The sequence below is a fragment of the Bradyrhizobium sp. 139 genome, from assembly GCF_023074175.1.
Taxonomy (GTDB): Bacteria; Pseudomonadota; Alphaproteobacteria; order Rhizobiales; family Xanthobacteraceae; genus Bradyrhizobium.
This window is the reverse complement of sequence record NZ_JADPKS010000008.1, coordinates 285594-398998: the sequence shown is the minus strand read 5'-3', so window position 1 is coordinate 398998 and position 113405 is coordinate 285594. Positions and strand designations below refer to the sequence as shown.

Below are 113405 nucleotides of genomic sequence, written 5' to 3'. Positions count from 1 at the left end.
GGGAGAAGGGCGCTTCGAGCCGAGGGAGGTGAAGCTCGGGCGCCGCGGCGGCGGCTATATCGAGGTGCGGGACGGACTTACGGACGGTGAGGCGGTGGTCACCTCCGCCAACTTCCTGATCGATGCGGAAAGCAACCTGAAGGCGGCGCTGAAGGGCTTCGCCGAGGGGGCGCCCCGAGCCGCCGAGGCCGGCTCCGGTACGCCGACCGGAGATCACAGATGATTGCTCGCATCATCGCCTGGTCGGCGCGCAATTTGCTGCTGGTGCTGTTCGGCACCGGCTTTGCCGCTGCTGCCGGCCTCTATGCGCTGGTCCACCTTCCGCTTGATGCCATCCCCGACCTTTCGGACACGCAGGTCATCGTCTACACCGAGTATTCCGGCCAGGCCCCGCAGGTGATCGAGGATCAAGTCACCTATCCGCTGACGACGGCCATGCTGACCGTGCCGAAATCGAAGGTCGTGCGCGGCTTCTCGTTCTTTGGAGTGTCGTTCGTCTATGTCATCTTCGAGGACGGCACCGACATCTATTGGGCGCGCTCGCGCGTCATGGAGTTTCTCAACGGCGCGGCCTCGCGGCTTCCCGCCGGCGTCACGCCGACCATCGGACCCGACGCAACCGGCGTCGGCTGGGTCTATCAATACGCGGTGATGTCCAGGGAATTGAGCCTGGCGGACACACGCACGATCCAGGACTGGAATCTGAAGTTCGCGTTGGCCAAGGCCGAAGGCGTCGCCGAGGTCGCCAGCATCGGCGGCTTCGTCAAGCAGTACAACGTGGTCCTTGACCCGCAGCGGATGCGCGACCGCGGCATCAGCATGCAGAAGATCCGGGAGGCCATCCGCGCCAGCAACGCCGACGTCGGCGGCCGCACCGTCGAGCTCTCCGAGTTCGAATACGTCATCCGCGGCAAGGGTTACATCAAGAGCATCAACGATCTCGGCAACATCGTGCTGAAGACCAGCAACGGCACGCCGGTGCTGCTGCGGGACGTTGCCAATGTCGAGCTCGGCCCGGACGAGCGACGCGGAATCGCCGAATTGAACGGGGAGGGCGAGGTTGCGAGCGGAATCGTGCTGCAGCGCTTTGGCGTCAATGCGCTCGACGTGATCGCAAGCGTCAAGAAGCGCTTCGACGAAATCGCGAGCAGCCTGCCGAAATCGGTCGAGATAGTCCCGGTCTACGATCGTTCCAACCTGATCTACGCGGCGATCGACACGCTCAAGGATACCTTGTTCGAGGAGAGCATTGTCGTCGCATTGGTCTGCATCGTGTTCCTGCTGCACGTCCGTAGCGCGCTGGTGGCGATTCTCATGTTGCCGGTGGGCGTACTGATGGCATTTGGTGCCATGAAGCTGCTGGGGCTGGGCTCCAACATCATGAGCCTCGGGGGCATCGCCATCGCGATCGGCGCGATGGTGGATGCCGCGATCGTCATGATCGAGAACGCGCATAAACATCTCCAACGCGCCAAGCCCGGTCAATCGCGCGTGCAGATCCTGATCCACGCCGCATCCGAGGTCGGGCCTGCGCTGTTCTTCAGCTTGCTGATCATCACCGTATCGTTCATGCCGATCTTCACGCTGGAATCGCAGGAGGGAAGGCTGTTCAGCCCCCTGGCGTTCACGAAGACGTTTTCGATGGCCGCAGCGGCGCTTCTTTCGGTGACACTTGTGCCGGCGCTGATGGTGATCTTCGTCCGCGGCCGCATCGTCCCGGAGAGCAGGAACGTCATCAACCGTTTCCTGATCTGGATCTACCGACCGGTGATCAAGGGCGTGCTGCGCGCCAAGACGCTGGTGATCCTGGCCTGCCTCGCAATCCTCGCCGTCACGATTTGGCCCGCACGCCAGCTCGGCACGGAGTTCATGCCGACCTTGAACGAGGGCACGCTTCTCTACATGCCGACGACGCTGCCCGGCATCTCGGTCACCAAGGCCGCCGAACTCATGCAGACACAGGACCGGATCATCAAGTCCTTTCCCGAGGTCGCCTCGGTCTACGGCAAGGCCGGGCGGGCGGCGACCGCGACCGACCCGGCGCCGACCGAGATGTTCGAGACGGTCGTCAATTTGAAGCCGAAGGCGCAGTGGCGCCCCGGCGTCACCATCGACGGCCTCATCGCGGAGATGGACAAGGCGCTGCAGTTTCCGGGCGTCTCCAACGCCTGGACCATGCCGATCAAGGCACGCATCGACATGCTGTCGACCGGCATCCGCACGCCGGTCGGCGTCAAGGTCATGGGCACGGAGCTCGTCGAGATCGACCGGTTGGCAAAGCAGATCGAACGCGTGATCAAGGCCGTGGCCGGCACCTCGTCGGCCTATGCCGAACGGGGCATCGGCGGTTACTATCTCGAGATCGTCCCGGATCGCGAGGCGCTCGCCCGCTACGGCATCCTGATCCAGGATGTCCAGGACACCATTGCGGCCGCCCTCGGTGGTCAGACGGTCACCACGACCGTGGAAGGCCGCCAGCGCTTCACGGTGAACATGCGCTACCCGCGCGATCTCCGCGACAATCCCAGCGCCATCGCCAACGACATCCTGGTGCCGATGCCGGCGGGCGGCGCCGTGCCCCTCGGCGAAGTGGCCAGGATCGAGCCTGCGCGCGGACCAACGTCGATCCGGACGGAGAACGGCCAGCTCGCGACTTACATCTATGTCGATATCCGGGATCGCGACATCGGAAGCTACGTCACCGATGCGCAACGCGCCGTGACGGAGAGCATTCAGTTTCCGACCGGCTACTACGTCGTCTGGAGCGGCCAGTACGAATATTTGCAGCGCGCGGCTGCCCGCCTGAGGATCGTTGTGCCGGCGACGCTGCTCATCATCTTCCTGCTGCTGTACCTCAATTTCAGGTCGGTGACGGACACGATGATCGTCATGCTGTCGCTGCCGTTCGCGCTGGTCGGCGGCCTCTGGCTGATGTGGTGGCTCGGATTCAACCTGTCTGTCGCGGTGGCCGTCGGCTTCATCGCGCTTGCCGGCGTCGCCGCCGAGACCGGCGTCGTGATGCTGATCTACCTCAACCAGGCGCTTGCGGAGATCAGGGCGCGCCGCGCCGCCGAGGGTTGGACATTGAGCCGGACCGACCTCCGCGAGGCCATCATGGAGGGTGCTGTCGAGCGCGTCCGGCCGAAGATGATGACCGTGGTTGCCATCATGGCGGGACTGCTGCCGATCATGTGGAGCAACGGTGCCGGCTCCGAGATCATGCAGCGGATCGCGGTGCCGATGATCGGCGGCATGATCTCGTCGACCCTGCTCACGCTGATCGTGATCCCGGCGATCTTCGGCCTGGTCAAAGGCTTCCGGTTGCCTCCTGTGGGCAAACCACGATTGCCGGCGAGGTCGAAGGCGGTCGTCACGAAATTGCGAATCCCGGAGCCTGCCAAATGAGGTGAGCCAATGATGCACGACATGATGCAGGGAATGATGGGCTACATGGGCCTTACGGCCGCCCTGATCGTCATCGTTCTGGTGTTGGGGGCGGCAGCGTTGATCAAATACCCGTTCTTCTCAGGCCGAGGAGATTGATCATGCATCGCATTCTACTTGTGGCGCTCGCTGCTGTCCTCGTCTCCCCACCGGCTCGCGCGCAGCAGGACAGCGTGGCTCGCGGGGAGCAGGATTTTCGGGCCTGTGCAGCATGTCACTCGCTTGAGCCCGACCGCAACATGACGGGGCCAAGTCTTGCAAACCTCTGGAGAAGGAAGGCCGGAAGCTTGCCGAGTTTCGACCGCTACTCCGACGCGCTGAAAGCTTCGGGGATCATTTGGGATGACCGCTCGCTGGACGCCTGGTTGACCGATCCGGCGCGCATGGTGCCGGACAATGCCATGCCGTTCGAGGGTATCAAAAATGCTCGCACGCGCGCCGATTTGCTCGCCTTCCTGAAGGAGGCAACCAAGCCAGGCGCAGCGCCAGGGCAAACGGCCCAAGGCATGGGCGGCATGATGGGCGGAATGATGGGAGGTGGGCTCGTTCCGAACCTGAAGAGCCTTCAGCCTTCCGAGCGGGTGACGAGCATTGCCCACTGCCGGGACACGTATCGCGTTACCACGGCCGACGGCAAGACGCGCGCGTTTTGGGAACGCAATCTCCGGATCAAGACGGACACCAGCAAGGACGGCCCGGAGAGCGGGACACCGGCTATCGTCCCGGCGGGAATGATGGGCGATCGCGCCGACGTGATCTTCGCTGCCCCCGAGGAGATCAGCAGAATGATTGAACCCCGATGCTGACCGCTCAGCCGCTACCGTCTCGCCGTACATCTTCGCGGTGGCTTGCTGTCGAGCTCAGCACGCGTGTCTTGCCCTGATGGATCGGATCGAGCCAGACGAACGCGCCGTCGACCGCGAGCAACTGCTGCACAGCGCTTGGACCGAGGCCTCACGGGGAGTCTGCTTTGTCCCCACGTGAGGGACCTCAATGAGGCCACCCACAAGTTTCAAGATGGTGGCGGCGCGGTTCCGTTCGGACAGTGAACTCTTCGTGACGCTCGAGCAGTGACGGTTGACAGCTCCGCGCTCGGGGCTTTCTATCTGGGTACGGGGAAGTGCGATCTCCTCGCGAGGCGACATGCCCAAGAATCGCGTCCTGATCACCAAGGGCGCAGCATGTCATCATACATCTCGATTTCATCCCACAGATTGTCTCGCCTTATCGGCACGCCGGCGGCGCCGATGCTCATCGGCGTGCGCATCGATGCCGGCGTCCTGCTGCGCCTCGTAGAGGGGCAAGTTCGCGAAACGGGGTTCACCTGGGGCAGGGATACGACCAGGAGAACGAAGATGCGAACGAACATGCGAACGCGGACAATCTTTCACACGGTCCTGCTTCTGGCGCTCGCGGGCGGGCCGTCGCGTGCACAGGCGCTGACTCAAGAGGAACTGGCCGCCAGGATCCAGGCGGCCGGCTACTCGCAGGTCAGCGACATCAAGTCGACTGCCGAGGGCACGACCGCCAAGGCCGTGAAGAACGGCAAGAACGTGCGGCTGGTCGTCGACAGCAGCGGCCAGATCAAAGAGCAGAAGTGAGACCCTGACGGCTGGACAGCCCGGAACTCAAGCTCAAGGGAGCAGATCCATGCGAAAGACAATCTCGGTGCTGATCGGCATCGGCGCCTGCTTATTCGCGACCGCTCACGCGCAAGATGCCGATTGGCAGAAGGTCGACGAGACACTGGGCCGAAAGGCGGCCGTCACGGGCGATGTCCATCGCTACGGCTTTCCGCGCACCGACCTGACGGTGACGCGTGACGGCGTGACCATCAAGCCGGCGCTCGCGCTTGGCGGCTGGGTCGCGTTCAAGCCCGCGCATGGCGGCGTCATGGCGATGGGCGACCTGGTGCTGCTGGAGCCGGAAATCAACCCGGTGATGCTGAAGATGATCGGGAGCGGGCTCGAGATCACCGCCGTCCACAATCATCTGCTCGGCGCCAGCCCGGCGACGTTCTACATGCATGTTGCCGGGCACGGCGATCCGATCAAGATCGCGACGGCGATCCGGGACGCGCTTGCCGAGAGCAAGACGCCGCTGTCTGCAGTTCCTGCAGCGGCCCCTCCGCCTGCCGTCGATCTCGACACCGCGCAACTCGATCGGATCATCGGCGTCAAGGGGCAGGCCAACGGCGGCGTCTATCAGTTCAACGTTCCCCGCCGCGATCCGGTGACCGAAGAAGGGATGCAGTTGAGCCCCGTCGGTCCGCTGGGCGTCGCAACCGCCATCAACTTTCAACCGACCGGCGGCGGCAAGGCGGCCATCACCGGCGATTTCGTAATGACCAGCGGCGAGGTGAACCCCGTGATCAAGGTGCTGCGGACGCACGGCATCGAGGTGACGGCGCTGCACAGCCACATGCTGGATGAACAGCCGCGCCTCTTCTTCATGCACTTCTGGGCCAACGACGACGCAATCAAGCTTGCCACCGGCCTGCGTGCGGCGCTCGACAAGACGGCGAGTACGAAAGGCTGACGCGGATGCCGTCCTGCTGACAGGACTCTGTCAGCAGGGCGCCGCCGTGCGGTCCATGAGCACGACCTTGCCTCAAGAAAGGGTCTGCTTCGGGTCAGAAGCGGTCCTCAGTGGGCGTCGCGGTGACGACTCCGCTACGGACCCCAAGCGGAAAGCTGTAGCCCCGCTTCTTTGCGAAACAACCCGAGACGATCAGGGGGCGGCAACTGCAACCGTTTCTTCGATTATCTTCGGCTGTCCACCTTCGCTAGTAAGGATGGATGAGTAATAACCGTGAAAAGAACGATCACCTACCTTGGCCTGCCATGTTCCCGCGTTGAAAACTAAGGTGCCCTCGGGACGAGAGATGGTTCTTTGAACCGAATAATCATGCAGTCCGAGCTTGAGGGCGTCGCTGAAACTCCGGCGAATGGCGTCCCGCCCCTGGAAGATGCCGCTGGGCGTTACCCGCACAGCGTTTTCTGCAAATGTCGCGGCCATAGCATCCAGATCGCCGCGATTGTAAGCTTCTGAAAAATGCTTGTGCATCTTGTCCATGGCAGCATCACTGAGCGTGTCTCCCGCAATCGAGTTGCGCGGAATGGCAAGCACCAAGCAAACAAGAATGGTCGCTAACTTCGGTGCCATGTTCCCTCCATTTCCTAACTGTTGTCGATTGATAACGCTCTCTGTTACGCCAGAGTATGGAAAGCAGCGAGGTGTGACAAAAACGGAGGCAAGAGGGCTGAAAGCAACATACCCAGGAACCTCCGGAAACAGTCGATGGCGCATTTTCCTCGGTTGGATTTTCCAGCTAGGGAGTTCGCTTGCGCGCCAGTGGCGTCGCGATCTCGCGCGTACATTCAACGAAGAGGCGCTGCGCCGGATTGGGCGTTCGGCCCTTGATCGTAATGATTCCGATCGGCCACATCCGAGCTGGCATTTCGACGGGCAGAACCTTCAGTGACAGCCGTTTGGCGCTGAAATGCAGCATGCTGGCCGGAAGGAAGCTCAGGAAGCGCTCCGATGTAAGCAAGGCCGTCTGCATCAGGATCGAGTACACGGTCACACTCGCGCGTGGCACTTCGAGGCCCGAAGCATGAAATGCCGCCGCAATCCAGCCGCCCGGAAAGCTCTCGCGGGGCGGCAGGCACCAACGCTCGTTGATCAGTTCAGCGAGGCGGATTTTACGCCGCCGCGCCCATAAATTATTCAGGCCGGCGACGACAACGCCGCTTTCATGCAGCAGCACCTCCACATCAGTATCGGCGGCTGGTGTCGGAGTGGGCACACGTCCGATCATGAGGTCGATGTCGTGGTTGCGCAGGTGGCGGTCCAGCAACTCCGGCGGCTCGCCCTCGATAATACGAACCGCGAGGCGTGGATATTGCTGGGAAAGCCGGTTGATAATGGTCGGCAGGAGACCCGCCATCACCGGTTCCGTACTGCCGATGCGCAATTCACCCATCGTGGGATCAGCCAGCGATTGCAGCTCGACCACACTGCTGCGCAAATCGTTGCAGAGAGCAATGCTGCGCTTGAGCAGAGCCTTGCCGTAGAGGGTGGGCTCGATGCCGGCGCGACTGCGCTCAAGCAGCTGAAGGCCGAGGGTCTGCTCCAGGCTTGCGATCATCTTGGAGATAACAGGCTGTGAAATGGCGAGATGCTCGGCCGCCTTGGCCATGCTGCCGTATTCCACGACGGCGATGAAGACATTCAGCTGCCGCAGCTTGATCCGCCGACTGATCTGGGACGCGTCGAGCATGCCGTCCCTTTCCGAAATGGAATAGAACGATCGAAAAACAGAACTTTTCTTATATAGGCGCACCGGACAAGCTGCAATTGACTTTGACCTCCACCGCCAAGCTTTGGAGCAGGCTCATGTCGAACAATGATCTGCCGCGTCGGACGTTTCTGCTGGGAAGCCTCGCAGGATTATTGTTACCCGGCCGCGCCGCCGCGCAACCTTATCCCTCGAAGGTAATTCGAATTGTGGTCCCAACCGGTGCCGGCACACCGCCTGACATCATCAGCCGTTTGGTCGCCGACGAACTTGCCATCAATGAAGGCTGGCGGCTCATCGTGGAAGATCGCCCGGGCGCATTGCAGACCATCGCCATGAACGACGTGGGCGGCCATGAGGCGGACGGATATACGCTGCTGACCATGAGCCTCCCGATGACGGTCACTCCGTCCCTGCTTCCCAAAGCGGAGATACGGCCTGACGTCGATTTTGATCCGGTCGTCAAGATATCGAGGTCCTATACCGTCCTGGTTACGACGCCCTCCCTGCAGGTGAATTCGCTCGCCGAGCTGGTCGCGTTGCTCAAGAATAAGCCGGGAAAGCTCAATTTCTCCTCGGCAGGATTCGGAACGCCCTCACACCTGATCGGCGAGATGTTCGCCCTCCAGGCTGGGGTGTGCGTCACGCACGTGCCTTATCAGCAGTTTCCTCAGGCGATCGGCGATCTGATCAGCGGCAACGTTCAATATATGTTTGTCACCACGCTTCCGGTCATTGACCTCATCTCCACTGGCAAGTTGCACGCTCTGGCCGTGACGGCCCCCACCCGGATCGCTGCCCTTAAGAATGTTCCATCGGTGGTCGAGGAAGGTTTTCCGGGTCTCGTCACCGCCGACTGGATCGGCTTTGCGGCCAAGCATGGGACGCCTGCGGAGATCACGTCGAAGCTCAACAAAGCCATCAACAGGGTTCTCGCTGAACCGAAAATCCAGATTTCGCTGGAAAAGATCGGAGCCGTACCGGTGGGCGGCACGGCCGCCGAATTCGGCGATGGAATTCGGACTGATGTTGCCCATTGGGCCAAGATCATCAAGGACGCGGATATTAAGCTGCCCCAATGAATCATCAATGGTCCAAAGCCCGGACGGGGCCCGCTGAAGCTCGAGCATTTGCGATCACGCCGCCGCAGATCGTCGGCCCGTTCTATCCCATCACGGAGTGCCCCGATTTAGCCTCCGATCTTGCGCGCCCAAGCGGCAGCACCGCCGAGGCACAGGGCCAGCTCATCTATGTCAGTGGTCGCGTGCTCGCCAGTTCGGGGGCCCCGGTGCCGCAAGCGCGTATCGATATCTGGCAGGCCAACGCTGCGGGCAAATATCGGCACCCGAGTGACACCAACCGGGCGCCGCTCGATCCCAATTTCAAAGGCTTTGCGCGCCTCACGACGGATACGTCGGGCCGCTACAGTTTTCGTACCATCAAGCCCGGTGCCTATCCGACGCCAGAAGGTGACATCAGGCCGCCGCACATTCACATGTCGGTTGAGGGCCGGTTCGATCGTCTGGTAACCCAGCTCTATTTCGCAGGCGAAGCCGAAAATCTGACAGACCGTTGGCTCAATGCGGCCCCGCATCCGGAACGGCTGATCATCACCTTGCAGGAGCCGGCTTCGCGTCTTGAAGGCTGCGCACTCGCGGCGCATTTCGACATTATTCTGGCCAGCGGATGACCCGATCAATTCCTTACGTGACTAGGTGATCGTCGCGCCGAGCACCGATCTTTTCACCGGTAGGCTGAGCGGACTTGCCGAAGTCGGCTGTGGGTCACAAGCGGTCCTCGACCGGATGCGCACTGCAGGTCGCTATGGGCCAAGCTCAGACTTCGGTGACGTGCGTAGCTCGCCTTTCCAAAGGTCTTCGATCACCAGTTTCGCTCTTCATCGCCCCGCCCCTATGCCGAGCGGCGCTCGCGCGCAGTCCGTCGCCTTTTCCCGCGACGCCCCGTGCGATCATCGATACGGAAGTTGGGCCGGGGTGGGAACTCCCTCGCCAGCGGTCGATCTATGAGATCATCAAGCGTGCGCTCCGGAACGGCTGCCGTCGGACGCTCCAAGGCGACCAGGAAGGTTCTGCCCGCCTCCGTGATACGCCACGCGCCTGGCTCTCGCGTGACCAGCTTCTGGACGAAAATGTTGATGGTTGATGGTGCCCGCTCTGCCAGAGCCTTCATCCGCTGCGACCACTCCGGGCCGCTCGAATAGTAGACGGCCAGATACTGCTTGACGGCATCGAGGCTGGCTCGACCGTCGGGCTGGCCATCCAAAATCTTGAGGATCGACACTGCCAAACTCACAGCACACCTGCCCCAACGCAACAAACTTAAAGTATCATACTGACTTACGCCGCATCCGAGAGCTGTCCAGAATGATCTTAGCCAAGGCTCACTTCCCGCTGCGACCTCAGCCGCGCCGGGTGGTTTTTTTCATCTGAATCAAAAGGGGCCGCCTTTCGGCGACCCCTGCCGGCCGCAATCTTGTTCGGGATGAAATACCAGCCCCGGCATCCACATCATACGGGGCCGAGCTTGATGCGCTATCTCGGAGAACTACTGAGTGTAGTGCTGACCTATTTTGAAGCCGCCAGCGTAAGTTTATTTCGGATTATGACGATTTTGGCGGCGGACGCGTTTAGGCTTGGTGATGGTTCGATCTTGGTGCAAGCCAAGTAGGCGCAGCAACATTGTGCGCCCAGCGATCGCATCCGCAGAGGATGCCCCACGTTCCAACCAACGCGGTGTCGGCTGTGGGTCAAAAGCGTCGGTCTAGCGCTCCACCGCAAACTTCCGGTCTACCCCTCTGAACCGACATGTAGCCGCATTGCCTCAACGGTAGCGATGGGCCATAAGCGGTCATCCTTTTGCGCAGGCGCAACAACGACCGATACGCGAGACGGCGGTGGGAAGCTTGCCGAGCTGCCGGCTTCCGACGCCACGTTGACAGCGGTCCGGATGTTCCGTCCAAGGATAAAATGGACAGTCCCGCTCGCAGGACCAAGCTCATTTGCGAGCCCACGTCACAGGCGAACGACCTTCTAATGATGCCTGACCGGAATCAGCGAAGGACCGTTCAGGTTAGCCGGCAGTATTTCGAAGAGCACGTGCACCATAGGTGCATCCGTCTTGTTGAAAACGGTGTGGTTTATATCGCCAGATTCAAAGAAGAAATCGCCTGGGCCGTAAACTACAGTCTTATCCGGCAAGACGTAAGTCATATAGCCGGAGGTGACTTGGCGGATGCCGGGGCCCTCGTGATTGTGCTCGCCCACATGTCCGCCGGGGGCAAGCGTCAACTCGGTGACTCTGAGCTTGTACTTTCCATTGATCTCCTTAAGGAATCCTTCAAGCGGCGCCTCGAACTTGATTTTGGCGATCAAGCCGTTGGTATCGACTTTGACTGGGCTTACGCCTACTTGCGCGCGCGCCTCGCCCGCCTGTCCAAGCAATGTCACGAACGGTGCCGTTGCGAGAGCCAGAAGAAAATCGCGTCTGATGGGTTTATCGTTTGGCATGATAAATCTCCTGTTGCCGCTAGTCGACGCCCATGGCAATCGAAGCCGCAGCGTAAACCGCTCGCCGGGCCCTAAGCTAGTGCGAAGACCGGACTACTTCCGCACCCCCGCGCGGCGTGATACGCTCAATCATGCACCGTTACGGCCAATATTGTCCCGTGGCGCGAGCGGCGGAAATCCTTGCCGACCGTTGGACCGTGCTCATCGTCCGCGAGCTGCTTGCCGACGTTAATCACTTCAACGAACTTGAGCGCGGTCTTCCTCACATGTCCCGTACACTGCTTGCGGGACGGCTGCGGCGGTTGCAGCAAGCCGGCGTGCTGGAACGGCGCGGTGCCTCACGGGGCAAGCAGACTGAATACCGACTGACATGCGCCGGGCGCGACCTGCAATCGATTATCGACCAATTTGGCGGATGGGGCGCGCGCTGGGCCTTCGGTGATCCGCGGCCGAACGAACTCGATCCCGTCGTCCTGCTGTGGTGGATGCGGCGCCGCGTGCGCTTCGAGGCCGTAGGGAAACGCCGCGTGGTGATCCAGTTCGACTTCGGTGGCGGGCCGAGGCAGCCCTATTGGCTTCTGATCGAGCGCGCGGACGTTTCGGTCTGTCTCAAGAACCCCGGCTTCGATATCGATGTGATCGTCTCGACGGACATCGTGGCGTTTTATAGAGTTTGGCTGGGGAGCATAAGCTTCTCCGAAGCCTTGCATAGGCAGCAGGTCCGGCTGGACGGGACGCCCGCCGACGTTCGAGCTTTCTCGGGTTGGTTTGCTTGGAGTCCGATGGCAGACACGGTACGGGCTGCGCTGGCCGACCGGCGGACTGCGTCGTCCAACGATCGTCATCCCAGGCTAGACTAGCCAAGAGGAGCACAGGCTGAAGCTGTTGCGTCGTTCGGTATGTCCGGGGGTGGGTGATAAGGTGTCCTTATTGGCGGCCGTCACTATGGTCCGCTGAGGGCCCACAAGCTGACGTCAGCAGTGTGAACGCGACACTGCCTTGCTGAGAAAGTGCTCACAGACGACCTCAGGATATTAGGGAGTTATTCCCTCGGATGCAGCGATCTCCGCGATCCCTCCAAAAAAGCGAGCACCGCAAGCTCGTCAGCTCGTCGCGAGGATCCGAGACGTCTTTAGCTTGCGCTGGCTCCGAACGCCGCAACCGCTGCTAAGCACAACAATGCACCAACCGCGCGGCTGAACCATTCCGCGCCCGGTGCCCATTTCTCTGCGATGACGTAGGCAGCAATGACCGCGATCCAAAGCAGATTCATGACGCCTGCGACGAACAGCAGCGCCATCAACGCCCAGCAGCAGCCGACGCAAAAAGCGCCATGGCGCAAGCCCTCACGCATCGCAATTGTAGCGCTCGACGGATTGAGCACCGCACCCCATGGCGAACGGCAGCGGGTGAGACAGGCGTGCTTCAATGGCGTGAATTGGAAAAGGCCAGCGGCGGCCAGCACAGCGGCACTTAAAGGCACGCTAACGCTTTCCATCATCGGCGAGACAAGAGCCGCCTTGAGCAGTGCCCGGTGCAAGAGAGTTGCGCCGACGCTGAATCCGCCCCACGCCATGAGATATCCCGCGATGAACCCCGCGGCATGCGCGGAGCCGCCGATACGGATAAGAACCACGATCACTGGCAGAACCGATGGCAGCATCATTGCCGCCATCATCACCGCCCACATCAGCAGCACGAGGCTGAGATCTGTCACGTCCCAGTCTACCATATGAGGCATGATCCACATGTCCATGCCGACATCCATGTGGCGCATGCCCCAATCCATGTAGACAAGGTACGTCCATGCCCCTCCGGTAAAGAGCCCGAGCAAGGCTCCCACCGGTAGACGGCGCCAAACCTCCATTGAACGTGGGCGAGGAATCTCAGGCCGAGCTAAAGGCGAAAGGCGCATAGAATCCATTCTTGCCGCTGATCTCCCACTGGAGATCAAAGTCTTTGTACGCGGTATGCGTCGATTTCGCGACCACGTGTGGAAAAGCTCTTCCTAGCAAGTTCTCGACACGGATCTCCTTGCCGCCGAACCCCTCGATCGCAGTGATGTCAGCATCTCCGATTCCAGCGATGGTCATCTTCCACTGCCGTCCTTGGCCCTCGAACGTGATTGGTACGAACTTGATGCCGAGCATTTCGGCGACCAACCGGGCCTGCGCCGCAAACGCACCGCCAGGCTTGAAGGAGAAGATCGCGCTCAGTGCCTCGCGCTGCTCCGGGCTTGCGCGCTCGTCGATGTAGAATGCCCCCCGCCAATTGCCTTTGGCAATATGGCCCGGCAAGAAGTTCATTCTCACCACATTCAGTCCATCGAGCGCGACATCGTCTTTCCGACCGGATTCGATATGGTAGCCAAGAAGGACCCCACACGTGCCGGGCGTCGGGGCATTACCGACGACGCAGGGACACATTGCTTCGCAATTGCAGGCTTCCATGAAAAGGCCTTTGACATTCCAAGTGCTCTTCTCCTCCGTCGCTTGCGCAACTCGGACAGGGCGCAGCGCGCTTAGAGCAGACGCAGCAGTTATTGAGCCAGCAATGTCGAGCAAACGGCGACGGGAGAATAGTGTCATCGTAACCTCCCCACGTATATTGATCCGCGTATTAGACGCGCTACCAAATATCAAAGGTTAGAGTCACTTGGCGTTGGTGACGGAGGGCAACTGAAGTGACCATAGTCCTGTGGCCGATCGCTGGATAGTAGTTTTCCCAGCGCCCTGAGAAGGCGATTCGGGCAGCAGCTTTGACTTGTTTTGCTAGGAGCAAATGTGATCCCGATGTGAGGACTGTTTTGGGTCAAAGGCGGCGGTCCGCACCGGAGGCGATGACTTCTGCTCTGCCCCTGACTCCAGACCTGCCTCTGCACTTCGCCAACCGACGCGATGGGCCAATAAGCGACATTGCACCCTGAAACAGCACGAGGACCAACATCAGCTTGCGCATTGCCACCTCCTCAATCCAGGAAGTCCTTGTCCAAACATTTGCAGGCTTAAATGACGAGGCCGTCAGCCAACACATTTGCCCCCAAAGCGGGCACTTCCGGAATTGCCGGCCCTAACTCATCAGCTGACCGCGCGGGAAAACGACCCTCTCAATCCACCTGGTCGAGCAAAGCCTTTGCTTGCTGGAGATCCGCAGTATCGAGGCCCTCAGTGAACCAGCCATAAATAGGCGCAAGCAAACTTTGGGCATCATTGCGTCGGCCCTGAGCTTGCAGGACTCTGCTGAGGCTCATCGCAGCTCGTAGCTCAAGGAGCCGAGCACCTTGCTGTTGTGCCGCTTTGAGGGCTTGGTCCAGATACCCTTCCACCTCATCGCGGCGCCCCGCTTTGAGAAGCAGTTCGCCCTTGAGTCGATGTAGCTCGGGCGCAAACCAGCAGTCTCCGCTCTGGTCGGTCGCTTCACGTATGAGCCGTAATCCATCCTCAATTTCTCCGGCAACGAGATGCGCCTCCGCCGCTCGGGCGAGACGGTACGAAACGTGAAAGTTCGACCCTGTTGCACGCCACGCGGTCAGCCCTTCCCGCATGACGGCGAGGCCCTCCTCAATGTGCCCCTGCATGACGCGCGCCCAGCCGCGCAACATGGTCGCGTTCGCGACTCCGACGGCAGACCCATGGCGCGCGAGCAGTGGGAGAGCGACGCTCACAGAGTCTTGTACTTTCTGCGGCTCGCGGCGGATCTGGTGCAGTTCTGCTGTAGACCACAGCGCCTGGGCAAGCGTGGGGGCATGGTCAAGATCACGCGCAAGCCCGAGGCCTTTCTGCATTTGCCGAACGGCTTGCTCCGGATAACCCATTGCTGCAGCAATGAGGGCGTCGATCACGTAACCGCAGACGCCGGGATCATGGCCCCCATATTGCAGCGCTTGCTCGCCATGCGTGTCGCGTCGGTAGAGAGCAAGTCCGCCCGCGATATGATAGCGTGCCGTCGCAAGGGCACCAGTTACCAAAAAGACTGGCCATGCTGCGTGGTGAGCTTGCAGCGTAAGCGCCGAATCTCCGCTTGTGTTTGCTATGTCGAACAGCTCATCCACCAATCGGCCGGCCCTCGCCAAATCACCAGCCGTGAAGGCAACTAGCCACGCCCCCCACACGGTTGGAAAAAGATCTGCTACCCGCTGTGCATTGCGCGCCAGTTCGCGAGCCCGAGCGTACACGCGCTCGATCTCCGGTGCCGCCGACGATCTCGTCGTCATCAATGCCGGCCCCAACGCGATCAGTAGTTGCAACTCCTGCTCGGCATGCGCGGCCCTGTCGGGCAGCGTTTCAAGCAGCTTTATTGCGTTCCGAAAATGTGCGACCGCCTCCTTATTGGCCGACCGCTTTGCTGCGCGGTCTCCAGCCCGCTGCCAATAATTGATAGCCTGCTCAGGCAATCCGGCCTGAGCGTAATGTCGAGCAAGAACTTCAGGTTGAGTCTCGCACACATCCGAAAACTCCTGCTCAAGGACACTTGCTATGCTCGCATGCAGCTCGTTTCGCTTTGTGCGGAGCAGCGTGCCATAGGCCACGTCCTGCACCAGTGCGTGCTTGAATAGATAGTTGGCATGCGGCGGCTCGCCCTGCCGAAACAGCAAACCAGCCTGAATGAGACGGTCCAGCTCCGATCCTAGCTGCGCCCCGGTTTGGCGCGCCACCGAAGCCAGCAGGCTATGCGAAAACCCCCGCCCAATCGCGCCTCCAATCTGCGCTACCTCCGTGGCCGCCGGGCCGAGCCGGTCGAGCCGCGCCATCAGCGACGCGTGCAAGCTAGCGGGAACCAACTGGGCGAGAGACGGAACCGTGGCGGCGGTCAGCCGGGCGGCTGCCTCGCTCTCGGCCTCCAGCACCGCCTTCGTCATCTCCTCCACGAACAGGGGAATCCCGTCCGTGCGCTCCACGATCTCCGCCATCACATCCGCCGGCAGCCCCTTGTTCTCGACAAGCCGCGCTATGATTGCGGCCGCCTCACGCTCCCCAAGTCGGTTGAGCGTCAGGCTCGTCACATGCGACTGTCGCACCCATGGCGCGTTGAACTCGGGGCGGAAAGTTACGACGAGCAGCACGTGAAGGGTTGCGATCCGATCGATCACCCGGCCGAGCGCTTCCAGGCTCGTCGGATCGACCCAATGCGCATCCTCGAAGATCATCAGCACAGGATTCTGGCGTGCCAATCCCGCGAGTTGCGACATCAGCGCTTCGAGCGTTCTTTGTCTGCGCTGTTCCGGGGCCAAATCGAGCGCAGGATATCGTCCATCATTCGGAAGCGACAGCATCTCCGCAAAGAGCGCGGCATCCTGGACGGAGGTTGAGGTCCGCGCGAGCACAGAATCGAGCTTGTCGAGCTTCGCTTGCGGTTTGTCGTCGTGGGCCAGTCCGGCGGCACGCTCCATCTGGCCAATGATTGAATAAAGCGCGCTGCCCGTATGTTGTGGGGAGCAGAAATAGCGCAAGCGCGTGTGTGGTTCGGTAGCGAGGCGCTCCAGAACCGCGGCCGTGAGCCGTGATTTCCCGATACCTGCCTCGCCGGACAGAAGTACGACCTGTCCTTCACCCATCTTTGCCTTGGACCAGCGGCGAAGAAGTAATTCGACCTCTTCTTCCCGCCCGACGAGAGGGGGCAGGCCGTTCGTGTGCAAGGCGTCAAAGCGGCTCTGCACCGAACTCGTCCGCAGTGCTGCCCAAGCACGTGCAGGCCCGGCGATGCCCTTGAGATCCCTGGCCCCTAGATCCTGGAGTTCGAAGAGATTGCCGAGAAGCTTTCGCGTATTCTCCGCAATAACCACGGTATCAGGCTCGGCAATGGCCTGCAAACGGGCGGCAAGATTCGGTGTCTCACCCACAACCGCCTGCTCCTGGGCTGCACCCGCGCCAATGAGATCGCCGACGACCACGAGCCCAGTTGCGATCCCGACACGCACATGCAAGGGCGAGCCGGCCGCCGTAGCGAGCATCGGCACTGCCTCAACCAGGGCAAGCCCGGCCCGCACAGCGCGCTCGGCATCATGCTCGTGGGCCTGGGGATAGCCGAAATAGGCGAGCACCCCGTCGCCCATGTACTTGGCAACGAATCCGCCATTGCGTTCGACTAGCGCTGCACAGCAGTGGTGATAGGCACCGATGATAGCGCGCAGGTCCTCGGGATCGAGCCTGGCCGACAGGACAGTCGAGCCGACGAGGTCGCAGAACATCACGGTGAGCTGACGGCGTTCCGCAGCGACTCGTGGTCTTGCTTCGGTTACCGCGGGGTTAGGTGTGACCGGGGTATAACGGGCAACCTCCCGGATCGCGCGGAGCATCTTACGGCGATCGCCAAGTAAGAGCCCGAGCTTCTCCAAGTCCTGGTCTGTGAGGTCGGGGAGAACACTGAGATCAATACGGTTCTCTGCGAAACGCTCCGTATACTCGGACATGCCGAGCTTTTTGAGCCAGTCGCCAATCTGGTGCATGGCCGTACCTGCAGTCGCGTGGTGGCCTAACCGAGCTTTGGACCCGCTACCAGGGAGTTTATCCCGAATTCCATTGATAGCACGTTTTTCATCCAGCCGAGCAGTCGTCCTTGAAACTCAATTCGAGCGCGACGATTTGCGGCATCGTAAGGGTACCGTTCCACCCAGGGATTCTAGCAGCCTGCAGGGAGGGCTCCGTTTGTCCGAGTTGGGTCACAAACCGACATCAGCTTGAGCACGACGATGTCCGCTAGGGCCGAAAGCGTAAGCTGCGGCCCGAATGCTAATCCAACCGACCTAGCAAAGCCTCCCGAACGCGATCGATAACGCTGACCTGTTCGCGGCGCTCGGATTGTCCGAACAGACAACGGCAATGACCAGATCAAGAGCGGACATCAGCGGGGCGGTGTCCGAGACATCCGCGACACCTCGCGGTGTGATGTCTCACGAACACGACGCCATGCGGGTTAGCTTCCGCACGCTTGAGCGATCGAGGCGTGCCGGCACAATCTCGGCTCGCGGGTTTGCCGGCGCTGTGGTCTCTGTCTGCGGCGCAAGCCCTTCACGCATCCAGCGCGGCCAGCAACCCAGATCCAATAGTGGTTCCGCTGGTGAGTTGGTCCCGCTCGCTGTGGGCGACGATAGCGATGCTTTGATCATGGCAACCTCTGCTCCGACATGAAAAAACCCGCGGCGGATTGCTCCGCGCGGGTGTCACGATTTTCTCGATGGTGCCATTATGCAGGTGTTTTGCCCGACGTGTCAAAGGCGACCGGAACGGTCATGTTGCCGTTCGCGCGGCTGCTGATCGGGTGCTTTGGATTAAGCCAATCAATTCAATTGCCCCGCTACTGTGCATGGGGTTGTTTTTCACGTTTTATTCTGAGCGCGCCGAAACCCCCGCGCTCAGCGTCGGCCGCGCGGCGCTTCGGCCTTGGCCGGCGGCTCGGTCTGCGGCGCGCAGGTGGCGGCCGCGAGCGTCGCCTGCGCCTGCGGCATCAGGCCGGGCTCGGCGGCGAGCGCCTTCATCACGATCAGGCCGGTGGTAGCAGGGGAATCGATGATCAGGCGGTCGGCCGCGGTGATCTCCTCGTCCTCGGGCAGTTCGTTGTGCTGCGGCTCGGTCATGAGGTCGAGCTCGATCACCTTCTTGCCCGCGGAGCGGTCGTTGATGGCGTAATAGGCGACCTCGTTGCGGGTGTAGAACGACACCGAGGTGTAGGCCTGGCTCACCGGCACCGTCAGCTTGATCGGCCCGCCCGACAGATCGTAGCGGCAGATCGCCAGCGCAAAGGCCGGGTCCATGAACGGCATCGGCGAATTGTTGGGATCGGCAAGGGGAAGCTGCGTGACGCCGTTGAGCTTGGTCATCGGCGTCAGCCGCGAATAGGCGTCCTGCGTCGCGATCCGCGGCAGCGCCAGCACGCTGACGAGATGAACGATGAGGCCCAGCACCACACCCGCGACGATGGTGAGCAGCAGCCGGATCATGAGCAGCCCACCGTCTTGATCGTGGGCATCGGCGCATCGCGCTGAGTGCGCGTCGCAACGCCAACCGGCGTGTCGTAGAGGCGCAGCATCAGCGCGTAGCGCTCGATGCCGCCGGTCGGCAGCCAGTTGCCGGCGCGCGAGCGCGAGGCGATGCGGATCTCGAACGAGCCGTCAGACTGCCGCACGATCTCCTGGCTGGTGAAGCCGTAGCGCTGCAGCGAATTGGCGACGAGGTGACCCTTGCGGTCGTAGAGCGTCAGCGTCCAGAACCGCGCCGGCGGCGTCACGCCGGACACGACGACGTCGCAGCGGCCGTCGAGCGCCTTCTTCCTGTCGTCGGCGGTGGCGGTGAAGGCGACCCCGTCACCGGTGCCGATCGGCAGCTCGCCGTTGCGCACGATGGTGGCGCGCGAATAGGGATCGACGTCGGCGGTGCCGGTGCGGGGGCGGGCGGTCCAGGGGCCGATGGTCAGCGCGCCGATCTCGGTGCCGCGCGTCGTCGTCATCCAGGTCGCGCCGACGCCGACCACGCCCGCGAGCAGAAGGGTCGTCAATGTGATCAGGATCAGCCGCACGGGTTTCGATCAGTTCTTGCGCGGGGCGGAGGCGTTCGCGTTCTCTTCCGCATAGTTCTGCGGAAAGGCGAGCGCGCTCGTCGACGAGCCCGGCTTGCTGTCGTTGATGGCCGACTTGGCCGCGATCCTGGCGGCGTCATCGAGCAGCTTCTCGACGCGCACCAGGACGTCGGCGCCGCGCTTGGTCAGCACGGGCGGCGGACCGGGCTTGGTCTCCAGCACTTTCGGTGCCGCATTGGCCTGCGCGGCCGTCGGCTGCGGCGGCAGCTTCTGGCCCATGCCGATGCCGGGGATTTCCCGGACCTCGACGCCCTGATGCGCGGCGAGCATGATGTCGTGCCAGGTTTGCGCCGGCAGCGAGCCGCCGGTCATGCGGTTGGTCGGCGAATAGTCGTCATTGCCGTACCACACCGCGCAGGTGAAATTGCCGGTGTAGCCGACGAACCAGGCGTCGCGATACGCGTTGGTGGTGCCGGTCTTGCCGGCGGTCGGAATGCCGTCGAGGGCGGCGCGGCGCGCGGTGCCTTCGCTGACGACGTGGCTCATCATGCCGGCCATGTCGGAGGCGACGGAGGCCGGGATCGCCTGCCGCGGCCTCGGACCGTCGCGGTCCCAGCGCCAGACCGGATCACCTGCACCGGTGCGTACCTCCAGCACGGAATGCGGCGTCACCGCCTTGCCGCGGTTCGGGAAGGTCGCGTAGGCGACGGCGTGCTCGAGCACGGTGACTTCGTCCGAGCCGATCGGCAGCGACGGCGTGTCGGGCAGCGGCGCCTTGAGGCCCAAGCGGCGGGCGACCTCGACGATCTTGGCGCGGCCGATCTTGGCCGGGTTCGGCGCTTTCGGCTGCTCCTTCTGGCCGATCGCGATCGACAGCTTGACCGGCACAACGTTGATCGAGCGCGTGATCGCCTGCGTCAGCGTCACGGAGCCGGAATAGGAATGGCCATAATTCTGCGGACACCAATTGCCGATGCAGACCGGACCGTCGACCACGATCGAGTTCGGCGTGAAGCCGTTCAAGAGCGCGGTGGTGTAGACATAAGGCTTGAACGACGAGCCGGGCTGGCGGTAGGCGTCGACGGCGCGGTTGAACTGGCTCGCGCCATAGTCGCGGCCGCCGACCATGGCGCGGATGCCGCCGTCGAGATCGGAGACGACGGTTGCGGCCTGCGTCGCGTGATAGTCGCGGCCGAACTGGCGCAGCTGGTTCTCGATCGCGTCTTCGGCGGCCTTCTGCACGTTGGCGTCGATCGCGGTGCGGACCACGAACACGCGCTCGGTGTAGGATTTCGGGAAGGTGTCGACCAGCTTGCGCATCTCGTCGAAGGCGTAGTCGAGATAATAGTTCGGCGAGGCCTCGTCGCGGCGATCGACCGCGAAGGCCGGGTTGCGGCGGGCGCCGAACACCTGGCCCTCGGTCATGAAGCCGGCATCGACGAGGTTGTCGAGCACGACATTGGCGCGGGCACGCGCCGCGGGCAGGTTGATGTGGGGAGCGTATTTGGTCGGCGCCTTGAACAGGCCGGCGAGCATCGCCGCTTCCGCCAAGGTCACGTCGCGCGCCGACTTGTTGAAGTAGAAATGTGCGGCGCCATCGACGCCGAACGTGCCGCCGCCCATATAGGCGCGGTCAAGGTACAGCTTGAGGATCTCGTTCTTGGTCAGGCGCCATTCCAGCCAGACCGCGAGGAAGGCTTCGTTGACCTTGCGCTCGATGGTGCGTTCGTTGCTCAGGAACAGGTTCTTGGCGAGCTGCTGGGTGATCGAGGAGCCGCCCTGGCGGACGCCGCCGGCCTGGGCGTTGGTGACGAGCGCGCGCGCGGTGCCGGCGATGTCGATGCCGAAATGCTCGTAGAAGCGGCGGTCTTCGGTGGCGAGCGTCGCCTTGATCAGCACGTCCGGAAAATCTTCCAGCGGGATCGAATCGTTGTGCTTGATACCGCGGCTGCCGATCGGGTTGCCGTAGCGGTCGAGGAAGGACACCGCCAGATCGGACTTCTTCAGCCAGTCCTCGTCCGCGGTCTCGCGGAAGGCGGGGATGGCGAGCGTGAGCATCACGACCAGGCCGCCGAGGCCGAGGGTCGCGGCCTCCGACAGCGGCTCGATGAACACCCAGCGCTTCCACCGCCCGACATAGAACCGGTCCATGAAGGTCGAGTAGCGCTCGTACAGCTCGCGGATGCCCTTGGCCGAAGAGAACAGCGAGGAATCGATGCGCGCGTCGAGGTCCAGAAAGAAATTCCGGACCCGGTTCTTCCAGTTGGATGGTGTGTTCTGGACCACCTAGAACCCTTGAGGCTCGGTTCGACAGCGTTCAAGCACCCGGCCGGGGCGGCGTCGAGACGTCTTGCGGGAATGTTGCGGCAAACCCAAGGCGCCCGTTTCGCGTCCGAGGGGACTTGCTTTTCCTTCTAGCCGAGCAAGGCCTATAAACCAATGGCCACGCTTGCGATTTTGAACAACAGGCCTAATTGACCCCGGTTCATTACGGGCCTCACGCGGGCGTCGCTTGCGGCATCATGGCCGCACGCCCTAGATGGCATGAACCGCAGCTCTTTCGAACCCATGTTGAGGCGCATGACCGCAGCTCCCAAACGACCTTCAGGCCAGGAAGGATTCTTCTGGAAAACCAAGACGTTGGAAGAGATGTCTGGGGACGAATGGGAGAGCCTGTGCGACGGCTGCGGCCGCTGCTGCCTGAACAAGCTCGAGGAAGAGGACACCGGCGACATCTATTTCACCCATGTCGGCTGCAAGCTGCTCGATGGCGCGACCTGCGCCTGCAAGGACTACACGAATCGTTCCGACAAGGTTCCGGACTGCGTCCGCCTGACCCCGGCCAATGTCCGCACCCTGAACTGGCTGCCGCCGAGCTGCGGCTACAAGCTTGTCGCCGAGGGCCGCGATCTCTATTGGTGGCATCCGCTGGTGTCAGGCGATCCCGACACCGTGCACGAGGCCGGCGTCTCTGTGCGCGGCCGGGTCGAGGGCAGCGAGGAGCAGATCCCGGACGAGGAGCTCGAGAACCACATTGTGCAATGGCCGGCGCAGCTGCCGAAACGGGCGCGCCTGAAGCGACGTCCGAAGGACTGATCTGTCGCCCGACCTCGGATCAATTGTTCGGGATGATCCGGCTGCGGGATGCTCCCATGCGCCGCGGTGCCTGCCTGAGAAGAACTTTGCTGTCTACATTGGCTGCATAGAACGAATCCTTCGCGGCGTTGCGCCGCCTCACGGCTTCCGATCGAGATGAACAAGTTCCAACGGCAGAGCAGTTCTGCCGACATCCAGGCGTTGCCCGACGATATCGCCGAAGAGCTGTCCCGCCTTCCAAGCGAGGTCTTGAGCGTCGATGACGCGCCCTCGCTCGCACCGCCGGCGCCTTTGTCGCAGGACGAGGTCCGGACCATCGTGATCAGCCTGATGCTGACGATGTTCCTGGCCGCGCTCGACCAGACCATCGTCGCGACTGCACTGCCGACCATCGGGCGCCAGTTTCACGACGTCTCCAATCTCTCCTGGGTCATCACCGCCTATCTGCTCGCCTCGACCGCGGTTGCGCCGGTGTTCGGAACCCTGAGCGACATCTACGGCCGCCGCGTGATGATCATCATCTCGCTCAGCCTGTTCGTCGCCGGCTCGGTGCTGTGCGCGATCGCGCCGAACATGCCGATGCTGATCTTGGCGCGCGGGCTCCAGGGGCTCGGTGGCGGCGGCATCATGCCGGTGGTGCAGACCGTGATCTCCGACGTCGTCTCCCCGCGCGAGCGCGGCCAGTACCAGGCCTATTTCTCCAGCGTCTGGATGGTCGGCGGCATCCTCGGCCCCGTGATCGGCGGCGTGTTCGCAGAGCATCTGCACTGGTCGATGATCTTCTGGATCAATCTGCCGCTCGCCGCCGCGGCGATCGCGATGCTGCTGCCGAGGATGAAGAAGATCCCGGTGTTCCACCGCAAGCGCAAGGTCGACTGGCTCGGCGGCGTGTTGCTGATGGCTTCCGCCGTTGTCTTCATGCTGGTGCTGACCTGGGGCGGCACGCGCTACCCGTGGCTGTCGCCGTCGGTTCTGTCGATGGTGGGCGCCGCTGTTGCGCTCGCGGTCACCTTCGTCTGGCACGCGCGCCGGGCGGACGAGCCCTTCCTGCCGCTGCCGCTGCTGGGCGGCAAGGTCGCGCCGTTCGCGTTGACGGCGGGCGGCTGCGGTCTCGGCGCGATCACCGGTCTCACCGTGCAGCTCCCGCTCTACTACGAGGCGGTCTATCACCTCAGCGCCAGCGAGGCAGGACTTGCGTTGATTCCGCTCGCGGCGGTCTCGACCTGCGGCGCGGCGATTGCCGGCCGCACCATGGCGCGGGCCAAGCATTACAAGCGCGTCGCGATCATCGGTACCTCCTGGGCCGCGATCTGCGCGCTGGGCCTCACGCTCACGACCTTGCCGCTGTGGGGCCTGCTGACCCTGATGGCCGCGTTCGCGCTTGGCCTCGGCACCACCTTCCCGGTCTGCGTGGTCTCGCTCCAGAATTCGGTCGCGCGCCCGCAGGTCGGCACCATTACCGGTGCGATGAACTTCTTCCGCTCGCTGATGTCCTCGTTCACGGTCGCGGCGTTCGCGGCGATCCTGCTGATCGCGCTCGGTGCCGACGTTCCGCTCGCCGGCGAACATCATGCCGCGGGCGCCGTCGCTATTCCCGCCGACGACATGCGGCACGCATTCCGCTACGTCTTCGGCGCCGCCACCGCGCTGATGACCACCGCCGCGCTCTGCCTGATCGCGATGGAGGAGCGGCCGCTGGCAGGTCCGGCCACAACGCAGTCCGTCGAAATGGCGGAGTAGGGGTTAGCCGCCGCGATCGGGATCGTCGTCGACACTGCCCGCGCTTGTCTTCCGCGCTTTCGCCGCAAGCTGCTCTTTGAGCTGTGCCAGCGCCTCGTTCGACCAGTCATGAACATCGGTGACCGCAACCCAGCCATCGACGTAATGCTCGGGCGCGAAGACATGGCCAAAGCCCATCGGCGTGTTGGTCGCGACCGCCATGTCGAGGGCGAGCTGCAGCATCGTCACAAGGGGATACCATCGCAGCTCCGGCGACACGTCCGGTCCGCGCGGCGCGCTCATCCAGGCCGGGGTCTGATAGGCGTCGCGGTAGGCGAAGAAGGTGATCGCGTCACTGGCATATTGCAGGTAGACGACGCGCATCGGGCCCCAGGGCGTATCCGGCGGCACCGTCGGCCCGTTCTGGTTCATGAAGCGGACGAAGCGGCTGTCGCGAAACTCCGGAAGCCACGCCGGCGTGCCCGGATTGCGGTTCGCGGTGATCGAGCGCCAGATGCGGCTTTCGAACGGCGCCCCGCTCCACAGCGCGCCGGCGATTGGATCGCCGATTGTCTCGAACAGCTCAGCGGATTTTTCCGAGTTCAGGGCGCCGAGGCTGAGGCCGTGCAGATACAGCTTCGGCCGCTTGTCCTTCGGTAGCGTGGTCCAGTAGCCGTAGATTTCCGCGAACAGCGCACGCGCCGCTTCCGCGCCGTATTCGGACTGAAACAGCAGCGACAGCGGGCTGTTGAGATAGGAATACTGCATCGCGACGCTCGCGACGTCGCCATGGTGGAGATATTCGACCGTATCCATCGCGGACGGATCGATCCAGCCGGTGCCGGTCGGCGTGATGACGATCAGGACTTTGCGCTCAAAACTGTGCTGGCGCTTGAGCTCGTCGAGCGCAAGTCTGGCACGCGCCTGCGCCGTGGCGCGGCTGCCGAGGCCGACATAGACGCGCACGGGATCATGCGCGGGCCGTCCCGTGACGGTGCCGATCTCGGCGGCGGTCGGGCCTGAGGCAATGAACCGGCGCCCCATGCGCCCGAGCTCCTTCCACTTCACCAGCGATGCCGGACTTCCCGTCCGATCGGACGCAGTCGGCTGCGGCCGTTCGGGCTCGAGCAGAACATCGAGTTCACGGAAGGAAGAGTCGAGCGCGTTGAAGGCGGTGCGGACCAGGACATTGCTGGCGATCGACCAGAACAGCAGGCCCGCGACGAGGACACCGATGACGTTGGCGACCTTCCGCGGAATGACACGCCTTGTGCGCGCAGCAAGAACGCCGGCGACAAGCGCGAACAGCCGCCCCAGCATCAGCAGCACGATGAACGTGAGCAGGGCGATGAGGCAGACCTTGAGCGGATGCGCGGTCTCGACCGGCGCCATCTTCATCACAGCGCGGATCGAGTTCTGCCATTCGGCGGTGCGCCCGAGAGCGACGATGACAACCAGCAGGCAACCAGCTGCGACAAGCGCATTCGCAATCGACCTCGCGCGCGCTGAAGGCTCGGGCAGTTCGAGATAGTGCCACAGCCGGCGCCACAGAACGCCGGCGAAATAGCCGATCGCAAAGCAGCCGCCGGCGAGGGCGCCTTGCGTCAGATAGCTGCGCGGGATCAGCGTCGGCGTCAGCGCGGCCGCGAAGAACAGCACGCCCAGCATCAGGCCTATGCCGGATAGCGAGAGCAGTTGCCGCCGAATGAACCACGCGAAACTCTTCAAGGCATCCTCCCGGGCGAAGCTATCCTTTGTCATTCTCCGCAAAGTTGCTCCTGCGCGGCAGCACGACCGTGAACTCCGTGAACGCGCCGGGCTCTGTCGTGACGTCGATCCTGCCGCCGTGCTGCTTCACGATGATGTCGTGGCTCATCGACAACCCCAGACCGGTGCCTTCGCCGGCTGGCTTGGTCGTGAAGAACGGATTGAACATCTTCGCCTTCACGTCTTCCGAAATGCCGGTGCCGTTGTCGCGGATGCGGATCTCGATGCTGTTGCCGCAGTCACGGGTCGCGGCGATCACCACCGGCTCGTAACCGGCGGCGCCGCTGCCCGTCTGGCGCTTGGTCACCGCATACAAGGCGTTCGAGATCAGATTCAAAAGGACCCGGGAAATTTCCTGCGGAAACACCTCGGCTGAACCTGCCGCCGGATCGAGCTCGCTCTTCAGCGTGACGTCGAACTGCGGCCTCTCGGCACGCGCACCGTGATAGGCGAGGTTGAGGCTCTCCTCGACCAGGGCGTTGATGTCGCTCAGCCGATGCTCGCCGCCGCCCTCGCGCGAATGCAGCAGCATGTTCTTGACGATGGAATCGGCGCGCCTTCCGTGCTCCACGATCTTGTCAAGATTGTCCTTCAGCAGCCCCGTCAGCTCGTCGACCTCCGCGCGCACATCGTCGGCGAGCGGGACGGGCGCAAGCACCTCGTTCAGCTCATCGGTCAGCTCTGCGGAGAGCGAGGCAAAATTGTTGACGAAGTTGAGCGGGTTCTTGATCTCATGCGCGATGCCGGCGGTGAGCTGGCCGAGCGAGGCCAGCTTCTCGGTCTGGACCAGCCGATCTTGCGCGGCGCGCAAATCGTCGAGCGATTTGGCGAGCTCTCTGGTGCGGTCCTGCACCTCGTTGAACAGGCGCGTGTTCTCGACCGCGATCACGGCCTGGTCGGCAAAGGTCTTGAGCAGATTGATCGCCTTGTCCGGGAAATGACCGGGCTCCGGCCGCGTGACGGCGATGGTGCCGATTGCGACGCCGTCGCGCAGCATCGGTACCACGAGGATGCTGCGATAGCCTCTGGTCCGCGCCAGCTCCTTCATGGCGTCCGTGAGGTCCGGTTCGCTCTGCATGTCGCTGCGGAACGCGAACTCTCCGCTCGTCGCCACGCGGCTGTGAATGCCTGGCGACGACAGCGGCGCCGGAAAGGAGCTGAGCAGATCAGCGTTGCCGGCGGCATTGTCGGTGGTGAAGGCGGCCAGATGAAGCATGCCGTTGATGACACGGGTGACGGTGGAGGAATGCCCACCGACCAGCGCCTTGGCGCTGTCGGAGATCGCCTGGAACACCGGCGTGACATCCGCGGGCGAGGCGGCAATGACCTTGAGGATATCTGCGGTCGCGGTCTGCCGTTCCAGCGCTTCCCTCGTGGCGTTGAACAGGCTGACATTCTTGATCGCGATCACGGCCTGATCGGCGAAGGTCTGCAACAGCCGGATGTGATGCTCGGTGAACGCGCCGGTCGTCCGCCGCGTGGCGATGATGATTCCGATCGCCTCGCCCTCGCTCATCAGCGGTGCGAACAGCATGCTACGATAGCCGCGGGCACGCGCGATGTCGCGTGCGGCCGGTTCGAGCTCGGTGTCGGGCAATTGCGCCGCGGCGCCATTGGCCACGAGCTGGTAGGGTGGGAACTGTGCGAACGGCACCGGGAACGAGGATTGCAACACGCGGTCGCCGGCCGGATCGGTCGGCGTGAATGCAGCCAGGTGCGCGGCGCCGTCGATATAGCGCAGCACCGCGGTGGAGAAGCCACCGATCAGCCGGTTGGCACTGGCGGCGATGGCGTCGAACACCGGCTGCACGTCCGACGGCGAGGCGGCCATCACCTTCAAAATGTCGGCGGTGGCGGTCTGTCGCTCCAGCGTCTCGCGCGTCTCGTTGAAGAGCCGCGCATTCTCGATCGCGATCACGGCCTGGTCGGCAAAGGTCTGAAGCAATTGCACGAGATCGGGCGCAAACGCACCGGGCTCGGCGCGCGTGACGCTGATCATGCCGACCGGCGTACCTCGGTTCATCAGCGGCATGAACAGCACGCTGCGAAAGCCGCGCAGCCGCGCCAGATTCCGGTTCAGCTGCGGCACGTCATCGGCTTCGCTGTCGGGAAACTGGATCGTCTCGCCGCCGCGCACCAGCGCGAAGGTCGGGAAGTCCTCGATCCGCCGCGGGAAGGAGGCCTTCAGCCCTTCGTCCGCTTCCGTGCTGGTCGGCGTGAACGCCACGAGATGCAGCTCGTCGCCGATGAACTGGAGCACGGTCGCCGAGAAGCCGCCGAGCAGGCGCCTGGAGCTGGACGCGATTGCCGCGAAGACCGGCCGCGCGTCGGATGGGGAGGCCGCGATGGTGCGCAGGATCTCGGCGCTGGCGCTCTGGCGATCCCTTGCGGTCGCAAGCTCGCCGCGCAGCTGTGCGTTCTCGGCCGCGGCCGACTGCAATTGTCGTTCGAGCTCGTCGATCCCGGCGACATCGTTGGAAGGAGTGGTCATTCGCAATCCGGCTTGATGCTGCGACGTGCGCGGCCGGGGCGGATTATCACATCTCCTGCGGCCGGAGCCAGCGCTAGCAGCCTTGCCGCCGGAATCCAGCTCGCCTCACGTGCCCGGCCGCGACACCTCGGTCTCCTTGCTGGTGATGAACTCCAGCAGCACCGGGATGCCTTCCTGCGTCTTCTGGATGCCGCGCTTGATCGCCGGGATGATGTCCTCCGGCTTCAAGACCCGCTCACCATAGCCGCCGAACGCGCGCGCCATTGCGGAATAGTCGCCGGAAATGTCGGTCGAACGATATTTCTCGGTCGAGACCGGCATCACCTTCAACTCGATCGCCATCGAGAAATTGTTGAGCAGGATCGACAGGATCGGGATGCGCTCGCGCACCGCGGTCTCGAAATCCATACCGGTGAAGCCGATTGCCGCATCGCCCCAGACGTTGATGCAGAGCTTGTCGGGCTTTGCCAGCTTGGCGCCCATCGCGAGCCCAAGACCGTAGCCGAGCTGCGTCGTCTTGCCCCAGCCGAGATAGGTGAGGGGCTCGACCGACTTCCAGAACGGCGAGAGCTGGTCGCGCGGGCTGCCGGCATCGTGGGTGATGATGGTGTTGCTGATGTCGACGGTGTGTTGCAGGTCCCACAGCACGCGATAGGGACTGAGCGGCGCGTCGTTGCTGGTGAGCTTCGGCATCCATTTCGCCAGCCATTCCTTGTGTGAGGCGGCGATCTCGACCGCGACCGCTGAGGCATCGCGATCCGCCGTGACGGTCTTGCCGATCTCCTCCAGCAGCGCATCGAGTACGAGCCCGGCATCGCCGACCAGGCCGATTGTCGCCTCCACATCCTTGTTGAGATGGTTGGGATCGAGCGTCGAGTGGATGATGGTCTTGCCCTTCGGCATCGCGATGCCGAAACTGGTCTCGGTGAAGGAGCAACCGATGCCGAAGATGACGTCGGCTTCGGTGAGGAATTTCGGAACCGCGCGCGGCACCGCGAGGCCGGCGGAGCCGAGCGACAGCGGATGCGTTTCCGGGAATGACGACTTGCCGCCGAGGCTGGTGGTGACGGGAATGGCGAGCCGCTCGGCGAGCCGTTTCAGCTGCGGCCATGCCTGCGCGTAATGCACGCCCTGGCCGGCATAGAGCACCGGCCGCTTGGCGCTGACGAGCAGGGCGGCCGCCTCCTTCACATGAACAGGGTCGGCGCCATAGCGCGTGCGCAGCACCGGCGTGTAGTTCAGCGGCTCCGGCACCTCCTCGTTCCACATGTCCGCGGGAATCTCGACGATCACGGGACCGCCGCGGCCGTTCTTCAGTTTCGTGAAGGCGCGGCGAAAGATGTTGGCAACTTCGGAAGCGAGGATGATCGGCTCGGACGATTTCGCGAACGGCTTCATCGCCTCGCTGGAATTGAAGTTCGGCTCGATGTGCGCAAGCCGTCGCTGATAGCCCATCGGCAGCACCAGCACCGGCACGGATTCGCCGTAGCATTGCGCGACGCCGCCCATCGCGTTCTCCGCGCCGGGCCCATGCTGCATGCAGAATGCCCCGATCGAGCGCCCCGACGTCACGCGCGAGATCGCATCCGCCATGTGGATTCCGACACGCTCCTGCCGCACCATCACCGGCCGGATATCGGCCTTGGCCGCGTGCTCGATCAAATGGTTGACGGGATAGCCGCAGAGGATCTCGATCCCCTCGCGCTTCATGATTTCCGCAATCGCGGTGCCGAGCTTCATGGCGTCTCTCTCCCTGGCAGGCCGGTTGGTCCGGCTGGTTGGGGGAGAGAGGATCAGGAATTTTGGAGGGGGTAAAGCGTGGCTTCGTGCGCAGGGGGCAGCTATGCAGCGCGAGCGTGCACCCGGACGGCAGGAGGCCTGCGGCCTATCCCACCAAAACCAGTGCGAGCAGACCTGACCCTAGTAACGCGACGCCGGCCACCGTTACGGCCAGGAAGGCGAGCGATGTGAATTCTTCGCGCATGGACGTTTGTCCTGACTTACCACGCCCCGACCATCACCAGAGTGGCGATGCTCAGCAGCGAGCAACAAAGGATGATTACTGGAGCGACGAAAACCTGACGTGACCGCATTGTTGCCTCTCCCAATCGGAGTAGCTGGCAACATAGTTCGGCGATGTTTTGCCGTGACTTCGTGGTCGCTGGAAAACGGCTTCAATCCGAAGGTCGAATGTTTCGTTCCGCGCGGTTGACGAAGTCCCTTCACGGGTTCGCGAGCGGATCAGCGCTTCGGTGCCGTGGCTTCCTACTTGCAGCTTTTGCAAATCGTCAGCTTACGTTTCAACGCCTCATCTTCTTTATCGATCGATTGCTGCGCCGTAGTGCCATTCGTATCCAGATTGAACTGGGAGCCCTTTGCTGCGCGTGACCTCACGGGTGGCGTCGCCTGATCTGGCGTGTCATTGCCTTCGACGGTGCCGACGCTAAAGCCATCGTAGTCGGCGGCGGGATTCGGCAACGATGGAAGTCCGCTGGTCGCCGGTGTCGACGGCGCTCTGTTGACTGATGCCGGGGAATTTCTGGCGCCCGCTTGTGGCGATGCTTTGGGCGGAGCAAGCGAAACCGGCGGCGTCACTGAAGTCTGCGCTCTCGCGCAGTCCTGCGACCAGACGCCAACAAACACGAAGCCGAGAGCCAGGAGCGTCGCGCTTCTCATATACATCCTTCAAACAGCTTTGGATTAACGATTGACAGCACGACTCTTCGAGCCACGCTGTGTTAAAAAAATATCAGGACTGATATGGCGATCAAAGTTGACGGAAATGGGGGCGAATTAAGCTGGATAGCTGCAGTTCGCAGGATAGGGAGGGCAAGGCGAAACCCATCAAACCGCTCCGAGGCGTCGTAGCCCGGATGGAGCGAAGCGCAATCCGGGGCATTTTGCATCCGCTGCGCCGCTCCCGGATTTCGCTGCGCTCCATCCGGGCTACGATCTTGCGTTACCCGACGGGCAGGGTGCGGTGGACACGACGGCTTCGGCGGCGCGAGACAGCGAAAGCAGAAAGCAAAGTTCGGGCGAGAACCGCCGCGAGAACGCGAAGATGTGGGCTGTTTGAAATGCGAGACGACGCGATGCGCCAGCGCGCGTGCGAGGACGTCGCCCCAGGCCGGGGCGGCCGTTACTTCATCGACGAACTGATCGAGTTGAACTTGTTGTTGAGGAGCTGGCTGCCCGTGTTGTTCACGACGGTCACGATGGCCAGCGCAATGCCGGCGGCGATCAGGCCGTATTCGATGGCGGTGGCGCCAGTCTCATCGGCAAGGAAAGACCTAAGCAAACTCATTGCCAACTCCTCTTCATCCGACCCAATATATGGCCATATGGCCGCGTCGTTTTCGGACTCGTAAATAGATCGAATAGATTATTCTGCGCGCCAAAAGCTTAAGCCGGGGCGAGCGCGCCTCCGTCACATACGATGGCATCCATTAAATTAAGGTTCCGTCGATCCATCCAAATGGATTCAATCAAAACTCTTCAACGCGCGAGCCGCGCCTGTCATGGCGCGATCGTGGAGCTCTGCGTGCCGGGGAGACGGCGTTTCAGCACAGCTGTGAGGCGATTGACCAGATCCTTCACCGTGCCCGGCTGCATCGGCGCGCCCGCGGCCTGTTCGATCTCGGGGCCGTCGTTCACGACGCTGATGTAGTTCTTTCTGACGTCCTGCTGCACGGAGCACGCGAACCCTTGGCTCGATCGGAATCGTGACCATGCTGCGCGCAGGGGGAATCAACGGTTAATTTTGTCTCCCGTAGGAATACCCTGTCGTACCGGAACGAGAGCGCCGCTTAACGGTTTGTTGAGCCTGTTCGTCAAGGTCGGCAAGGATGCTAACCGGGGCGCCGACCACGGCGCTCATTCGCGCCGGCTGTCCGCATTCAGCGCCCGCAGCATCGCGATGCGGGCGAACATCACCCAGCCGCCGCCGGTCTCTGCTGCATTGATCAGGGTCTCGATCGCCGTCTGCCAGTGCGCCTGGTGCTGCGCGTCCTCGGGCAGCCGCATGACGTAGTCGGCTGCCTCTTGAAGCGTGAGCAGCTTGCGTTTGTGGCCCACGCGAACCGGATCGTCGAACGCCGTCGACCAGGGCATGTCAGGCCGGCCGATCGGCGAGGGGAGACATCACGTCGCGATTGCAGGTGCGCTGTGTCTACCCGGCCTTCTTCGCCCGGGCCGGTGCGCGCACGGGCTTGTCGGCGGCCTTCTTCGAAGCTTCCTTGGGAGCTTGCTTCGCGGCGGCGTCCTTGCCCTTGCCGGCGATCGGCAACAGCATCTCGCGCTGGCCCTCGATGCGCTTCTTCGGCTTCTTGCCCTTGACGGTCTCCTTGACGGCCTCCTTGGCGACCTTGGCCGCAGGGCCTGCGTCCTTTTCGCTGGCGATGCTCTTCTTCAGCGCGTCCATCAGGTTGATGACATTGCCGCCGGTCTTCGGCGCGGCCTTCGCGGTGATCGGCGCGCCGCTGCGCTTCTTGTTGATGAGGTCGATCAGCGCCGTCTCGTAATGGTCCTCGAACAGCTCGGGCTCGAACGCGCCGGACTTTTTCTCGACGATGTGCTTGGCAAGGTCGAGCATGTCCTTGGTCAGCTTCACGTCCTGGATGTCGTCGAAGTACTCTTGCTCGCTGCGGACCTCGTAGGGGTAGCGCAGCAGCGTGCCCATCAGGCCGCTCTCGAGCGGCTCCAGTGCGATGATGTGCTCGCGGTTGGTCAGCACGACGCGGCCGATCGCGACCTTGTCCATGCTACGGATGGTCTCGCGGATCACCGCATAGGCGTCGTGGCCGACCTTGCCATCAGGCACCAGATAATAGGGGCGGATCAGGTAGCGGTTGTCGATGTCGGCCTTCGGCACGAACTCGTCGATCTCGATGGTGTGCGTGGAGTCGAGCGCGATGTCGTCGAGCTCGTCCTTGGTGACCTCGATATAGGTGTCGGTGTCGACCTTGTAGCCCTTGACGATATCCTCGGATGTCACCTCGTCACCGGTCTCGGCGTCGACCTTGAGATATTTGATCCTATGACCGGTCTTGCGGTTGATCTGGTTGAACGAGACTTTCTCTGTATCCGAAGTGGCCGGATACAGCGCGACCGGGCAGGTCACGAGCGACAGACGCAGAAAACCCTTCCAATTGGCGCGGGGGGCCATGGGCTACTCCAAACGCAACGGGGACAGAGGACGAGGATACCATCGGGGAACAACGAATCATAGCAAGGCGGATTGCGGAATCTTGCAACTGCGTTAACCGGCCGCTCGAAGCGCGGTTGCAGCCTGATCCAGTGGCAAAAGCCGGAACATCATATCCAATCACGCGTTGGCTCTGGACATCGGGCCGCGAGGGGTCGCGACCATCGCGGCCGACACGCAGAGATGAGGGCATCCATGGCAGCCACCCGAGAGCGCGATCAGATCGTCGAAACCCCAACAGAAGCGCGTCAGGGTGAGCCGGGGCCGTCAGTGGCCGCCCTCCTCGCCATCTCGACCGGGCTCGCGATCCTGATCCTCGCCGTCATCTGGTTCGTGTTCTTCCGGACCTGACGGCCGATCGACGGGACGGTTCGGGCCTTCCGACTCGCCTCGTAACGCGGCACATTGCGCCCGCCACGCCGCCGGCTCGTCCGGTGTCCTGGCGGGCGCAGTCGCGTCGGCGCCTGAGAAACTCTACATGACCAAAAAGTAACGCGGCCGGTTCCCCGCGTTCATATTCAGTTCACGCCGGAATTGCTCATCTCTGGCGATCGATCGTGCAGTCTTATTTCTGGAGAGAAGCGTGCGCCTGCTCGTTGTTGAGGACGACCCCGATCTCAATCGCCAGCTCACCAAGGCGCTGACCGACGCCGGGTACGTCGTCGATCGCGCCTTCGACGGCGAGGAGGGGCATTATCTCGGCGATAATGAGCCCTACGATGCCGTTGTGCTCGACATCGGCCTGCCGAAGAAGGACGGCATCTCGGTGCTGGAAGCCTGGCGCCGCAACGGCCGCACCATGCCGGTTCTGATCCTCACCGCGCGCGACCGCTGGAGCGACAAGGTCCAGGGGTTCGATGCCGGCGCCGACGATTACGTCCCAAAGCCGTTCCATCTGGAGGAGGTGCTGGCACGCATCCGCGCGCTGCTGCGCCGCTCGACCGGCCATGCCCAGAGCGAATTGAGCTGCGGCCCCGTCACGCTCGACACCAGGACCGGACGGGTCAGCGTCTCCGGCAATCCCGTGAAGATGACCTCGCACGAATATCGGCTTCTGGCCTACCTGATGCACCATTCGGGGCGCGTCGTGTCCCGCACCGAGCTGGTCGAACACCTCTACGACCAGGACTTCGACCGCGACTCCAACACCATCGAGGTCTTCGTCGGCCGCATCCGCAAGAAGCTTGACGTCGACATTATCCAGACCGTTCGCGGCCTCGGCTATCTCCTGACCCCGCCGCCAGCTCCCGGCGCTTGAGGCGTCCGGACTTGACGGGGGGCCGAACAGAGGCCTTGGTCCGGTCATGACGTCCGACGCCCTGCCATCCTGCGCCTGCCGGGACCCTTCCGATGCCCGCTAGCTCACTTGCCAACCGCCTGTTCCTGTCGGCGACGGCGTGGCTCGTGGTGATCCTGGCCATCACCGGTGTGGTGCTGTCGTCGGTCTACAAGAGCGCCACCGAGCGCGCCTTCGACCGCCGGCTCAATCTGTATCTGCGCACCCTCATTGCCGAGGTCGCCACCCCCGACGAGCCGCCGGACCGCCAGTTCCAGTCGCTCGGCGAGCCCCTGTTCGAGCTGCCGCTGTCAGGCTGGTACTGGCAGATCACGCGGACCGATACCGAAAAGCCGGAGCTGCGCTCGTCGCGCTCGCTCTGGGACAAGAAGCTGCCGAAGCTGGAAGAGCAGGGCACCGAGCTCACCGCTGCCGGCATTCGCCTCGCCTATGTCGACGGTCCCGAGGGACAGAATCTCCGCATGGTGGAGCGGCCGGTCGATCTTGGCGCGGACGGCAAATTTCTGGTCAGTGTCGCCGGCGACGACAGCGAGATATTCGACGAGACGCGGAGCTTCGACTACTATCTCGGCGGCACCTTCACCGCGCTCGGCATCGTGCTGCTGCTGACCACGGTGTTCCAGGTCCGCTTCGGTCTTGCGCCGCTCAAGCGCATCTCGGAATCCATCGCCGACATCCGCTCCGGGCGGGCGGAGCGGCTCGAGGGTGAATTCCCGGTCGAGATCGCGCCATTGGCACGCGAGACCAACGCGCTGATCGATGCCAATCGCGAGATCGTCGAGCGCGCGCGCACCCATGTCGGCAATCTCGCCCATGCGATCAAGACGCCGCTCTCGGTCATCTTGAATGAGGCCGGCGCCCACGTCGCCGATCCGTTCGCAGCCAAGGTGATGGAGCAGGCGGACGTGATGCGCGACCAGGTCGCCCATCATCTGGAGCGCGCGCGCATCGCGGCACGCGTCTCCGTGGTCGCGACCGTGACGGAGGTCGCGCCCGTCATCGAGGCGCTCCGGCGGACCATGGAGAAGATCCATCGCGATCGCAACATCGTGGTCGAGGCCAAGGCCGATCCGTCGGCAAAATTTCGCGGCGAGCGGCAGGATCTGGAGGAGATGGTCGGCAATCTCGTCGACAATGCCTGCAAATGGGCGGCCTCGCAGGTCTTGATCGAGGTTCTCGTGGAAGCGCCGCACCAGGCGGGCGCCGGCCCACGCCTGCGGATCATCGTCGATGACGACGGCCGCGGCCTGTCGGAGGCCGAGCGCACCCAGGTCTCGCGGCGCGGCCAGCGGCTCGACGAGTCCAAGCCCGGCTCGGGGCTTGGCCTGTCGATCGTCACCGACCTCGCCGCGCTCTATGGCGGCAGCCTCTCGCTCGGCGGTGCCCCGACCGGCGGCCTGCGCGCCGCGCTGGTCCTTCCCGGAATATAATCCTTTGTTCCGGCATGATTATTTGGTTTGGCCCGGCCACGATCCGGACGAAACCGGAGGCATTTCGGAGCGACTTCCTAAACGGCTTCTTAAGTGGGCCCATCTATGATCGCGCAGGACGCATCCCACGTCCGCCATTTTACCGTGTATTGCCCGGGCGCATGAGCCAGACATCGATCGAGCGGCTGAGGGAATATCTCGCGCAGCTCCCGCCGCAGTCGCAGGCGCTGCTGATGCGGGAGTTCGAGCGCGCGCTCGAGCGCGGCCAGGAAACAGCGGTGGCGACCCTCGTGCTCGAGCAGTTGCGCAAGATCGTCCGCAAGACCGAAGTCGACGAGGCTCCGCCGCCGCGCACGGACGATCTGTCGCGACTGCTGTTCCAAGTGCTGGAACCATTCCTGGTCGAGGCGGGCCCCCCGGTCCGGGTCGGCCAGATCCGCCGCTCCTCGCTGCATCCGATCTGGCAATGGCTCGGCCGCGACGGCGCCCCGGACAAGGTGAACGAATTCGAGGCGGCGCTGGCGCGCTTGCCGGCTTCAGACAGTGCAGGGCAGGTCGAAGCCCTCGCGCAGAAGCTCCAGGCGGTGGCCGCGGATGCCATCTTCGTACTGACGGGTCCCGGCGGCGGCGACAAGTCGCGCGCACTCGCCCGCGTCGGCCCGCCCAACGTGATCGAGGACCTCTACTCGGTCGGGGCGGTGCTTCAGGTCAGGGAAGCCATTGCTACGCTGAACGAGAAGCTGCCGCGCTTCCTGCGTGCCTTCGGCGATGCCCAGATCGCGTCAGTGACGGCCGCGCTCAACATCCCCGTGCTGCAGACGCCGCAGATGTTGCCCTTCGCACTGTCGATCGTCGCGCAGCGGATGACCGCGCCGTGGCAGATCATCCGCCTCGCCATCAAGATTGCCGCGTCGGACGACGAGATCCGCGTCGCGGCGACGCCCTACGGCGTCGCCGTCACGATCGCCCTGCATGATTTGTCCTGCGTTGCCGCGATCCTGCGCATGGACATCAAGCGTGGCCATTTCGAGAACGTCGCTAACAATCTCAAGACGCTGCATGACGGCGTGCGCGGCCTTCGCACCGAGCTCGATCTGCGCAACGATTCCGCCTGGGGCAAGCAGCTGACTTCGATCCGGGCCAACATCTCCAATGCGCTGCAATCGGAGATCGACAGCGTTCCCGGCCGCGTTCGCCGCATCCTGCGCCAGCGCGCCGAGAAGGACATTCCGCCGGGGGCGCGCATCGACAGCACCGAGGTTGAGGAGACCGTGGCGCTGATCGATTTTGTCGCGACCTGCCGCAACTACGCGAGCGAGCTTGCGATCAACGAAGTGACGCTGCGCACCTATTCCGACCTCCAGCAATATGTCGAACGGTCGACCGAGCAGCTGGTGCAGTCCCTGCGCGCGGCCGATCACAAGGTTCGCACCTATCGGCAGCAGCAGGTGCAGGCCGCGATCCGCTTCTGCCAGGTGCTGTTCGGCGATGATTATGCGTCGCTGATGAGCCGCGCCGCGGAGAACGCTGCCACGGGCGAGCGCAAATCATCGCGCGCCAGCTGATCCAAGCGCATATTTTGTGATCACAATTTGTGGTTGACGATGCCGGTGGCGGGCCCTACGGTCGCCGTGCAAGCTTTTGGAATTTCTATCTGTGGGCGCATGAAACCTCTTATCAGCTCCATCGAAGTTGAAAACCGCGTCATTGTTGCCAAATATCAAAGGCTGATGGTCGGCGCGAAGGTGGTGCTGGTCGAAAAGGCAAGCGGTCGGCAACTGGCTGAGACCGCCACCAGGGTTGCATCGCCCGTTCCCGTCGGAGCGTTGCGCATCAGATTGCCTGAAGCAATCGAGCCGGGAACATACTTCCTGAGGGCCTTCAACGGGCACGGCGAGGACGCCGCTCAAAGCGCGGACTTCGAGATCGGCTAAGCCATTGGATTATCACCGTTTCGGGACTGTGTGCGGTCGCGCCGAATTGACAATTGTCAATTGCCGCATCGTCCGGCCGTGGTGTAAAGCCACCTATGGGCGCGGTTCGCGCGCTGCCGGAAGCTTGCCTGATGATGCTATGGTTCGTGTTCGCGCTGATGACGGTCGCGGCGATTTTCGCCGTGCTTCTGCCGCTCGGCCGCAGCGGACGCGCACAAAATCAGGGCAGCGAGGTCGCGGTCTACAAGGACCAGCTGGCCGAGATCGAGCGTGATCTTGCCGCTGGACTGATCGCCGCGCCCGAAGCCGAGGCCGCACGTGTCGAGATCAGCCGCAGGCTGCTTGCCGCGGCCGGGAGCGAGCCCGCATCAGAGCCGAAATCGAGCGTCAAATGGCGCCGCGCGGCTGCTGTGCTGGCGCTCGCCGGCCTGCCGCTACTTGCCATCGGCGTCTACATGCCGCTCGGCTCGCCCATGCTGCGCGACTTTCCGCTGGCGGAGCGGGAGCGGGGCTCCGGGTCCGGCATGGCGCAGTCGCTCGAGAACCTCGTCGTTCAAGTCGAGCAACATCTGGAAAAGAATCCGACCGACGGACGCGGCTGGAACGTGCTCGCGCCGGTGCTGGAACGGCTTGGCCGCTTCGACGATGCGGCGCGCGCCTATCGCAACTCGCTGACCTACAATGGCGAGAGCGCGGAGCGCAGGTCCGATCTCGGCGAGGCGATCGCATCCGCTGCCGGCGGCGTGGTGACCGCGGAAGCGAAGGGCGAATTCGAGCGCGCGCGCGGGCTGAATGCCGACGATCCCAAAGCGAACTACTTCCTCGGTCTCGCCGCCGAACAGGACGGCCGCAAAGACGATGCCGCCGATATCTGGCGCGCGCTGCTGGCGAAAGCGCCGGCGGATGCGCCGTGGCGTCCTCTCGTGCAGACCTCGCTCGCGCGGGTCGGCGGCGGTGGCGCTACGATGCCGGCGCTGTCGGACGAGACCCTCGCAGCCTCCAAGGACATGAACGAGGGCGATCGCAACGCGATGGTTCGCGGCATGGTCGAACGTCTGGCGACGCGCCTCAAGCAGAACGGCGACGATGTCGAGGGTTGGCTGCGCCTGGTGCGCGCCTATCTCGTGATGGGCGATCGCGACAAGGCGGTTGGCACATCGAGCGATGCCCGCCAAGCGGTCGCCAACGATGCCGCGCGGCTGCGGCAGCTCAACGAAGGCCTTAGGACGCTCGGGGTCGACGGATGACGATCTTCGGACGAGACGGGCGGAGAACGGATACGCCATGACGCGTAAGCAGCGACGTATGACCATCATCGGCGGCTCCCTCGCAGTGCTCGCGCTCGCGGCCGCGCTCGTGCTCAACGCTCTGCGCGACTCCATCGTGTTCTTCTCGACGCCGACGATGGTTGCCGAAAAGCACGTGGAACCCGGCAAGCGGTTTCGTCTCGGCGGCCTGGTGCAGCCCGGCTCGCTCCAGCGCGGCGATAATCTCGCGGTGACCTTCGAAGTCGCAGACGGCGGCGCCAAGTTGCCGGTCGCTTACAAGGGCATCCTGCCCGACCTGTTCCGCGAAGGGCAGGGCGTCGTCGCCGAGGGCGCGCTCGACGCCAATGGCGTGTTCAAGGCCGACACCGTGCTTGCCAAGCATGACGAGACCTACATGCCCAAGGACGTCGCCGATGCCCTGAAGAAGCAGGGGCATTGGAAGGACGATTACGGTGCCAAAACTTCCGATGGCGTCAAGCCTGCGGCAACGACCGCGCAGGGCAATCCGCAAGGAGCCGTGCGATGATCGCGGAGGCAGGACATTACGCGCTGGTGCTGGCGCTTGGGCTGGCGCTGATCCAATCCATCGTGCCGCTGATCGGCGCGCGCCTGCGCGACGCCGCGCTGATGAACGTGGCGCGCTCCACTGCGCTGGCGCAGCTCCTGTTCGTCGGTGCGTCGTTCATCGCGCTCGTGATGCTGCACGTGGGCTCGGATTTCTCCGTCGCCAACGTCTACGAGAATTCCCATTCGATGAAGCCGCTGCTCTACAAGATCACCGGCGTCTGGGGAAACCATGAAGGCTCGATGCTGCTGTGGGTGTCGATCCTGGCGCTGTTCGGCGGATTGGTCGCGGCCTTCGGCAACAATTTGCCGCTGTCGCTGCGCGCGCATGTGCTGGCCGTGCAGGCCTGGATCGCCAGTGCGTTCTATCTCTTCATCCTGATGACCTCGAATCCGTTCCTGCGCATCGCCAACCCGCCGATCGAGGGACGCGATCTCAATCCGGTGCTCCAGGACATCGGCCTCGCCGTGCATCCGCCGATGCTCTATCTCGGCTATGTCGGCTTCTCGATCTCGTTCTCGTTCGCGATTGCGGCGCTGATGGAGGGGCGGATCGATGCAGCCTGGGCGCGCTGGGTTAGACCGTGGACGCTGGTGGCCTGGATCTTCCTGACGCTCGGCATCGCTATGGGCTCCTACTGGGCCTATTACGAACTCGGCTGGGGCGGCTGGTGGTTCTGGGATCCGGTCGAGAACGCCTCGCTGATGCCGTGGCTTGCCGGCACCGCGCTCCTGCACTCGGCGCTGGTGATGGAGAAGCGCAATGCGTTGAAGGTCTGGACCATCCTGCTGTCGATCCTGACCTTCTCGCTGTCGCTGCTCGGCACCTTCCTGGTGCGCTCGGGGGTCATCACTTCGGTGCACGCCTTCGCCACCGATCCGACCCGCGGCGTGTTCATTCTGCTGATCCTCTGCCTGTTCATCGGCGGCAGCCTGTCGCTGTTCGCGGGGCGCGCGACCGCATTGAAGCAGGGCGGCCTGTTCGCGCCGATCTCGCGCGAGGGGGCACTGGTCCTCAACAACCTGCTGCTCACGGTGGCCTGTGCGGTGGTGCTGTTCGGCACGCTTTATCCGTTGGCGATGGAAGTGCTGGCCGATTTCAAAATGTCCGTCGGTGCACCGTTCTACAATCTCACCTTCGTGCCGCTGTTCACGTTGCTGCTGCTCGCGGTGCCGTTAGGACCGATGCTGGCCTGGAAGCGCGGCGACCTGCTCGGCGTCACCCAGCGGCTGCTCGCGGCGGGCGTTGCTGCGCTCGTTGTGATCGCCATTGTCTGGGCCTGGACGCGCGGTGGCAGTGCGCTGGCGCCATTGGCAATCGGGCTTGGAGTCTTTGTCATCGCTGGCGCGCTCACGGACCTCGCCGAACGGACCGGCTTGTTCCGCCTGCCGTTCGCAACGACGCTGCACCGGGCCCGCGGCCTGCCGCGTTCGACCTGGGGCTCGGTGTTCGCTCATGCAGGGCTCGGCATCGCGCTGATCGGGATCGTCTGCGAGACCACCTGGAACAGCGAATACATCGCGACGATGAAGCAGAACGATGTTGCCCATGTCGCCGGTTATGATCTGAAGCTCGATCGCCTGTTCCAGCGCCAGGGCCCGAACTACCGCGAGATGATCGCCGAGTTCAACGTCAGTCGCGACGGCGATACGCTCAGCGTGATGACGCCATCCAAGCGCAGCTTCACGACGCGCGGGTCCTCGACCACCGAGGCCGCATTGCTGACGCGCGGCGCAAGCCAGCTCTACGTCTCTCTCGGCGACGCGACTGCCGAGGGCGCCATCGCCGTGCGCATCTATCACAAGCCGCTGGTGCTGCTGATCTGGTGGGGACCGGTGCTGATGGCTTTCGGCGGCGTGCTGTCGCTGTCCGACCGGCGTTTGCGGGTCGGCGCGCCGAAGCCGGCGCGGGCCAAACAGCGCCTTCAGCCGGCGGAGTGATCTGATGCGCCGGATGATGCTCACGATCATCGCGCTCGTGCTGCTGGCTTTGCCCGCCGCCCAGGCCGTGCAGCCCGACGAGATCATGGCGGACCCGGCGAAGGAGGTGCGCGCGCGAGAGCTGTCACGCGAACTGCGCTGCATGGTCTGCCAGAACCAGTCGATCGACGATTCCGACGCGCCACTGGCGCGCGACCTGCGGCTGCTGGTGCGGGAACGGATCGCAGCCGGCGACAGCAATTCGCAGGTGCTCGACTTCCTGGTTGCCCGCTATGGCGAGTTCGTGTTGCTCAAGCCGCGCTTCGAGCGGCAGACCATGCTGTTGTGGCTGCTCGCGCCACTGCTGCTTGCTGGCGGCGGCCTCGCGCTGTGGCTGCAGATCCGCCGCCGCGCACGGAGTGGTGCAGATCTGCCAGCGCCGCCGCTCACGCCCGATGAAGAGGCGCGGCTCGCCGCATTGATGTCCGACGACGCAAAGCCGCGCTAGCTATGGGTGACGGATAGGCTGCGCGCGCGCCGCGCGGCGTCTCAACGCGTTTCACCGAAACTCGATTAAGTTCCTGTAACACCACGGCTTTCGACGTGCGATAAACTGCCGCATCGGCGCGACCCTTCATTACAAAAGTTTAACCCCGCCGCCAGCGCACGGTAAGGCGGGAGACCCCATCTTCAGGTCCGTAAGGTGCTGCCATTCGGCACCAAAAGAAATTCAAGGCCTTGGAGATCCCCGCATGACCGACCGTCCCGACCTCACGAACCTTCCGTCCTACCGGCAGCCCCGCCGGTCGGTTTTCTCCGCGCGCAAGATCGCGCTGATGGCCTCGGTCGTCGCCGGCCTCGGGATTGCCGTGCACGGCTTCAGCCCGTCGACCTCGCCGAGCGACCTGTTCTCCAGCCCGGCGCATGCGCAGGTCAACAACGAGGTCCGGAAGGTTGAGCGTCCGGTCGGCTTCGCCGATGTGGTCGAGCGCGTGAAACCGTCGGTGATCTCGGTGAAGGTCAACATGAAGGAGAAGACCGCCAGCAATGATGATGGCGATGATTCCTCCTCGCCGTTCCAGCCGGGCTCGCCGATGGAGCGCTTCTTCCGCCGCTTCGGCGGTCCGGATGGATTCCCGGGCCAGAAGGGTGGTCGTGGCCGCGTCGTGCAGGGCCAGGGCTCCGGTTTCTTCATCTCGGCCGACGGCTTTGCCGTGACCAACAACCACGTGGTTGACGGCGCCGACAAGGTCGAGGTCACGACCGACGACGGCAAGACCTATATCGCCAAGGTGATCGGCACTGACCAGCGCACCGACCTCGCCCTCATCAAGGTCGAGGGCAGCTCGAACTTCCCGTTCGCCAAGCTCGCCGACAGCAAGCCGCGGATCGGCGACTGGGTGCTCGCGGTCGGCAATCCCTTCGGCCTCGGCGGTACTGTCACCGCGGGCATCGTCTCGGCCAGCGGCCGCGACATCGGCAACGGTCCGTATGACGATTTCATCCAGATCGACGCGCCCGTGAACAAGGGCAATTCGGGCGGGCCGGCCTTCGATACCAACGGAGAGGTGATGGGCGTTAACACCGCGATCTACTCGCCCTCCGGCGGCAGCGTCGGCATCGCGTTCTCGATCCCGGCCAGCACCGTGAAGAGCGTGGTGGCCCAGCTCAAGGACAAGGGCTCGGTCAGCCGCGGCTGGATCGGCGTTCAGATCCAGCCGGTGACCTCCGATATCGCCGACAGCCTCGGTATGAAGAAGGCTGAAGGTGCGCTGGTGGCGGAGCCGCAGGCGAACGGTCCGGCGGCGAAGGCCGGCATCGAGTCCGGCGACGTGATCACCTCGGTCAACGGCGAATCCGTCAAGGACGCCCGCGAACTTGCCCGCACCATTGGCGGCCTGGCGCCCGGCGCGACCGTAAAGCTCAACGTGCTGCACAAGGGCCAGGACAAGGTCGTGAACCTTACGCTTGGTCAGCTGCCGAACGCGGTCGAGGCCAAGGCTGACACCGACACGGACAGCAACAAGGGTGCGACCCGCGGCACCGACGTGCCGAAGCTTGGCATGACGGTAGCGCCCGCGAATTCCGTCGCCGGCGCCGGCAAGGATGGCGTCGTGGTCACCGAAGTCGATCCGAAGAGCGCCGCGGCCGAACGCGGCTTCAAGGAAGGCGACGTGATTCTCGAAGTCGGCGGCAAGAGCGTGAGCACCGCCGGCGACGTCCGCGATGCCATCAACACGGCGCGGACCGACAGCAAGAACAGCGTCCTGATGCGCGTGAAGAGCGGCGGCCAGTCGCGCTTCGTCGCAGTACCCCTCGCCAAGGGGTAAGCCGCCCAGGAGGCCAACGAGATGAAGGGTGTCGCCGGCATCAGTCGCCCCCGCCGACGGCGCCCTTCGGGAGAGCAGCGTGACGTTCGCTTTCCCTGCCTACCTTCCGGTGGAATTACGCCCCCCTCCGTCGGAAGGCTCAGGGCGGTGAGGTCCCCCCAGCCTCACCGCCCACCTTTTTCTCGATCCGAGATCCCCCCGCTCGGCTTGCATGCGATTGCCGCTCGCGCCATGTTTAGAGAAGGTTGACCTCCTTGACCGCCGCCGAACGCACGATGCGCCTCCTCATCATCGAAGACGACCGCGAATCCGCCGACTATCTCGTGAAGGCGTTTCGCGAAGTCGGACACATTGCCGACCACGCCAGCGATGGCGAGGAAGGCCTCGCCATGGCCGAGAACGGCGATTACGACGTGCTGGTGGTCGACCGCATGCTGCCCAAGCGCGACGGCCTGTCGCTGATCGGCGCCCTGCGCGACAAGGACGATTCGACGCCGGTGCTGATTCTCTCGGCCCTCGGGCAGGTCGACGATCGCATCAAGGGCCTGCGCGCCGGCGGCGACGATTATCTGCCAAAACCGTATTCCTTTGCCGAGCTGCTGGCCCGGGTCGAGGTGCTTTCACGCCGCCGCGGCGGTCCGGCCGAGGACACGCTCTACCGCGTCGGCGATCTCGAGCTCGACCGGCTCTCCCATCGCGTCGCCCGCGGCAAGGACGAGCTGACGCTCCAGCCGCGCGAATTCCGTTTGCTCGAATACCTCATGAAGCATGCCGGCCAGGTGGTGACCCGCACCATGCTGCTGGAGAACGTCTGGGACTACCATTTCGATCCACAGACCAACGTGATCGACGTGCACATTTCGCGGCTGCGCTCCAAGATCGACAAGGGATTCGAGCGGCCGCTGCTGCACACGATCCGCGGCGCCGGATACATGATCCGTGACGGCATTCGGTAAACTCGTCCGCACCACGGCATTCCGGCTGACGCTGGTCTATCTGTTTCTGTTTGGGATCTTCGCGGCCTCGCTTCTAGGCTATTTCGCCTGGAATACGCGGCGGCTGATCACCGAGGAAATCACCCAGACGGTCAATGCCGAGACCTCGGAGATCAACGAGATCTACGGCCTCCGCGGCTTGGTCGGACTCGTGCGCGCGATCGAGTACAGGGCGCTGCGGCCGGGCGCCAATCTCTACCTCGTGACCACGCCGACGGGCCAGGCGATCGCCGGCAATGTCGGCTCGCTGGCGCCTGGGGTGATGGCGACGCGGGGCTGGTCGGAGACGGCCTACAAGCGGATCGAGGACGCGGACGAGCGCAACCATCGCGCGCTGGTGCGCGTCACCGAACTTGAAAACGGTTTCCGGCTCCTGATCGGCCGCGACCTCGACGAGCGGCGGCGCCTGTTCGGCATCGTGGCGAAGGCGGCGCAATGGTCGATCCTGATCGTCGTGGTGCTTGGCCTCGGCGGCGGCATCTTCGTGGCACGCAGGGTCTTGAGGCGCATCGATGCGATGTCCGGCACGGCGCATCGCATCATGACCGGCGATCTCAGCGAGCGCCTGCCCGTGGGGCGCAGCGGCGACGAGCTCGACCGCCTCGCCGAGAACCTCAACGCCATGCTGGAGCGGATCGAGGCGCTGATGGCAGGGCTCAAGGAAGTCTCCGACAACATCGCCCATGACCTCAAGACGCCGCTGACGCGGCTCCGCAACCGCGCCGAGGAAGCGCTGGCGAAATCGGGCTGCGAGGCTGACTACCGTGCGGCGCTGGAACGGACCATCGAGGAATCCGACGGTCTGATCCGCACCTTCAACGCGCTTCTGATGATCGCGCGCGCGGAGTCGGGCCAGGCGCGCGGCAACATGGATGATTTCGACGCCGCAGACGTCGCCAACGGCATCCACGAGCTCTACGAGCCGTTGGCCGAAGACGACGGCATGACGCTGAAGGTGAGAGCCGAGCCGACGCCGGTTCATGCCAACCGCGAGCTGATCAGCCAGGCGCTCGCCAATCTCGTCGAGAATGCGATCAAATACGGCAAGCCGGTCGCGCAGACGGGGGGAACCGTGGTCAGCATGGACAGCCGCCAGATCACGATCGAGGCGAAGCGCGAGGGCGATCAGGTGCTGCTCAGCGTCACCGATCGCGGCCCTGGTATCCCGGAAGCCGATCGCAAGCATGTCGTCGAGCGATTTGTGCGGCTCGAAGCCAGCCGCACCCTGCCAGGCTCCGGCCTCGGGCTCAGCCTCGCTGCTGCGGTTGCGACATTGCATGGCGGAGAATTGCGGCTGGGTGATGCCCAGCCCGGCCTCGTCGCCACACTGGTGCTCCCGGCGCGTGCCGGCGACAGGGTTGCTCCTCCAATGCAGGATGTGCCACAGAAGGTGGCATGAACCACTCCGCGCCGGGAAACGCGGACAAGCATGGTGAGGGTCTGGCTGCGCGCTTCGCGGAGGCTCCCCATATTGCCGCTTCCACAACCGAAGAACGACGCCTTGAACATTGGCTGGCTGGGCTCGAGCCGGTACAATCAGCCCGTCTCGAAGCCCTGCTGGTTCATCCCTTCGCGCGGGATATTTTGGCCGGCATCGCGGAGTTCTCGCCCTACCTGTTTGAATTGGTGCGCGCCGACGCGCCGCGCCTGATCCGGCTGCTCGAATGCGATCCGGACGCGCATCTGGCCACGCTCATCGCGGAGGCGGGGGACGCGACGCTGGTGGCGACCGACGAGGCCGAGGTGATGCGGCTGCTTCGCAGGATGAAGGCGGAAGCGGCGCTTCTCACCGCGCTGTGCGATATCGGTGGCGTCTGGCCGGTGATGCGGGTGACGGCGGCGCTGACTGATGTCGCGGTATCCTCGGTGCAGGCGGCGCTCCGGTACCAGCTGCGGCAGGAAGCCGCACGTGGAAAAATCCTGCCGCCCAATCCCGAAGCTCCGGAAGAGGGCTGCGGCCTGATCGTGCTCGCGATGGGCAAGATGGGGGCGGGCGAGCTGAATTATTCCAGCGACATCGACCTCATCGTGTTCTTCGACCCTGATGCCACGACGCTCGCGCCCGACATCGAGCCGCAACCGTTCTTCGTCCGGGTGACGCAGGGCATAGCGCGCATTCTCCAGCAGCGTACCTATGACGGCTACGTCTTCCGCGTCGACCTGCGCCTGCGTCCCGACCCGTCCTCGACGCAAGTGGCGATATCGCGGGATGCTGCGCTGAACTACTACGAGCGGGAAGGACGCACCTGGGAGCGTGCCGCGATGATCAAGGCGCGTGCCTGCGCCGGCGATGCCCGGGCGGGCGAGGCGCTGCTCGCCGAAATCGCGCCCTTCGTCTGGCGCAAGCATCTCGACTTTGCCGCGCTTGCCGACGTCCACGACATGAAGCGGCAGATGCAGACCTATCGCGGCCAGAGCGAGATCTCGGTCGAGGGTCATAACGTCAAGGTCGGGCGTGGCGGCATTCGCGAGATCGAATTTTTCGCGCAAACGCAGCAGTTGGTCGCCGGCGGTCGCCATCCGGAGTTGCGGGTGCGGCCGACGCTCGCCGCGCTCGATATTCTAGCCTCCAGCAACTGGATCACCTTTGCCGCGCGCGACGAACTGAGCACGGCATATGAATTCCTGCGGCGGGTCGAACACCGTCTCCAGATGATCGCCGATGAGCAGACCCATGCGCTGCCCGAGGACAAGGAGGCGGTCGAGCGCTTTGCGCGCTTCTTCGGCTATCCGGATCGCGAAGCCTTTGCGCGTGACCTGTTGCGGCAGCTCCGGATCGTGCAGGGACACTACGAAAAACTGTTCGAGGGCGATGATCCGACCGGCACGGCAAAACTGCCGGCGCTCGACTACAGTGCAGGTCCCGACGATCCGCGCCTGCTGCAATATTTGACGACGCTCGGCTTCAAGAAGCCGGCCGCACTCGCGCAGACCATACGCGACTGGATCACCGGCGACTACCGCGTGTTCCGCAATGACCAGACACGAAGCGCTTTCGTCGAGTTCGTGCCGGCCCTGATCGACGGCCTCGCGCGTGCCGAGGAGCCGGATCGCGCCGTCGTGGCGTTCGATCATTTCCTTGGAGCACTCCAGCTTGGCGGCCGGCTGATCACACTGCTCGGCCAGAACCGCGATCTCGTCGCGCTCGTGGCGCTGGTGCTGGGCGCGGCCCCGCGGCTCGGCGAGATGCTGGCGCGGAAGCCGCAGCTCATGGACGGCCTGATCGATCCGAGATTCTTCGGCGCGATGCCGGACAAGCAGGAATTGTCGGCGCGATTGGCCGCGACGGTCCGCGACGCCGACTCCTATGAGGAATTTCTCGATCGTCTTCGCCTGTTCGGGCAGGAGAGTCTGTTTCTGATCGGCACGCGCATTCTCTCCGGCACCGTCTCGGCGCAGCAGGCGAGCACGGCTTTCGCCGATGTCGCCGAAGGCACCGTCCACACCGTGCACGATCTCGTCGCCGAACGCTTCTCCGCCCAACACGGACGCATCAAGGATCAGGAGACCGCGATCATCGCGATGGGCCGGCTCGGCAGCCGCGAGATGACGGCATCGTCCGACCTCGACCTGATCCTGCTCTACGATTTCGACAGCGACAATCCGGATTCCGACGGGCCAAGAACGCTTCAGGGCGCACACTATTTCGCGCGCTTCACCCAGCGCCTGATCAGCGCTTTCACCACGCGCACCAATTACGGCGTGCTCTACGAGATCGACATGCGGCTGCGCCCGTCGGGACGCGCCGGTCCGGTGGCGTCGAGCCTCGTCTCATTCGCGGACTACCAGGCCAACGAGGCCTGGACCTGGGAGCACATGGCCCTGACCCGCGCACGCGTGGTGTCGGCTTCGGATGAATTCCGCGAGCGTATCGAGCGCATCATCCGCGATGTCCTGACCCGTCGCCGCGACTGCGCGACCATCGCCAACGACGTCGCCGACATGCGGCGCGCAATCGCGCAGGAGAAGGGCGAGAGCGACCATTGGGATCTCAAATATGCCGCCGGCGGCATGGTCGATATCGACTTCATCGCGCAATATCTCCAACTCGTGCACGCCCACGACAAGCCGGAGATTCTCGACGTTGGCACCATGCAGGTGCTGGAAAATGCATGTAGGCTCGGCGTGCTCGCGCAATCGGAGACCGAGATATTGCGCGCTGCGGCGCGGCTCTATCACGACCTGACGCAAATCCTGCGGCTCTGCGTCAGCGATCGCTTCAAGCCGGACACCGCCGGCACCGATCTTCACCGTGTGATGGCGCGCGCCGGCGATGCGCCCGACTTCTCGTCGCTGGAGGCGCGCGTGAAGGAAACGCAGAGCGAGGTGAGGCGCGTATTTACAGCGCTGCTGGAAGGGAAATAGTCTGCTGCAGCAGGTGAGAGCCTCGCGCACGCTCGGCTCCAGCCCCGCGCCGCCCGCGTCGAGATGGGCGAAGATCGCGCGCTTCATCCGGGGATCCCAGAACTTCTTGATGTGCTCGGCAATCCCCGGCACAGTCCCGAGATGTGGCGGTAGCCGGGCAGCTCGTGCGGGAATGAGCCCATGTCGCAGGAGCCTTGAACGTTGTTCTGGCCGCGCAGCGGATTCACGCCGACGCCGGGACGGCCGATATTGCCGGTCGCCATTGCGAGGTTGCGTCAAGGGCCGCTTCGCGTGGAATTCTGATCGATCCGTCAGCGCAATCGACCGAGATGAATTCGCAATCAACGCTCTTCCGCCGGGCGGTTTTTGCGTGTTGGGACGGATGGGGCGTGCTAGCTTGCATGCCACCACAGAAATCCGAGGGGACGCGCGGTTGCTCGACAAGCTTGAACTGCTGCTGGCGCTGGCGAAGGAGCGGCATTTTGGACGCGCGGCAGAAGTCTGCGGCGTGACGCAGCCAACGATGTCGACCGGGCTCAAGCAGCTCGAGGAGATCCTCGGCGTGATGCTGGTCCAGCGCGGCTCCCGCTTCCAGGGTTTTACCCCCGAGGGCGAGCGGGCGCTGGATTGGGCGCGTCGCATCGTCGGCGATGCCCGCGCCATGCGCGACGAGATCAACGGGCTCAAGCACAAGCTCTCAGGCGAGATCCGCATCGCGGCGATCCCAACCGTGCTCGGCATGGTCGCTTCCCTGACGACGCCGTTCCGCGCCCGGCATCCCGAGGTGCGCTTCCGCATCCAGTCCACCACCTCATCCGAGGTGCTGGGGCTGCTCGAAAATCTCGAGGTCGATGCGGGGCTGACCTATATCGAGAACGAGCCGATCGGCAAGGTGCGCACCATTCCGCTCTACAACGAGAGCTATCGCCTGCTGACCGCGCCGGATGCAATGTTCGGCGATCGCGAGACGGTGACGTGGAAGGAGGTCGGGCAGGTGCCGCTGTGCCTGCTCACGCCCGACATGCAGAACCGCCGCATCATCGACCGCGCCCTGCGCTCGGTCGGCGCGGAGGCGACGCCGACCTTGACCTCGAACTCGCTGCTGGTGCTGTTCACGCATGTGAAGACGGGGCGCTGGGCGAGCGTGATGCCGGCCAAGCTTGCCGAGACGCTCGGTCTGTCCGATACGGTGCGCTCGATCCCGATCATCGATCCCGACGTCAATTACAGCATCGGCATGGTGATCCCGCAGCGCGATCCGATGACGCCGCTGATTGCGGCGCTGGTCAATGTCGCGCGGGAAGTTGCCCCGTCACTGCAATTGTAGGGTTCAAGCCGCAGCCGATATCCCGGCTGCCGCCTTGATCGCATCGCGTGGCAGCGTCACGCGGACGACGGTGCCCAAGTCGATTTTCGAGCGCAGCCGCATCGAGCCGCCATGCAGCTGCGCCAGTGATCGCGCGATCGCAAGTCCAAGTCCCGAGCCATGATAGGTCTTGGTGAGCTGGCTCTCGACCTGCTCGAAGGGGTGGCCGAGCCGCGCCAGCGAATGCGGCGCGATCCCGATGCCGGTGTCGGCGATCATCAGCACGATCCGGTCGTCGAGCTGCCGGCTGCGCACCACGATCCGTCCGCCGTCGGGCGTGAACTTCACCGCGTTGGAGAGCAGGTTGACGATGATCTGCTTGGTGGCGCGGCGATCGGCGACGACGGAGATCGATGTCTCGATGTCGGCATCGAGCGTCAGGTTCTTGTCCTGCGCCCGGCCGGTGACGACACGCAGGGATTCGGCCAGCGTCTGTGCGAGGTCGAGCTCTTCCATGTCGAGCTTCATGCGGCCGGCCTCGATCTTGGACATATCGAGGATGTCGTTGATGACTTCGAGCAGGTAATGGCCGCTGGTCAGGATGTCTTGGCAATATTCCTGGTACTTCTCCGAGCCGAGCTCGCCGAACATGCCCGAGCCCATGATCTCGGAGAAGCCGATGATAGCGTTGAGCGGCGTGCGCAGCTCGTGGCTCATATTGGCGAGGAATTTCGACTTGGTCTGGTTGGCTTCCTCGGCGCGGGTCTTCTCGCGCTGATACTTCTCGGCGAGATCGGCGAGCTCGTTGGTCTGGCGCTCGAGTGCGGCCTGGGAGCGCTTCAGGTCGATGACGGTGGCGCGCAGGCGCAGATCGTTGTCGACCAGCTTCTGCTCGTGCTCCTTGATGCGGGTGATGTCGGTGCCGACCGAGACGTAGCCGCCGTCCTTGGTGCGGCGCTCGCTGATGTGCAGCCAGCTGCCGTCGTCGAGCTGCGCCTCGAAGGTGCGCGCGCCCGGACCCTGGCTGGCCGTCTCGTTGTGGCGGGTGCGCACCTCCGGCATGCGGCCGACTTCGAGCACGGTCTCGTAGGAGGTACCGGGGATGACGGCGCTGTCGGGCAGCTTGTGCAGGCGCTGGAAGTGCGAGTTGCAGAGCACGAGGCGGTCGCTGGCATCCCACAACACGAAGGCCTCCGGAATGGTCTCGATCGCGTCGCGCAGGCGCAGATCGGCTTCCACCGTCCGCTCGGCGAGGCTCTTCTGCTCGGTGATGTCGACCGCGATGCCGATCAGGTGGACGCTGGAATCGGTCGCGCCGCGCGTCTTTTCGCAGCGGACCCGGAGCCAGATCCAGTGGCCGTCCACATGCTGCATGCGGAAGGTCTGGTCGATGTGGTCGATCTTCTCGGAGATGAGCTGGTCGGCGATCTCGAACAGGTCAATGTCGTCGGACTTCACCAGCGCGTTGACCTCGCCGAAGGTGAGGAGCTCGTGACGGCCGTCGAGACCGAGCATCGAAAACATCGACTGCGACCAGAAGATCCGGCCGCGCGACAGATCCCAGTCCCACAGCCCGCAGCGGCCGCGGTTGAGCGCGGTGTCGATGCGGCCGCGCACGGCGTCGTTGATGAGGTCGCCCTCGCGGGCGCGGGTCGACTGCCAGTGAAAGGCGAAGCCGAGGATCAGGACGACGAAGCCGGTGGTCGCCGACAGCGTCACCGAGAGCGCGGCGTCCGAGCCCCAGATCGGCTCGTTGCGCTCCTGGATCACGGTGACGAGGCCCGGCAGCGACTTGATCTGCCGCGAGGTCGCCATCGCGGCGTTGCCGTTCGGCAGCGTCATGTCGGAGACGTCGTTGTCGCGCGGCGGCGCCGCGAGCAACTGCGCCGTCGTGATCGCATCGAGCAGGCGATCGTTGCCGGCGGGGTCGCTGTCGATGGGAATGCGGGCGAGGATGCGGCGGTCGATTCCGGTCGAGGTGACGACCACGTGGCGGCCGGAGGCCGTGCCCCAGGACGGGATGAGATCGGGCAGCAGCGTCGGCAGGTTCTCGATGTTCTTGAGCCGCTCCTGCCGTGAGGAGATGAGACGGTCGATGCGCTCGGCGAGCAGGTCGGCAAGCGCCGAGATGTCGTGGCGGATCACCAGCCGCTTCTGGCGCGTCTGATCGACGACCTGCACGAACGCGCCGAGGCAGATCGTGATCAGGAACGCGATGATAAGCGTCGGCACGGCGCGGCGCAGCGCCGGCTCCGCGATCAGGAGCCGATGATAGGCAGGTTTCGCGATCGATTGCGCCAATCCCTTGATCGAATCGGATTGGACACACGCGTCCGCGGCGTCTGCACGCGCCATGCCTTCGGCCCCCTGGAAACTCTGCTGCGACGAGATTCGAAAGCAGCCCCACATCGCTTTCGAATCAAGCCGATTTGAATCCAGTTTTCGCGGGCTGTCGAGAGTCAACGAATCGTTAACGCGAAATTATTCTTATCCAACGCGCACTTTGCGCGTCGTTCGTCCGCAAACTTACTTGCGCGGCGAGTCCGAAACGAGAACGTGTGACTCCTCGCACATTCTGGATCACGCGCGCGGCGGCTCGGCGTGACTGATGACGCGCTTCACGCTTGGGAACGCGCGGCGCAGCGCGCGCTCGATCGCGTCGACATGCTCGTGCACCTTGACCACGCTCATCGAGGGCGCGGCACGGCAGTGGAAATTGACGACCTCGCCGGCCTCGGTGTTGCGGACGCGAACGTTGTGGATGTCGTGGATCTCACTGCCGCCCGCGAACCCGGCCAGAGCCGCTGCAATGACCTGCACCCGTTCCGGCGCGGCGTCGACGCCGAACGGCAGTTCCGGTTCGAGCGGCTCGATATGGACGTCGACCTCGACGTCCTCGCCGAACTCCTCCTGGATGTTGCGCTCCAGTGTGTTGGCGACGTCATGGGCGGCGTCGAGCTGCATCCCGGCGTCGACCTCGAGGTCGATGCCGACGATCAGCTTGGCGCCGAGGTCGTGCACTGTGACGTGGTGGATGGCGAGGCCCGAATTGTGCGCGATGACCATGATCCGGTCGCGCACGGTCTCGTTGTCGCGCGCGACGGGGACGGCGGTGAAGGTAAGGTCGGCCTCGCTGAATGCTTTGTCGACGGCCGCCTGCGCCGTGCGCTTGATCTCCTCGACGCGGTCGATCGGATAGGTCCGCGGCACCTTTGCGATGGTGTCGATGAACGTGGTCGCTCCCACCATGCGCACCCGCAGCCTTTCGACGTCGATCACGCCGGGCACGCCAAGGATCGCGGCGGTGGCCTTTTCCTGCGCCCCTTCCGGCGCGCGGTCGACCAGCGTCTGCACGGTCGAGCCCGCCATGCGCAGGCCGAGCAGGGCGATCATCACGGCGACGGCGGCGGCGGCGGCGGCGTCGCCCCACCAGAAGCCGAGGGCGGCGAGGATCAGGCCCACGATCACCGCGGATGAGCCCATCACGTCGGTGGCGAAATGCAGCGCGTCGGCGGCGAGGGCCTGGCTGCGCGTTTCCTGGGCGGCGCGGTGCAGGGCGCGGGCACGCCACAGGTTTACGAGGATGTCGATCACCAGCACCACGAACGGCACGGCCGAGATCGTCGGCGGCGGGGTTCCCTCGCGCAGGCGGCTGTAGGATTCGACCAGAATGCCGCCCGCGAGCACGTAGAGCAGGGCGGTGACGCCTAGCGCGGAGATGCTCTCCAGCTTGCCGTGGCCGTAATGATGCTCCTCGTCCGCCGGCTTGTCGGACACCCGCACCACCGCCCAGGTGATGATGGTCGCGACCAGGTCGATCGAGGAATGCAGGGCTTCGGAGATCAGTGCGAGCGAGCCGATCGCGATCCCGACCGCGAACTTGGCCGCTGCCATGCCGCCGCTGGCGAAGATCGAGATCGCTGCGACCGAGGTTTTGTTGTGCTGGGAGGTCATGGCGGGGATTTAGCAGCCCATGGGTGAACATCAAGCGATGATCCACAGGGGTAGTCGCTAGTGATTTGCAGGAGCGGGAGCCACCAACTCCGTCATGCCCCGGGCTTGTCCCGGGCATCCACGTTCTTCTGCGCGAGGGGTAAAGACGTGGATGGCCGGGTCAAGCCCAACCACGACGAGAGGAGAGAGCGTCGCTCCGCTCTTGCCCAGCCGCCATCCCTCACACAGTCACGACAATCTTGCCGAGATGCTGGTTCGCCTCCATGTGCGCGAACGCCTGATCGATGTCGTCGAACGCGTACACCTTGTCGATCGGCAGCTGCAGCTTGCGTGACTCGACCGCGCCCCAGACGTCCTTGCGGACCTCGTCGAAGATCTCGCGGACCTCATCGATGGTGCGGGTACGGAAGGTGACGCCGACATAGTCGATGCGGCGCGCGGCATGCAGGTCGAAGTTGAAATCGGCATGGGTGCCGCCGAGCCGGCCGACATTGACGATGCGGCCCTTGATCCGGGTGGCGGCGAGGTTCTGGTTGGCGACCTTGCCCGAGACCTGGTCGACGATGAGGTCGACGCCTTCGCCGTTCGTCGCCTTCAGCACCTCGTCGACCCATTTGGGGTCGGAGGAGTCGACGGCAAGGTCGGCGCCGTACTCCTTCAGCCGGCCGCGGCGGTAGGCATCGGTCGACGAGCCGATGACGAGCTTGGCGCCCTTGAGCTTGGCGATCTGCATCGCCATCAGTCCGACGCCGGAGCTTGCACCCTGGATCAATACCGCCTGGCCGGCCTGCAAGCCGCCGACGGTGACGACGGCATTGTGCATGGTCGCGAGCGCGACGGGGAGGCTGGCGGCCTCCTCGAAGTTCATGTTCGAGGGCGCGCGGAACAGCCGGCCGTGGTCGGCCAGCGTATATTCCGCGAACGCCGCGGCGCCCGAGCCCATGATGCGGTCGCCGACTTTCACGCCTTTCGCGTCCGGCCCGAGTTCGGCGACCTCGCCAGCCCATTCCATGCCGAGCACGGTGCCGACGCCGCCGGCCGCGCCATGGGCGTGGCCCTTGCGCATGCCGGTGTCGGCGCGGTTGAGCCCGCAGGCGCGGACGCGAACCAGCACCTGCGTGCCTTCAGGCTTTGGTTGAGCGACGTCGGAAATCTGAGCGCCGTCAGGGCTGTAGACATAGGCCTTCATGAATTACTCTCGCTTCTTGCAGTGATTATTCCGCGGCTTGCGCGTTTGGATGAGCGATCATGCCTTCGAGCCGGCTTCTGATGATCGCTTCGGCCTCGCGTACGATGCGTGAGACGAGCTCGGCGCAGCTCGGGATGTCCTGGATCAGACCCTGCACCTGACCGGCCGACCAGATCCCTTCGTCCGAGTTGCCTGATACATAGACCATCTTGCCGCGGGCGCCCGCGACGAGCTCGCGGATGTCCTCGAACTTGGCGCCTTCCTTCTCCATCGCGACGACCTTGGTCGAAATCTCGTTCCTGGCGACGCGGGAGGTGTTGCGCATGGTGCGGAAGATCAGCTCGGTCTCGCGCTCGTCATTGGCGACGATCTTCTCCTTGATGAGCTGGTGGATCGGGCTTTCCCTGGTCGCCATGAAACGGGTGCCCATGTTGATGCCCTCGGCGCCGAGTGCCAGCGCGGCGACGAGGCCGCGGGCGTCGGCAAAGCCGCCCGAAGCGATGATCGGGATCCTGACCTTGTTGGCGGCGGCCGGGATCAGGATCAGGCCGGGGGTGTCGTCCTCGCCGGGATGTCCGGCGCATTCGAACCCGTCGATCGAGATGGCGTCGACGCCCATGCGCTCGGCCGAGAGTGCGTGGCGGACGCTGGTGCATTTGTGCACGACCTTGACGCCGTGCTTCCTGAACTCGTCGACATGCTCCTGCGGCTTGTTGCCGGCGGTCTCGACCACCGTGATGCCGCTCTCGATGATGGCGGCGCGGTATTCGGCGTAGGGCGGCGGCTTGATCGCGGGCAGGATGGTGAGGTTGACGCCGAACGGCTTGTCGGTGAGGTCGCGGCAGCGTGCGATCTCCTTGCTCAGGTCTTCCGGCGTCGGCTGGGTCAGCGCCGTGATGAAGCCGAGTGCGCCGGCATTCGCGACCGCTGCGACCAGTTCGGCGCGTCCGACCCACTGCATGCCGCCCTGGACGATCGGGTGCTCGACGCCGACGAGCTTCGTAAACCGTGTCTGCAACATGACCTGTTTCCCCCGCCTGCGTGGCGCTCCGTTATCGGTTGATGCCGGCAGGATGCCGCCCGGGTCGGGAAAAGTCTATTGCGGGGGGTGTGCGGTAAGGGCGGGGCGATCATGCGAGCGGTGGGGGTGATTCCGCGGAGCGGATAATTGAGGCGGTTGGCGCCGGGACGACGTTGGGGACGGCATGCCCCGCTGTTCCAACACCGTCATTGCGAGCGAAGCGTGCTGCGCTCGCAATGACGACTGAGCCTGGCGGGCTACTCCGCCGACAGCCGTACCATCTGGCGGCCGCCGTTCATGTCCTTGAGGCTGTTGACGAAGTTTTCCGGGCGCTGCCAGCGGTTGGGGACCTTCAATCCCATGAACTCGGCGATGTCGCCGATGAAGCCGGTGCAGTTGGTGGTCTCGGCGTTCCAGACCGGCGAGCTTGCCTGCAATTTCTTGATGTAGGCGAACACACGCTTGGCGTCGGCTTCGCTCAGATAGACGCGGTAGCTCGCGGTCAGATAGTCCGGATCGAGATCGCCGTAGCTCGCGCCGGTTTCGGATGGCACCCAGGTGAGGTGACCGAGCACATAAGCCCAAGTGTCGCCGGCGGGCGTCAGGCCCGCGACTTCGACGGCGCGCTCGCTGGTCTTGCCGTACCAGACGAACGCATGGCCCCAGCTCGCCGCCGTCCGCGCGCGGAAGTCGACGTAGTAGGGACCTTTCTCAACGCGCGCGACGGGGCGCCGCGTCGATTGCGGCGCCGGTCGCGATGCGGTGTCGGTCGAAACAAGCGCATTCGCGTCGGCAACGCGCTTGTTCGCTTCGTGGGCCGAAGCCGATGGCATCGTGCACGCGATCATCGCCGCAAGGGCGAATCCCGCGAGGATGCAGGATCCCGATCGATCAGGTTTGTTGCTCACGCTGTGCCCCTCGACTGTCGGCCGCTTACGCAGATCCCTGCGTGTATTGTCGTTGCGCGTCAGTAGCGCGCAGCGACCGGGCCGGGCGCCTTGCCGATCGGGGCCTTTCCAACCGGGCTCTTGCCAATCGGCATCTTCCCGATCGGCGCCTGCTCCGCCGGATAGGCGGGAACGGGCTGGCGGCGCGGCAGATCCGCAGCGTTCGCAGCCGTCACCAGAGCAAGCGTAGCACCCACGACAAATACAATCTTCTTCACAGTCATACCCCTGAAGGTTTGGTCCAAACACGGCAGTGCCGTGCCCCCAGACACGCCTCACAGAAGGGCGGCGGAATGCGTCCAAGTTGCGGCACGCGCGGGACATGTTGGCGGCATATGTCGGACGCGCGCAGATGTGATGTGTCTGAACTTTTCGGAGCCGCGTGATGCCGGCGAGTTGCGGCATGCAGCATTTGCAGCCGGCCGCTACAGCCGAAACTCGTTGGTCAGCTCGCCGATGCCGTCGATCGCGACCGTCACGGTATTCACCGGCTCCTTCATTACGCCGACGCCGACCGAGGTGCCGACGGCGATGAGGTCGCCGGGGAGCAGCGTCATGTCGTGGGAGATCCTGCTGACCAGCTCCTGCGCGGTGAAGATCATGTCCGATATCGGATAGTTCTGCCGCTCCGCGCCGTTGAGGATGGTCCGCACTGTGAGCCTGGCCGGATCGAGGCCGGTTGCGATCACTGGGCCGAACGGGCCGTAATCGTCGATGCCCTTGGCGCGGGCCCATTGCGGGAAAGTGGGATCGCTGGTCAGGATGTCGTTGGCGGTGATGTCGTTGACGCAGGTGTAGCCGAAGATGAAGCTGTCGGCCTCCGCCGGCGAGATGCGGGCGCAGGCCTTGCCGATGACGATGCCGAGCTCGCCTTCATAGGTGGTCTTGCCGTCGTAATAAGAGGGACGGCGGATCACCGCGCCCGGCGTCGTGATGCTGGTGGTGGCCTTCAGCAGATAGAGCGGCTCCGGCGGCTCGGGCTGGTTCAGCTTGGCGGCGAGCGCGTGGAAATTATTCCAGAGCGCGACGATCTTGCTGGGTGCGCAGGGTGCGAGCAGCTCGACCTCCGACAGGGGCAGCGTCTTGCCGGTGGCCGCATTGCGGCCGAACATCTCGCCCTCATGCAAGCTGATGCTTGACGACGTCAGCGTGCCGAAACCTGTCGTACCGGCATGGCGGTAGCGCAGCCATTTTTTCACCTCGGCCATCACGCCACCGCCAGTGCGCGGGGATCTGATGACGTCGAGACGCCGTCATAGAGGCCGGCGATGCGGGCGCGCTGGGTCACCATCGCCAGCACCGAGTCCAGCGCGGGTGTCGCGATTCCGGTGAGGCGGCCCATCTCCTGCACCACGGTGACGAGCGGGTCGATTTCCATCGGGCGGCCGCGCTCGAGATCCTGCAACATCGAGGTCTTGTGCGCGCCGACCTTGCGGGCGCCTTCGATGCGGCGCTCGACGTCGACGCGGAATTTGACGCCGAAGGTTTCGGCGATCGCCTGCGTCTCCACCATGATCGCGCGCGACAGCGCGCGCGTGGACGGATCGGTGCAGATCACGTCGAGCGTTGCGTGGGTGAGCGCGCTGATCGGGTTGAAGCAGACATTGCCCCAGAGCTTCAGCCAGATCTCGTCGCGGATGCGGTCGAGCACCGGCGCTTTCAGCCCGGCTGCGACGAACAGATCGGCGAGCCGCTGCACGTCCGACGTAATCTCGCCGGAGGGCTCGCCGAGCGGAAAATTGTTGCCGTAGACGTGACGGATCACGCCGGGCGCCTCGATCTCGGTGGCGGGATAGACGATGCAGCCGATGGCGCGCTCGGCGCCGATCTCCCGCCACTGCCGTCCGCCGGGGTCGATGCTCTCCAGCGTCGAGTTCTCGTATTGGCCGCCGTGCTTGTAGAAGTACCAATAGGGGATGCCGTTGACGGCGGTGACGATGCGGGTGTGCGGCCCGAGCAGCGGCTGCATCTTCTCGATCACGCCGGTGATCGAATGCGCCTTCAGCGTGATGATGATGTAGTCCTGCACGCCGAGCTCGGCGGGATCGTCGGTGCAACGGGGAAAGACCGTGTGCTTCTCCTGGCCCGCGAGCAGCGTCAGTCCGCGCTCGCGCATCGCGGCAAGGTGAGCGCCGCGTGCGACCAGGCTGAGATCGGCGCCAGCACGCGCGAGTTGAACCCCGAGGTATCCGCCGATCGCGCCGGCGCCGTAGATACAGATCTTCATGAAATCCTCGCGGGAGCAATTGGCAAGTTGGCTTGATCGATCGTGCCACGGGCTGGCTGCACCTCTCCCGCTTGCGGGAGAGGTCGGCGTGCTCGAAGAGCGCGGCGGGTGAGGGTTCTATCCTCTTGGGGAGTCTCCCTAGCGGAGACACCCTCTCCCCAACCCTCTCCCGCAAGCGGGAGAGGGAGCGCGGTCTTTCCGTGGTTGCAGTTCAGGAAGCGAGATAGCTAGGCCGCTTGCGGCGTCGAGTTGGTCGCCTCGTCAACGGCAGCGGCGATGTCGCGCATGCTGATGACGGAGACGAGGCTGTAATCGTCGATCACCGGCAGGTGCCGGATGTGATTGCGGTTCATCAGGTGCCGGACGTGCTCGATCGTGTCGGTCGAGGTGCAGGAGATGAGCTGCTGCACCGAGACGAGCTGCGAGACCTTGACGTTGACGGCGCCCGCGCCGTGCTCGGCGACGGCGCGCACGACGTCGCGCTCGGTGAACATGCCGACCGCGGTGTTGCCCTCGGAGCGGACCACGTCCTTGACCACCAGCGCGCTGATGTTGTTGGCGCGCATCAGCTTGGCGGCGATACCCACCGTTTCGTTCATTCGTACCGTAACAACGCGCGGCGTCTTCTTGCGCAGAATGTCTCCGACCAGCATTGCAACCTCCCTGGGTGAAATGATGGTCAAGTGTGGTATACATAATGCCAACCGTCAAGCACTCGATTTGGCTGATCCGAAAAATCTTGCGGCAGGAATACTGACGTTTGCCGTCGAAATAGAAGTCCAGGCAAAAGAAAGGGGCGCATCGCTGCGCCCCTTCTCAACTGCGTCAAGGCGTGTGGTCGCTACGCCGTCTCGGCCTTGGCGCTGCCCGTTGCGGCGTCGGCGCTCTCGGCTTCCTTGCCGAGGATGAAGGAGCGGCGCAGCGGCTTGATCACGAACAGCGCCGTCAGCGCCGCCGTCGCGTTCAGCGCCACCGCGACCACGAACACGGCCTTCCAGCCGTACGTTGCCGAGATCACGCTCGCGAGCGGGACGAGCAGGGAGGCGGTGCCCTTCGCGGTGTAGAGCATGCCGTTGTTGGTGGTCGCGTATTTCGAGCCGAAGGTGTCGCCGCAGGTGGCGGGGAACAGCGAGTAGATCTCGCCGAACACGCCGAAGTACACCGCGGTCGCGAGCACGAACACCATCGGGACGTGGCCGTAGGCCGACAGCGTCAAGAGCATCAAGGCCGCCGTGCCGAACGCGATGAACATGGTGTGCTCGCGGCCGATCGTGTCGGAGACAAAGCCGAAGAACGGACGTCCGAAGCCGTCGAAGATTCGGTCGAGCGAGATCGCAAATGTCAGCGCCGCCATCTGGAAGCCGGCGAGCGTGACCGGCGTGTCGGCGATCTTGAAGTCGTGCGCGATCGGCGCGATCTGCGCCGCAGTCATCAGGCCGCCGGAGGCGACCATGACGAAAACGAGGTACATCACCCAGAAAATAGGCGCGCGCAGCACTTGCGGCGGGGTGAAGTCGATCTTGGTCTGCGGCAGGTTGAGCTGCCTCTTCTTCGGCGGGATCGAGATCCGCGGCGGCTGGATGAAGAAGGCGAGCACGAACACGACCACGCCCTGGCCGATGCCGAAGGTCAGGAACGCGTGCTGATAGCCGCTCGCTGCGATCATGGCGGCGATAGGCACCACGGTGAGCGCGGCGCCCGCGCCGAATCCTGCGGCGGTCGCGCCGGCGGCGAGGCCGCGGCGATCAGGAAACCACTTTAGCGCATTGCCGACGCAGGTGCCGTAAACCGCTCCTGCGCCCATGCCGCCGACGACGGCAGCCGCGTAGAGCAGGGTGAGTGAGTCAGCGTAGGAGTTGAGCACCCAGGACAGCGCGATCATCACGCCGCCGAACATGACGACGATGCGCGGACCGTATTTGTCGACGAACCACGCCTCGATTGGCACCAGCCAGGTCTCGGTGACGACGAAGATCGTGAAAGCGAGCTGGATCGCTGCGCGGCCCCAATGATACTTGGCGTCGATCGGATCGACGAACAGCGTCCAGCCATATTGCAGATTGGCGATCATCGCCATGCAGACGATGCCCATGCCGAGCTGGAGCCAACGGAAACCTGTGCGAAGAGGCGCGGCTGTGACAGCGCCATCCGTGCTGGAAATCATCAACAACCTCCCAAGGCGCCTGATTTGTCACGACCTTGGATTGCAAGATGACCCATTGTCGCAAATGTTGTGGCTTATCGTCGCAAGCGCGGCGGGGAGATTGGTATACGATATTCCAGAAGGCAAGCGCAATCTTGTGACGCAACGCAAGAAAAGTGCGCGGTTCCGTCCTGGGGCAGCGATAGCCCAGGAGGGTCTGCAAAAACGAAAACGCCCGGCCGTGAGGCCGGGCGTCGTTGCTTGAACGCGTTGTGTGAAGCGCGTCAGGCCATCGACTTTGCGACCACGACCTTGCGCCAGGGCTTGAGCACCGCGATCGCCAGCAGCGAAGCCAGGATGTTGGCGCCGGCCGCGATGATGAACACGCTGTCCCAGGTTCCCGACGATTGCTGCATGTAGTTGGCGATCGGGACGAGCAGCGCGGCGGTGCCCTTTGCGGTGTAGAGCAGGCCCGCATTGGTGGTCGCGAACTTCGCGCCGAACGTGTCGGTGCAGGTCGAGGGGAACAGCGAGTAGATCTCGCCCCAGGCGAAGAACACGAAGCCCGACAGCAGCACGAACCAGATCGGGTCGTGGCCCCAGAGGTAGAGCATCCAGATGCCAAAACCTTCCATGCCGAAGGCGATGAACATCGTGTTCTCGCGGCCGATCATGTCGGAGATCCAGCCGAAGAACGGACGCGTCAGGCCGTTGAGCACGCGGTCGATCGTGGCTGCGAAGGTTACGGCGGTCATCGTCACCGCCATCAGCGTCACCGGAACGCTGTCGACCTTCCAGTCGACCGCGATCGGCTTCAGGTTGGCCGTCACCATCAGGCCGCCGGCGCCGACGATCACGAACATGAAGTACATCAGCCAGAAGATCGGCTGACGCAGCACCTCGGTCGGCTGGTAGTTGCGCCGCGTCTGCGCGAGCGCGGCATTCACCACCACGCTCGGCACCTGGCCGGGCTTCGGCGCAAACAGGAAGAAGGCGAGGATGCAGATGATGATGCCTTGTCCGAGGCCGAAATAAAGGAAGGTGGTCTGGAATCCACTGTCCTTGATCATGGCCTGGATCGGCGCGACGGTGAGCGCGGAGCCCGCACCGAAGCCCGCGGCCGTGATGCCCGCGGCGAGGCCGCGCTTGTCGGGAAACCATTTCAGCGCATTGCCGACGCAGGTGCCATAGACGCCGCCCGCGCCGATGCCTGCGATGATCATGCCCAGATAGAAGCCGTTGAGCGTCGTCGCTTGCGCGTTGATCGCCCAGCCGATGGCGCAGAGCAGGCCGCCGATCAGCACGACGATGCGCGGACCGTATTTGTCGACGAACCATCCTTCGACGGGCACCAGCCAGGTCTCGAACAAGACAAATAGCGTAAATGCCCACTGGATCGAGGCACGGTCCCAGCCAAACTTCTTCTGGATGTCGGGGACGAAGAACGTCCAGCCGTATTGATAATTGGCGATCATCACCATCGCCGCTACACCGACCGCCAATTGCGTCCAGCGATACGTGTCGCTAACGCGCGCGGCTGTAGGGGCCGTTGCTTGCACCATGTCCGTCATAAAGCCTCCCGTGGGCGCCTCTCATTTTTCTGCGAGCGCTGGAACGGCATTCTTGTATGCATTATGCCAAGCTACAAGCGCTGGTCCGGCCACCGTGCGCAAATGCCGCAGGCCCTTCCCGGTTGCGGCTGTGACTCGGGACAGCACAAGTAGAAATGGCCCCGTCCTGCGGGGCCATTCATCAAAAGTAGCATGTGGACGGTCCGGGAACCGACGCGTCGCGCTCGTGGCGCTGGAGGCGTTGGTTACAGGCCGAAGCGGGGCAGATCGCCGTTGTGATTCGAGATCTCGGCGCTCGCCATCAGGAAGCGGTCGACGGCCGCCATGAATCGGGCGAACAGCGAGGCGGTGGGGGCGAACGCGACGGAAGCGGTCTTGGACATCGAAATTCCCTTTCTCGAGACGGCCAGTATTGCTGTCTCGCTTCGAAGGACAATTTATGTATACCAGATGCCACTGTCTACGTATCTCATCGCATAGCAGCATACGCACTCCCGCATTGCAGCATAACGGTGCGTTAAGGCCCGTTCCCGGGCTCTAATTTGCAAAACGGCTGCTGAAGCGGCGCGTTGGGGCGAATTTGCACGGAATCACGGGGCATCCGGCCCTTGGCAGGGCAATTCAAAGCCGGTAGTGGTCTGCCCCCTTTTCCAATCATCTGTCAGAGTGGTTCATGTCGAGCGCTTCGCCCGCCGTCTCGATCGGCATCGATTTTGGGACCAGCAATACGGTCGTCGCCCTCGCGGTGGACGACCGCCGGGTCGAGGCCATCCGCTTCGACCACGGCGGACAACGACACAGCGTCTACGTGTCGGCCCTGTGCTTCTGGGAGGACCGGCCGGGAGCCGGTGCCCAGGCCGAGGGCGGCCCGTGGGCGATCGAGCAGTTCCTCGAAGGCCGCCACGTCTACCGCTTCCTCCAGTCGTTCAAGACCTTCGCTGCGAGCAGCAGCTTCAACACCACCCAGGTGTTCCGGCAGCGCTACAAGTTCGAGGATATTCTGGCGGCGTTCCTGCGAACGCTGGCGCGCCATGGCGGAGACAGGTTCGGCTTCGAGACGTCAACCATCACGGTCGGCCGGCCGGTGCGCTTTGCCGGTGGCAATCCTGACGAGGCGCTGGCGATGCAGCGCTACCGGGCCGCGTTCGAGCGCCTGGGTGCCGGCCACGCGCGCTATGTCTACGAGCCCGTGGGCGCCGCGTTCTCCTTCGCCCGCCGGTTGGAGCGCGATGCCACCGTCCTGGTTGCGGATTTCGGCGGCGGCACCAGCGATTTCTCCGTGATGCGTTTTTCGCGCGTGGGCGGTGCCTTGCGCGCCGAGCCGCTCGGCCATGCCGGCATCGGGATTGCGGGGGACACGTTCGATTACCGCATCGTCGATCACGTCGTCTCGCCGCGGCTGGGCAAGGGTTCCAGCTTCCGCTCGTTCGACAAGGTGCTGCCGGTCCCCGGCGGCCACTACACCAACCTCGCGCGCTGGCATCAACTCGCGCTGATGAAGAGCAACGGCGATCTGCGCGAGCTCCGGGAGCTGTCACGCACCGCGCTGAAGCCAGCTCTGCTCGAGGATTTCATCACCATCGTCGATCTCGACCTCGGCTTTTCGCTGTACCGCGCGGTCTCCGATGCCAAGGTCGCGCTGTCGGCGCAGGATCAGGTCGACTTCCGCTTCAAAGGCGGTGGGGTCGATATCGGCTCGACCATCACACGGAAGAACTTTGAAAGCTGGATTGCCGACGATATCGCCCGGTTAGGCGCTACCGTCGACAAGGTGCTGGGCGAGGCCGGCATCACCGCGCGCGAGGTGGAGAAGGTGTTCTTGACCGGCGGGACCTCGTTTGTGCCTGCCGTCCGAAAACTGTTCGCCGAGCGGTTCGGCAACGAACGATTGATGTCGGGCGACCAGTTCGAGTCGATCGCATACGGCCTCGCTCTGATCGGACACAGTCCCGACCCGGACCGCTGGACCGCTAGCGGCGGCCTCCAGTCGAGGGCGGGCGCGTAAGCTTACGGTCACGCGGCCGTCCTCAACTCCTGCCGGCTTGACGCTATTGGTTGATCTCGGGCTCGACGAGCCTTGCCAGGTTTCGCAGCGATTCCTGCCAGCCGAGATAGCAGGCCTCCGGCGGGATGAGATCAGGGATGCCGGCTTGCGTGATGTCGACCTCGGTGCCGACCGAGACCTTCTTCAGCGTCACGGTCACCTGGATCTCGCCGGGCAGATTGGGGTCGTCGAACTTGTCGGTGTAACGCAGACGTTCGCCCGGGACGAGCTCGAGATATTCGCCGCCGAACGCGTGGCTGTTGCCCGTCGTGAAATTCCGGAACGACATTTTGAACGTGCCCCCGACCTTGGGCTCGAAATGATGCACGGTGCACGTAAAGCCGTTCGGCGGAAGCCATTTCGCCAGCGCATCCGCCTCCAGGAAGGCGCGATAAACTTTTTCCGGGCTGGTCGTCAGAACGCGGTGCAGGCGGACAGTGCTGGGCATGATCGTCATCCTCATGAATCGATGGGCCAGACGCCAGCATCTGTTGCCCATTCATGTCTAGAGGACGATGGAGATACTGCCGATCCGACAGGGCGTCTCGAATTTTTTGAAAGATGACTGGCGAGAGTTGCTAGCCTGCCGCCACGTCCTGCGGCGTCATGGTGAACGCCAGCTTGTAGCAGCCGATCGTCGGATTGCCCCGCGCGCCCGCGGCGAGAAGCGCTGACAGCGAAAGCTGATCGGCGATCACGCGCTCGACTGCATCAGTCTCGTATCCGGAGAGCAGGACGATCCAGTCCGCGGCGCCATCCTTTCCCCGGATCTGCTGTTCGGTCGTGGGTGAGTTCGTTCGCGGTGTGTCGGTCAGGAGGAGGTGGGCGCCCGTCAGTCCCGGCTTCTGCGCCAATGCGCCGAGCGTTTCCGAGAGCTGCGTCTGCAATCCCGCTTCCCGTCCCGTCTCCGGCGAAAGCCTGATGGTGGCGAGCGAAGTTGCAACGCCGCCGCCAAAACTAGCGGCGACGCGGCACTGGCTGCGGACCATGCCGAGATGGTGCGGCATCATCTTGGTCGACCACGGTGTCGGCGCATTGAGCCGGTCGAGATATCCCTTCGACGTGAGCACCTCATATTGCTCCAGCTCGTACAGCACGAAGAAACCTTCAGTGTCCGTCGTGCTGGTCCAGCGCGATCCGCGCCGGAAGCCGGGAATGCTCATCCGCTCCGGAAAATGTTCATGCGAATGCCAATCGCCGAATTCCGTGCGCTGCTCGGGGCGGACGCTCCACCACATCGCGACAGTTGCCTTGCCGAGCAGTGACATGCCGACCTCCTTGTTTCCCGGCAGACGGCTTACAGCAGTGCCGTCGAGAACCAAAGGACTGTTGCGGCCGGGCACAGGCCAGCTTTAGTCTGCACGCCTGGTTAACTGAAGCTACAATTCCGCTATCGTTTTCTCGTTCAACAACTCCTCGAATCCGATCCGGCGCTGTTATGAAGAAGCATTCGCAGATTGGTAGCGGGTCCGGGCAAGTCAAAAGCGGTGCTGGTGATCGAGTCGAATCTGCGCGGTTTTGACATGTTCTGCCAGCGCGCGATCTCTTCGGCCATCCGCCGCTTGAGCGGTTCGGGCGTCAGGCGCGCCTTTCGGCAGGTAGAACGCGAACCAGCTCCTGAAAGACCACAGCTAGCATCAAACCGACGTTTACGATTGCAAAGCTCGCCTCAGACGTCTTGCGGGACTGAATCTTCAAAGTTGAAGATGTTCCGCCGAGCCCCTGAGGCATTAAATCAAATCCCGCCAAGAAATCCCGCCAAGCCTTGCAAATGGGGATGATGTGGTATACGTTGGAGCTGTTCGTTCAGCCGCTGTGCCTTGTTGAATGTGCCCGCGGGCTCCTTTTCCATAGACATCGACGAATTGAATCTGTTCTGCGTGAGTGTGTCATGCGGAATGTGCGCGTATGCGCTTTGGAGAAGAAAATGACGACAGGTACCGTGAAGTGGTTCAACGGCCAGAAGGGCTTTGGATTCATTCAGCCCGACGACGGCGGCAACGATGTGTTCGTTCACATCAGCGCGGTCGAGCGGGCGGGTCTTTCAGGTCTCGCCGAGGGCCAGAAGGTCAACTTCGAGGCCAAGACCGACAAGATGCGGGGTAAAGTCAGCGCAGAGAATCTCTCGCTGGCCTAAGATCCTGGCGCCGTTTCACGGATGTACTGAAACGGCCACGCTGCCCGCTCGATCCCCGGATTGAGCGGGTTTTATCTGTTTTCAGAGTGGGTGAAGTATGAGCGGCAAGAAGTCGGCTGAACCGTCACCCCAAAGCATCGCGCGTACCAACCGTCAGCGTTTGGCTGCCGAGGAGGGAACGCGGGCAATGGCGGACGCCGAAAGGCAGGCCGTCGATGTTCGCAAGAACATGGCGCGGCTTCGCGAACTGCGCCAAGCCAAGGAAGCGGCCGACGCAACTCTTCGCGCGTCGCTACCCGCACCAGCCGAAACGAAGCGCAAGAAGAAAGTGCCGCGTAGTCCGGTCGAATAGCGCGGATGTAACGCCACAGCGAGGGCCGTTCACATGCCGAAGAGTGCGGGTCGTGCCTAGAGATGTGTCGAGCGACGGTCAGACGATTACCTTTTTTCTCGCGCTGGGAGCAGGTCGACAGATGTGCCGTCTTGCGACGACCTTCCTGACGCAGAAGCAGGCCTTCAGCTACCTTCACAGGAACCGGACGGCGTTTGAGCGCATGGCGCGGGCGCAACTCGCGTCGGGGGAACTCGACGACGGGATCGTGGTGCTCACGATGCTTGAGGCTGAATGAGTGCGCTAACATTCGATCGTTTGGTCCGAGCGCTCGGCTTCGGCGGCTCTTCAGGTTGACCAGATCGAAATCGCTAGGTCCGCGGAGAGTGCTTTGCAGTCTCCGAAGTTGAAATGAAATGCGGCACGCAAACTCGCTATTCGGGGCGGCCTCTCGACCTGGCCTCGCGGGCCAATCGTTCGGCTTTCAGGCGTTCGCGATTTTGGTCAAACGACTGTTGCGCCTTCACATAGTCGGTCACCGGCTTCTTGGTGTCGACCTGCTTGAATAGCTTGTTCGCCTCGCGCCGGGCCCGAGACGTAGGTTGATCTTTCAGCATTTCACCCTCGATTTTGAATGAGCGAGATCCGGATAACGCCGGCCACAACGCTCACGTGCGCTCCCTCGCAGGCTGGCGCTGGAAGACTTTTAGCCGCGAGATTTGAGAAGGAAGTCTATCCTTGCCGGCCGAACAGCCAAGGCCCCGGTCATTCACGGTGCCGTCATTGGACGGCGCTTCCCGCCATCTGCGAGCATACCGGTTCAGGGGAATAACCTTCGGCCGTCAGGTCCGTTCCGCGGGACCAGCCTATATTTGGCGCCGGCCGGGCCTTGCCGCTTTTCCGATCGTGCCATCATGCTCCTGTTTTGCCCGACGCGTCAAAAGGATTTTGTAAAATCAGAAATGTCTTTTGGAGCCAGGGAGTTACCTACTGTGCATGGGGTTGTTTTTCAGTTTTCTAGTTTGGCCCTGCGACCGCACGGCTTTTCTGATGCAAAAAGGGCCGCCTGATCAGGCGGCCCTTTCGTCTTGGTTTAAACTAGATCCGCTTATTCCGCGGCCTGCTTCTGCGGCGGGTCGAGCGCGCCGGACTTGTGGATGTCGGCGACCTGGTGATCGCTGAAGCCGAGCACAGTGCGCAGGATTTCGTCGGTGTGCTCGCCGAGCAGCGGGGAGCGCTCGACGTCGCTCGGGGAGTCCGACAGCTTGATCGGGTTGCCGACCGAGATGTACTTGCCGCGGGTCGGGTGATCGACCTCGACCACGGTGCCGGTGGCGCGCAGCGACTGGTCTTCGGCGATCTCCTTCATCGACAGGATCGGGCCGCAGGGAATGTCGTCCTTGTTGAGGATTTCCATCGCCTCGAACTTGGTCTTGGTCATCGTCCACTGTTCGATGCGGCCGAAGATTTCATTGAGGCGCGGCAGGCGCGCCGCCGGCTTGGCGTAGTTCGGATCGGTCTTCCAGGTGGGCTCGCCGATCACGTCGCAGATCTTCTCCCAGACCGGGGCCTGGGTGATGAAGTAGATGTAGGCGTTGGGATCGGTCTCCCAACCCTTGCACTTCAGGATGCGGCCGGGCTGGCCACCGCCGGAATCGTTGCCGGCGCGCGGCACGGCGTCGCCGAACGGAATGCCTTCGCCGAACTGGCTGTATTCCCTGAGCGGACCATGCGCGAGGCGCTGCTGGTCACGCAGCTTGACGCGGGCGAGGTTGAGCACGCCGTCCTGCATCGCGGCGGTGACGCGCTGGCCCTTGCCCGAATGCGTGCGCTGATAGAGCGCGGTGACGATGCCGAGCGCCAGGTGCAGGCCGGTGCCGCTGTCGCCGATCTGCGCGCCGGTGACGAGCGGCAGGCCGTCGCGGAAGCCGGTGGTCGAGGCGGCGCCGCCGGTGCACTGCGCGACGTTCTCATAGACCTTGCAGTCTTCGTACGGTCCGGGGCCAAAGCCCTTGATCGAGGCGACGATCATCTTCGGATTGATCGCCTGAATCTTCTCCCAGGGGAAGCCCATGCGGTCGAGCACGCCGGGGCCGAAGTTTTCGACCAGCACGTCGCACTTCTTGATCAGCTCGGTGAGGACTTCCTTGCCCTTGGGGTTCTTGGTGTCGAGCGTGATCGAGCGCTTGTTGTGGTTGAGCATCGTGAAATACAGGCTGTCCACGTTCGGGATGTCCTGTAGCTGGCCGCGGGTGATGTCACCCACACCCGGACGTTCCACCTTGATCACGTCGGCGCCGAACCATGCCAGCAGCTGCGTGCAGGTCGGTCCGGACTGGACGTGGGTGAAGTCGAGAATGCGAACGCCCTCAAGCGCTTTGGTCATCGTGTTGCTCCTGTTACTCTTCTGTTTTTCGTCATGCCCGCGAAGGCGGGCATCCAGTATTCGCTGAAGGTTCAGTTGGGCCTTAGTGCTCGCCTCAAGGATGTTCGGCGATTACTGGATTCCCCGCCTGCGCGGGGAATGACCCGGCGGTCGATTACTTCTTCTTCTGCAGAACGCTCTGCGGGTTGAGGTTGCCGATGCGGCCGCTCTCCGAGCCCGCGGCCGGATCGATCACCGCATTGATGAGCGTCGGCTTGCCCGAGGCCATCGCCTCGTTGACGGCGCGCTTGAGCTCGTCGGGCGAGGTGGCATTCACGCCGACGCCGCCGAAGGCTTCCATCATCTTGTCGTAGCGCGCGCCCTTGACGAACACGGTCGTCGCCGGATCGGCGTTGACGCTGTTGACGTCGGTGCCGCGATAGATGCCGTCATTGTTGAAGATGACGACACAGATCGGCAAATTGTAGCGGCAGATGGTCTCGACCTCCATGCCGGAGAAGCCGAATGCCGAGTCACCTTCCACCGCGAGCACGGGGTGGCCGGTCTCGAGCGCCGCTGCGATCGCCTGGCCCATGCCGATGCCCATCACGCCCCAGGTGCCGACGTCGAGACGCTTGCGCGGCTTGTACATGTCGATGACGCCGCGGGCGAGGTCGAGCGTGTTGGCGCCCTCGTTGACGAGGATCGCCTCGGGATGCTCCTTGATGACGTTCTTCAGCACGCCGAGCGCACCGTGATAGTCCATCGGCGACTTGTTGTTCATGAGCTTCGGCGCCATCTTGGCGACGTTCTCTTCGCGCTTGGACACAATCGCCTTGGTCCATTCGGCGGGCGGAGCGGTCCAGCCCGAAGCCATGGCCTGATTGAAGGCCGAGACAACCGAGCCGATGTCGCCGACGACGGGGGCGACGATCTCGACGTTGGAGTCCATCTCCCGCGGCTCGATGTCGACCTGGATGAACTTCTTGGGCGCTTCGCCCCAGCTCTTGCCCTTGCCGTGCGAGAGCAGCCAGTTCAGCCGGGCGCCGATCAGCAGCACGACGTCGGATTCTTTCAGCACCGTGGAGCGCGCCGCGCCGGCGCATTGCGGATGCGTGTCGGAGAGGAGGCCCTTGGCCATGCTCATCGGCAGGAACGGGATGCCGCTCGTCTCGACGAACGACTTGATCTCTTCATCGGCCTGCGCGTAGGCCGCGCCCTTGCCGAGAATGATGAGCGGACGTTTTGCACCCTTGAGCACGTCGAGCGCGCGCTTGATCGAGGCAGGCGAGGGGATCTGCGCCGGAGCCGCATCGATCACCTTGACCAGCGACTTCTGGCCGGCATCGGCGTTCATCACCTGGCCGAACAGCTTGGCCGGCAGGTCGAGATAGACGCCGCCCGGACGGCCCGAGACCGCGGCCCGGATCGCGCGGGCAAGACCGATGCCGATGTCCTGGGCGTGCAGCACGCGATAGGCCGCCTTGCACAGCGGCTTGGCAACCGCGAGTTGGTCCATCTCCTCGTAGTCGCCCTGCTGGAGGTCGACGATCTCGCGCTCGGAAGAGCCCGAGATCAGGATCATCGGGTAGCAGTTGGTGGTGGCGTGCGCGAGCGCGGTGAGACCGTTGAGGAAGCCGGGCGCGGAGACGGTCAGGCAGATGCCGGGCTTCTTGGTGAGGAAGCCGGCAATGCCTGCCGCATAACCGGCGTTCTGCTCGTGGCGGAACGAGATCATGCGAATACCGGACGCCTGTGCCATGCGGCCCAAATCCGTGATCGGGATGCCCGGCACATTATAGATGGTGTTGATGCCGTTCAGCTTGAGCGCGTCGATGACGAGATGAAAACCGTCCGTCAATTCCTGCTCGGTGCCCGGTGCTTCGGACTTGGTCGCGGTATTCAGCATGGGCCTTGTCTCCCTGGTCTCAAGATGCCGTTTAGGCTTTGGGGGCGAATGGCTCGCCCTTCTGGTGAACGTTGCTAGTTAAAAGAGTTCCTGACCATGCGCTTCGACGTAAGCGGCAAGGCCAAGCGTGTGGTCGCGGGCCCGCTTCTCGGCGAGTTCGGTATCGCGCGCTTCGAGGGCTTCGATCATGCCGAGATGCTCGGGCAGAGAGGTCGCGGTGCGGTCCTTCCGTCCGATGGTCAGTTGCCGGTAGCCGCGCACGTGCAGCAGCAGGTCGTTGGTGAGATCGACCAGCACGGGCGATTCCGACAGCGAGATCAGCGCCTGGTGGAAGGCGATGTTGGCGCGCGAATATTCCTCGACGTGATCCTCGGGCAGGCGGTCCTTGCCAAAGTCCTTGAAGAAGTCGCGCAGCGCCGTGATGTCTTTCTTGCGGGCGGTGGTGGTGATGAGGCGGGCCGCCATGCTCTCCAGCGCCGCCCAGGCCCGGATCATGTCGACGATCTCGTTCTTGGTCCGGCGCACCACCATGATGCCGCGGCGCGGAACCGTCTTCACAAAACCGTCCTGCTCGAGCATCGCGATGGCTTCGCGGATCGGCGTGCGGCTCACACCCAGGCGTTCGGACAGTGCGCGCTCGTCGAGCATCACCGGCTCGGGCGTCGAGTAGATGTCCATCTTGAGGATGGCTTGCTTCAAGGCGTCATACGCCTTGTTCTTGAAGCTGCTCTCCGGGGCAATACGAACGATTGCGATATCTGCCTCGGCCATGTTCGGCAACGCCTTGGTTGGTTTCCGCAGTGACACGACGAATCTCCTCCAGGTGGGAGTCGTCTTTTACAGGATTATTAACGGGAAAGTTTTTGGCATACCAAATGCCAGGATGTCAAGCTGCCTATTTTTTGCAGCGTTCTAAGCCATGCAGCAGCTTGACAAGTTGGCTTCTGGCATACCAAATGCCATCGCCAGCCATTTTCGATCCAAAACCGCGGATTAATGTCGGCTTTGTGCCACTCCGTTCCGCGACGTGGAACAGAGCGCCGCGAATGGCAAGGCATCACTAGCAGCCGCAACACGCGCGCGCTTTGAAAAGAACGAACCGAGTCATGGGAGAAGCCACATGTCCAATTCCAAAGATGCCGTCCGCAAAGTGCTCGACCAGGTCAAGGCGGACAACCGCACCAGCCTGACGGCGCCGGAGGGCAAGCTGGTCTGTGACGCCTACGGCATTCCGGTGCCGAAGGAAGGCGTGGCGAAGTCGGCGGGCGAAGCCGGCAAGATGGCGTCCTCGATGGGCTTCCCGGTGGTCATGAAGATCGTCTCGCCGGACATTCTCCACAAGACCGAAGCCGGCGGCGTCATCGTGGGCCTCAAGACGGCCGAGGATGCCGAGAGGGCCTACGAGACCATTCTGTCCAACGCAAAGAAATATAAGGCCGATGCCAAGATCGAGGGCGTCCAGGTGCAGCAGATGCTGGCCGGCGGCACCGAAGTCATCGTCGGCTCGATCACCGACGGCTCGTTCGGCAAGCTGGTCGCCTTCGGCCTCGGCGGCGTGCTGGTCGAGGTGTTGAAGGACATCACGTTCCGCCTCGCGCCCGCGACCAAGGAAGACGCGCTGTCGATGCTCGACGGCATCCAGGCGCATGAGATCTTGAAGGGCGTGCGCGGCGGCAAGCCGGTGAACCGCAACGCGCTCGCCGATGTCATTGTCAAGGTCTCGCAGCTCGTCACCGATTTCCCCGAAATGGTCGAGCTCGACCTCAACCCGGTGTTCGCGACGGCCAGGGACGCGATCGCCGCCGACGTCCGCATCGTCGTCGACTTCGCCTACAAGCCCAAGCCGAAGCCGCGCCCGACCGAAGAGATCGTCGCGGCCATGAGCCGCATCATGCAGCCCAAGGCGGTCGCCGTGGTCGGGGCTTCCGCCGAAGACGGCAAGATCGGCAACTCCGTGATGAAGAACCTCATCAACGGCGGCTACAAGGGCGATATCTATCCGATCCATCCCAAGGCCGCCGAGATCCTTGGCTACAAAGCCTACAAGAGCGTCAAGGACGTGCCGGGTGTGATCGACACTGCCGTGTTCGCGATCCCCGCGAAGTTCGTGGCCGCGGCGCTCACCGAATGCGGTGAGAAGAAAATCCCGGGCGCAGTGCTGATCCCGTCGGGCTTTGCTGAAGCCGGTGCGCCGGAATTGCAGGCCGAGATCGTCGAGGTCGGCAAGAAGTACGACATCCGCCTGATGGGGCCGAACATCTACGGCTTCTATTACACCCCGGCCAATCTCTGCGCGACCTTCTGCACGGCTTACGACGTCAAGGGCCACGCGGCGCTGTCGTCGCAGTCGGGCGGCATCGGCATGGCCATCATCGGTTTTTCGCGCTCCGCGAAGATGGGCGTGTCGGCGATCGTCGGCCTCGGCAACAAGTCCGATATCGACGAGGACGATCTGCTCGCCTTCTTCGAGCAGGACCCGAACACGAACCTGATCGCGCAGCACTGCGAAGACCTCAAGGACGGCCGCGCTTTTGCGGAAGCGGCAAAGCGCGTCTCCAAGAAGAAGCCGGTCGTCGTGCTCAAGGCCGGCCGCACCTCGGCCGGTGCGAAGGCGGCCTCCTCGCACACCGGCGCGCTCGCCGGCAACGACAAGATCTACGAGGACGTTCTGGCGCAGTCCGGCGTGATCCGCGCTCGCTCGCTTCGCCAACTGCTCGAATTCGCCCGCGGCGTGCCGGTGCTGCCGACGCCGAAGGGCGAGAACGTGCTGATCATCACGGGTGCCGGCGGCTCGGGCGTGCTGCTGTCGGACTCCTGCGTCGACAACGGTCTGTCGCTGATGTCGATGCCGCCGGATCTGGATGCGGCCTTCCGCAAGTTCATCCCGCCGTTCGGCGCGGCCGGAAATCCTGTGGATATCACCGGCGGCGAGCCGCCGATCACCTACGTCAACACGGTGAAGCTCGGCCTGTCCGACGAGCGCATCCATTCGCTGATCCTCGGCTACTGGCACACCATCGTCACGCCGCCGATGGTGTTCGCCCGCAACATGGTCGAGGTGAAGAAGGAGATGGAGGCCAAGGGCTTCGTGAAACCGATCGTGGCCTCGCTCGCCGGCGACGTCGAAGTCGAGGAAGCCGCCGAATATCTCTATCAGAACGGCATCCCGGCCTATGCCTACTCGACCGAGTTGCCGGTCGAGGTCCTGGGCGCCAAGTACAAGTGGGCGCGCGGAGCAGGGCTGCTCTGAGCTTGCGTTCGCCTCTCCCCGCGTGCGGGGAGAGGCCGAATTCGAGCAATGCTCGAATTCGGGTGAGGGGGAGCTTCCGCGAGTCTGACTGTCACCGTCCCCGCGGAGGCTCCCCCTCACCCTGACCCTCTCCCCGCAAGCGGGGAGAGGGGAGGAAAGGCAAATGCAGGTCGCGATGAGCAAGAACGTGATCCGGCGCAAACCGCTCGAGCCTCGGTCTCCATCGGAGGCCGACCAAGACGCGCGCGACGGCGGCGTGCAGTCCGTCGACCGCGCGCTGTCGATCCTCGAAACGCTGGCGGAGGATGACGGAGGCTATCGCCTCAGCGACCTCGCCGTTCGCACCGGGCTCTCCGCCTCGACAGTGCACCGCCTGCTCGCGACATTGGAAAGCCGCCGCTTCGTGCAATTCGACCGTGCCGAATCCAAATGGCACGTCGGCGTGCGCAGCTTCACGGTGGGCGCGAGCTTTGCGCGGCGGCGCAATTTCAGCACCCAGGCCATTCCCTATTTGCGCAAGCTGCGCGATCTCACCCGCGAGACGGCCAATCTCGCCGTCGTCGACGACGAATTCATCATCGTGCTGACCCGCATGGAGAGCCGCGAGATCATGCGCTCGCTGACCCAGGTCGGGGGTCGCGTCGCCATGGTGACGTCAGGCGTCGGCAAGGCAGTGCTCGCGACCTATTCGGACGAGGACGTTGGCGCGGTCATCCGCCATCACGGCATGCCCCGCCTGACCGAGAAGTCGATCGTGCGGCCGAGCGACCTGTTCAAGGAGCTCGGGAAGATCCGCAAGCAGGGCTACGCGCTCGACGATGAAGAGGCTTGCATGGGCCTGCGCTGTATTGCCGCGGTGGTCTACAATGACTGCGCCGAGCCGCTCGCTGCGATTTCCGTCTCCGGCATGACCAGCCGCCTGACCGACGACAGACTGCCGGAAATCGGCCAAATCGTGCGCGAGGTTGCCGGTGAGCTGACGGCCGCGCTCGGCGGGGTGATGCCGAAGTCCCGCTGACAGGAAACCTGGGCGCCGTCGCTGGACAGCATCGGCCGTTTTGGCTGATATGCGACCAAACGACACAATGCGGCAGCTAATCAATGGCGTCCGCACGAGCCTGGAGAATGCCCCCATGTTTCAATTCCCCACGCGCCTTGTCGGCGCAGCCGTCGCGCTGACCCTTGCGGCAGCTACACCGATCTTTGCCCAGCAACTCGAGCTCAAGCTGATGGCGCCGGCGGCCCCAGGCGGTGGCTGGGACCAGACTGCGCGCTCGATGCAGCAGGCGCTGGTTGCGGCGGGCGTCGCGCGCAGCGTGCAGGTCACCAACGTTCCCGGCGCGGGTGGCAGCATCGGCATCGCGCAGTTCGTCAATGGCGCCAAGGGCGACGGCAACCAGTTGATGGTCAACGGCTTCGTCATGGTGGGCGCGCTCGCCATGAACAAATCGCCGGTGACGCTCGAGCAGGTGACGCCGATCGCGCGCCTTACCGAGGAAATCCAGGTGATCGTGGTGCCGGCGAACTCGCCGATCAAGACTGCGCAGGATCTGGCCGCCGCGGTGAAGGCTGATATCGCCAAAGTGACCTTCGCCGGCGGTTCGGCCGGCGGCGTCGACCATGTGATGGCGGCGTTGTTCGCTGGTGCCGTCGGCGCCGACGCGAAGAAGATCAACTACATTCCGTTCTCCGGCGGCGGCGAGTCGCTGGCGGCGATCCTCGGCGGCAAGGTCACCGCAGGCATTTCGGGGCTGAGCGAATATGAAGGGCAGATCAAGTCCGGCAAGCTGCGCGCGATCGGCGTGACCTCGGAGAAGCGCATCCCAGGCAGCGACATCCCGACCTTCAAGGAGCAGGGCATCGATCTCGTGATCGCCAACTGGCGCTCGGTGGTCGCGCCTCCCGGCATCACGCCGGAGCAGCGCAAGACGCTGAGCGATGCGGTCGAGAAGATGGTGAAGTCGGACGCCTGGAAGGAGATCCTCAAGCAGAAGGGCTGGGAGGACGCCTATCTCGGCGGCGACGCCTTCGCCGACTTCCTGAAGAAGGAGACCGTGCGCGTCACCGACGTGCTGAAATCGGTCGGCCTGGTCAAGTCATGACCTCAGGCGATCCCGTCCAGCCGCCGCGGCGCGTCGATCGCGCCGGCATCGTCATCGCTGTATTGCTCGCGGTGATCGCCGTGGTGCTGGTCTGGGACGCGCGCGGCCTGCAATCCACCGCGATGTACGGGATGGGGCCGGAAGCCATGCCGGTCCTGGTCGCCTCCGGCCTGGCGCTGCTCGCGGTCGGCAATTTCGTCGACGCGCTGCGCGGCAACCTGCCGGCGCGAGAGAGCGCTGATCCCGTGCCTGTGGTTTTGATCCTCATTGGACTTGCGCTGCTGATCGGCGTCATCGGCTTCGGCGGTGGCTTCATCCTGGCCACGTCTGCGCTGTTCGTCACGACGTCGGCGGCCTTTGGGCGCCGCGCCATCCTGGTCGATTGCGCGATCGCCCTCGTGATGTCGACCCTGATTTATCTCGCGTTCGACCGGCTGTTGACGTTGAGCCTTCCGAGCGGCCCCCTGGAGCGGCTGCTGTGATGGACACCTTTGCCGCGCTGGCGCATGGCATGGCGGTCGCCGTCGAGCCGATGAATCTGCTCTATGCCCTGATCGGCGTGTTCCTTGGCACGGCCGTGGGCGTGCTGCCCGGCATCGGCCCGGCGTTGACGGTCGCGCTGCTGCTGCCGGTGACCTACAAGCTCGACCCCGGCGGTTCGCTGATCATGTTCGCCGGGATCTATTATGGCGGCATGTATGGCGGCTCGACCACCGCGATCCTGATCAACACGCCCGGCGAGAGCGCCTCGATGGCGACCGCGCTCGAAGGCAACAAGATGGCCAAGGCCGGCCGCGGCGGGCCGGCGCTTGCGACATCCGCGATCGGCTCCTTCGTCGCCGGCACCATCGCCACCATCGGACTGGCCTTTCTCGCGCCGTGGCTGGTCGATTTCGCCGTGCGCTTTGGCCCAGAGGATTACTTTGCGCTGATGTGCGTCGCCTTCGTCACGGTGTCGGCGACCTTCGGAGATTCCCCGATCCGCGGTCTGACCAGCCTGTTCATTGGCCTGACGCTCGGTCTGATCGGCATCGACAAGCTGACTGGTCAGGCGCGGCTTGCGTTCGGCGTCCCCGAACTGCTCGACGGCGTCGAGGTGACGACGCTTGCGGTTGGCCTGTTCGCGGTGGGCGAGGCGCTCTACGTCGCATCGCGCCGCCACCACACCGAGGAGAAGCTCGAGCCGGTGCGCGGCTCGCTCTGGATGACAAAAGAAGACTGGAAGCGGTCGTGGAAGCCGTGGCTGCGCGGCACCATGTTCGGCTTCCCGATCGGCGCGCTGCCCGCGGGCGGCGCCGAGATTCCGACCTTTCTCTCCTATTCCGCTGAGAAGCGGCTCACAAAACATCCGGAAGAATTCGGCAAGGGCGCCATCGAAGGCGTTGCGGGACCGGAAGCCGCCAACAATGCCTCCGCCGCCGGCACGCTGGTGCCGCTGCTGACCTTGGGGCTGCCGACGTCGGCAACGGCCGCGATGATGCTGGCGGGCTTCCAGCAATATGGCCTCAACCCGGGGCCGCTGCTGTTCGCCGAGCGGCCCGACCTGGTGTGGGGCCTGATTGCAAGCCTGTTCATCGCCAATGCGATGCTGCTGGTGCTCAACCTGCCGCTGGTCGGCCTGTGGGTGCGGCTGCTCGCGATCCCGCAGCCGTGGCTCTATGCCGGCATCCTCGTCTTCGCGACGATGGGCACCATCGCCGCAAAGCCGTCGGTGGTCGAACTGTCGATGCTGGCCGGCTTTGGTGTGCTCGGCTTTCTGATGCGCCGGTTCGATTTTCCGATCGCGCCCGTCGTCGTCGGCCTGATCCTCGGCCCGATCGCCGAGAGCCAGCTGCGCCGCGCGCTCGCGATCAGCCTCGGTGATCCCATGACGCTGGTCCAGAGCCCGATCTCGGCGACGCTGCTCGGCATTGCGCTGGTTGCGCTGTTGGCCCCATTCGTGCTGAAGGGGATGGGGCGCTTCAAGGCGAGCGAGGACTAGCCGTCCCAACGCACTTGTCTTCCAGTGCCGCGTCCATGTCGTGGGGAACCGCCATGCCTTCCGAGCTCCGTTCGCCCCGTCTTGCGGTTCTGATTGATGCCGACAACGCCTCCGCGAAGATCGCGGACGGACTGTTCGAAGAGATTGCCAAAATCGGCGAGGCCAGCGTTCGGCGCATCTATGGCGACTTCTCCAGCGCCAGATCCAGGGCCTGGGCCGACATCCTGTCCAAACACGCCATCATCCCGCAGCAGCAGTTCGCCTATACGACGGGAAAGAATGCCTCCGACATCACGCTGGTCATCGACGCGATGGACCTGCTTCACAGCGGCCGGTTCGACGGCTTCTGCCTGGTCTCGTCCGACAGCGACTTTACCCGTCTGGCTGCCCGCATCCGGGAGCAGGGCATCGACGTTTTTGGGTTCGGCGAGCAGAAAACACCGGAAAGCTTCAGGCAGGCCTGCCGCAGATTCGTCTACACGGAGAACCTGCTTGCCGGAACGGCGAATACGCAGGATGCCGCCTCGAGGTCCACATCGCTTCAGCCGCCTGATGCAGCGACCCCCATTATCAAGAAGGTCATCACCCAAATGGAGAGCGAGGACGGCTGGGTCGCTCTGGGGGAAGTCGGCCGGCAGCTTGCCAATCTCGCTTCCGATTTCGATCCGCGGACGTTCGGCTTCCGCAAGCTGAGCGATCTCGTGCGGAAGACAAATTCCTTCGAGATCGATGAGCAGAAGGGGAGGTCGATGCGGATTCGGGTCAAGCCCGCTGCCGCACCGGCCCCAACAAGGCGAAACTCGCGCAGACCTGCAAGATCAGGGGCGGCAGGCGACTCGCCGCCTAAGGCGTAAGCAGGGCGTGCCGTTATATTTGAGATATTTGAGCTTGCCCGGCTTGGCGCAGGGCGTAACCATCGCTCGGCCGTAACGCCCACGCGAGGGTCCCGATGACCAAACTTACCCGCTTCGTCGTCGCACCGCTGCACTCGATGACCCGGCGTCTGGCCGATGTCGCCTCCGCGCGTCTCGCGCCTGATCTCGTCGTCACCGGCGCGCGGGTGCTCTCGACCTATTCGGAGCGCATCCATCCCGATCGGGAAGTCTGGATCACGGGCGGCCGCATCGCCGCGGTGAAGCCGGCCGGGGCGGCGAAGAAGGTTTGGAGCGATGTGCCGCTCTACGACGCCGCCGGCGGCATCATCGCTCCGGGGCTGGTCGATCCGCACATCCACATCGAATCCTCCATGGTGACAGCCTGTGCCTATGCGGAGGCTGCGCTCCTCAACGGCACCACCACGATCTTCTGCGACAGCCACGAGATCGGCAACGTCATGGATGTCGCCGGCGTGGAGGCGATGCTGGAGGACGCCCGCGAGGCGCCGCTCTCGATCTTCCTGACTGTGCCGAGCACCGTTCCGGCCACGTCGGCGGAGCTGGAGACCGCGGGCGGCGACCTCACGCCGGACAAGATCGCCGGCTTGTTCGACCGCTGGCCCGAAGCCGTCGCGCTCGGCGAGAAGATGGATTTTGTGCCTGTGACGATGGGCGACGAGCGCAGCCATGCCATCCTCGCCGCAGCCTTGAAGCGCGGGCGTCCGGTGTCTGGTCACGTCTACGGCCGCGAATTCGTCGCGGCCTATGCGGCGAGCGGCGTCACCGACACCCATGAGGCGATCGACCGTGACATCGCCGACGACCTGCTCGATGCCGGCGTCTGGGTTTTCCTGCGTGGCGGCCCGCCGACCACGCCCTGGCACTCGCTGCCGCAGGCGATCCGCACCATCACCGAGCTCGGCGCATCCCACAAGCGCACGGCCGTGTGCACCGATGACCGCGACGCCGACGACCTGCTTCTGTTCGGCCTGGACTGGGTGGTGCGCGAAGCCGTGAAGGCGGGAATGTCGCCCGAACAAGCGTGGTCGATGGGCTCGCTGCATGGCGCGGCGCGCTTCGGCATGGACGGCGACATCGGCGGGCTCGGCGGCGGCCGCCGCGCCGATCTCGTGCTGATGGACGATCAGCTCAAGCCGCAATGCACCTGGTATGGCGGCGAGCTCGTGGTCGAACGCGGCAGGATCACGCCACGGCTCGACCAGGCCCTGTCGCAGCGCTATCAATATCCGAAGGCGGCGTACGGCACGGTAAAACTGCCGGAGAAGGTCAAGCTCACGCCGGAGCTGCCGGTCGCGGCCTGCACCGTCAATGCGATCAAGACCGCGCTGCCCGGCATCACACTGATCCATGAGAAGGTAAAGATCGAACCCGCGAAGGATTGGCCGGAATTGTTTGCGCGCTACGGCCTGTGCTTCGTCACGGTGGTCGAGCGCCATGGCAAATCCGCCGGCAATGTCGCCCATGGCCTGCTGAAGGACTTCGGCCTGAAGCGTGGCGCGGTCGCTTCCAGCGTCGGGCACGACAGCCATAATATCATCATCGCCGGCACCAACGAGGGCGACATGCAGGTGGCGATCGCTGCGATCAAGGAGAGACAGGGCGGCGTCTGCGTCGTCGCCGAGGGCAAGGTGAGGGCGCTGGTCCCGCTGCCAATCGCGGGACTCTTGTCCGACAAGCGAGTCACGGACGTCGCCGAAGAGGTCAAGGTGCTGAAGAAGCAATGGGCGGAGGCCGGCTGCACCATCCCCTACATGGGCTTCAACCTGATTCCGCTATCGGTCATTCCGGAAATTCGCCTCACCGACAAGGGCCTCGTGCTGGTGCCGCAGATGGAGCTGGCGCCGCTGTTCGAGTAATCGGCTTTCACGCAGATGTCGATCTAACCGCTTGAGACCGCCGCGCTTTTTCCGCGGCTGCCACATCGTGGAAAATAAAATCGATGTCGTTGAGATCGCATCTCGCCCGTCCGATGATCTCGCTCGCTGATGCAACCGAGCGAGGTCCGATATGGCGAAGATGCGAGCCGTCGATGCTGCCGTGCGAATTCTGGAGAAGGAGGGCATCTCCACCGCCTTCGGCGTTCCCGGGGCCGCGATCAATCCGCTTTACTCGGCGCTGAAGAAGCGCGGCTCGATCCGCCATATCCTGGCGCGTCATGTCGAGGGCGCTTCCCACATGGCGGAAGGCTATACGCGGGCCAAGGCCGGCAATATCGGCGTCTGCATTGGCACGTCGGGACCGGCCGGTACCGACATGATCACCGGGCTCTATTCGGCGATCGCCGATTCCATTCCGATCCTCTGCATCACCGGCCAGGCGCCGCGCGCGCGGCTCTACAAGGAAGATTTCCAGGCCGTCGATATCGAGTCGATCGCAAAGCCCGTGACGAAATGGGCTGTGACGGTGCGTGAGCCGGCGCTGGTGCCGCGGGTGTTCAGCCAGGCCTTTCACGTCATGCGCTCTGGCCGGCCTGGGCCGGTGCTGATCGATATGCCGCTCGACGTGCAACTTGCCGAGATCGAGTTCGACGACGAGACCTATGAGCCGCTGTCGGTCTATAAGCCCACCGCGACCCGCAAGCAGGTCGAGAAGGCGCTGGAGATGCTGAACGCGGCTGAGCGCCCGCTGATCGTGGCCGGCGGCGGCGTGATCAACGCTGATGCATCGGAATTGCTGGTGGAGTTCGCCGAGATCGTCAACGTCCCGGTCGTGCCGACCCTGATGGGGTGGGGCGCGATCCCCGACGACCACGTTCTGATGGCCGGCATGGTCGGCCTTCAGACCAGTCACCGCTACGGCAACGCCACGATGCTCGAGTCCGATTTCGTGCTCGGCATCGGCAATCGCTGGGCCAACCGACATACCGGCTCGGTCGAGACCTACACCAAGGGCCGCAAATTCGTACATGTCGACATCGAGCCGACCCAGATCGGGCGCGTCTTCAATCCGGATCTCGGCATCGTCTCGGATGCGAAGGCCGCGCTCGAGCTCTTCGTCGCTGTCGCCAGGGAGTGGCGCCGGTCAGGCAGGTTGCGCGAGCGCCGGGCGTGGCCCGCGGCCTGCCGCGATCGCAAGAAGACGATGCTGCGCAAGAGCCATTTCGACAACGTCCCGATCAAGCCGCAGCGCGTCTATGAGGAGATGAACAAGGCCTTCGGCCGCGACACCGCCTATGTCACCGTGATCGGCCTGTCGCAGATCGCTGGCGCGCAGTTTTTGGGCGTCTACAAGCCGCGCAACTGGATCAATGCCGGGCAGGCGGGCCCGCTCGGCTGGACACTGCCCGCTGCGCTCGGCGTGCGTGCGGCATGCCCGGATCGCGAGATCGTCGCGCTGTCGGGCGATTACGACTTCCAGTTCCTGATCGAGGAGCTCGCGGTCGGAGCGCAGTTCAATCTGCCCTACATCCACGTCGTCGTGAACAATTCCTATCTCGGTCTGATCCGCCAGGCCCAGCGTGGTTTCGACATGGATTATCACGTCCAGCTCTCGTTCGAGAACATCAACGCACCCGAGCTCGGCGGCTACGGCGTCGACCACGTCGCCGTCGCCGAAGGCCTTGGTTGCAAGGCGATCCGCGTCACCGATCCCAAGGATACGCAGGCGGCGTTTGCGACCGCGCGCGAATTGATGGCCAAGCACCGCGTGCCTGTGGTGGTCGAGTTCATTCTCGAACGCGTCACCAACATCGCCATGGGCACGGAGATCGACAACATCGTCGAGTTCGAGGAGGTGCTGGATCTGCCGCTCGACGAGGTCGGAAGCGTGCGGTCTGGCGTGCTTCAGCCGGCGGAATAGGGAGGACAGCATCATGCCGAAATTTGCCGCCAACCTCACCATGCTCTTCAACGAGATGCGCTTTACCGACCGCTTCGCTGCGGCGAAAGCGGCAGGTTTTTCCGGGGTCGAGTATCTCTTCCCCTATGATTTCGACAAGGCGCTGCTGCGCGAGCAGCTCGATGCCCATGGGCTCACGCAGGTGCTTCACAATCTGCCGGCGGGCAACTGGGCGGCGGGCGAGCGCGGCATCGCGATCCTGCCCGGTCGCGTCGGTGAATTTCGCGACGGCGTGTTCCGTGCCATCGACTATGCCAAGGCGCTCGATTGCGAGCAGCTCAATTGCCTCGTGGGTATCGCGCCTCCCGATGCCGATCCGCGCGAGCTAAACGAGACGCTGGTTGGCAACCTTCGCTTTGCCGCCTCGACGCTGGCGCGGGAGAACATCAAGCTCCTGATCGAGCCGATCAACACGCTCGATATTCCCGGCTTCTACCTCAATGGCACCGAGCAGGCGGTGCAGCTCATCTCCGGGGTGCGGTCGAACAATCTGTTCATCCAGTACGACATCTACCACATGCAGATCATGGAGGGCGATCTCGCCCGCACCATGCAGGAATACCTTCCCCAGATCGCGCATATCCAGCTCGCCGACAATCCCGGCCGCCACGAACCCGGCACCGGCGAGATCAACTATCCCTTCCTGTTCCGCCACCTCGACGCGATCGGCTATCGCGGCTGGGTCGGCTGTGAATACAAGCCGCGCACCACGACGCTAGAAGGCCTGTCCTGGCATGCGGCGCAGACATTCGAGACCTGAGGAAGAGACAACGGCAGTGCGCTCCCTCTCCCGCTTGCGGGAGAGGGCTGGGGTGAGGGTGCTTCCGCGATGGGGCTCGCGAGATGTGCGGAAGCAATCCCAACGCGGATAGAACCCTCACCCGGCACTGCGTGCCGACCTCTCCCGCATGCGGGAGAGGTGCATTGAGCCCGTGGATGAATTTAGCCAGTACAACTGAGAGAAAATCAAACCATGATCGACATCGGATTCATCGGGCTTGGCACCATGGGACGGCCGATGGCCGGCCATCTGCTTGCGGCAGGCCATCGCGTTCTCCTGCACGATGTCGCGCCAGTCGCGCCAGAGCTGATCGCGGCCGGCGGCGTCGCCTGCAAGTCAGCCAGGGAGGTCGCGGAGGAGGCGGATGTCTTCATCATCATGGTGCCGGATACGCCGCATGTGGAGGCCGTGCTGTTCGGCAAGGACGGCGTTGCGAGCGGTATCTCCAAGGGCAAGATCGTCGTCGACATGAGCTCGATCTCGCCGTTGGCGACGAAGGACTTCGCCAGGAAGATCGAGGCGCTGGGCGCCGACTATCTCGACGCGCCGGTGTCGGGCGGCGAGGTCGGCGCCAAGGCGGCAAGCCTCACCATCATGGTGGGCGGGCCCGAGCGCGCCTTCAACACCATGAAGCCGATCTTCGACAGGATGGGCAAGAACGTCACCCGCGTGGGCGCCAATGGCGACGGGCAGACTACGAAGGTGGCCAACCAGATCATCGTCGCGCTCACGATCGAAGCGGTGAGCGAGGCGCTGCTGTTCGCGTCGAAAGCGGGCGCCGATCCCGCGCTGGTGCGGCAGGCGCTGATGGGGGGCTTTGCCTCGTCACGGATTCTGGAAGTGCATGGCGAGCGCATGGTGAAGCGGAATTTCGATCCGGGGTTTCGCATCGAGCTGCACCAGAAGGATCTCAACCTCGCGCTTGAAGGTGCACGCGCGCTCGGCCTGTCGTTGCCGAGCACGGCGGTGGCACAGCAGTTGTTCTCAGCCTGCACCGCGCATGGCGGCAAAGGCTGGGATCACTCGGCGATGGTGCGGGCGCTGGAACTGATGGCGGGGCACGAGATCGCCGCGGCCGGAACTGTTACGCGGTAAGGATTTCCAGTGTCGTGACGTGCCTTTCGGCGTGGCGGAACCGGAACAATGGTCCGGCGCCGCGGTTGAAGGCGTACAGCAATCATTGGAGACATGAGCACATGAAAACCCGTCTTGCGATTTCGTTGGCTGCCGCGTCGCTGCTGGCGTCGAGTGCAGCCTTTGCTCAGTCGACGACCGCCCAGGGCGCGGCGGACGGCGCGCGCGCGGGTGGCGACATCGGTGGCCCGGTCGGCGCGATGGTCGGCGGCACTGTCGGTGCGGCCGTCGGCGCCGGCCTCGAAATTCCGAATGCGGTGCTGGGCGGAATTCCGCGCGACGATTCCGTCGTGATCCACGAGCGCGTCGTGGTCGGCGAGCCGCTGCCGCCGACCGTGGTGCTGCGCCCCGTGCCGAACTACACGGAGTATCGCTACGCGGTCGTGAACGATCGCCGCGTCATCGTCGAACCGCGCACGCGCCGCGTTGTCAAGATCATCGACTGATCGAGAAGAGGGTAAAGACTCTCGAAGAGCCGGCCCTGCGGAGCGTCACTCCGCGGGGCCTTCGCTCGTCAGGACCGAATTGGCGCGAAACCGGGTCACGACCCAATCGGCGACGGCGGCGAGCGCAAAGCCGATGCAGGCGGTGCCGGCGTCGACCAAAAAATCTTCCAGCCGTGCATGCCGTCCCGGCGCCCAGAACTGCATCAGCTCAAGCACCCCGATGAAGACCACCGCGAGGGCGGCGACGGCCCGGCGACGGTCGCCGTAGGCGAGGCCGAAGGCCAGTCCCACCAGAATGAAGGCGAGTGCATGCTCGCCGTCCTGCCCGAGCTCGGAATGGGGCCGCAGGCCGGGCGGGCCGAGGGTTGCGAAAGTGACGGCGGCCGCGAGCAGCCAGGCAAAAATGCGAGCAAAAATGGTCATCCAGTGCAGATAGCACGGATTTGCAAGGGCCTGTAACGGGGGCGGGATCAGATCGCTGTGTAGTTAATGACGAGACGTTAAAGTGGCTCGCGCACGCCGAGGCCGTGCATGAAACGTTCCCGGATCTGCACCGGATCGCGCCGGGTGGTGCCGACGCCCGGCTTGTCGTCGATACGGACCGCGATCAGGCTCGGCTCGGAGGCGGACATGGCCTCGTCGACCAGCCGCTCGAAATCCTCCTCGTCCGCGGCCCAGGCGCTGTTGGCGAGCCCCGAGCCGGCAGCGATCGCGACGATGTCGGCGACGTGTGCTGCCGGCGTCGGCTGCGCGCCGGTAATCTGGTAGATGCCGTTGTCCATCACGATCATGATGAGGTTCTTCGGCTTCAACATCGCGATGGTCGAGAGCGCACCGAGCTGCATCAACAGCGAGCCGTCGCCTTCGAGCGCGAAGACGCGGCGATCGGGCTGCGCCAGCGCGACGCCGAGCGCGATCGGGAAGGCGAGGCCCATGCTGCCGAGCATGTAGAAATTCTGCGGGCGATGGCCGGCGGCCCAGAGATCGAAATTGGTGTTGCCGATGCCGCCGATCACGGCCTCCTCGTGCTCAAGCTTCGCGATCAGGCGCGAGGTGACATCGAAGCGGTTCATCATCTTGGTGTTGCGGTTGTCCAGGTCTTTATTCATTTGGCCGGCCTCACTTGTCGAAAACCTTGCCGCCGGTGAGCAGCGGGTTGAGGATCAGCGCGACCGGCGCTTGCGTGGTGACGGCCTGCTTGATCGACCGGTCGGCGATGAATTCGAGTTCGTCGAGCCGGGTGATGGTGTGGTGCTCCAGCGCGAGTGAATCCAGCACCGGGCGCATGGTCCGGCAGACCAGCGATTGCCCGTAATTGAACTCGCCAAGTGTGCCGCGCTCGGACACAAACATGATCAGCGGGATCTGGTAGGGCACCGCGAGCGAGGCCAGCACATTGGCGAGCGTGGCAAAACCGGAGGTCTGCATCAGCACCGCGCCGCGACGTCCGCCCATCCAGGCGCCCGAGACGATGCCGACGGCTTCCTCCTCGCGCGCGGTGGCGAAGGTGGTGAAGAAGGGATCGGCATGCAGGTTCTTGATCAGCGGCGTCAGCACCCGGTCAGGCACGTAAGGGACGAGGCTGATCTCGTTCCGCTTCAGGGTTTGCAGGACAATGCCGTGCCAGCTCTTGTCGCTGGAGCTTTGTGTTGCCTCGGGCGAGGTCTGCTGTTCCGCAATCGCCATTGCGTTCTCCCTTCGGCCGCGCATGCTTCTTGGTCTTTGCCATTGTCTTAGGCGTCGTCTTGGCCGCCGCGGCGGTCTGCCGAACTTGACGCGGCGGGCGGGATTGTCAACATGTCCGGGCCGGCACCGTGATCTGCGCCAGACGGCCTGCCGTGGCCGGCACCGCCATGTCATAGATGACGGCAATGAAAAAACGGGAGGAGGCATGGACGGGCGTGCATTGCGCTGACCTTGCGGATCTCCTTCGAGAGAGCCGGAAGGATTTTGATGTCCGTCAACAGCAAGCGAGTCTTTTACGTCAAGTATCTGGCCAATCCGATCTATATCGACATCCTGAAGGCGCGGGCTGACGTCCGGCTGGATCGTATCGAAAACGAGAGCCCCGAAGACTTTTACGCGCCGATCCTGGGCGCTGCCCATGTCTACCAGATCGGCGCGGCCCGCGACGAGCTCGCGTCGCATTTCCACATCGATGCCACCTTCCTGAAGCGCACGCCGAACCTGCTGCTCGTCTCCAGCAATGGCGCGGGCTTCGACCCCGTCGACGTCGAGGCCTGCACCGATGCGGGCGTGCTGGTCGTCAACCAGTCCGGCGGCAACGCCCATTCTGTCGCCGAGCATGCGCTGGCGATGATGCTGACGCTGTCCAAGCGCATCATCCAGTCCGACCGGCGCCTGCGCCGCGAGCGCGACGTCAACCGCAACGAGCTCGTCGGCAACGAGGTCGAACACAAGACCGTCGGCATCGTCGGCCTCGGCAATGTCGGCCGCCGCATTGCCGCACTGTGCAAGGGCCTGCTCGGCATGAAGGTGCTGGCCTATGACCCGTATTTGTCGGCCGAGGCGATGACCGAGCGGGGCGGCGAGAAGGTCGAACTCGACGAGCTGCTGCGCCGCGCCGATTTCGTCTCGATCTCCTGTCCGCTCAACAAGGGCAGCCGCAACATGATCAGCGTGCGCGAGTTTGCGCTGATGCAGCCGCATGCGTACTTCATCACCACGGCGCGCGGCTTCATCCACGACGAGGACGCGCTGCTCCAGGCGTTGCGCGACAAGCGCATCGCCGGTGCCGGCCTCGACGTCTGGTCCAGGGAGCCGCCGCCGCCGGAGCATCCGCTGCTCCAGTTCGACAACGTGCTGGCGAGCCCCCATACCGCAGGCGTCACGATCGAGGCGCGCCAGAACATGGGGCGCATCGCCGCCGAGCAGGTGCTGGACACGCTCGACGGCAAGCGCCCGCCGCGCATCATCAATCCCGAGGTCTGGCCGCGCTATGCAGAGCGCTTCAAGCAGGCCTTTGGCGTGATGCCGGGGTAGCTCTCTCCTTTGTCATTCCGGGGCGATGCGGTGCATCGAACCCGGAATCTCGAGACTCCAGGTTCGGCTCTTCGAGCCGCCCCGGAATGACGGAGCAAGGGGAACCGCAACCTCCTGACTTTTGATCCGCGTCAAAATCTCCTTCCCCGGTTCGGGCTAAATGGGATTAGAGTGCCGCCGGGGCAGGCAGGAGGTCCCATGTCAACTTATGTCATCAGCTTCATGAAGGACGTGCTCGGAGAGTACGGCCGGCAGATCGAGGTGTGCCAGGGCACGCTCGAGATCGACGCCACCAACGAGAACGAAGCCACGGAGCGGGCGAAGGCAAAATTCTGCAAGGATCAGGCGTTGCATCACTGGTCGCTGCATGCCGACCGCATCCAGGTCAGACCGGCTGACTTTCCGTCCTGATGCCAGGCGGCCCGGGCCGGTGCCGGCAGTCCTGCGCTCCCGCCGATGCCGATAAGGCGACGGCAGACAAAGACCACAGCGGGCAGCGATGCGGCCTGCGAGCACCTTGATCGGCAGGATCGTCGACACCCTCGAGCTGTTGCCTTCCTCCGACCCGTCGCCTCAGTCGAGCAGCTTGTCCAGCGTGATCGGAAAGCGGCGGATGCGCTTGCCGGTGGCGTGGTAGACGGCGTTTGCGATCGCGGCAGGGACGCCGACGATGCCGATCTCGCCCAGCCCCTTGACGCCGAGCGCGTTGATGTGCGCGTCCGGTTCGTCAACGAAGATCACGTCGATGTCATGAATGTCGGCATTCACGGGGATGTGGTACTCGGCGATATTCGCGTTCATGATCCTGCCGAAACGGTGGTCCATCACCGTCTCCTCGTGCAAAGCCATTCCGATTCCCCAGACCACGCCGCCCATGATCTGGCTGCGGCCGGTCTTGGTGTTCAGGATCCGCCCAGCTGCGACAGCGCTGACGATCCGGGTCACACGGATGACGCCAAGCTGCTCGTCCACTTTCACCTCGGCGAACACCGCGGAATGGGTATTGCGCGCGTGCTTCTTGTCTTCGTCGAACTGGTTGAGTTTTTCTTTCTCGATGCGTTCGATGTTGCCATGGCGCATCGCGTCGGCGATCGAGACTGCGCGGCTGCTGTCGCTGGACCTGACTATGCTGCCGTCGATCAGGACCGTATCGGCCAACCCGGCGTCGGCGAGCGGCGAGCCGGGCATTTTCCCGGCCAGGCGTAACAGTTCCTTGCGCACCTCCTCGGCGGCTGCAAGCACCGCGTGCGCGCTCGATGCCGCCATCCAGGAACCGCCTTCGACCGGCGCCTGCGGCAGGGTGGAGTCGGCAAGTCGGACGCTGATGTTCTCGATCGGCAGGCCAAGCGCATCGGCCGCAACCTGCGCCACGATGGTGTAGGTGCCGGTGCCGATGTCGGATGCGGCGCAAGACACCTCGGCGTGGCCGTTCGACGTCAGCACGATGCGGACTGCAACCGGCATCTGGAGGGCTTCCCAGACGCCGGTCGCCATGCCCCAGCCGACCAGTTCCTTGCCGTCACGCATCGCGCGTGGCGCGGGATTGCGCCTGCTCCACCCGAAGGCGTCCGCACCGCGGGCGTAGCATTCGCGCAGCTGCTTGCTGCTGTAGGGCAGGTTTTCGCTCTGGTCTCGGTCTGAGTAGCACTTCAGCCGCAGCTCGATCGGATCGAGCTTGAGCGCTATGGCGAGCTCGTCCATCGCGCATTCGAGCGCGCAGACGCCCGACGCCGCGCCAGGTGCACGCATGTCGCAGGGGGTGGAGACGTCAAGGTGGACCAGCTTGTGGGAAAAGCGGCTGTTCGGGCTGCTGTAGAGCTGTTCGGCCCAGCCGGTGTCGTTGCGCGCGAAATCCTCGTAGCGCGAAGTGACGGCAATGGCCTCGTGCGTGACCGCATCGAGCCTGCCGTCGGACCTTGCGCCGAGCGCGACGCGCTCGATGGTCATAGGCCGATAGCCGAGCCCATACATCTGCTGGCGCGTCAGCACGACGCGAACGGACCGCTTCAGCGCGAGTGCGCCAAGCGTTGCCAACACCACCTGATATTGCGGCCGCAAGCCCGAGCCGAAGGCGCCGCCGACATAGGGCGAGATCACCCGGATGTCCTCCGGTTTCCGGTCGAACACGCCGCAGAGAAATTTGTGGACGTTCTGGACGCCCTGCGTCTTGTCGTAGACCGTCAGCTTGCCATTGCCCCCCCAGACCGCCGTGGTCGCATAGAGCTCCATCGGGTTGTGATGCTCGGTTGGAATGACGTACTCCGCGTCGTGGCGGACGTCAGCTTGGGCAAGGCCCGCTGCGGCATCGCCGCGCGGCTCGTGTGGTTTGTCCATTTCGGCGGCATTGCTGCGCTCGCCTTCGAGGTCGGTCGCAAAACTGTTCTGCTCATACTCGACCCGCACGAGTGTGGCCGCGAATTTCGCGGTTTCCCAATCCTCTGCGACCACCAGCGCGATCGGCTGGCCGTTGAATTTGATGGTGTCGTCGTAGAGGGGACGGAATGGCGAACCCTCGGGCGCCACCTCGTCCTTCCAGGCTTCGTCCTTGTCGGCGAGCGCAGGACGCTTGGCATGCGTGAGCACGTCGAGAACGCCCTTCACTTTCAGCGCCTCGCTGGTGTCGAGGCGGGCAATGCGCCCGCATGGAATGGTGGCCTCGACGACGAAGCCGTGGAGGAGCCCGTCGGCCGGGAATTCGCCGGCATATTTCGCTGCTCCGGTGACCTTGGCCCGGCCGTCGACACGGGACGTTGGCGTTCCGACATAGGCGTTCATGGGGCCCTCACGCGATCTTCTTGTGAGCCTGCGATTGCGGCGTGGCGCTCGCCGCCTGCGTCAACGTCCGCACGATGGTCCGGCGCGCCAGCTCGATCTTGAAGCCATTATGCGAAGAGGTGCTGGCTCCCTGGAGCAGCAGATCCGCAGCGCGTGAAAACTGATCCGCTGTTGCCGGCTGACCGCGCAAAGCCGATTCGGCTTCGAGGCTGCGCCAGGGCTTGTGCGCCACGCCGCCAAGCGCCACGCGCGCCTCGCTGATGGTGTTGCCGTCCAGTTCGAGCGCGGCCGCAACCGAGACCAGAGCAAAGGCATAAGAGAGCCGGTCGCGGACCTTGAGATAGCTGTAGTTGTGGGAAAAGCCGTGCGGCGGCAACTCGACCGCGGTGATCATCTCGCCCGCGCCGAGATTGGTGTCGATGTGAGGTGTGTCGCCCGGCAGCCGATGGAAATCCGTGAGCGCGGTTGTGCGCGCGCCGGAGGGCCCTGCCATATGCACGAGTGCGCCGAGCGCGGCCAGCGCCACGCTCATGTCGGAGGGATTGGTCGCGATGCAGGAGGCGCTCGTGCCGAGGATCGCATGGTTGCGGTTGAGGCCGTGGATAGCCGAGCAGCCGCTGCCGGGGCTTCGCTTGTTGCAGGGCGTGGCCGTGTCATAGAAGTAGCCGCAACGCGTTCGCTGCATCAGATTGCCACCGACTGAGGCCATGTTGCGCAATTGCGCCGAGGCACCGGCCAGGACGGCGCTGGCGAGCAGGGGATAGCGCTGCTCGATCAACGGATGGTAGGCGAGATCCGAGTTTGGCACCAAGGCACCGATGCGCAGGCCGCCGTCGTCCGTCTCCTCGACGTTTCGCAGCGGCAGGCGGGAAATGTCGATCAGCCGGGAAGGGCGTTCGACATTCTCTTTCATCAGGTCGATCAGATTGGTGCCGCCGGCAATCAGTTTGGCGCCGGGATCGGCGGTGAGCAGGCGGATCGCATCGGCAACGTCAGCGGCGCGGGAGTACTGGAAGTTGTTCATGGCCGGCCCATTGCTTGCTGGATGGCGGCGACGATGTTCGGATAGGCGCCGCAGCGGCAGAGATTTCCGCTCATGAGCTCCCGGATCTGGTCGGCGTCTTTGGCGTGACCTTCGGCCAAGAGGCCGGCCGCCGAACAAATCTGGCCCGGTGTGCAATAGCCGCACTGGAAGGCGTCGTGGTCGATGAAGGCCTGTTGCAGGGGATGCAGCGTGCCGTCGCTGGCGAGGCCTTCGACAGTGGTAATCTCGGCGCCGTCCTTCATGACCGCGAGTGTCAGGCAGGAATTGACGCGCCGTCCGTTCACCAGCACGGTGCAGGCGCCGCACTGACCATGATCGCAGCCCTTCTTGGTGCCGGTCAACTGCAGATGGTCGCGCAGGGCATCCAGGAGCGTCGTCCACGGCACCAGGTCGAGTGTGCGCCTGACCCCGTTGACGACTAGATCGATCGGAATGGGTTCGGGGATCTGATGTGTGACATCGGCCATGTCTTTTACCCTGAAGGGCTCTTGTTCCCTGCGTGGAGGCCGAGCTGAGAAGTCAAACTGTGTTGACGCGCGGGCAGGTCGCCTCTGCTGGCCGATGGCGCCCAACGGACGACAGGCGGCTTGGTTCCAAAGGTTGATTATTGTCGCGCGGAAGCGGTCAGCGCCTGGCTTCGCCGAACACCACCGTCGGCACCGCGCGGTTAACGACCTCGCGCAGCGCGAAGCTTGATTGCACGCGGGCGACGCGCGGCAGGCGCGACAGCTCGGTGCGGTGGATGCGCTCGAAATCCTGGATGTCGCGGGCCAGCACGATCAGGATGTAGTCGTCGTTGCCCGACATTAGGAAGCAGCGAACGACGGAAGGGCACTTCACCACCTCGGCCTCGAACGCTTTCAGCGCTTCGTCGCTCTGGCTATCGAGCGCGATGCGCACCAGCACGGTCGTGGTGAGGCCAAATTGCGCGAGATCGAGCGCAGCCTGATAGGCCTGGATGTAGCCGTCGTCCTCCAGTGCCTTCTGCCGGCGCGCTAGCGCCGTGCTTGATAGCCCGACCGTCTTGGCAAGCTCGGTGTGACTGGCGCGCGCGTTGGTGGTGAGTTCCGCAAGGATGGCGAGGTCTTTCCGGTCGAGGGCCAAGGTTTCGTTTCCAGCGTGAAAGGACATTTTCGCGCTCGAAACCGGCGCGCCCGTGCTGAAACTAGCGGATATTTGCACGAAACCAAACCGGTCACGTGGGCTACGATGAACAAAGGAATCAAACCGTTGGCGAAGGAGCTCGAGATGCGCGTCGGTGTGCCCAAGGAGATCAAGGTGCAGGAATATCGCGTCGGGCTCACCCCGGGTGCCGTCCGCGAATATGTGGCAGCCGGGCATCAGGTGACCGTCGAGGCCAGCGCCGGCAGCGGCATCGGTGCCTCCGACGAGGTGTACCGGCGGGCAGGGGCTACCATTGCGGAGAGCGCGCGCGACATCTTCGCGACGTCCGACATGATCGTGAAGGTGAAGGAGCCGCAGAAGGGCGAATGGGCCCAACTTCGCGAAAGCCAGATCCTGTTTGCTTATCTCCATCTTGCCCCGGATCCCGAACAGGCCAAGGGGTTGCTCGCTTCAGGTTGTACTGCGATCGCCTATGAAACCGTCACCGACGCGGCCGGTCACCTCCCCCTGCTCGCGCCGATGAGCGAAGTCGCCGGCCGCCTCGCCATCGAGGCCGCCGGCGCCGCGCTCAAGCGTTCGGCCGGCGGCCGCGGGCTGCTGCTCGGCGGCGTGCCCGGTGTGCAGCCGGCGCGTGTTGTCGTGCTCGGCGGCGGCGTGGTCGGGATGCAGGCCGCGCGCATGGCTGCTGGCCTCGGCGCGGAGGTCACGGTGATCGACCGGTCGATTCCGCGGCTGCGCGAGCTCGATGATCTCTTCGCAGGACGCGTGCGCACACGCCTCTCCACGATAGAGGCGGTTGAAGACGAAGTGTTCGCCGCCGACGTCGTGATCGGCGCGGTGCTGGTGCCGGGCGCCAGCGCGCCAAAGCTCGTCACGCGCGCGATGCTGAAATCGATGCGGCCGGGCGCCGTGCTGGTCGATGTCGCGATCGACCAGGGCGGCTGTTTCGAAACCTCGCATCCGACCACACACACCGATCCAACTTATGAGGTCGACGGCGTCGTGCATTATTGCGTCGCCAACATGCCGGGGGCGGTGCCGGTGACGTCGAGCCAGGCGCTGAACAACGCGACGCTGCCGTTCGGCCTGTCGCTGGCGAACAAGGGCTTTGCCGCGGTGCTGGAGAACCCGCATTTGCGCAATGGGCTCAACGTCCATCGCGGCCGCATCACCAACAAGGCTGTGGCGGAAAGCCTCGGGATGGACTTCGCGTCGGTGGAGAGCGGGCTGGCAGCGTAAGGGTCACGCCGGCTTGCGATGGCGGCTGCCGAGCGCGGCCTCGATCGTTTCGGGCTTCGCGATGCGTTCGATCAGCATGTCGATGCGGTCGCCGCCCCAGAACAGCTCGCCGTTGAACACCATGGTGGGAACGCCGAACACGCCGAGCGCCTCGGCCTCGTCGATGATGCGGTCGTGCTCGGCGCGGGCAGGGCCGTTGACGTAGGCTTCGAACTCGCTGGCCGATCCGCCGCACGCCGTGATGACACCAGCGATGTCAGCAAGATCGTCGATTTCCAGCTCATGGCTCCAGAACCGGCGGAACACCGTGTCGTGGTAGGGGCGAAAAAAGCCGTGGCGTTGGGCGAACAGCATGCCGACACTGGAGTTGAAGGCATCGTAGATCCGCCGCGGGCCCTTCATGACGAGGCCCTGCGCATTGGCATAGCGCCGCGCGTCCAAATAGGCGTAGCGAACCTTGCGCCAGAAATGCGGCGTGCGCTCCTCCACCGTCCCCATGAACTCGGCGACGCGCAGCGTGTAGGGCAGCCACTCCAGCTCGACGCCATGTTTGTCTTCGAGCTCGAACAGCCGCTTGTTCGCAACGAATGCGTAAGGGCTCTTGTAGTCGGTGTAGACGCGGACAAGAGGCTTGGGCATGGACGGCTTCCTTTCGAAGCGCCGCGCTGCTTGCGATGCGGGAAAGCGGCGCCGCAATCTCCGTCATTGCGAGCGACGCGAAGCAATCCAGAGTGTCACCGCGGAAAGTTTCTGGATTGCTTCGCTTCGCTCGCAATGACGATGTAGTGAGAGTCCACGATAACGCTACATCAAGTCGACGTCGGTAAAGGAGTCACGCCTGCGTCAGCTCGTACTGCTCCAAATCCGGGTCATGCGTCATCCGCCAGTAATCGACGAACCGCCAGGGCATTGCTGAGAACACACGGCCGCTGCTGTTGCGGTAATAGGTCGTCATGCCCGGATGGGTCCAGATCATGCCCTCGTGTTCGGCATCGACCTTCTGGATGTAGTCGTCCAGCACCTCCTTGCGGACATCGATCGCTGCGACATCGTGCTCGATCATGTCGGCGAGGCAGGCGGAGATGTAGCGGCTCTGGCATTCCGACTGGAAGATGACGCTGCCGCCATGCGCGGGGCCGGAGTTGGGGCCTAACATGCAGAAGAAGTTTGGAAAGCCCGGCACGGTGAGCCCAAGAAATGCGGTTGGATTGTCGTTCGCCCAGGCCTCGCGCAGATCCTTGCCGTCGCGGCCGCTGATGTTGAGGCGCGCCGCCATCTCCGTGACCTTGAAGCCGGTCGCAACGACGATGATGTCGGCGGGGCGGTGCCTGCCATCCGCGGTGACGATGCCGTTCTGATCGAAATGATCGATCGTGTCGGTGACGAGTTCCACGTTCGGCCGCGTCAACGTCTTGAACCAGTTGTTGTCGAGCAGGATGCGCTTGCCGTAGGGCGGATAGGTCGGGACGCATTTCTCGATCAGGTCCGGCCGGTCCTTCAGTTCGGTGAGGATGAAGTCGGTCAATTCCTGGCGGTGCCGGTCGTTGCCCTTGTTGACGGCGCGTTCCGGATGCGGCCAGGCCGGGTCCTTGCGCAGGAAGGGCAAAAGCCCGTCGCCGTAGCGCCAGAACATGTTGAAGCGATACCATTGCACATAGAACGGCAGATGCGCGAGCAGCCAGCGCGCGCCCTCGCTGATAGGGTCGGCATACCCTTTCACCGGCCGCGCCCATTGCGCGCTGCGCTGATAGATCGTGACCGAGGCGACGCGGCCGGCAATCGCCGGCACGAGCTGCATCGATGTCGCGCCGGTGCCGATCACGGCGACGTGCTTGCCGTCGAGCTTGATGTCCTCGGACCATTGCGCCGAATGCAGAATCGTTCCCTTGAAGTTTTCCTCGCCCTTAAAGCGGGCGCGAGAGGGGTCGTTGAGTTGGCCGATGGCCGAGACCAGCGCCGTGGATTCGAAGGTCTCTTCGCCATTCTCGGTCCTGAGCGTGGATATCCAGCGCCGCTTGCCTTCGTCCCAGCGCGACGAGGTCAGTTCGGTATTGACACGCAGATGCTTGCGGATGCCGTATTCTCCGGCGACCTTCTGAAGATAGGCCAGCAGTTCTTCGCGCTGGCAAAAATAGCGTGTCCATTCGTTGTGTGAGCCGAAGGAATAGGAATAGGAGTGGTTCGGCGTGTCGACGCCGCAGCCGGGATAGCGATTGATCCACCAGGTGCCGCCGAGCTCGTCGTTCTTCTCGACGATGGTGTAGGGGATGCCGAGATGGCCGAGCGCGACGCCGAGCGCGATGGCGCAGACGCCGGCGCCGACGATCAGCACATGCTGCTGCGCGAGCTTGTCGTTTGAGGGGGGCTCGGTCCAGCGCGCCTCGCGCGGCATAAAACCCATCTCCTCGCGCATCAGAGGCGCATATTCCGGCGCGACATTCTCGCCGAGGCAGGCGCGCATCATCTTCAGCAACAGCTCATCGCCGGGATCGGTGATCACAGCCTTAGGCGTGCCCTCAGCAAAGAGTTTGACCACCGCGGCGCGGATTTCATCCTGCACCGCCTTTGGCACGCCGGCCTCGGGATCTGGAATAAGGCGGATGTCGCGCTTGGGGAGATAGGGCGGCTCCAGCCAGCGTTCATCGCCGGTCATGTGCACCAGCACCATCAGCAGGCAACGGATGTCGCCTTCGGCAATTGTCGAGGCGAGGTCGAGCGCCTTGTGCGGAGATTCGATGTTCATGGCTTGTCCTGATCTCCGGATGCAGTGAAAAGGCCGCGCGTCATCAGCTTGCGATAGGCGGAGATGACGTGGTCGGGTACGGCGATAACGCCGTCGGCCGAATAGGAATACCGGCGGCTGAGATAACCGCGCGAGCCCATCAGCATGTGGACGATCGCCTCGAACTCCTCGTCGCTATAATCCTCGATGGCGCCTGAGCGTCGCGCGCGACGCAAAATGCGGACATAGGCGACCGAGATGTTGTCGAGGTGCTTCTGGTAGCCATGAGGTGCGAAAAACTCGGCTTCGTTGAGGATGCGCAGGAATTCCGGCACCTCGCGGATGAAGTCGAAGAAGGCGGAGAATCGCTCGATCTCCTGCCGCGCCGCGTCCGCTGTGCCGGTGCGGGCGCGGATGAACTCGACCATGTCGAGACCGATCTTCGGCAGCAGCTGATCGAGCAGTTCCTGACGGTTCTCGAAATGATTGTAGAAGGTGCCTTGCGCGACGCCGGCTTGTTCGGTGATGCGGGCGACGGAGGCCTCGGCATAGCCATGCGCGCCGACGACCTTCGTGGCGGCGTCAAAGATCTTCTGCTTGGTCAAGGCATTGCGCTCGACGCGGTTGAGTTTTGTGACTTTCGCGATGGCTGGGCCTTGCGTCATGCCACGGTCTCCAGTTCAGCGCGCAGCACGCGCTTGAGAATCTTTCCCGAGGGGTTGCGCGGCAGGCTGTCACGGATGACGAGCTGTTTCGGCACCTTGAAGTTGGCCAGTCGCGCGCAGCAGTGCTCGGTGAGGGCAGGGAGCTCGAGGCTCGCGCCTTCGGCGAGCACGACAATTGCAACCGGCCGCTCGCCCCAGCGCGCGTCACGCAGGCCGATCACGGCGACCTCGCGCACCTCAGGCAAATCGTAGATGACGCGCTCGACCTCGGAGGAGGCGATGTTCTCGCCGCCCGAGATGATCATGTCCTTCTTGCGGTCGGTCAGGTACAGGAAGCCTTCCTGGTCGAGATAGCCGACATCGCCGCTGCGGAACCAATCGCCGAAGAAGGCCGTTTCAGTCTTCTCCGGGTCCTTCCAATAGCCGCGCGTGATCTTCGGCCCGCGCAGGCAGATCTCACCATTGACGTTCGGCGGCAGCGTCCTGCCGTCCTCGCCGCGGATCTCGATCTCGACATGCGCGATGGCGCGGCCGGTCGATCCGATCTTCTCGATCTCGCGCCCGGCTTCCATGAAAGTGTCGCCGCCAGCGGTCTCAGTGAGGCCATAGGCATCGATGTAGCGCGCATTGCGGAAGACTTGCGAGAAGGCGCGAATGCGCAGCTCCGGCGTCTTCTCGCCGCCACCGATCGCCCATTGCAGGCTTGAGACGTCGTAGCGGTCGCGCGTGGGGCAGGTGAGCATTGCGGTGGTCATCACAGGCGCGAACCAGGCTGCATTGAGCCTGTCCTCGGCGATCGCAGCGAGCGCCGTCTCCGGCTCGAAATTGCGTTCGATGTGAATGAACCCGCCATGCCAGAGCACGGCGATGCCGGGAAGGTCGAGCGCGCCGACGTGATAGAGCGGGCCCACCACGAGAAGCCGCGTGTCGGCGCTTAAGGAGAGCGCGATCGTCTGGTCGGCCGACTTCCAGTAGAAATTATCGTAGGTCAGCATCACGCCCTTGGGGCGATCGGTCGTGCCCGAGGTGTACATCAGCCGCATCAGGTCGGATGGCGCGCGAACATGCATCGGCGCGGGCGGCGCGTCGCCCGCGAGGCGCGTCACGCTCTGCTGCGCGGCTTCATCGAGCGCAATAACCTCCGCGCCGGCTCCGTTCGCCGCCAGCTCCTCATCGACGATCAGGAGACGCGCGCCGGCATTGCCGGCGATGTAGCCGACCTCGTCGCGCGAGAGGCGGAAGTTGATCGGCAAGAACACCGCACCGAGATGGCTGGTGGCAAAGACGAGCTCCAGGAACGCTGTGCTGTTCTTCATCAGCACCGCCACGACATCACCGGCGCCGATGCCCTGCGCGGCGAGCCAGCCAGCGACCGTTCGAATGCGCACGTCGAAGACCGCGTAGGAGATCTTCTCGCCGCGATATTTCAGCGCAGGTCGCTCCGGCGTGCGCCGGGCGTGAAAGGCGATGAAGCTCGACAGGTTGATCATTGCGCGGCTTTCGAGCCGATTGCCGGCTCTGTCTCCTCCCAGATGAATTCTGACTCATAATTCATGTTTGGCTTGACGTCACCCCCACCCTCTGAAATTGTTGGGAACACGGAGACGAGAGATCTCCGACAGGGATTTGCAAACGCCGACCCGACAGAGGGAGGGAAAAATGACGAGAACCCGCACGCCGGGCATCAGCCGCCGTTCAACGCTGGCGCTGATGGGCGCCGGTGCAATGAGTGTCGCCGCGCCGTGGGTGGCGCGCGCCCAAGCCAAGACAATCAAGATCGGCATGCCGACGATTTTGTCGGGCCGCGTGGCGCAGCTCGGCACGTCCTCGCGCAATGCGGTGATGCTCGAGGTCGACAAGGTGAACGCCGCCGGCGGACTTGCCGGCCGGCCAATCGAGATGGTGATCCGCGACTCCAAGGGGCAGCCGCAGGAAGCGGCCCGCGTCGCGCGCGAGCTCGTCAATACCGACGGCTGCGAATGGCTGATCGACGGCGAGGCGTCGTCCGGATCGTTCGCGGTTCACGAGGTGGCGCGCGATCTCGGCGTGCTCTGCGTCCACACCTGCTCGGAAGCGTCCTCGCTGACGGCCGATCCCAAGCAGCACATCCCGAATGCGTTCCGGTGCGTGCGCCAGGGCATTCACGATTCCATCGTCGGCGGCAGCTACGCCGCCGCGATTTCCAAAGCCAAGGGCCTGAAGAAATGGGCGACCTGCTCGCCCGACTATGCCTATGGCCGCGACACCACCGGCGAGTTCACGCTGTATCTGAAGCGCTTCGCGCCCGACGTCGAGGTCATCAGCGAGTCCTGGCCAAAGCTGTTTCAGCCCGACTACACCGAGGTGGTGACAAAGATTTTGCAGGCGAAGCCGCAGGCGCTGTACTCCTGCCTGTGGGGCGGCGATCTCACCTCCTACATCGACCAGGCCAACATCTACGCGATGTTCGGCCAGATGGAGGTGTTCGCGGTCAACATGGCCGACTACACCGCGCTCACGGTGGTGAAGAACCTGCCGAAGGGCATCCATTCCGGCAACCGCTACATCAAGACGTTTCCGACGACGCCGGAGAACGCCGCCTGGGGCAATGCCTACAAGGCCAAGTACAACGAGTATCCGACCAACTGGTCGTGGCAGAACGCCACTGCGGTGATGTTTCTCAGCGAGGCTGCGAAGAAGGCGAACTCCACCGACGGCAAGAAGATCGCGGAGGTGCTGGCCGGCCTCACCATTAAGTGTCCGTTCGGCGCCGACGGCACCGTGACGATGCGCGCCGACGACCACACGCTGGTCGGCTACGCGATCGGCTGGGGCACCACGATCCCGCAGGAGCCCTATGTCCCCGAGGTCAAGGCCGGCGACTGGAAGACCATCTTCGAGCTCGAAGCCGAATGGAAGAAGAGCAAGGGGTACACCTGATCTGGTGCGTGGCGGAGACGGATCGCCGTCTCTGCCGGCTTCGTTTGGCTCTCCGCGCCTTATCAGGCGCGCCGCAATGAAAGTGCTCCCGTGGATCTTGACGCGCTTGCCGGCTGCCTCTCCAGCTCCGCCTGCCTGGTGACGCAGACCACCAGCGGCCTCATTATCGGCATGCTGCTGTTCCTGGTCGCGGTGGGGCTGACGCTGATCTTCGGTGTGCTCAAGATCGTCAATTTCAGCCACGGCGCTTTCTACATGTTCGGCGCCTATTTCGCGATGACGGCCTATCAGTTCACCGGCAGCTTTGCGCTGGCGATGCTCGCTGGTGCAGCTGGCACCGGCATTCTCGGATTGGTCTTCGAGCGCGTCTTCATGAGCCGCGTCTACGGCGCGGACGTGCTGATGCAGCTGCTCGTCTGCTACGCCTTCGTGCTGATCTTCGATGACGTGGTACGGTTGATCTGGGGGCCGGAATTCAAGTCGATGGGCATGCCGGCCGCGTTCCAGGTGATGCCGTTGTTCGTCGCCGGCGGCGTGGTGCCGCCTTACTATCTGCTGCTGATCGGTGTCGCGCTCGTCGCGGCCATCGTGCTCGGCATTGGACTGTCACGCAGTCGCATCGGCAAGGTGATCCGCGCGGCCGCGCACAATCCCGGCATGGTGTCCGCGCTGGGCATCAACACCGGCCTGATCTACGGCGGCGTGTTCGCGCTTGGCGGCATGCTGGCAGGCCTTGCCGGCGCGCTCGCCGCGCCCGTGCGTTCGCTGACCCCCGGCATGGGATTCTCCGTTCTGATCGAATCTTTCATCGTCACCGTGATCGGCGGTATGGGCTCGATCCTCGGTGCGCTGATCGGCGCGCTGCTGCTCGGCCTGATCCGCTCCTTCGGCTCCCAGGGCTTTCCGTTGTTCACGGAAGGCCTGATGTATCTGTTCATGGTGATCGTGCTGGTCTCCAAGCCCACCGGCCTGTTCGGCAAGGAGGCGGCATGACCGAGCTGGAGGCCGGTCGCGCCGAGAGGCTGCCGGTACGCAACGGTGCTGTGCTTCAACGCTATCGCGACGTTCTGATCGCGCTGATCGCCTTTGCCGTGCTGGCGAGCCTGCCAATGTTCACGGGCAGCAAGGCGCTGCTCGATTTCGTCATCCGCTGCTCCGCCTATGGCCTGTTCGCGACCTCCCTCAATCTGCTGGTGGGCTATACCGGCCTGATCTCGTTCGGCCATGGCATGTTCTTTGGATTGGGCGCCTACGGTTACGGCCTGATCATGCAGCGGCTCGGCGTGCCGATCCCCGTGGCCTTCGTCGCCACGCTTGCGATCACCGCCGTCGTCGCAACCGTCATCGGCGCGATCTGTGTGCGTCTGAAGGAGATCTACTTCGCCTTCGTCACACTCGCTTTCCAGATGCTGATCCACTCGACCATCCTGTCCTGGGCCTCCTTCACCGGCGGCGACCAGGGTCTGCGCGGCGGCATTCCGCGTCCGGTGTTCCTCGGCATCGATCTTGCCAACCACGTCCATCTCTATGTCGCGAGCTGCGCGCTTCTGATCCTCGGTCTGCTCGCGATGCGCCAGATCGCGCAGTCGCCGTTCGGCTACACGCTGCGCATGATCCGCGACAACGCCGCCCGCGCGAGCTTTCTCGGCATCGACGTCTGGCGCGCCAAGCTCACCGTCTTCGTGCTGGCGGCGCTGTTCGCATCGATGGGCGGCATGGTGATGGCGCTGTTCGTTTCCGGCGCCTATCCGGAGTTCGCCTATTGGACCATTTCGGGCGAGGGCATCTTCATCAATATGCTCGGCGGCGTCTCGACTTTCCTGGGGCCGATGGTCGGCACCGTCCTGCTGCTGCTGCTCAACGACACCGTGACGCGCTTCACCGAGTACCACGGCATCGTGCTCGGCGTGGTCATCCTGTTCTTCGCGCTCGGTTTGCGCAAAGGCTTGCTGGATTTCGTCGCCGACTGGTTCGCGCACCGGCGCGGCGCAGGCGAGGGCCGCTAGCGATGCTCGAGATCCGCAACCTTGCAAAATCCTTCGGCGGCGTGAAGGCGACCAACGATGTCTCGCTCGACTTTCCCGACGGCTCGCTCACGGCGGTGATCGGTCCGAATGGTGCGGGCAAGAGCACCTTCTTCAACCTGATCACCGGCGCGCTGAAGCCGGATTCCGGCCAGGTGCTGCTCGACGGTGTTGATCTCGCCGGCCGCTCGCCGCCGGAGATCGTGCGTCACGGCATCGGCCGCGCCTTCCAGGTCGCCAGCATCTTCAAGTCGCTGACGGTGCAGGAGACCATGCTCGCCGCCGTCAGCGCCGACCAGCGCTCCTCTGCGGTGCTGCACAAGCGCTTTCCGCTGCCTGAGACGCGCGACCGCGCCGAGCATGTGATGGAGCTGCTGGGCCTCGCCGGCAAGCGCAACCGCCCCGCGGCGACGCTGTCGCATGGCGACCAGAAGCTCCTCGATATTGCGCTCGCTCTGGTGCTCGAGCCAAAGGTGCTGCTGCTGGATGAGCCGACCGCCGGCATGGGGCCGGAAGAGCGCTGGCGCATGATCGACAAGGTGCGCGAGCTCTGGGAGCGCGAGAGGATCACCGTCGTCTTCATCGAGCACGACATGGATATCGTGTTCAAGATCGCGCCGAAGATCGTCGTGCTCTGCTACGGCCGCATCCTCGCGACCGGAACGCCCGACGAAATCCGGAGCAACAGCGCCGTGATCGAGGCCTATCTCGGCACCGAACATGCGGGGGCGGCCACATGAGTGCGACCGTTATCGAAGTCGCTGATCTCGACGTCTATTACGGCACCAGCCAGATCCTGTTCGGCGTCGCTCTGTCCGTGCGGCAGGGCGAGACCATGGCGCTGCTTGGCCGCAACGGCGCCGGCAAGTCGACGACGATGAAAGCGATCATGGGCCTGGCGCCGCCGCGGCGGGGCAAGGTGAGCCTGCGCGGTGCGGTGATCTCCGGCCGGAAGCCTCACCATATCGCGCGCGCCGGGCTCGGCTTCGTTCCGGAGGATCGCCAGATCTTTCCGGAGCACAGTGTCGAGGACAATCTCGTCATCGGCCGCAAGAAGGGACCGGACGGCCAGGACGAATGGCCGATCAAGCGCATCTATGATGTCTTTCCGCTGCTGGAGCCGCTGCGCCATCGCATCGCGGGGAAGCTCTCGGGCGGCGAGCAGCAGATGCTTGCCATCGCGCGCACCTTGATGGGCAATCCGGCGCTGCTGCTGCTGGACGAGCCGAGTGAGGGGCTGGCGCCGATCATCGTGCAACGGATCGGCGAACTCTTGCGCCAGCTCCGCAGCATCGGCTCGACCGTGCTGATCGCCGAGCAGAACATGCATTTCTGCCTGGGGCTGGCGAGCCATGCCACGGTCATCGACAAGGGCCAGATCGTCTATGCCGCGGGAATCGACGAGCTGAAGGCCAATGAGGCGATCCGGCGGCGCTATCTCGCGCTTTAGCCGGGGCCCCGGGGCGTCCAATCCGGCTAAAAGAAGAAAACTATTGCCCCGGGTTCGTCCGGCGGAAGGAGTATCCCCGTCGAGGGACAAAAACGCCAATCGCTTCCATTGCCGTTTGGGGCCGAAACGACGACATTCCATTCAGAACTTGATGGATTGGCGCAAGCTATGGAACGCACTGGTTTCGAACCCTTCGGCGAGCAGCTGGCATCCGCAACGGACGCCCAGCCGCAGTCGCGCGCCTCAAAGCTGCTGCTGCGGGCCGGCACCACGGTGTTCTGGTCACTGGTCGCCGGCATCGTGCTGGCGCGTGCGGCCTTCTTCGAGCCGGGCGTCTATGACGGCTTCAGTCGCGTGGCCTCGCTCGCCAAAAGCCTGATCTTCTGAGTCCGTTTATTCCGGGTTGAGGATGGAACTTCCCTCGGCCCTGATATGTCGAAAACTTATTTCCCAATCGGACGCTGCTGCGTATAAATCTTTCTCCTCTGGGAGAGATTTGTGTCGCAGAATCAAGCATCCAGCCCGGCCGACGCCAAGCCAACCACTGCCGCGAGCCGTATGGCGGCGCTGATTCCGGGAATCGTCCTGTGCATCGCAGTGGCCGGTATCTCGGCCTTGCTCGAACGGGCCGAACTGGGCGTCTTCGAGCACCCCTATGTCGAGGCGCTGGTGATGGCGATCCTGCTCGGCATGGCGCTGCGCAGCTTCTGGAAACCGGCGCCGCGTTGGCAAGCCGGCATCGCCTTCAGCGCCAAACAGCTGCTCGAGGTCGCAGTGATGCTGCTCGGGGCCTCCATCAGCTTTGCCGCGATTGCCGCCTCCGGCCTCGCGCTGCTCGCCTCGATCGCAGCGGTGGTGGTGGTCGCGCTCTGCGTGTCCTTCGGTCTCAGCCGTATGCTTGGCCTGTCGACGCGGCTCTCGATCCTGATCGCCTGCGGCAACTCCATCTGCGGCAATTCGGCGATCGCCGCCGTGGCGCCGATCATCGGCGCCAACAACGACGAGATCGCATCCTCGATCTCGTTCACGGCCATTCTCGGCGTGATGATGGTGCTGGGGTTGCCGCTCCTGATCCCGCTGCTGCAATTGTCGGCCACGCAATATGGCATTCTCGCCGGCCTCACCGTCTACGCGGTGCCGCAAGTGCTGGCGGCGACGGTGCCGGCGGGGCTCGTCTCGACGCAGATCGGCACGCTGGTCAAGCTGATGCGCGTGTTGATGCTGGGGCCGGTCGTCGTCGGCCTGTCGCTGGTTGCGTCGCGCTGGCAGACCGATGCGAAGAAGACCAACGTCGGATTCTTCCGCCTCGTGCCGTGGTTCATTCTCGGCTTCCTTGCGCTGGCGACCCTGCGCTCGCTCGAGATCGTGCCGGGCACGGTGGTGGTTCCGATAACGCGGATCACGGGTTTCCTCACCGTCGTGTCGATGGCCGCTCTTGGCCTCGGCGTCGACGTGAAGGTGCTTGCTAATGTCGGCGGCAGGGTGACGGCCGCCGTGACGCTGTCGCTGATGCTGCTGCTCGGCATCAGCATCGCATTGGTGCATTGGTTCAAGTAAGGGGCGCGAAACTCCCGTAGGGTGGACAAAGGCGCGAAAGCGCCGTGCCCACCAATCGTCTCAGCGTGCGACCAAGATGGTGGGCACGCTTCGCTTTGCCCACCCTACGAAATCGCGTGTCCCGGGTGAATCAGATCACATCCGCCAGCGAAGCCCCGTGCAGCTCGATGTTCAGCCCCTGCAGGCCCATATCGCTGATCTCGCCGCCCATCGCCTTGATGCTTTCCTCGCGGATCAAGGACATCAGTCCGCGGCGCAGCGCCAGAAATTCCGACGACATCATCATCGATTGCTGCCGCGGCCGTTCCAGCGGAATCGGAATCTCTGCCTTGATCGAGCCGGGGCGCGCGGTCATGCAGTAGACACGGTCGGAGAGGAAGATCGCCTCGTCGATGTCGTGGGTGACGAACAGCACCGAGATCTTCAGCCGCTGCCACATGTTGGTGAGGATCTGCTGCATGATGACACGGGTCTGCGCGTCGAGCGCGCCGAAGGGTTCGTCCAGCAGCAGCACCTTTGGTCCCGTGGCGAGCGCGCGGACGATGCCGACGCGCTGCTTCATGCCGCCCGACAGCTTGTCCGGATAATGTTTTTCGAACGCCTCGAGACCCGCAAGTCCGAGCAGCGTGCGCGCGGCGCGTTCGCGCTGCGAGCGCGGCATGCCGCGCATCTTCAGGCCGAACTCGACGTTCTCCCGCACCGTCTTCCACGGAAACAGCGAGTATTGCTGGAACACCATGCCGCGCTCGGCGCTGGGACCGTTGACCTTCTCGCCGTCGACGGTGACGATTCCCGTGGTCGGCTTGAGAAAGCCCGCAACCGCATTGAGCAGCGTCGACTTTCCGCAGCCGGAGGGGCCGACGATCGAGACGAACTCGCCGGGTTTGACGTGGATCTGCGTGTCAGTGACGGCCTCAACCGGTCCCTCGATGCTGTCGTAGCTGAGGGAGAAGTTTCTGACAGCGATATGGCCCTGCGGAGCTTTGGTCAGGATCTCATTCATTTCAGCCTCCACGGCATCACCAATTGCCCCGCACCCCTGATGAGCATGCTCGACCCGAGCCCAAGCACACCGATCGCGATCATGCCGAGCGCGATGTCGGCATACTGGACCAGCGAATAGGCCTCCCAGGTGAAATAGCCGATGCCGTATTGGCCCGAGATCATCTCGGCCGCGATCAGCGACACCCAGGCCACGCCCATGCCGACGGTGAGGCCGGTGAAGATGTGCGGCAGCGAGGCCGGAAAATACACCTCGCGAAAGATCGAGCGTTCGCGCGCGCCAAGGCATTGCGCGGCGCGCACCAGCACGGGATCGACCAGCGACATGCCGTGCAGCGTGTTGACGAGGATCGGGAAGAACGAGCCGAGGAAGGTAATGTAGACGATGCTCTGCTCGTTGGTCGGCCACAGCATGATCGCCATCGGCACCCAGGCGATCGCCGGGATCGGCCGCAGCACCTCGGCGACCGGGAAGATGATTTCATGCACCAGCTTGAAGCGGCCCATAATCAGGCCGAGCGGCACGCCGACGATCGCCGCGAGCGAAAAGCCGATGAAGATGCGCCGGCAGCTCAGCGCAATGTGCAGCAGGAATTTGGGATCGTGGATCGCCTTGGTGAAGCTCGCATAGACGGCGAGCGGCGAGGGCACGTTGGTGAAACGCACGAAGAACACGACGCGATAGGTCGTTAGCAGGTGCCAGACCAGCAGGAAGGCGAGCAGCGAGACGATGCCGATCGCGGTCGCGCGCAGGCCGTCGCGGTTGATCCGATACCAGCGCAGCACGAGCGTGCCGAAGGAGGGCGGTGATGCGGGTGTGGTGGAGGCGGGCATAGCGCTTGCCTCCGGGATTGCGCTTGCTGCCGGCATGCTGTCCTCGGAATGTCTGAGGATGGCGGGACTGCTCACGTCTTGCCTCCGCTGACCGCTGCTTTCACTGCGTCGTCGAATCCGAGGACCTTGCCGTTGATCTTGGCGGCGTAGGCTTCCGCTTCCTTCTTGAGCAGGAACGGCGCGACGTCGCCATTGCCGACCGCGAAGAAGGCCTGGTCGGCGAACAGCTTGATGCCGCGGGTGGTGTCGAAGACGTAGGCGACGTTGATCTTCTTGCCCTTGGCCTTGAATTCGGCATAGGCCCCGAGCGTGCAGGCCGCGGATGCGAACGGCAGGATGCCGGTCTGGTCGACCCAGACCTCGCCGGCCTTGCGTGGATCGGTGATCGGCTTCTTGCAGAAGGCGTCTTCGCCGGAGATCTCGTAATTCTTCGTGCTGCCGAGCTGCGCGTCATAGTCGAGCTTCATCTCGGCATAGGCCTTGCGGATGTAGCTGTCGTCGACCCATGTCTTCGGATCGAACTCCTTCATGCGGCCGAGATTCTGTAGCACCTTGACGTCGGCGGTAGCGGCATCGATCAGCGCCGGCTTGACCGTGGGATCGGTGGTCATGTTGCCGCTGGGGCCGAGGAAGATGTAGACGACCTCCTTGTTGATGCCGGTCCATTCCTGGATTTTTTCTGCAGCGAGCTTGGGGTCGTCGCGCAGCCACTGATTGGCGGCGGTGACCGCCTTCAGGTAGGCGACGACGACTTCCGGATATTTCTCCGCGAAATCGGTGCGGACCACGATGCCATGGAACGTCGGCAAATTGGTCTCGACCCCGTCAAAGATTTTTCGCGCAAAGCCGCGGAACGGCAGCAGTTCGGCGAAGGGCACGAAATCGGCATGCGCGTCGATCTTTTTCTCCTGGAGGTTGGTCGAGCCGACCTCCGGGCTCTGGCTGACGAGCTGGAAGAAATCGGAGGCGTAGCCGCGGTCCTGCATCGCCTTCAGCACCATGCCGTGCGCGGCGGAGCCGAAGGGAACGCTGACCAGCTTGCCCTTGAGATCGGCCAGATCGTAATAGGGTGAATCTTTGTGGACGACGATGCCGTTGCCGGAGCCGGACAGGCTGTAGGCCGCAATGCCGATCAGCCGGCTCTTGCTTTCGGGATTGGTGTCGAAGGTGAAGCCGTTCACGATCAGCGGATAGTCGCCCATCATGCCGATCTGGAGCTTGTTCGCCATCATTGCATTGGTGACGGGCGGACCGGACGTGAAATTCTGCCACTCCAGCTCGAATTTGATGTTGGAATATTTACCGTCCTTGGGCAGATATTTTTCGAGGAGATGCAACTGGCGGATGACGACGCCGGCGGTCACCGTGTTGGTCGTGGTGTCCTGCGTTCCGATTCCGAGCGTGACGGTTTCCGCCGAAGCCGGCTGCGCGAGGAGAAGCGCAAGCGACGTCACCGATATCGAGATCGAGATCGAGAGCGTGGAAAGATGGCGGACCATTCTCATCCTCATTCGGTTGGATGTGCTGTGGTTGCCATGATTGGGTGAGGGCTCGGGCAGGGCAAATCCGGAATGAGCGCCGCAGTCGATTAGTTGCCGGGAAAAGCTGATTGCATACTCCTTGGGCAGTCCTGCACTATAAAGCCGCTTGCCTGTGCACCGAGGCTGGTCGCTGTCCTCCTTCAGTCAGCTCCTTGGCCGCGCATCTCTTCCAGCACGTCGGGCCGGCACACCACGATCTGCGAGCGCTTGGTCAGCACGGTTCCCTTCTCCTGCATCCGCTTCAGGCTGATCGTGACCCATTGCCGGGTCGCGCCGACCATGTGGGCGATGTCGGCATGGGTGAAGGCCGCCGCGATCACCCGGCCGTCGGCATCTTCGACGCCGTAGAGGTCGACGAGATGCAGCAGCAGATGCGCAAGCCGCTGCGTGATCGATCGCGTTCCCAGCATCTGGGCCAATGCCGAGTAGCACTTGCCCTTGAAGGTGAGGCCCTCGATCAGGCCGATCGCGAGGTTCGGGATCTCCACGGCGAGCGTGCGCAGTTCCTTTCCGGGCAGGTGCACGACGCTGCAATTGCTGGATGCGACGCCGGACCATTGATGCACGGTGCCCTCGAACACTTCGGGGCCGCCGACGAAATTGCCGACATGCCAGTAGGCGAGCGTGATCTCGCGCCCGAGCGGTGAGGTGTAGAACACGCGGATGCGGCCGCTCTCGATCAGCCAGATGCCGTCATGCCTGCCGCCCTGGCTGAACAGCGTCTGGCCGCGGTTGAGCACTTTTCGCCGGCCCTGCTTGAGCACCAGCTCCCGATCGCGCTGGCTGAGCTTGTCCATCAGCGGCGGCGGTCCGCCGATCCATTGCTGGTTCTCGGTGAGCAGCAGCGAGGAACTGCCGGCCGGCCGGACCGTTGCCGGAACCGTCCCGCGAACCACATTGGCCGCCTGCAACATCATCCGCCTCCGGAACGTTGAAATCGTTCTAAAGAGGAGCAATGTCCGTGCCAGATGGGGGAGGGAGAGGGCGACCGGCGCCCTTGTCGCAGGGCGGCGCCACACACTCCAGTGTCATCGCCCGACTTGATCGGGCGATCCAGTATGCCGCAACAGTCGTCGTGAGCCCCGAAGCCTCTGGAATACTGGATTCCCCGCTTTCGCGGGGAATGACGGCGGAGCAAGAGGAACGTCCAGCCGTCCTAACGCCCCGCCAAGCTCAGCAGATACGGCTTCGGATAGATCCCCCGATTGTGCCCGTCCGAAAACGAGATGTTCAGCCCATATCCGAGATCGCCGATCTCGGTGATCGCGATGCCGAGAAAGCGTTCCGGAAAGCGGCCGTCGAAGCGGGCGCGGGTGCAATGGGCGCATTTGCAGGAGAGGCGGAGTTTTTCGGCGGGTACGGTGAGAGTGTCGTCCTGCGTGGTGCGGACGAGAAGTGACGCCAGGTCGCCGCTTGCTTCATAGTCGGCCACGGTCGGGGCCACCAAGGTCATTGTCATGACGTATCTCCGAACTCCCTTCTACGTCAGCGCAGGCGCTGCTGAATAGCAACTAATTGCCAGCGCGGCGTGGCTGTGTGCCTGCTCTTCAATCACCGCCCGCAAAATGTGAAACTAATCGACCGGGAATTTCACTTCCGCGTTGCCGGACTCTCCTCTCTCCGAAACCTTGTGTGCCATCGAAGGCCAAGGAGAGACCATGAGCGCATTTCAGCAGGAAACGGTTTTGTCGGTCCGGCACTGGACCGAGTCCCTGTTCAGCTTCACCGCGACGCGCGATGCCGGCTTCCGCTTCCAGAACGGCCAGTTCGCC

General features: G+C 63.8%; 104 protein-coding genes and 1 pseudogene (2 of these 105 cut by a window edge). 52 read left to right on the top strand and 53 right to left on the bottom strand.

Translation table 11 applies throughout. The features are described 5' to 3' along the window. The 6 genes from IVA80_RS02790 to IVA80_RS02770 form a co-directional block, all read left to right on the top strand. Nucleotides 1-223 carry the 3' portion of an efflux RND transporter periplasmic adaptor subunit gene (locus IVA80_RS02790; protein WP_247425413.1) on the top strand. The gene continues 1208 nt to the left of window position 1, outside the view, so only the last 223 of its 1431 coding nucleotides appear in the window; its start codon lies off the left edge, out of view; its stop codon occupies nt 221-223. Further along, the gene (locus IVA80_RS02785) at nt 220-3405 is read left to right on the top strand and encodes a CusA/CzcA family heavy metal efflux RND transporter (RefSeq protein WP_247425412.1); all 3186 of its coding nucleotides are present in this window, start codon (nt 220-222) and stop codon (nt 3403-3405) included. Before IVA80_RS02790 ends, IVA80_RS02785 begins: the two co-directional genes overlap by 4 nt. Before the next feature lie 9 nt (nt 3406-3414). Further along, nucleotides 3415-3543, top strand: coding sequence for a hypothetical protein (locus tag IVA80_RS38295; protein ID WP_256467337.1), 129 nt, complete (start codon nt 3415-3417; stop codon nt 3541-3543). A 2-nt stretch (nt 3544-3545) separates the two neighbouring features. Further along, nucleotides 3546-4250 carry a cytochrome c family protein gene (locus IVA80_RS02780; RefSeq protein ID WP_247425410.1) on the top strand — a complete coding sequence of 235 codons (705 nt, stop codon included), beginning with the start codon at nt 3546-3548 and terminating at the stop codon, nt 4248-4250. Nucleotides 4251-4811: 561 nt separating this feature from the next. Further along, complete coding sequence (locus IVA80_RS02775; RefSeq protein WP_247425489.1) at nt 4812-5045, top strand: hypothetical protein; 234 nt, start codon at nt 4812-4814, stop codon at nt 5043-5045. Nucleotides 5046-5094: 49 nt separating this feature from the next. Beyond that, nucleotides 5095-5982, top strand: a complete 888-nt coding sequence (locus IVA80_RS02770; protein WP_247425409.1) for a DUF1259 domain-containing protein — start codon at nt 5095-5097, stop codon at nt 5980-5982. 192 nt (nt 5983-6174) lie between these two features. Here IVA80_RS02770 and IVA80_RS02765 read toward each other — a convergent pair whose 3' ends face one another. Further along, nucleotides 6175-6609, bottom strand: coding sequence for a nuclear transport factor 2 family protein (locus IVA80_RS02765; RefSeq protein WP_247425407.1), 435 nt, complete (start codon nt 6607-6609; stop codon nt 6175-6177). 166 nt (nt 6610-6775) lie between these two features. Beyond that, the gene (locus IVA80_RS02760) at nt 6776-7726 is read right to left on the bottom strand and encodes a LysR family transcriptional regulator (RefSeq protein WP_247425406.1); all 951 of its coding nucleotides are present in this window, start codon (nt 7724-7726) and stop codon (nt 6776-6778) included. Nucleotides 7727-7842: 116 nt separating this feature from the next. On the opposite strand from IVA80_RS02760, the gene IVA80_RS02755 reads away from it, so the two are divergent. Together IVA80_RS02755 and IVA80_RS02750 are read left to right on the top strand one after the other, a co-directional pair. Then, nucleotides 7843-8826, top strand: coding sequence for a tripartite tricarboxylate transporter substrate-binding protein (locus IVA80_RS02755; protein ID WP_247425404.1), 984 nt, complete (start codon nt 7843-7845; stop codon nt 8824-8826). Beyond that, nucleotides 8823-9434 (top strand): protocatechuate 3,4-dioxygenase, encoded by a 612-nt coding sequence (locus tag IVA80_RS02750; protein ID WP_247425402.1) that lies wholly within the window; start codon nt 8823-8825, stop codon nt 9432-9434. Before IVA80_RS02755 ends, IVA80_RS02750 begins: the two co-directional genes overlap by 4 nt. Before the next feature lie 221 nt (nt 9435-9655). On the opposite strand, the gene IVA80_RS02745 is transcribed toward IVA80_RS02750, so the two are convergent. Both IVA80_RS02745 and IVA80_RS02740 read right to left on the bottom strand, forming a co-directional pair. Beyond that, nucleotides 9656-10045 (bottom strand): hypothetical protein, encoded by a 390-nt coding sequence (locus tag IVA80_RS02745; RefSeq protein WP_247425400.1) that lies wholly within the window; start codon nt 10043-10045, stop codon nt 9656-9658. Between the two features lie 749 nt (nt 10046-10794). Then, entirely contained in the window at nt 10795-11271 is a 477-nt protein-coding gene (locus tag IVA80_RS02740) for a cupin domain-containing protein (RefSeq protein ID WP_247425398.1), read from the bottom strand. 131 nt (nt 11272-11402) lie between these two features. On the opposite strand from IVA80_RS02740, the gene IVA80_RS02735 reads away from it, so the two are divergent. Further along, nucleotides 11403-12131, top strand: coding sequence for a helix-turn-helix domain-containing protein (locus tag IVA80_RS02735; protein WP_247425396.1), 729 nt, complete (start codon nt 11403-11405; stop codon nt 12129-12131). 272 nt (nt 12132-12403) lie between these two features. On the opposite strand, the gene IVA80_RS02730 is transcribed toward IVA80_RS02735, so the two are convergent. From IVA80_RS02730 to IVA80_RS02705, 6 genes are all read right to left on the bottom strand, one after another. Beyond that, a complete protein-coding gene (locus IVA80_RS02730; RefSeq protein ID WP_247425394.1) occupies nt 12404-13048 on the bottom strand; it encodes a DUF2182 domain-containing protein in 645 nt (214 codons plus the stop codon). A gap of 109 nt (nt 13049-13157) precedes the next feature. Beyond that, nucleotides 13158-13859: a DUF1326 domain-containing protein gene (locus IVA80_RS02725; RefSeq protein WP_247425392.1), complete on the bottom strand. Its 702-nt coding sequence runs from the start codon at nt 13857-13859 to the stop codon at nt 13158-13160. 518 nt (nt 13860-14377) lie between these two features. Then, nucleotides 14378-17716, bottom strand: a complete 3339-nt coding sequence (locus IVA80_RS02720; RefSeq protein WP_247425390.1) for an adenylate/guanylate cyclase domain-containing protein — start codon at nt 17714-17716, stop codon at nt 14378-14380. Nucleotides 17717-18622: 906 nt separating this feature from the next. Next, nucleotides 18623-19207, bottom strand: coding sequence for a DUF1254 domain-containing protein (locus IVA80_RS02715; RefSeq protein WP_247425388.1), 585 nt, complete (start codon nt 19205-19207; stop codon nt 18623-18625). After that, on the bottom strand, nt 19204-19782 hold the full coding sequence (locus IVA80_RS02710; protein ID WP_247425386.1) for a DUF1214 domain-containing protein: 579 nt from the start codon (nt 19780-19782) through the stop codon (nt 19204-19206). Before IVA80_RS02710 ends, IVA80_RS02715 begins: the two co-directional genes overlap by 4 nt. A 9-nt stretch (nt 19783-19791) precedes the next feature. Continuing rightward, nucleotides 19792-22068: a PBP1A family penicillin-binding protein gene (locus IVA80_RS02705; RefSeq protein WP_247425384.1), complete on the bottom strand. Its 2277-nt coding sequence runs from the start codon at nt 22066-22068 to the stop codon at nt 19792-19794. A 294-nt stretch (nt 22069-22362) separates the two neighbouring features. Between IVA80_RS02705 and IVA80_RS02700 the strand changes: the two genes are divergently transcribed. Both IVA80_RS02700 and IVA80_RS02695 read left to right on the top strand, forming a co-directional pair. Beyond that, nucleotides 22363-22878, top strand: coding sequence for a YcgN family cysteine cluster protein (locus tag IVA80_RS02700; RefSeq protein WP_247425382.1), 516 nt, complete (start codon nt 22363-22365; stop codon nt 22876-22878). 156 nt (nt 22879-23034) lie between these two features. Continuing rightward, on the top strand, nt 23035-24618 hold the full coding sequence (locus IVA80_RS02695) for an MDR family MFS transporter (protein ID WP_247425380.1): 1584 nt from the start codon (nt 23035-23037) through the stop codon (nt 24616-24618). A 3-nt stretch (nt 24619-24621) separates the two neighbouring features. Here IVA80_RS02695 and IVA80_RS02690 read toward each other — a convergent pair whose 3' ends face one another. From IVA80_RS02690 to IVA80_RS02655, 8 genes are all read right to left on the bottom strand, one after another. Continuing rightward, nucleotides 24622-26265 (bottom strand): alpha/beta-hydrolase family protein, encoded by a 1644-nt coding sequence (locus tag IVA80_RS02690; RefSeq protein ID WP_247425487.1) that lies wholly within the window; start codon nt 26263-26265, stop codon nt 24622-24624. Nucleotides 26266-26344: 79 nt separating this feature from the next. Next, on the bottom strand, nt 26345-28855 hold the full coding sequence (locus IVA80_RS02685) for a GAF domain-containing protein (protein ID WP_247425378.1): 2511 nt from the start codon (nt 28853-28855) through the stop codon (nt 26345-26347). 105 nt (nt 28856-28960) lie between these two features. Continuing rightward, nucleotides 28961-30649, bottom strand: coding sequence for a thiamine pyrophosphate-requiring protein (locus IVA80_RS02680; RefSeq protein WP_346347954.1), 1689 nt, complete (start codon nt 30647-30649; stop codon nt 28961-28963). A gap of 471 nt (nt 30650-31120) precedes the next feature. Next, nucleotides 31121-31531 carry a hypothetical protein gene (locus IVA80_RS02675; protein ID WP_247425375.1) on the bottom strand — a complete coding sequence of 137 codons (411 nt, stop codon included), beginning with the start codon at nt 31529-31531 and terminating at the stop codon, nt 31121-31123. 463 nt (nt 31532-31994) lie between these two features. After that, on the bottom strand, nt 31995-32159 hold the full coding sequence (locus IVA80_RS02670; RefSeq protein ID WP_247275863.1) for a Flp family type IVb pilin: 165 nt from the start codon (nt 32157-32159) through the stop codon (nt 31995-31997). A 212-nt stretch (nt 32160-32371) separates the two neighbouring features. Beyond that, complete coding sequence (locus IVA80_RS02665; RefSeq protein ID WP_247425373.1) at nt 32372-32545, bottom strand: hypothetical protein; 174 nt, start codon at nt 32543-32545, stop codon at nt 32372-32374. Nucleotides 32546-32728: 183 nt separating this feature from the next. Next, nucleotides 32729-32965: a hypothetical protein gene (locus IVA80_RS02660; RefSeq protein ID WP_247425372.1), complete on the bottom strand. Its 237-nt coding sequence runs from the start codon at nt 32963-32965 to the stop codon at nt 32729-32731. 58 nt (nt 32966-33023) lie between these two features. Continuing rightward, the gene (locus tag IVA80_RS02655) at nt 33024-34019 is read right to left on the bottom strand and encodes a Ku protein (RefSeq protein WP_247425363.1); all 996 of its coding nucleotides are present in this window, start codon (nt 34017-34019) and stop codon (nt 33024-33026) included. A gap of 234 nt (nt 34020-34253) precedes the next feature. Between IVA80_RS02655 and IVA80_RS02650 the strand changes: the two genes are divergently transcribed. From IVA80_RS02650 to IVA80_RS02590, 13 genes are all read left to right on the top strand, one after another. Then, nucleotides 34254-34409 (top strand): hypothetical protein, encoded by a 156-nt coding sequence (locus IVA80_RS02650; protein WP_247425361.1) that lies wholly within the window; start codon nt 34254-34256, stop codon nt 34407-34409. 232 nt (nt 34410-34641) lie between these two features. Then, nucleotides 34642-35316 (top strand): response regulator transcription factor, encoded by a 675-nt coding sequence (locus IVA80_RS02645; protein WP_014496705.1) that lies wholly within the window; start codon nt 34642-34644, stop codon nt 35314-35316. Between the two features lie 92 nt (nt 35317-35408). Further along, nucleotides 35409-36785: a sensor histidine kinase gene (locus IVA80_RS02640; protein WP_247425359.1), complete on the top strand. Its 1377-nt coding sequence runs from the start codon at nt 35409-35411 to the stop codon at nt 36783-36785. 161 nt (nt 36786-36946) lie between these two features. Continuing rightward, nucleotides 36947-38350 (top strand): hypothetical protein, encoded by a 1404-nt coding sequence (locus tag IVA80_RS02635; protein WP_247425357.1) that lies wholly within the window; start codon nt 36947-36949, stop codon nt 38348-38350. A gap of 99 nt (nt 38351-38449) precedes the next feature. Further along, the gene (locus tag IVA80_RS02630) at nt 38450-38719 is read left to right on the top strand and encodes a hypothetical protein (protein WP_247425356.1); all 270 of its coding nucleotides are present in this window, start codon (nt 38450-38452) and stop codon (nt 38717-38719) included. A 131-nt stretch (nt 38720-38850) separates the two neighbouring features. Further along, nucleotides 38851-39966 carry a c-type cytochrome biogenesis protein CcmI gene (ccmI, locus tag IVA80_RS02625; RefSeq protein ID WP_247425354.1) on the top strand — a complete coding sequence of 372 codons (1116 nt, stop codon included), beginning with the start codon at nt 38851-38853 and terminating at the stop codon, nt 39964-39966. 37 nt (nt 39967-40003) lie between these two features. After that, nucleotides 40004-40513 (top strand): cytochrome c maturation protein CcmE, encoded by a 510-nt coding sequence (gene ccmE, locus IVA80_RS02620; RefSeq protein WP_247425352.1) that lies wholly within the window; start codon nt 40004-40006, stop codon nt 40511-40513. Next, the gene (locus IVA80_RS02615; protein ID WP_247425350.1) at nt 40510-42492 is read left to right on the top strand and encodes a heme lyase CcmF/NrfE family subunit; all 1983 of its coding nucleotides are present in this window, start codon (nt 40510-40512) and stop codon (nt 42490-42492) included. Before ccmE ends, IVA80_RS02615 begins: the two co-directional genes overlap by 4 nt. A 4-nt stretch (nt 42493-42496) precedes the next feature. Next, on the top strand, nt 42497-42979 hold the full coding sequence (locus IVA80_RS02610) for a cytochrome c-type biogenesis protein (RefSeq protein WP_247425347.1): 483 nt from the start codon (nt 42497-42499) through the stop codon (nt 42977-42979). 244 nt (nt 42980-43223) lie between these two features. After that, nucleotides 43224-44801 carry a Do family serine endopeptidase gene (locus IVA80_RS02605; protein ID WP_247425345.1) on the top strand — a complete coding sequence of 526 codons (1578 nt, stop codon included), beginning with the start codon at nt 43224-43226 and terminating at the stop codon, nt 44799-44801. Nucleotides 44802-45076: 275 nt separating this feature from the next. Beyond that, entirely contained in the window at nt 45077-45757 is a 681-nt protein-coding gene (locus tag IVA80_RS02600; protein ID WP_247425343.1) for a response regulator transcription factor, read from the top strand. Continuing rightward, the gene (locus IVA80_RS02595) at nt 45741-47195 is read left to right on the top strand and encodes an ATP-binding protein (RefSeq protein ID WP_247425341.1); all 1455 of its coding nucleotides are present in this window, start codon (nt 45741-45743) and stop codon (nt 47193-47195) included. Before IVA80_RS02600 ends, IVA80_RS02595 begins: the two co-directional genes overlap by 17 nt. Further along, nucleotides 47192-50161, top strand: coding sequence for a bifunctional [glutamine synthetase] adenylyltransferase/[glutamine synthetase]-adenylyl-L-tyrosine phosphorylase (locus IVA80_RS02590; protein ID WP_247425339.1), 2970 nt, complete (start codon nt 47192-47194; stop codon nt 50159-50161). The genes IVA80_RS02595 and IVA80_RS02590 overlap by 4 nt, the downstream gene beginning before the upstream one ends. On the opposite strand, the pseudogene IVA80_RS02585 reads toward IVA80_RS02590, so the two are convergent. Beyond that, nucleotides 50136-50293: pseudogene (locus IVA80_RS02585) on the bottom strand (formate dehydrogenase subunit delta); the annotation flags it as partial. The gene IVA80_RS02590 and the pseudogene IVA80_RS02585 sit on opposite strands and share 26 nt — an antisense overlap. Nucleotides 50294-50594: 301 nt before the next feature. Here IVA80_RS02585 and IVA80_RS02580 point away from each other — a divergent pair. Further along, nucleotides 50595-51488 carry a LysR family transcriptional regulator gene (locus IVA80_RS02580; protein ID WP_247425337.1) on the top strand — a complete coding sequence of 298 codons (894 nt, stop codon included), beginning with the start codon at nt 50595-50597 and terminating at the stop codon, nt 51486-51488. A 3-nt stretch (nt 51489-51491) separates the two neighbouring features. Here IVA80_RS02580 and IVA80_RS02575 read toward each other — a convergent pair whose 3' ends face one another. The 10 genes from IVA80_RS02575 to oxlT (IVA80_RS02530) form a co-directional block, all read right to left on the bottom strand. After that, complete coding sequence (locus IVA80_RS02575; RefSeq protein WP_247425336.1) at nt 51492-53822, bottom strand: PAS domain-containing sensor histidine kinase; 2331 nt, start codon at nt 53820-53822, stop codon at nt 51492-51494. Nucleotides 53823-54047: 225 nt separating this feature from the next. Next, nucleotides 54048-55421: a cation-efflux pump gene (locus IVA80_RS02570; RefSeq protein WP_247425334.1), complete on the bottom strand. Its 1374-nt coding sequence runs from the start codon at nt 55419-55421 to the stop codon at nt 54048-54050. A gap of 220 nt (nt 55422-55641) precedes the next feature. Beyond that, on the bottom strand, nt 55642-56610 hold the full coding sequence (locus tag IVA80_RS02565) for a zinc-binding dehydrogenase (RefSeq protein ID WP_247425332.1): 969 nt from the start codon (nt 56608-56610) through the stop codon (nt 55642-55644). 25 nt (nt 56611-56635) lie between these two features. Further along, on the bottom strand, nt 56636-57631 hold the full coding sequence (locus tag IVA80_RS02560) for a nitronate monooxygenase family protein (RefSeq protein ID WP_247425330.1): 996 nt from the start codon (nt 57629-57631) through the stop codon (nt 56636-56638). Between the two features lie 257 nt (nt 57632-57888). Beyond that, nucleotides 57889-58539, bottom strand: a complete 651-nt coding sequence (locus IVA80_RS02555; protein WP_247425328.1) for a hypothetical protein — start codon at nt 58537-58539, stop codon at nt 57889-57891. Between the two features lie 59 nt (nt 58540-58598). Beyond that, nucleotides 58599-58802 (bottom strand): hypothetical protein, encoded by a 204-nt coding sequence (locus IVA80_RS02550; RefSeq protein ID WP_247425326.1) that lies wholly within the window; start codon nt 58800-58802, stop codon nt 58599-58601. Nucleotides 58803-59003: 201 nt separating this feature from the next. Continuing rightward, the gene (locus IVA80_RS02545; protein ID WP_247425324.1) at nt 59004-59789 is read right to left on the bottom strand and encodes a fumarylacetoacetate hydrolase family protein; all 786 of its coding nucleotides are present in this window, start codon (nt 59787-59789) and stop codon (nt 59004-59006) included. Then, nucleotides 59786-60805, bottom strand: coding sequence for a 2-dehydropantoate 2-reductase (locus IVA80_RS02540; RefSeq protein ID WP_247425322.1), 1020 nt, complete (start codon nt 60803-60805; stop codon nt 59786-59788). Before IVA80_RS02540 ends, IVA80_RS02545 begins: the two co-directional genes overlap by 4 nt. Nucleotides 60806-61032: 227 nt before the next feature. Beyond that, nucleotides 61033-61458: a CBS domain-containing protein gene (locus IVA80_RS02535; protein ID WP_247425320.1), complete on the bottom strand. Its 426-nt coding sequence runs from the start codon at nt 61456-61458 to the stop codon at nt 61033-61035. Between the two features lie 188 nt (nt 61459-61646). Further along, complete coding sequence (oxlT, locus tag IVA80_RS02530; RefSeq protein ID WP_247425318.1) at nt 61647-62969, bottom strand: oxalate/formate MFS antiporter; 1323 nt, start codon at nt 62967-62969, stop codon at nt 61647-61649. Between oxlT (IVA80_RS02530) and IVA80_RS02525 the strand changes: the two genes are divergently transcribed. Continuing rightward, a complete protein-coding gene (locus tag IVA80_RS02525) occupies nt 62956-63213 on the top strand; it encodes a hypothetical protein (RefSeq protein ID WP_247425317.1) in 258 nt (85 codons plus the stop codon). The genes oxlT (IVA80_RS02530) and IVA80_RS02525 overlap by 14 nt on opposite strands. 19 nt (nt 63214-63232) lie before the next feature. Here the strand turns inward: IVA80_RS02525 and oxlT (IVA80_RS02520) are convergent, their stop codons facing one another. Further along, nucleotides 63233-64519: an oxalate/formate MFS antiporter gene (oxlT, locus tag IVA80_RS02520; RefSeq protein ID WP_247425315.1), complete on the bottom strand. Its 1287-nt coding sequence runs from the start codon at nt 64517-64519 to the stop codon at nt 63233-63235. A 245-nt stretch (nt 64520-64764) separates the two neighbouring features. Continuing rightward, nucleotides 64765-64902, bottom strand: coding sequence for a hypothetical protein (locus IVA80_RS02515; RefSeq protein ID WP_247425313.1), 138 nt, complete (start codon nt 64900-64902; stop codon nt 64765-64767). Nucleotides 64903-65192: 290 nt separating this feature from the next. On the opposite strand from IVA80_RS02515, the gene IVA80_RS02510 reads away from it, so the two are divergent. Then, a complete protein-coding gene (locus IVA80_RS02510) occupies nt 65193-66524 on the top strand; it encodes an Hsp70 family protein (RefSeq protein ID WP_247425312.1) in 1332 nt (443 codons plus the stop codon). A gap of 43 nt (nt 66525-66567) precedes the next feature. On the opposite strand, the gene IVA80_RS02505 is transcribed toward IVA80_RS02510, so the two are convergent. After that, complete coding sequence (locus IVA80_RS02505; protein WP_247425310.1) at nt 66568-67011, bottom strand: SRPBCC family protein; 444 nt, start codon at nt 67009-67011, stop codon at nt 66568-66570. A 130-nt stretch (nt 67012-67141) separates the two neighbouring features. After that, on the bottom strand, nt 67142-67831 hold the full coding sequence (locus IVA80_RS02500; RefSeq protein WP_247425308.1) for a hypothetical protein: 690 nt from the start codon (nt 67829-67831) through the stop codon (nt 67142-67144). Between the two features lie 659 nt (nt 67832-68490). On the opposite strand from IVA80_RS02500, the gene IVA80_RS02495 reads away from it, so the two are divergent. The 3 genes from IVA80_RS02495 (at nt 68491) to IVA80_RS02485 (ending at nt 69329) form a co-directional block, all read left to right on the top strand. Further along, nucleotides 68491-68700 carry a cold-shock protein gene (locus IVA80_RS02495; protein ID WP_028151479.1) on the top strand — a complete coding sequence of 70 codons (210 nt, stop codon included), beginning with the start codon at nt 68491-68493 and terminating at the stop codon, nt 68698-68700. A gap of 97 nt (nt 68701-68797) precedes the next feature. After that, entirely contained in the window at nt 68798-69052 is a 255-nt protein-coding gene (locus IVA80_RS02490) for a transcriptional regulator (protein ID WP_247425306.1), read from the top strand. Between the two features lie 43 nt (nt 69053-69095). Next, nucleotides 69096-69329 (top strand): hypothetical protein, encoded by a 234-nt coding sequence (locus IVA80_RS02485; protein ID WP_247425305.1) that lies wholly within the window; start codon nt 69096-69098, stop codon nt 69327-69329. A 136-nt stretch (nt 69330-69465) separates the two neighbouring features. On the opposite strand, the gene IVA80_RS02480 is transcribed toward IVA80_RS02485, so the two are convergent. The 4 genes from IVA80_RS02480 to IVA80_RS02465 form a co-directional block, all read right to left on the bottom strand. Further along, entirely contained in the window at nt 69466-69648 is a 183-nt protein-coding gene (locus IVA80_RS02480) for a hypothetical protein (protein ID WP_247425303.1), read from the bottom strand. Between the two features lie 491 nt (nt 69649-70139). Beyond that, nucleotides 70140-71417 carry a formyl-CoA transferase gene (frc, locus tag IVA80_RS02475; RefSeq protein WP_247425301.1) on the bottom strand — a complete coding sequence of 426 codons (1278 nt, stop codon included), beginning with the start codon at nt 71415-71417 and terminating at the stop codon, nt 70140-70142. Nucleotides 71418-71571: 154 nt separating this feature from the next. Next, nucleotides 71572-73305, bottom strand: coding sequence for an oxalyl-CoA decarboxylase (oxc, locus tag IVA80_RS02470; protein ID WP_247425299.1), 1734 nt, complete (start codon nt 73303-73305; stop codon nt 71572-71574). A gap of 78 nt (nt 73306-73383) precedes the next feature. Then, nucleotides 73384-74076 carry a GntR family transcriptional regulator gene (locus tag IVA80_RS02465; protein WP_247425485.1) on the bottom strand — a complete coding sequence of 231 codons (693 nt, stop codon included), beginning with the start codon at nt 74074-74076 and terminating at the stop codon, nt 73384-73386. A gap of 349 nt (nt 74077-74425) precedes the next feature. Between IVA80_RS02465 and IVA80_RS02460 the strand changes: the two genes are divergently transcribed. From IVA80_RS02460 to IVA80_RS02410, 11 genes are all read left to right on the top strand, one after another. After that, nucleotides 74426-76555 carry an acetate--CoA ligase family protein gene (locus tag IVA80_RS02460; RefSeq protein WP_247425297.1) on the top strand — a complete coding sequence of 710 codons (2130 nt, stop codon included), beginning with the start codon at nt 74426-74428 and terminating at the stop codon, nt 76553-76555. Nucleotides 76556-76730: 175 nt separating this feature from the next. Continuing rightward, entirely contained in the window at nt 76731-77573 is an 843-nt protein-coding gene (locus tag IVA80_RS02455) for an IclR family transcriptional regulator C-terminal domain-containing protein (protein ID WP_247425484.1), read from the top strand. A 115-nt stretch (nt 77574-77688) separates the two neighbouring features. Beyond that, entirely contained in the window at nt 77689-78657 is a 969-nt protein-coding gene (locus tag IVA80_RS02450) for a tripartite tricarboxylate transporter substrate binding protein (protein WP_247425295.1), read from the top strand. Then, nucleotides 78654-79139 (top strand): tripartite tricarboxylate transporter TctB family protein, encoded by a 486-nt coding sequence (locus tag IVA80_RS02445; protein WP_247425293.1) that lies wholly within the window; start codon nt 78654-78656, stop codon nt 79137-79139. The genes IVA80_RS02450 and IVA80_RS02445 overlap by 4 nt, the downstream gene beginning before the upstream one ends. After that, on the top strand, nt 79139-80638 hold the full coding sequence (locus IVA80_RS02440; RefSeq protein ID WP_247425292.1) for a tripartite tricarboxylate transporter permease: 1500 nt from the start codon (nt 79139-79141) through the stop codon (nt 80636-80638). Before IVA80_RS02445 ends, IVA80_RS02440 begins: the two co-directional genes overlap by 1 nt. A gap of 53 nt (nt 80639-80691) precedes the next feature. Beyond that, the gene (locus IVA80_RS02435) at nt 80692-81492 is read left to right on the top strand and encodes an NYN domain-containing protein (protein WP_247425290.1); all 801 of its coding nucleotides are present in this window, start codon (nt 80692-80694) and stop codon (nt 81490-81492) included. A gap of 95 nt (nt 81493-81587) precedes the next feature. After that, the gene (locus IVA80_RS02430) at nt 81588-83390 is read left to right on the top strand and encodes an adenine deaminase C-terminal domain-containing protein (RefSeq protein ID WP_247425288.1); all 1803 of its coding nucleotides are present in this window, start codon (nt 81588-81590) and stop codon (nt 83388-83390) included. A gap of 151 nt (nt 83391-83541) precedes the next feature. Beyond that, on the top strand, nt 83542-85332 hold the full coding sequence (gcl, locus tag IVA80_RS02425; protein WP_247425286.1) for a glyoxylate carboligase: 1791 nt from the start codon (nt 83542-83544) through the stop codon (nt 85330-85332). 13 nt (nt 85333-85345) lie between these two features. Beyond that, the gene (gene hyi, locus IVA80_RS02420; protein ID WP_247425284.1) at nt 85346-86131 is read left to right on the top strand and encodes a hydroxypyruvate isomerase; all 786 of its coding nucleotides are present in this window, start codon (nt 85346-85348) and stop codon (nt 86129-86131) included. Between the two features lie 213 nt (nt 86132-86344). After that, the gene (locus IVA80_RS02415; protein WP_247425282.1) at nt 86345-87247 is read left to right on the top strand and encodes a 2-hydroxy-3-oxopropionate reductase; all 903 of its coding nucleotides are present in this window, start codon (nt 86345-86347) and stop codon (nt 87245-87247) included. A 101-nt stretch (nt 87248-87348) separates the two neighbouring features. Further along, the gene (locus IVA80_RS02410) at nt 87349-87732 is read left to right on the top strand and encodes a DUF1236 domain-containing protein (RefSeq protein ID WP_247425280.1); all 384 of its coding nucleotides are present in this window, start codon (nt 87349-87351) and stop codon (nt 87730-87732) included. A 45-nt stretch (nt 87733-87777) separates the two neighbouring features. On the opposite strand, the gene IVA80_RS02405 is transcribed toward IVA80_RS02410, so the two are convergent. The 3 genes from IVA80_RS02405 to IVA80_RS02395 all read right to left on the bottom strand — a co-directional run bounded on the left by IVA80_RS02405 (nt 87778) and on the right by IVA80_RS02395 (nt 89418). Continuing rightward, entirely contained in the window at nt 87778-88155 is a 378-nt protein-coding gene (locus IVA80_RS02405; protein ID WP_247425278.1) for a VanZ family protein, read from the bottom strand. Nucleotides 88156-88232: 77 nt separating this feature from the next. Beyond that, a complete protein-coding gene (locus IVA80_RS02400) occupies nt 88233-88841 on the bottom strand; it encodes a thiamine pyrophosphate-dependent enzyme (RefSeq protein ID WP_247425277.1) in 609 nt (202 codons plus the stop codon). A 10-nt stretch (nt 88842-88851) separates the two neighbouring features. Next, nucleotides 88852-89418, bottom strand: a complete 567-nt coding sequence (locus IVA80_RS02395) for a thiamine pyrophosphate-binding protein (RefSeq protein ID WP_247425275.1) — start codon at nt 89416-89418, stop codon at nt 88852-88854. A gap of 267 nt (nt 89419-89685) precedes the next feature. Here IVA80_RS02395 and IVA80_RS02390 point away from each other — a divergent pair, with 267 nt between their 5' ends. Both IVA80_RS02390 and IVA80_RS02385 read left to right on the top strand, forming a co-directional pair. Then, nucleotides 89686-90735, top strand: coding sequence for a hydroxyacid dehydrogenase (locus IVA80_RS02390; protein WP_247425273.1), 1050 nt, complete (start codon nt 89686-89688; stop codon nt 90733-90735). Nucleotides 90736-90933: 198 nt separating this feature from the next. Next, nucleotides 90934-91146, top strand: a complete 213-nt coding sequence (locus tag IVA80_RS02385; protein ID WP_247425272.1) for a hypothetical protein — start codon at nt 90934-90936, stop codon at nt 91144-91146. A 162-nt stretch (nt 91147-91308) separates the two neighbouring features. Here the strand turns inward: IVA80_RS02385 and IVA80_RS02380 are convergent, their stop codons facing one another. From IVA80_RS02380 to IVA80_RS02365, 4 genes are all read right to left on the bottom strand, one after another. After that, nucleotides 91309-93510 (bottom strand): xanthine dehydrogenase family protein molybdopterin-binding subunit, encoded by a 2202-nt coding sequence (locus IVA80_RS02380; protein ID WP_247425271.1) that lies wholly within the window; start codon nt 93508-93510, stop codon nt 91309-91311. A gap of 7 nt (nt 93511-93517) precedes the next feature. Continuing rightward, on the bottom strand, nt 93518-94534 hold the full coding sequence (locus IVA80_RS02375) for a xanthine dehydrogenase family protein subunit M (protein WP_247425270.1): 1017 nt from the start codon (nt 94532-94534) through the stop codon (nt 93518-93520). Continuing rightward, on the bottom strand, nt 94531-95022 hold the full coding sequence (locus IVA80_RS02370) for a (2Fe-2S)-binding protein (RefSeq protein WP_247425269.1): 492 nt from the start codon (nt 95020-95022) through the stop codon (nt 94531-94533). The genes IVA80_RS02375 and IVA80_RS02370 overlap by 4 nt, the downstream gene beginning before the upstream one ends. 157 nt (nt 95023-95179) lie before the next feature. Continuing rightward, nucleotides 95180-95659, bottom strand: coding sequence for an Lrp/AsnC family transcriptional regulator (locus IVA80_RS02365; protein ID WP_247425268.1), 480 nt, complete (start codon nt 95657-95659; stop codon nt 95180-95182). Nucleotides 95660-95803: 144 nt separating this feature from the next. Between IVA80_RS02365 and ald the strand changes: the two genes are divergently transcribed. Further along, on the top strand, nt 95804-96919 hold the full coding sequence (ald, locus tag IVA80_RS02360; protein ID WP_247425482.1) for an alanine dehydrogenase: 1116 nt from the start codon (nt 95804-95806) through the stop codon (nt 96917-96919). 3 nt (nt 96920-96922) lie between these two features. On the opposite strand, the gene IVA80_RS02355 is transcribed toward ald, so the two are convergent. The 4 genes from IVA80_RS02355 to IVA80_RS02340 form a co-directional block, all read right to left on the bottom strand. After that, on the bottom strand, nt 96923-97558 hold the full coding sequence (locus tag IVA80_RS02355; RefSeq protein WP_247425267.1) for a DsbA family protein: 636 nt from the start codon (nt 97556-97558) through the stop codon (nt 96923-96925). Between the two features lie 193 nt (nt 97559-97751). Beyond that, nucleotides 97752-99662: an NAD(P)/FAD-dependent oxidoreductase gene (locus IVA80_RS02350; protein WP_247425266.1), complete on the bottom strand. Its 1911-nt coding sequence runs from the start codon at nt 99660-99662 to the stop codon at nt 97752-97754. Continuing rightward, nucleotides 99659-100306, bottom strand: coding sequence for a TetR/AcrR family transcriptional regulator (locus IVA80_RS02345; RefSeq protein WP_247425265.1), 648 nt, complete (start codon nt 100304-100306; stop codon nt 99659-99661). Before IVA80_RS02345 ends, IVA80_RS02350 begins: the two co-directional genes overlap by 4 nt. Continuing rightward, complete coding sequence (locus tag IVA80_RS02340; protein WP_247425264.1) at nt 100303-101796, bottom strand: AMP-binding protein; 1494 nt, start codon at nt 101794-101796, stop codon at nt 100303-100305. The genes IVA80_RS02345 and IVA80_RS02340 overlap by 4 nt, the downstream gene beginning before the upstream one ends. Before the next feature lie 169 nt (nt 101797-101965). On the opposite strand from IVA80_RS02340, the gene IVA80_RS02335 reads away from it, so the two are divergent. From IVA80_RS02335 to IVA80_RS02305, 7 genes are all read left to right on the top strand, one after another. Continuing rightward, nucleotides 101966-103225 carry an ABC transporter substrate-binding protein gene (locus IVA80_RS02335; protein WP_247425263.1) on the top strand — a complete coding sequence of 420 codons (1260 nt, stop codon included), beginning with the start codon at nt 101966-101968 and terminating at the stop codon, nt 103223-103225. Nucleotides 103226-103315: 90 nt separating this feature from the next. Continuing rightward, on the top strand, nt 103316-104218 hold the full coding sequence (locus tag IVA80_RS02330) for a branched-chain amino acid ABC transporter permease (RefSeq protein ID WP_247425262.1): 903 nt from the start codon (nt 103316-103318) through the stop codon (nt 104216-104218). After that, on the top strand, nt 104215-105231 hold the full coding sequence (locus tag IVA80_RS02325) for a branched-chain amino acid ABC transporter permease (protein ID WP_247425261.1): 1017 nt from the start codon (nt 104215-104217) through the stop codon (nt 105229-105231). Before IVA80_RS02330 ends, IVA80_RS02325 begins: the two co-directional genes overlap by 4 nt. Nucleotides 105232-105233: 2 nt before the next feature. Next, nucleotides 105234-105989 (top strand): ABC transporter ATP-binding protein, encoded by a 756-nt coding sequence (locus IVA80_RS02320; protein WP_247425260.1) that lies wholly within the window; start codon nt 105234-105236, stop codon nt 105987-105989. Then, the gene (locus tag IVA80_RS02315) at nt 105986-106699 is read left to right on the top strand and encodes an ABC transporter ATP-binding protein (protein WP_247425259.1); all 714 of its coding nucleotides are present in this window, start codon (nt 105986-105988) and stop codon (nt 106697-106699) included. The genes IVA80_RS02320 and IVA80_RS02315 overlap by 4 nt, the downstream gene beginning before the upstream one ends. A gap of 168 nt (nt 106700-106867) precedes the next feature. Then, complete coding sequence (locus IVA80_RS02310; protein WP_247425258.1) at nt 106868-107086, top strand: hypothetical protein; 219 nt, start codon at nt 106868-106870, stop codon at nt 107084-107086. Between the two features lie 111 nt (nt 107087-107197). Then, nucleotides 107198-108256, top strand: coding sequence for a putative sulfate exporter family transporter (locus IVA80_RS02305; protein ID WP_247425256.1), 1059 nt, complete (start codon nt 107198-107200; stop codon nt 108254-108256). Between the two features lie 130 nt (nt 108257-108386). Here the strand turns inward: IVA80_RS02305 and IVA80_RS02300 are convergent, their stop codons facing one another. The 5 genes from IVA80_RS02300 to IVA80_RS02280 all read right to left on the bottom strand — a co-directional run bounded on the left by IVA80_RS02300 (nt 108387) and on the right by IVA80_RS02280 (nt 113086). Then, nucleotides 108387-109259: an ABC transporter ATP-binding protein gene (locus IVA80_RS02300; protein WP_247425254.1), complete on the bottom strand. Its 873-nt coding sequence runs from the start codon at nt 109257-109259 to the stop codon at nt 108387-108389. Further along, a complete protein-coding gene (locus IVA80_RS02295) occupies nt 109256-110092 on the bottom strand; it encodes an ABC transporter permease (protein WP_247425252.1) in 837 nt (278 codons plus the stop codon). Before IVA80_RS02295 ends, IVA80_RS02300 begins: the two co-directional genes overlap by 4 nt. Before the next feature lie 71 nt (nt 110093-110163). Further along, on the bottom strand, nt 110164-111591 hold the full coding sequence (locus IVA80_RS02290; protein ID WP_247425250.1) for an ABC transporter substrate-binding protein: 1428 nt from the start codon (nt 111589-111591) through the stop codon (nt 110164-110166). Between the two features lie 182 nt (nt 111592-111773). Next, a complete protein-coding gene (locus tag IVA80_RS02285) occupies nt 111774-112547 on the bottom strand; it encodes a Crp/Fnr family transcriptional regulator (protein WP_247425248.1) in 774 nt (257 codons plus the stop codon). 242 nt (nt 112548-112789) lie between these two features. Next, complete coding sequence (locus IVA80_RS02280) at nt 112790-113086, bottom strand: gamma-butyrobetaine hydroxylase-like domain-containing protein (protein WP_247425481.1); 297 nt, start codon at nt 113084-113086, stop codon at nt 112790-112792. 205 nt (nt 113087-113291) lie between these two features. Here IVA80_RS02280 and IVA80_RS02275 point away from each other — a divergent pair, with 205 nt between their 5' ends. Next, on the top strand, nt 113292-113405 hold the beginning of the coding sequence (locus IVA80_RS02275; protein WP_247425247.1) for a ferredoxin--NADP reductase. It continues 660 nt past the right edge of the window; the window shows 114 of its 774 coding nt (coding positions 1-114); the start codon lies at nt 113292-113294; its stop codon lies off the right edge, out of view.

What these genes read in the sequence shown, in the direction of transcription:
- IVA80_RS02415 (WP_247425282.1), top strand. Translation starts at nt 86,345, where the DNA reads ATGATCGACATCGGATTCATCGGGCTTGGCACCATGGGACGGCCGATG.
- IVA80_RS02570 (WP_247425334.1), bottom strand. Translation starts at nt 55,421, where the DNA reads ATGACCTCCCAGCACAACAAAACCTCGGTCGCAGCGATCTCGATCTTC.
- oxlT (WP_247425318.1), bottom strand. Translation starts at nt 62,969, where the DNA reads ATGATTTCCAGCACGGATGGCGCTGTCACAGCCGCGCCTCTTCGCACA.
- oxc (WP_247425299.1), bottom strand. Translation starts at nt 73,305, where the DNA reads ATGCTGAATACCGCGACCAAGTCCGAAGCACCGGGCACCGAGCAGGAA.
- IVA80_RS02455 (WP_247425484.1), top strand. Translation starts at nt 76,731, where the DNA reads ATGAGCAAGAACGTGATCCGGCGCAAACCGCTCGAGCCTCGGTCTCCA.
- IVA80_RS02450 (WP_247425295.1), top strand. Translation starts at nt 77,689, where the DNA reads ATGTTTCAATTCCCCACGCGCCTTGTCGGCGCAGCCGTCGCGCTGACC.
- IVA80_RS02500 (WP_247425308.1), bottom strand. Translation starts at nt 67,831, where the DNA reads ATGTCACTGCTCGGCAAGGCAACTGTCGCGATGTGGTGGAGCGTCCGC.
- IVA80_RS02410 (WP_247425280.1), top strand. Translation starts at nt 87,349, where the DNA reads ATGAAAACCCGTCTTGCGATTTCGTTGGCTGCCGCGTCGCTGCTGGCG.
- IVA80_RS02785 (WP_247425412.1), top strand. Translation starts at nt 220, where the DNA reads ATGATTGCTCGCATCATCGCCTGGTCGGCGCGCAATTTGCTGCTGGTG.
- IVA80_RS02390 (WP_247425273.1), top strand. Translation starts at nt 89,686, where the DNA reads ATGTCCGTCAACAGCAAGCGAGTCTTTTACGTCAAGTATCTGGCCAAT.
- IVA80_RS02395 (WP_247425275.1), bottom strand. Translation starts at nt 89,418, where the DNA reads ATGGCGATTGCGGAACAGCAGACCTCGCCCGAGGCAACACAAAGCTCC.
- ccmI (WP_247425354.1), top strand. Translation starts at nt 38,851, where the DNA reads ATGATGCTATGGTTCGTGTTCGCGCTGATGACGGTCGCGGCGATTTTC.
- IVA80_RS02615 (WP_247425350.1), top strand. Translation starts at nt 40,510, where the DNA reads ATGATCGCGGAGGCAGGACATTACGCGCTGGTGCTGGCGCTTGGGCTG.
- IVA80_RS02700 (WP_247425382.1), top strand. Translation starts at nt 22,363, where the DNA reads ATGACCGCAGCTCCCAAACGACCTTCAGGCCAGGAAGGATTCTTCTGG.
- IVA80_RS02295 (WP_247425252.1), bottom strand. Translation starts at nt 110,092, where the DNA reads ATGCCCGCCTCCACCACACCCGCATCACCGCCCTCCTTCGGCACGCTC.
- oxlT (WP_247425315.1), bottom strand. Translation starts at nt 64,519, where the DNA reads ATGACGGACATGGTGCAAGCAACGGCCCCTACAGCCGCGCGCGTTAGC.
- IVA80_RS02300 (WP_247425254.1), bottom strand. Translation starts at nt 109,259, where the DNA reads ATGAATGAGATCCTGACCAAAGCTCCGCAGGGCCATATCGCTGTCAGA.
- IVA80_RS02495 (WP_028151479.1), top strand. Translation starts at nt 68,491, where the DNA reads ATGACGACAGGTACCGTGAAGTGGTTCAACGGCCAGAAGGGCTTTGGA.
- IVA80_RS02630 (WP_247425356.1), top strand. Translation starts at nt 38,450, where the DNA reads ATGAAACCTCTTATCAGCTCCATCGAAGTTGAAAACCGCGTCATTGTT.
- IVA80_RS02355 (WP_247425267.1), bottom strand. Translation starts at nt 97,558, where the DNA reads ATGCCCAAGCCTCTTGTCCGCGTCTACACCGACTACAAGAGCCCTTAC.
- IVA80_RS02715 (WP_247425388.1), bottom strand. Translation starts at nt 19,207, where the DNA reads ATGATCCGGCTGCTGCTCACCATCGTCGCGGGTGTGGTGCTGGGCCTC.
- IVA80_RS02405 (WP_247425278.1), bottom strand. Translation starts at nt 88,155, where the DNA reads ATGACCATTTTTGCTCGCATTTTTGCCTGGCTGCTCGCGGCCGCCGTC.
- IVA80_RS02600 (WP_247425343.1), top strand. Translation starts at nt 45,077, where the DNA reads ATGCGCCTCCTCATCATCGAAGACGACCGCGAATCCGCCGACTATCTC.
- ccmE (WP_247425352.1), top strand. Translation starts at nt 40,004, where the DNA reads ATGACGCGTAAGCAGCGACGTATGACCATCATCGGCGGCTCCCTCGCA.
- IVA80_RS02315 (WP_247425259.1), top strand. Translation starts at nt 105,986, where the DNA reads ATGAGTGCGACCGTTATCGAAGTCGCTGATCTCGACGTCTATTACGGC.
- IVA80_RS02325 (WP_247425261.1), top strand. Translation starts at nt 104,215, where the DNA reads ATGACCGAGCTGGAGGCCGGTCGCGCCGAGAGGCTGCCGGTACGCAAC.
- IVA80_RS02540 (WP_247425322.1), bottom strand. Translation starts at nt 60,805, where the DNA reads ATGAAGATCTGTATCTACGGCGCCGGCGCGATCGGCGGATACCTCGGG.
- IVA80_RS02675 (WP_247425375.1), bottom strand. Translation starts at nt 31,531, where the DNA reads ATGAGAAGCGCGACGCTCCTGGCTCTCGGCTTCGTGTTTGTTGGCGTC.
- IVA80_RS02400 (WP_247425277.1), bottom strand. Translation starts at nt 88,841, where the DNA reads ATGAATAAAGACCTGGACAACCGCAACACCAAGATGATGAACCGCTTC.
- IVA80_RS02565 (WP_247425332.1), bottom strand. Translation starts at nt 56,610, where the DNA reads ATGAAGGCCTATGTCTACAGCCCTGACGGCGCTCAGATTTCCGACGTC.
- IVA80_RS02350 (WP_247425266.1), bottom strand. Translation starts at nt 99,662, where the DNA reads ATGAACATCGAATCTCCGCACAAGGCGCTCGACCTCGCCTCGACAATT.
- IVA80_RS02690 (WP_247425487.1), bottom strand. Translation starts at nt 26,265, where the DNA reads ATGCTGGGCGTGCTGTTCTTCGCGGCCGCGCTGACGCCGACGCTGATC.
- IVA80_RS02740 (WP_247425398.1), bottom strand. Translation starts at nt 11,271, where the DNA reads ATGCCAAACGATAAACCCATCAGACGCGATTTTCTTCTGGCTCTCGCA.
- IVA80_RS02685 (WP_247425378.1), bottom strand. Translation starts at nt 28,855, where the DNA reads ATGACCACTCCTTCCAACGATGTCGCCGGGATCGACGAGCTCGAACGA.
- IVA80_RS02660 (WP_247425372.1), bottom strand. Translation starts at nt 32,965, where the DNA reads ATGCCCTGGTCGACGGCGTTCGACGATCCGGTTCGCGTGGGCCACAAA.
- IVA80_RS02280 (WP_247425481.1), bottom strand. Translation starts at nt 113,086, where the DNA reads ATGACCTTGGTGGCCCCGACCGTGGCCGACTATGAAGCAAGCGGCGAC.
- IVA80_RS38295 (WP_256467337.1), top strand. Translation starts at nt 3,415, where the DNA reads ATGATGCACGACATGATGCAGGGAATGATGGGCTACATGGGCCTTACG.
- IVA80_RS02550 (WP_247425326.1), bottom strand. Translation starts at nt 58,802, where the DNA reads ATGACTGTGAAGAAGATTGTATTTGTCGTGGGTGCTACGCTTGCTCTG.
- IVA80_RS02480 (WP_247425303.1), bottom strand. Translation starts at nt 69,648, where the DNA reads ATGCTGAAAGATCAACCTACGTCTCGGGCCCGGCGCGAGGCGAACAAG.
- IVA80_RS02655 (WP_247425363.1), bottom strand. Translation starts at nt 34,019, where the DNA reads ATGGCCCCCCGCGCCAATTGGAAGGGTTTTCTGCGTCTGTCGCTCGTG.
- IVA80_RS02720 (WP_247425390.1), bottom strand. Translation starts at nt 17,716, where the DNA reads ATGCACCAGATTGGCGACTGGCTCAAAAAGCTCGGCATGTCCGAGTAT.
- IVA80_RS02640 (WP_247425359.1), top strand. Translation starts at nt 35,409, where the DNA reads ATGCCCGCTAGCTCACTTGCCAACCGCCTGTTCCTGTCGGCGACGGCG.
- IVA80_RS02320 (WP_247425260.1), top strand. Translation starts at nt 105,234, where the DNA reads ATGCTCGAGATCCGCAACCTTGCAAAATCCTTCGGCGGCGTGAAGGCG.
- IVA80_RS02515 (WP_247425313.1), bottom strand. Translation starts at nt 64,902, where the DNA reads ATGTCCAAGACCGCTTCCGTCGCGTTCGCCCCCACCGCCTCGCTGTTC.
- IVA80_RS02610 (WP_247425347.1), top strand. Translation starts at nt 42,497, where the DNA reads ATGCGCCGGATGATGCTCACGATCATCGCGCTCGTGCTGCTGGCTTTG.
- IVA80_RS02775 (WP_247425489.1), top strand. Translation starts at nt 4,812, where the DNA reads ATGCGAACGCGGACAATCTTTCACACGGTCCTGCTTCTGGCGCTCGCG.
- frc (WP_247425301.1), bottom strand. Translation starts at nt 71,417, where the DNA reads ATGACCAAAGCGCTTGAGGGCGTTCGCATTCTCGACTTCACCCACGTC.
- IVA80_RS02510 (WP_247425312.1), top strand. Translation starts at nt 65,193, where the DNA reads ATGTCGAGCGCTTCGCCCGCCGTCTCGATCGGCATCGATTTTGGGACC.
- IVA80_RS02735 (WP_247425396.1), top strand. Translation starts at nt 11,403, where the DNA reads ATGCACCGTTACGGCCAATATTGTCCCGTGGCGCGAGCGGCGGAAATC.
- IVA80_RS02755 (WP_247425404.1), top strand. Translation starts at nt 7,843, where the DNA reads ATGTCGAACAATGATCTGCCGCGTCGGACGTTTCTGCTGGGAAGCCTC.
- IVA80_RS02445 (WP_247425293.1), top strand. Translation starts at nt 78,654, where the DNA reads ATGACCTCAGGCGATCCCGTCCAGCCGCCGCGGCGCGTCGATCGCGCC.
- IVA80_RS02670 (WP_247275863.1), bottom strand. Translation starts at nt 32,159, where the DNA reads ATGAGTTTGCTTAGGTCTTTCCTTGCCGATGAGACTGGCGCCACCGCC.
- IVA80_RS02505 (WP_247425310.1), bottom strand. Translation starts at nt 67,011, where the DNA reads ATGCCCAGCACTGTCCGCCTGCACCGCGTTCTGACGACCAGCCCGGAA.
- IVA80_RS02605 (WP_247425345.1), top strand. Translation starts at nt 43,224, where the DNA reads ATGACCGACCGTCCCGACCTCACGAACCTTCCGTCCTACCGGCAGCCC.
- IVA80_RS02310 (WP_247425258.1), top strand. Translation starts at nt 106,868, where the DNA reads ATGGAACGCACTGGTTTCGAACCCTTCGGCGAGCAGCTGGCATCCGCA.
- IVA80_RS02430 (WP_247425288.1), top strand. Translation starts at nt 81,588, where the DNA reads ATGACCAAACTTACCCGCTTCGTCGTCGCACCGCTGCACTCGATGACC.
- IVA80_RS02765 (WP_247425407.1), bottom strand. Translation starts at nt 6,609, where the DNA reads ATGGCACCGAAGTTAGCGACCATTCTTGTTTGCTTGGTGCTTGCCATT.
- IVA80_RS02370 (WP_247425269.1), bottom strand. Translation starts at nt 95,022, where the DNA reads ATGGCCGATGTCACACATCAGATCCCCGAACCCATTCCGATCGATCTA.
- ald (WP_247425482.1), top strand. Translation starts at nt 95,804, where the DNA reads ATGCGCGTCGGTGTGCCCAAGGAGATCAAGGTGCAGGAATATCGCGTC.
- IVA80_RS02465 (WP_247425485.1), bottom strand. Translation starts at nt 74,076, where the DNA reads ATGGCCGAGGCAGATATCGCAATCGTTCGTATTGCCCCGGAGAGCAGC.
- IVA80_RS02750 (WP_247425402.1), top strand. Translation starts at nt 8,823, where the DNA reads ATGAATCATCAATGGTCCAAAGCCCGGACGGGGCCCGCTGAAGCTCGA.
- IVA80_RS02290 (WP_247425250.1), bottom strand. Translation starts at nt 111,591, where the DNA reads ATGGTCCGCCATCTTTCCACGCTCTCGATCTCGATCTCGATATCGGTG.
- hyi (WP_247425284.1), top strand. Translation starts at nt 85,346, where the DNA reads ATGCCGAAATTTGCCGCCAACCTCACCATGCTCTTCAACGAGATGCGC.
- IVA80_RS02335 (WP_247425263.1), top strand. Translation starts at nt 101,966, where the DNA reads ATGACGAGAACCCGCACGCCGGGCATCAGCCGCCGTTCAACGCTGGCG.
- IVA80_RS02535 (WP_247425320.1), bottom strand. Translation starts at nt 61,458, where the DNA reads ATGCTGGTCGGAGACATTCTGCGCAAGAAGACGCCGCGCGTTGTTACG.
- IVA80_RS02695 (WP_247425380.1), top strand. Translation starts at nt 23,035, where the DNA reads ATGAACAAGTTCCAACGGCAGAGCAGTTCTGCCGACATCCAGGCGTTG.
- IVA80_RS02385 (WP_247425272.1), top strand. Translation starts at nt 90,934, where the DNA reads ATGTCAACTTATGTCATCAGCTTCATGAAGGACGTGCTCGGAGAGTAC.
- IVA80_RS02490 (WP_247425306.1), top strand. Translation starts at nt 68,798, where the DNA reads ATGAGCGGCAAGAAGTCGGCTGAACCGTCACCCCAAAGCATCGCGCGT.
- IVA80_RS02560 (WP_247425330.1), bottom strand. Translation starts at nt 57,631, where the DNA reads ATGTTGCAGACACGGTTTACGAAGCTCGTCGGCGTCGAGCACCCGATC.
- IVA80_RS02440 (WP_247425292.1), top strand. Translation starts at nt 79,139, where the DNA reads ATGGACACCTTTGCCGCGCTGGCGCATGGCATGGCGGTCGCCGTCGAG.
- IVA80_RS02285 (WP_247425248.1), bottom strand. Translation starts at nt 112,547, where the DNA reads ATGTTGCAGGCGGCCAATGTGGTTCGCGGGACGGTTCCGGCAACGGTC.
- IVA80_RS02435 (WP_247425290.1), top strand. Translation starts at nt 80,692, where the DNA reads ATGCCTTCCGAGCTCCGTTCGCCCCGTCTTGCGGTTCTGATTGATGCC.
- IVA80_RS02730 (WP_247425394.1), bottom strand. Translation starts at nt 13,048, where the DNA reads ATGCGCCACATGGATGTCGGCATGGACATGTGGATCATGCCTCATATG.
- IVA80_RS02635 (WP_247425357.1), top strand. Translation starts at nt 36,947, where the DNA reads ATGAGCCAGACATCGATCGAGCGGCTGAGGGAATATCTCGCGCAGCTC.
- IVA80_RS02770 (WP_247425409.1), top strand. Translation starts at nt 5,095, where the DNA reads ATGCGAAAGACAATCTCGGTGCTGATCGGCATCGGCGCCTGCTTATTC.
- IVA80_RS02375 (WP_247425270.1), bottom strand. Translation starts at nt 94,534, where the DNA reads ATGAACAACTTCCAGTACTCCCGCGCCGCTGACGTTGCCGATGCGATC.
- IVA80_RS02590 (WP_247425339.1), top strand. Translation starts at nt 47,192, where the DNA reads ATGAACCACTCCGCGCCGGGAAACGCGGACAAGCATGGTGAGGGTCTG.
- IVA80_RS02650 (WP_247425361.1), top strand. Translation starts at nt 34,254, where the DNA reads ATGGCAGCCACCCGAGAGCGCGATCAGATCGTCGAAACCCCAACAGAA.
- IVA80_RS02460 (WP_247425297.1), top strand. Translation starts at nt 74,426, where the DNA reads ATGTCCAATTCCAAAGATGCCGTCCGCAAAGTGCTCGACCAGGTCAAG.
- IVA80_RS02760 (WP_247425406.1), bottom strand. Translation starts at nt 7,726, where the DNA reads ATGCTCGACGCGTCCCAGATCAGTCGGCGGATCAAGCTGCGGCAGCTG.
- IVA80_RS02345 (WP_247425265.1), bottom strand. Translation starts at nt 100,306, where the DNA reads ATGACGCAAGGCCCAGCCATCGCGAAAGTCACAAAACTCAACCGCGTC.
- IVA80_RS02725 (WP_247425392.1), bottom strand. Translation starts at nt 13,859, where the DNA reads ATGACACTATTCTCCCGTCGCCGTTTGCTCGACATTGCTGGCTCAATA.
- IVA80_RS02340 (WP_247425264.1), bottom strand. Translation starts at nt 101,796, where the DNA reads ATGATCAACCTGTCGAGCTTCATCGCCTTTCACGCCCGGCGCACGCCG.
- IVA80_RS02575 (WP_247425336.1), bottom strand. Translation starts at nt 53,822, where the DNA reads ATGGCGCGTGCAGACGCCGCGGACGCGTGTGTCCAATCCGATTCGATC.
- IVA80_RS02380 (WP_247425271.1), bottom strand. Translation starts at nt 93,510, where the DNA reads ATGAACGCCTATGTCGGAACGCCAACGTCCCGTGTCGACGGCCGGGCC.
- gcl (WP_247425286.1), top strand. Translation starts at nt 83,542, where the DNA reads ATGGCGAAGATGCGAGCCGTCGATGCTGCCGTGCGAATTCTGGAGAAG.
- IVA80_RS02780 (WP_247425410.1), top strand. Translation starts at nt 3,546, where the DNA reads ATGCATCGCATTCTACTTGTGGCGCTCGCTGCTGTCCTCGTCTCCCCA.